The organism is Kosakonia sacchari SP1 (genome assembly GCF_000300455.3).
Taxonomy (GTDB): Bacteria; Pseudomonadota; Gammaproteobacteria; order Enterobacterales; family Enterobacteriaceae; genus Kosakonia; species Kosakonia sacchari.
The window spans coordinates 229647-344989 of sequence record NZ_CP007215.2 but is presented as its reverse complement, the minus strand read 5'-3'; the positions used below and the strand labels follow the sequence as shown (position 1 = coordinate 344989).

The window sequence follows — 115343 nt, the reverse complement described above, 5'->3', positions numbered from 1 at the left end:
TTGCGGTTTACCGTGCGCATTGATGTAGTTTGGGCTGATCCCCGCCGCCAGCGCGGCCTGTTCCAGACGTTTACTCTCCATCACCCTTCCTTAGCGTTTCGCCTGCCAGATACGGGTTTGATAATCGCGGATCGAACGGTCGGAGCTGAACATACCGCAGCGCGCGGTGTTCAGGATCGCGGCACGCGTCCAGGCTTCCTGGTCACGGTAGAGCACATCGACACGTTTCTGCGCCGCCACATAATCGGCGAAATCCGCCAGCACCAGATACGGGTCGCCGCCCTGCTTGCCGATACTGTGCAGCATCTGGTCGAAGGCATGTTTATCGCCATCGCTGTATTTACCGCTTTCCAGCTCCTTCAGCACCGCATCCAGTTGCTTGTCTTTTTTGCGCCATTTCAGCGGGTCGTACCCTTTCGCTTTCAGCGCCTTCACCTGCTCAACGGTGTTACCGAAGATAAAGATATTCTCCTCGCCAACCTGCTCGGCAATCTCGACGTTGGCACCGTCCAGCGTACCGACGGTTAACGCGCCATTCAGCGCCAGCTTCATGTTGCCAGTGCCGGATGCCTCTTTACCGGCCGTGGAGATCTGCTCGGAAACATCCGCCGCCGGAATCAATTTCTCCGCCGCCGATACACAATAATCCGGCAGGAAAACGACCTTCAGTTTGTCGCCAATGCTGGCGTCGTTATTAATCACTTCCGCCACTTTATTAATGGCATAGATAATGTTTTTAGCCAGGTAGTACCCCGGCGCGGCCTTCGCACCAAACAGGAACACGCGCGGCACGCGGTCAGCTTGCGGGTTTTCGCGGATCTCTTTATACAGCGCGATAATATGCAGCAAACCAAGATGCTGGCGTTTGTACTCATGCAAGCGCTTGATTTGGATATCAAACAGCGCGTGCGGATTGATTTCTATGCCGGTACGCGCTTTCACAAACGCCGCCAGTTGCTGTTTGTTGTGCTGTTTGATCTCACGGTACTGTTGACGGAACGCCGCGTCGTCGGCGTATTTCTCCAGGTTAATCAGTTGGTCGAGATCGTTGGCCCACTCTTTTTTCAGCGTCTTATCAAGCAACGCAGCCAGCTGCGGGTTGCACTGTTTGATCCAGCGGCGCGGAGTGATGCCATTGGTGACGTTATGGAATTTGCCCGGCCATAACTGGTGGTATTCCGGGAACAGATCTTTTACCACCAGATCTGAGTGCAGCGCCGCAACGCCGTTCACCGCGAAACCGCCAACCACGCACAGGTTCGCCATGCGTACCTGTTTGTGATGCACCACCGCCAGCTTCGCCCACACAGCTTTGTCGCCAGGCCAGGTTTTCTCAACCAGCACTTTAAACTTGTCGTTGATCTGCTTGATGATTTGCATATGGCGCGGCAGCAGCGCTTTCACCAGCGTTTCGTCCCAGCACTCCAGCGCTTCTGGCATCAGCGTGTGGTTGGTATAGGCGAACGTGCGGCTGGTGATCGCCCATGCGTCATCCCAACTCAGTTGATGCTCGTCAAGCAGCACACGCAGTAACTCAGGAATGGCAATCGTCGGGTGCGTGTCGTTCAGTTGAATAACTTCGTAGTCCGGCAGTTGCGCCAGCTTGCGCCCGGCCAGGTGATGGCGGCGCAGAATATCAGCCACCGAACAGGCACACTGGAAATATTGCTGCATCAGACGCAGCTTTTTGCCCGCCTGGTGGTTGTCATTCGGGTAGAGCACTTTAGTGAGTTTTTCCGCATCAATACCCGTTTGTTCAGCCCGCAGAAAATCGCCATCGTTAAACTTGGTGAGGTTAAACGGGTGCGCGTGCGTCGCCTGCCACAGGCGCAGCGGCTGGGTAATGCCGTTGCGATAGCCGATAACCGGCAGATCCCAGGCTTCACCGATCAGCGTAAACGCTGGTTGCCAGTGCCCTTCTTTGCTGACTTTACCGCCAATGCCTACCTGTACATCTAATTGCTCGTTATGGCTAAACCATGGGTAGCAGCGGCGATGCCAGTCGTCCGGCGCTTCGTGTTGTTGCCCGTCAACAAAAGACTGGCGGAACAAGCCGTATTGATAGTTAAGACCGTAACCGGTGGCCGACTGACCAACGGTGGCCATCGAATCCAGGAAACAGGCCGCCAGGCGCCCTAAACCGCCGTTACCGAGCGCCGGATCGATCTCCTCTTCCAGCAAATCGGTCAGATTGATGTTGTGGTGTTGCAGCACCTCGCCGACGCCCTGATACCAGCCCAGATTCAACAAGTTGTTGCCGGTCAGGCGACCAATCAAAAATTCCATGGAGATGTAGTTAACGTGGCGCTGATTTTTCGCTGTTTTCGGTGCGGGCTGCGCTGCCAGAAGTTCAGCCAGCGCACCGCTGACCGCTTGCCACCACTGGCGGGTTGTCATGTCGCTCGCGGCCTGAACCCCAAAACGCTGCCACTGGCGCGTAAGAGCCGTTTCAAATTCCGCTTTATTAAACGTTGGCTTTGACATAAAGAATCCGGATCCTGTAATGAAGTAAATCGACGTTTGCGCTAGTGTGCCTGGCTCGGTAACTGAGTTCCTCATCCTGCCAGGGATTAGCCGGGGAGGAGTAGCGGGGATGAGCGAAAAGTGTGATCGCCGCCACCTAAAGGTAGCGTCTTTTTTGAACATTATTCAATCAAAAAAGCAGCAACAGATGTGTAGAAATTCAGCGTGCGCGCAGGAAAAATGAAATGACGTTTCGGAGAGAATAAATATTCCTGACCGCTGAGAATTTGGCGAAATAATATTTCGCTGAGCGGAATTGTTCGTTTTTTGCTATTTGTGCGTTTATGTCAGCCAATGTCTTAATATTTCTTATAAAGACCTTATAGTTGCCGATTGTATTACAAATCCCGGCCTGCATCGCCCGCCAGCCCTGACTCCCCCTCTTTTGCCATTATTGTGCTTTCTTTATTCACGACATAAATAGAAATGTGACATGGTGCAAATTCACAATCGCCAGATTCGGACATAACTTGCAATATTTCTTCATCTGGCCGACCTTATTACTATTAATTACGAAGCGCAAAAAAAATCGTCCCCTCCGTTTTTCGCACAGTGAAGTGATAACCATGTTGATTCCGTCTAAATTAAGTCGCCCGGTTCGTCTCGACCACACGGTGGTGCGGGAACGGCTGCTGGCTAAACTTTCCGGCGCCAACAATTATCGGCTTGCGCTGGTAACCAGCCCTGCGGGTTACGGCAAAACCACGCTCATTTCACAGTGGGCGGCAGGTAAGAACGACGTTGGCTGGTATTCGCTGGATGAAGGAGACAACCAGCAGGAACGCTTTGCCAGCTATTTTATTGCCGCCGTTCAGCAGGCGACGGGCGGACACTGCGTCAGCAGTGAAGTGATGGCGCAAAAACGCCAGTACGCCAGCCTGCCGTCACTCTTTTCACAGTTATTTATTGAGCTGACCGAATGGCAGCGCCCATTGTATCTGGTGATTGATGATTACCATCTCGTCACCAACCCGGTCATTCATGATGCGATGCGCTTTTTCTTACGCCATCAGCCAGAAAACCTGACGCTGATTGTACTGTCGCGCAACTTGCCGCAGTTAGGCATCGCTAATCTTCGCGTGCGCGAGCAGTTGCTGGAGATAGGCAGCCACCAGCTTGCCTTTACCCACCAGGAGGCCAAACAGTTCTTTGACTGTCGCCTGACCTCCCCTATTGAAGCGGCAGAGAGCAGCCGTCTGTGCGACGACGTGGCCGGTTGGGCAACGGCGCTCCAGCTTATCGCGCTTTCTGCCCGGCAAAATCACAGCGCGCCGCATCAGTCTGCGCGCCGCCTGGCGGGCATTAACGCCAGCCATCTTTCAGATTATCTGGTTGATGAAGTGCTGGATAATGTCGATGTCGATACCCGTCATTTCCTGCTAAAAAGCGCTCTGCTGCGTTCAATGAACGATGCGCTGATTGTGCGCGTGACCGGCGAAGAGAACGGGCAGATGCGGCTGGAAGAGATTGAGCGCCAGGGCCTGTTCCTGCAACGGATGGACGATTCCGGCGAATGGTTTAGTTACCATCCGCTGTTTGGCAACTTCCTGCGCCAGCGTTGCCAGTGGGAACTGGCGACAGAATTACCGGATATTCACCGCGCGGCCGCGGAAAGCTGGATGGCGCAAGGCTTCCCTAGCGAAGCCATTCACCATGCGCTGGCAGCGGGCGATGGCATTATGCTGCGCGATATTCTGCTGCATCACGCATGGGGATTGTTTAACCACAGCGAGCTGAGCGTGCTGGAAGAGTCGCTAAAAGCACTGCCGTGGGAAAGCCTGCTGGAAAACCCACGCCTGGTGCTGTTACAAGCCTGGTTGATGCAAAGCCAGCACCGCTACAGCGAAGTGAACACGCTCCTGGCGCGCGCCGAACAGGAGATGACCACGCAAATGGACGCCTCGCTGCACGGCGATTTCAATGCTCTGCGCGCGCAAGTCGCCATCAACGATGGTGACCCGGTGGAAGCCGAACGGCTGGCGATGGTGGCGCTTGAAGAGTTGCCGCTGGCAAATTATTACAGCCGCATTGTGGCCACCTCGGTCCACGGAGAAGTGTTGCACTGCAAAGGCGAGCTGACCAATTCGCTGTCGGTCATGCAGCAAACCGAGCAGATGGCGCGTCGTCACGACGTCTGGCACTACGCGTTGTGGAGTCTCATCCAGCAAAGCGAAATTTTGTTCGCCCAGGGCTTCCTGCAAGCGGCCTGGGAGATGCAAGAGAAGGCCTTCGCGCTTATCCGTGAGCAGCATCTTGAGCAGTTGCCGATGCATGAATTCCTGCTGCGCATCCGCGCGCAGCTCCTGTGGGCGTGGGCGCGACTGGACGAGTCCGAAGCGGCGGCACGCCAGGGTATGGAGGTGCTTTCCGCCCTGCAACCGCAGCAACAATTACAGTGTCTGGCGTTGCTGGTGCAAAACTCGCTGGCGCGCGGCGATCTCGATAATGCCCGTAGCCACCTGCACCGGCTGGAGAATTTGCTCGGCAATGGTCAGTATCACAGCGACTGGGTATCGAACGCCGACAAAGTGCGGGTGATCTACTGGCAAATGACCGGCGATAAAAAAGCGGCGGCCCAGTGGCTGCGCCAGACGCCTAAACCTGAATTTGCCAATAACCATTTTCTGCAAAGCCAGTGGCGCAATATTGCCCGCGCGCAGATCCTGCTCGGCGATTACGACCCAGCAGAAATGGTGCTTGAGGAATTAAATGAAAACGCGCGTGGCCTGCGCCTGATGAGCGATATCAATCGCAACCTGTTGCTGTTGAACCAGCTTTACTGGCAGGCGGGACGTAAAAATGACGCGCAGCGGGTGTTGTTGGAAGCTTTACAACTGGCTAACCGCACCGGATTTATCAGCCACTTCGTAATTGAAGGGGAAGCGATGGCGCAGCAGTTGCGTCAGTTAATTCAGCTCAACACGCTGCCGGAGCTGGATCAGCACCGCGCCCAGCGCATTTTGCGCGATATCAATCAGCACCACCGTCACAAGTTCGCGCATTTTGACGAGAACTTTGTCGAACGGCTGCTCACTCACCCGGAAGTACCGGAACTGATCCGCACCAGCCCGCTGACCCAGCGCGAATGGCAGGTGCTGGGGCTGATTTATTCTGGCTACAGTAATGAACAGATTGCGGGTGAGTTGGCTGTCGCGGCAACGACCATTAAAACCCATATCCGCAACCTTTATCAGAAACTCGGCGTCGCCCATCGCCAGGATGCGGTTCAGCATGCGCAGCAGTTGCTGAAGATTATGGGCTACGGGGTGTAAAAACCGCCGCAGGGCGGTTTAGCACAGCTCCAGTTGGACATTATTGCTGGTAATCACCTGCACCACGCTGGCGGGTGGCATCGTATCGGTGTAAACCGCATCCACCATGCTAATACTGCCCATATTGACCATCGCGTTACGACCAAACTTCGAGTGATCCACCACCAGCATCACATGGCGCGAGTTTTCAATAATTGCCCGTTTGGTGCGCACTTCATGGTAATCAAACTCCAGCAATGAGCCATCAGCATCGATGCCGCTGATGCCGAGGATGCCGAAATCGAGGCGGAATTGAGAAATAAAATCGAGCGTCGCTTCACCCACAATGCCGCCGTCGCGGCTACGGAGTTCGCCACCTGCCAGAATCACCCGGAAGTCGTCTTTCTTCATTAATGTATTGGCGACGTTCAGGTTGTTGGTGACGATGCGTAAATCGCTGTGGTTGAGCAGCGCATGGGCGACCGCTTCCGGCGTGGTGCCGATATCAATAAACAGCGTGGCGCCGTTGGGAATTTGTTCCGCCACTTTACGAGCGATACGCTCTTTTTCCGCCGTTTGCGTCGCTTTACGATCGTGCCAGGAGGTGTTTTCCGAGCTCGATGGCAGCGCCGCGCCACCGTGATGACGCAAAATTTTATTTTGATCTGCCAGATCGTTCAGATCGCGGCGAATCGTTTGTGGGCTAACGGAAAATTGCTCGACTAACTCTTCGGTACTTACATATCCCTGCTGTTTAACCAGTTCAATAATTGCGTCATGACGCTGTGTTTGTTTCATGAATTGTCCCTGGATAATTATGTTCGTTTTCGCACATTTTTCGTGTCGACCAGCGCCATCGCCAGCCCAATCACCATCCCCGCCGTGTGCGCGCCGTTAGCAATGGCGAAACCGGTCAAACCGAACCACTCCGCCACCATCAGCACAACGGTGAAGATAAACAATCCGTTAGGTAACGCAATCTGCGATTCCGGGTCACGTATACCGCGTAGCCAGACATAGCCAATCAGCGCGTAAACCACGCCGGATAAGCCGCCAAACCACGGACCAGTAAGCTGGTGCTGCACAAAACCGCTCAATAAAGCGCTAATGAGGGTAATGACTACCAGTTTTCCGGTACCCAGACGTTTTTCAACCACGCCGCCAAGATACCACCACCAGAAAAGGTTGAAGATGATATGCACCAGCGAAAAGTGCATTACCGCATGGGTGAAGTAGCGCCAGACTTCAAACTGCACGCTTGCGTCCCACGGCCAGGCAAGCCACATCATCACCGTTTGATCGCCGATAATGCTCATCATCACAAACACCACGAGGCACAGCGCCGACATCAGCAGCGTTAATGGCCCGCCGCGCTCACGCAGCGCCGCCCGCAGCGGAAAGCGGCGATAGTGCAAGCCGCTATCGATTTGCCCGGATTGCCAGCTCGCCGCCAGATAACGCGGGTCGCCGGGGTTTTCCATAAAACGCGCAAGTTCGCTGCGCACGCGCTCCGCCTGGCTTTCATCTGCCAGCCAGACATCGCTTTGCTGATGGTGTTGAAGGGTGAGGATCACACCCTGGGTCTGCATGTAATCAACAAACGCCTGGGCGACGCGAGGGTTGGAAAAAGAGGTAATCATCAACATGGCAGGCGTCGTTTAGTCCCTACAAAAAAAGACAGTATACCGAAGACAAGCGTAATGCCTACAGCGCGCCGTGCATCACTTCAGACGGAAAGTGGCGATGCCAGGCGTCGAAACCACCGTCCACGCTGTAGACCTGATCGTAGCCCTGCTGCAACAAATATTGCGCAGCGCCTTTGCTGCTATTGCCGTGATAGCACATCACCATCACCGGCGTTTCGAAGTCGTTATCACGCATAAACGCGCCCAGCGTGTCGTTGGTGAGATGAAACGCGCCTGGCGTATGCCCCATCGCAAAGCTCTGCGGATCGCGAATATCCACCAGTACAGCCTGCTGCTGATGCAATTTTTGGTGGGCTTCTTCTACGTTAATACACTCAAAGTGATCCATGACGTTCTCTTAATTGACACAGTAAATGGCTATCCTGCCGTCAAGTGTACGTCGTGACAGCGGGTTAGCGCCATTATGTTATGCATATCACTCTAAATTGTTTTTTTGATGTTACCAAAAGCGCGTTCCTTTGCTATTATGAGCGATATCGAACATTTTTGAGCTTTAACGAAAGTGCATGAGGACAGCATGGAAACCAAAGATCTGATTGTGATAGGCGGGGGCATTAATGGTGCCGGTATCGCGGTTGACGCCGCAGGGCGTGGTTTATCCGTGCTGATGCTGGAAGCACAGGATCTCGCCTGCGCGACATCCAGCAACAGCTCCAAACTGATTCACGGTGGCCTGCGCTACCTTGAACACTACGAATTCCGCCTGGTGAGCGAAGCGCTGGCCGAGCGCGAAGTACTGCTGAAAATGGCGCCGCACATCGCTTTCCCGATGCGTTTTCGCCTGCCGCACCGCCCGCACCTGCGTCCGGCGTGGATGATCCGCATTGGTCTGTTTATGTACGATCACCTCGGTAAACGCACCAGTTTGCCTGCATCGCGCGGTTTGCGTTTTGGCGCAGAATCGGTGCTGAAACCGGAAATCGTGCGCGGTTTCGAATATTCTGACTGCTGGGTAGACGATGCGCGTCTGGTATTGGCCAATGCGCAGATGGTGGAACAAAAAGGCGGTAAAGTGATGACCCGCACCCGCGCCACCAGCGCACGCCGCGAAAACGGCATGTGGATTGTTGAAGCGGAAGATATCGACACCGGAGAAAAATTCAGCTGGCAGGCGCGCGGTCTGGTTAACGCCACCGGCCCATGGGTGAAAGAATTCTTCGATGACGGCATGCATCTGCCATCCCCGTACGGCATCCGCCTGATCAAAGGCAGCCATATTGTGGTGCCGCGCGCACACGCGCAGAAACAGGCGTATATCCTGCAAAACGAAGATAAGCGTATTGTCTTTGTGATTCCGTGGATGGATGAGTTTTCGATTATCGGCACCACGGATGTGGAATATAAAGGCGATCCGAAGCACGTGGAGATCGACGAAAACGAGATCAACTACCTGCTGAAAGTCTATAACGGTCACTTCAAGAAACAGCTGAGCCGCGAGGACATTGTCTGGACTTACTCCGGCGTACGCCCGCTGTGTGATGACGAATCCGATTCACCGCAGGCTATCACCCGTGACTATACGCTGGATATCCACGACGAAAACGGCAAAGCGCCGCTGTTGTCAGTGTTTGGCGGCAAATTGACCACTTACCGCAAGCTGGCTGAACACGCGCTGGAAAAACTGACGCCGTACTACAAAGGCATTGGCCCGGCATGGACGAAAAGCTGCGTATTACCAGGCGGGGATATTGCCGGCGATCGCGATGATTACGCCGCCAAATTGCGCCGCCGTTATCCGTTTATCAGCGAATCGCTGGCGCGTCATTATGCCCGCACTTACGGCAGCAATAGTGAGCTGATACTGGCGAATGCCACCAGCCTTGAAGAGCTAGGCGAGCATTTCGGTCACGAGTTGTACGAAGCCGAACTGCGTTACCTGGTCGAACACGAATGGGTAAGACGCCTGGACGACGCTATCTGGCGTCGCACCAAACTCGGCATGTGGCTGAATGCGGAAGAGCAGTCGCGCGTAGCGCAATGGTTAACGCGTCATCATAAAGCGGAACTGTCGCTGGCGTCGTAACAGAATCAGTCTCTCCCCTATGGGAGAGAGTGGCATCGCAAGAGAAAAAACCTCTCCCAACCGGGAGAGGTTTTTTTATTACAGCCGAACCGGTTTGATATGCCAGATATTCTCGGCATATTCCTGAATAGTGCGATCCGATGAGAAGTACCCCATATTGGCGATGTTACGCATCGCTTTATTGGTCCACTCTTCCGGGTGGCGATAAAGCTCATCCACTTTTTCCTGGCAATCGACATAGCTGCGGAAATCCGCCAGTACCTGATAATGGTCGCCAAAGTTGATCAATGAATCGACGAGATCGCGATAGCGCCCGGGTTCCTGTGGGCTGAACAAGCCAGTGGCGATTTGCGTCAGCACCTGATGCAACTCTTCATCTTTCTCGTAGTATTCACGCGGCTTATAGCCCTTGCGCCGCAGCGCTTCGACTTCATCCGCCGTGTTACCGAAGATAAAGATATTCTCTTCGCCAACGTGTTCCTGCATCTCAACATTCGCGCCATCCAGCGTGCCAATCGTCAGCGCGCCGTTGAGGGCAAACTTCATATTACTGGTGCCGGAAGCTTCCGTGCCCGCCAGTGAAATCTGCTCGGAAAGATCCGCCGCCGGAATAATGACCTGCGCCAGACTGACGCTGTAATTGGGGATAAAGACGACTTTCAGTTTGTCGCCAATCTGCGGATCGTTGTTGATCACCTGCGCGACATCGTTGATCAGATGGATAATATGTTTCGCCATGTAGTAAGCAGACGCGGCCTTACCGGCGAAAATATTGACGCGCGGCACCCATTGCGCCGTGGGATCGGCCTTGATGCGGTTATAGCGGACAATAACGTGCAACACGTTCATCAACTGGCGCTTATATTCATGAATGCGTTTGATCTGCACATCGAAGAGCGCTTTCGGGTTCACCACCACGTTCAGTTGCTGGGCGATAACGATCGCCAGCCGCTTTTTATTCTCCAGCTTCGCCTGGCGCACCGCCTGGTTCACCGTCGGGTAATCAATATGCTGCTCCAGCTCGCTCAACTGACTGAGATCGGTACGCCATGTGCGGCCAATATTTTCATCCAGCACGTGCGAAAGCGACGGGTTCGCCAGCGCCAGCCAGCGCCGTGGCGTCACGCCGTTAGTGACGTTGAGAAAACGCATCGGGAAGATGTCTGCGAAATCGGCAAACAGCGACTGGACCATTAAATTGGAGTGCAGCTCAGAAACGCCATTCACTTTATGGCTCACCACCACCGCCAGCCAGGCCATACGTACGCGGCGTCCGCTGGCTTCGTCAATAATCGACGTGCGGCTCAACAAATCGGTGTTATTCGGGTGCTGCTCCTGCAAGGTCTTGAGAAAATAATCATTAATCTCAAAGATGATTTGCAGATGGCGCGGCAAAATTTTACCCAGCATATCTACCGGCCAGGTCTCCAGCGCCTCACTCATCAACGTGTGGTTGGTGTAAGAGAAGACCTGACAGGTCACCTCAAAGGCGTCATCCCATTCGAATTTATGCTCGTCTATAAGCAGACGCATCAGCTCGGGAATCGACAGCACCGGGTGAGTGTCATTGAGGTGAATGGCAATTTTGTCTGCCAGATTGCTAAAAGTCTGGTGCAACTGATAGTGGCGGCTGAGGATATCCTGCACCGTCGCGGAGACCAGGAAGTATTCCTGACGCAGACGCAGCTCGCGACCGGAGTAGGTGGAATCATCCGGGTAGAGCACACGAGAGACGTTTTCCGAGTGGTTTTTATCTTCCACGGCGGCAAAGTAGTCACCCTGGTTGAATTTGCCGAGGTTAATTTCGCTACTCGCCTGCGCGTTCCACAAACGCAGCGTGTTAGTCGCATCGGTATCGTAGCCGGGGATAATCTGATCGTAGGCAACGGCGAGGATCTCTTCGGTTTCAACCCAGCGGCTCTTTCTGCCTTCCTGCTGAATGCGCCCGCCAAACCGCACTTTGTAACGTGTGTTGTGGCGTTTAAACTCCCACGGATTGCCGTACTCCAGCCAGTAATCCGGCGACTCTTTCTGCCGCCCGTCAACGATGTTCTGCTTGAACATCCCATAGTCGTAACGAATGCCGTAGCCGCGGCCGGGCAATCCCAGCGTCGCCAGCGAATCCAGGAAGCAGGCCGCCAGTCGACCCAGCCCGCCGTTACCAAGGCCGGGGTCGTTCTCTTCATCAATCAACTCTTCAAGGTCGAACCCCATTTCATCCAGCGCGTTTTTCACATCGTCATAGATACCGAGTGACAGCAAGGCGTTAGAAAGGGTGCGGCCAATCAGAAACTCCATCGATAAGTAGTAAACCTGGCGCACTTCTTGAGAGAGCTGCGCGCGGGTGGAACGCAGCCAGCGCTCCACCAGCCGATCGCGCACGGCAAACAGCGTGGCGTTCAGCCATTCGTGGCGATTGGCGACAGCCGGATCTTTACCGATGGTGAACATCAGTTTGTAGGCAATCGAATGTTTTAACGCCTCAATACTTAACGTAGGTGAAGCATAAGTAAAAGGTGCATTCATATAAGTGATTCCTGGAAAACTATTTCAACCGAAAGTAAAGATCGCGGTATGACTGCGCGGCGACCTGCCAGCTAAAATCCATCGCCATCGCCTGACGCTGTACAAAACGCCAAAGCGATGGACGGGACCACAACACGAAAGCACGCCTGATGGCCCTGAGCAGCGACCAGGCATTACTATCTTCAAAGACAAAACCGCTGGCGACGCCATCCGCCAGGTTTTCCAGCGAACTGTCGGAAACCGTATCCGCCAGCCCGCCGGTGCGGCGCACTAATGGCAGTGTGCCGTACTTCAGGCCATACAATTGCGTCAGGCCACAAGGTTCAAAGCGGCTCGGCACCAGAATGACATCCGCCCCGCCCATAATGCGGTGCGAGAACGCTTCGTGGTAACCAATCTGCACCCCCACCTGCCCGGAGTGTTCTGCGGCGGCAGCGAGAAAGCCTTCCTGCAACACCGGATCGCCCGCACCAAGCAGCGCCAGTTGACCGCCCTGTTCCAGCAGCCCAGGCAAGGCTTCCAGCACCAGATCCAGCCCTTTCTGGCTGGTCAGGCGGCTTACCACCGCAAACAACGGGACTTTGTCGTTCACTTTCAGCCCCATCGCTACTTGCAGTTGACGTTTGTTTTCCGCTTTTTCTTCCAGCGTATCGCGCGTGTAGCGCGCACCGAGCAGCAAATCGGTGGCCGGATCCCAAATTTTTTCATCGACGCCGTTCAGAATGCCGCTCAGGCGGCCTTCCTGCTGGCGCTGGCGCAACAGCCCTTCCATGCCATAGGCGAACTGCGGTTCGGTGATCTCGCGCGCGTACGTCGGGCTGACAGCGGTAATATGATCCGCGTAATACAGCCCCGCCTTGAGAAACGAAATCTGTCCGTTGAACTCCAGCCCGTGCATATTAAAGAACGACAATGGCAGTTCGATGTCATTCATATGCTGTGCATAAAACATGCCCTGATAGGCAAGGTTATGCACCGTAAACACCGACTTGGCCGGATGCCCCTTCGCCGCGAGGTAAGCCGGAGCCAACCCTGCATGCCAGTCGTGCGCGTGCACCACATCCGGGCGCCAGAATGGATCAAGCCCACTGGCCATTTCGCTGCCAACCCAACCGAGTAACGCAAAACGCAGTACGTTATCGGTATAGGCGAACAAATTCGTGTCGTGATAGGGACTCCCGGGCCGATCGTACAGATGCGGCGCATCGATCATGTAAATCCCCACCCCGTTGAAGTGACCGAATAACAGCGAAATGTGACCGGCAAACGTCTCACGCCGGGACACCACTTTCGCATCGCTCACACCACGACGAATATCAGGGAACGCAGGCAACAGAACGCGAGTATCAACACCACCGGCAATTTGTGCCGCAGGCAACGCGCCAATCACGTCTGCCAGACCCCCGGTCTTCAGCAACGGAAACATCTCAGAACATACATGTAAAACCTGCATTATCGCTCCTGTTCAAAACCCGTTGGCCTTGACGCCAGAAAGGGGGAAACAGCGCGCGGACCCCTTCCGCGCAAGGTTATAATCAGATGCTTTCAGCTTTTAATTTGCGCAACATTTCACGTGTGACCAACACAATGCCTTCTTCGGAACGGTAAAAGCGACGCGCATCTTCTTCCGCATTTTCACCAATCACCGTGCCTTCCGGTATCACGCAGCCTCTGTCGATAATGCAGCGGTGGAGGCGACAGGAGCGCCCCACCCACACTTCCGGCAGCAAGACCGAAGAGTCGATATTGCAGAATGAGTTGACGCGCACGCGGTAAAACAACACCGACTGCACAACAACCGATCCTGAAATAACGCACCCGCCGGAAACCAGCGAGTTCAACGTCATGCCGTGGCTGCCCGACCTGTCCTGGACGAATTTCGCCGGGGGTAAAGATTGATTATAGGTACGGATAGGCCAATTTTGATCGTACATGTCCAGTTCCGGCATCACCGAGGCTAAATCAAGGTTCGTTTTCCAGTAGGCTTCGAGCGTGCCGACATCCCGCCAGTATGGGCCAGCATCAGGATCGGACTGCACGCAGGACAACGGGAACGGGTGCGCATACGCCATGCCAGACTTCACTATCTGCGGAATGATGTCCTTACCAAAATCATGGCTGGAATTTTCATTCTCATCGTCCTGCTCCAGCAGGTCGTACAGATACTCCGCATCAAAAATATAGATCCCCATGCTGGCCAGCGCCTTGCTGTCGTCACCTGGCATACTGGGCGGCGACGCGGGTTTCTCTACGAAGTCGATTATTTTGTCGTTCTCATCAACGGCCATTACGCCAAAAGCGGTGGCCTCATGAACAGGCACCGGCAGGCAGGCAACGGTGCAGCGCGCCTCTTTTTCCACATGGTCAATCAGCATGCGCGAGTAGTCCTGCTTGTAGATGTGATCGCCCGCCAGAATGACGATGTACTCCGCGCGATAACGACGAATGATGTCGAGATTCTGCGTGACAGCATCCGCCGTGCCGCGATACCAGTTTTCCCCGTGTACGCGCTGCTGAGCGGGCAACAGATCAACAAACTCATTCATCTCGTTATTAAAAAACGACCAGCCGCGCTGAATATGTTGGATCAGCGTATGCGACTGGTATTGCGTGATGACGCCAATTCGTCGAATGCCGGAGTTAATGCAGTTGGACAGCGCGAAGTCGATGATGCGGAACTTGCCACCGAAGTGCACCGCTGGTTTGGCGCGTTTTTTGGTTAAATCTTTCAGACGCGTCCCCCGGCCACCCGCCAGGATCAGGGCAACAGATTTTAGTGGCAACTGGCGCGCCAGCATTGTTGGGTCGTTCTTATCTAATCTCACCATGACTAACTCCTTTTTTATGACCGCTGAAATACGCACACTCCATGCGCGGGCCCGTGCCAGACAGAGACGATGACCGGATTGTCCTCTCCGGCAAAAGGCGGAATGGCGCACCATTCACCTGCGGGTAAAGCCATTTCTGCAACTTCTGCGGTGGCATTGAGGGTGATTAACACGCTGTCTGATAACAGGATCTGTAAGCGGTGCACCCCGTTTTGCCACGCCTGCGGCGTGAGCTGTTGCCCTTCGTCATTTAACCAGGCAACGTTGCCGTCACCCTCTTCCCACCACGCGTCACGCGTGAGGGCAGGAATACGCTGGCGCAAATGGATAAGCGCGGCGGTAAACGTCACCAGACCGCTATCCACCTGGCTCCAGTCAAGCCAGGTTAATGCGTTATCCTGGCAATAAGCATTGTTATTGCCGTGCTGGCTATGCCCCATTTCGTCGCCAGCCAGCAGCATTGGCGTGCCTTGCGAAAGCAGTAACGTGGTTAACAGCGCGTGCATGCTTGCACGCCGTCTTTCAACCACATCAAGGCTGCCGCCTAACCCTTCTGTTCCATGATTAAAGCTGTGATTACTGTTAGTGCCGTCGCGGTTGTCTTCGCCATTGGCTTCGTTATGTTTATGGTCAAAAGAGACACAATCCCGCAGCGTAAAACCGTCGTGGGCGGTGATCAGATTGACCGAGGCCGATGGCAGACGACCATCACGTTTGAACACATCGCTGGAGGCGGCAAAGCGCCCGGCGAACTCGCCCAATGAGAGGGATTGTTCGAGCCAGAAACGGCGCGTCGCATCGCGGAAATGGTCGTTCCACTCAGCAAAAGGTGATGGGTAGTTCCCCACCTGATAACCACCAGGGCCGATATCCCATGGCTCGGCGATCAGCTTCAGAGAGCGCAGGAGTGGATCGTTTTTAATGGCGTTAAACAGCAGTGCCTGCTGGCTGAATTCCGGCGTGCGTCCCATCACTGAGGCCAGATCAAAGCGAAAACCATCCACATGAAAGGTCTCCACCCAGTGACGCAGGCAGGCGTGCGCGTAATCCACCACATCGGCGTTATTCAAATTGAGCGTGTTACCGCAGCCGGTCCAGTTGTGGTAATCGCCATCCTCGCGAACCCAGTAATAACTTCGGTTGTCGATACCGCGCAGGGAGAAGGTCGGCCCGTCGAGATCGCTTTCCGCGCTATGGTTGAGGACGATATCGAGGATCACTTCGATCCCGGCCCGATGCAGCGCTTTTACCGCATCGCGAAACTCAGTAATCGCCTGCGCCGGGTTACTGGCGTAGCGGGGTTCCAGCGCAAACAGCGCCAACGGGTTATAGCCCCAGTAATTAGACAGCCCCAGCCGCTGCAGGCGCGGTTCGCTGGCGAAATGCGCCACGGGCAATAATTCCAGCGCGGTGATCCCCAGCTGTTTAAACCAGTTGATCATCACTGGGTGGCCCAGCGCCTTGTAGGTGCCGCGTATTTCCGGTGGGATCGCCGGATGCAGCCACGTCAATCCTTTGACATGCGCTTCGTAAATGACCGTGTTGCCCCAAGGAATGCGCGGCGGCGCGTCCTCTTCCCAGTCGTAGTTTTCATGCACCACCACGCTGCGTAAGCCGAGCGCGGCGTTATCGTGGGGATCCGGCGCGTCATAACCGCCGTGAAACAGCGGGTTGTCGAGCGTTTCGCCTTCAACACGTCGCGCACAAGGATCGAGCAGTAATTTGGCCGGGTTAAAACGGTGCCCGCGAGCGGGTTCCCACGGGCCGTGCACACGGTAGCCGTAATGCAGGCCAGGCTTTGCACCCACCAGAAAACCGTGCCAGATATCGCCGGTGCGACCGGGTAAGTCGACGCGCTGTTCATTGCCCTCATCGTCGAACAGGCAAAGCTCCACGCGTTCAGCATGGGCGGAAAACAGCGTAAAGTTCACGCCGTCGCTCTGCACATGTGCGCCGTGAGGCGTCGCTTTTCCGGCCGTCAGCTTGCTCATTCGCCCTCCCGCACCAGCCAGATAGTCGCCAGCGGCGGTATGGTCAACAGCAGGGAATGCTCACGCCCGCGATTGGCGATCGCGTCGCTGTGTACCACGCCGCCATTGCCGGTGTTGCTGCCGTGATAATGCATGGAGTCGCTGTTTAACTCTTCGCGCCAGCGCCCCGGTTGGTTAATGCCGATGCGATAATCCGCGCGCGGCACGGGGGTAAAGTTACTGACAACGAGGATCTCATTGCCCTGCTTATCACGGCGGACAAAAGCAAACACCGAGGCTTCATGATCATCCACCACCAGCCATTCAAAACCGTAAGGGTCGAAGTCCAGCTCGTGCAGCGCTTTATGATGGCGATAAGCCTGGTTCAAATCGCGCACCAGCCGCTGCACGCCGTGATGCCAGTTATCACCGCCCTCCAGCAGGTGCCAGTCGAGGCTGGCATCGTGGTTCCACTCGCGCCCCTGCGCAAATTCATTGCCCATAAACAGCAGTTTTTTACCGGGGAACGCCCACATCCAGGCGTAATAGGCGCGCAGGTTGGCGAATTTTTGCCAGGCATCGCCGGGCATGCGGTCAAGAATCGATTTCTTGCCGTGCACCACTTCGTCATGGGAAAGCGGCAGGATAAAGTTTTCGGTGTAGTTATAGAGAATACCGAAGGTCATCTTGTCGTGATGGTATTTGCGATACACCGGATCAAGCTTCATATAATCCAGCGTGTCGTGCATCCAGCCGAGGTTCCATTTGTACCAGAAGCCCAGCCCGCCTTGCGATGGCGGGCGCGAGACGCCAGCGAAATCGGTAGACTCTTCCGCCATGCTCACGGCACCGGGCGCCTGCTCCCCGAGGATACGGTTGGTATTGCGTAAAAACTCAATGGCTTCCAGGTTTTCACGACCGCCGAATTCATTGGGGATCCACTCCCCCTCTTTGCGGCTGTAGTCGCGGTAGATCATAGACGCCACCGCATCCACGCGCAGAGCGTCAATGCCGAAGCGCTCAATCCAGTACAGCGCGTTACCGACCAGATAGTTGCTCACTTCCCGGCGACCATAGTTGTAAATCAGCGTGTTCCAGTCCTGGTGATAACCTTCACGCGGATCGCTGTGCTCGTAGAGTTTGGTGCCGTCGAAATCCGCCAGACCAAAATCATCCGACGGGAAATGGCCCGGCACCCAATCGAGGATCACCCCTAAACCAGCGGCATGCGCGGTATGAATAAAGTGCAGGAAATCATCGCGTGTGCCAAAACGGCGGGTTGGCGCGTACAAACCGGTAGGTTGATACCCCCAACTGCCATCGAACGGGTGCTCATTCACCGGCATCAACTCAAGATGGGTGAACCCCATCCATTTCGCGTAAGGCACGAGCTGATCCGCCAGCTCGCGGTAGCTGAGCCAAAAGTTGTTGTCGGTGTGACGACGCCAGGAGCCCAGATGAACTTCATAGATACTGATTGGCGCATCAAATTCATTGGCGCGTTTGCGTTCTTCGCTCTGCGTTTTCTTGCCCGGCAGGCCGCAAATCAGCGACGCGCTATCGGGCCGCATTTGCGCCTCAAACGCATAAGGATCAGCTTTGATACGCAGCTTACCGTGCGCATCAATCATCTCGAATTTATAGAGCTGCCCATTGAGCGCGCCGGGAATGAAAAGCTCCCAGATACCGCTTTCCCGACGCAGGCGCATCGGGTGGCGGCGGCCATCCCAGTAGTTAAATTGCCCTACCACGGAGACGCGCTGCGCATTCGGCGCCCAGACGGAGAAACGAGTACCCACCACGCCATCGACCGTATCGGCGTGCGCGCCCAGCGTTTCGTAAGGCCGCATATGCGTGCCTTCGCTCAGCAGCCAGGCATCCATATCCTGGATTAACGGGCCAAAACGGTAGGGATCGTCAATCAGGTTTTGTTGGCCGTGCCAGATAACGGCGAACTGATAATAGAAAGGGTTTTTACGGCGTTGCATCACGCCGCTGAAGAAGCCCCTGGAATCCAGGCACTCCAGTTTTCCCACTTTGCGCCCGGTTTTCGGCTCGATAACCCACACTTCGGTGGCATCAGGCAGCAGCGCGCGTACTTCCAGACCGGCTTCGGTCTGGTGCATCCCCAGCACTGAAAAAGGATCAGCAAAATGACCCGCAATAAGCGCGTTAATGACGTCTTTATCAACACGAACGGACATGGTTCTCATCCTGTTGTTGTGGCATCGCACCTTCCACCGTAGTAAGTCCGGTTGCGACACTTTTTTGACCTGAACGGCGCAGCACCAAATGTGCATCCTCTCTGCTCCGTCCCATCTTCAGGCAAGATGTTCCGACACCTTGTCTAAAGCATAGCCAACACTTTTCAACACTTGAGAAAATAAACACATCTGTGCTTCTTTCTGGCAAAAAAGCACAAAAAAAGGGCGCCGTAGCGCCCTTGTGGTGGTGAACTCTGTTACGCCAGTTGGCGCAGCATACGACGCAGCGGTTCGGCCGCGCCCCATAACAACTGGTCACCTACGGTGAAGGCAGAGAGGAACTCCGGCCCCATGTTCAGTTTACGCAGACGACCAACCGGCGTGGTCAGCGTGCCAGTGACGGCGGCTGGTGTCAGTTCGCGCATGCTGATCTCGCGATCGTTTGGCACCACTTTCGCCCACGGGTTATGCGCCGCCAGCAGCTCTTCGACGGTCGGAATCGACACATCTTTTTTCAGCTTGATGGTAAACGCCTGGCTGTGGCAGCGCAGCGCGCCGATGCGTACGCAAAGGCCATCGACCGGAATGACATTCGCGGTGTTGAGAATTTTGTTGGTCTCCGCCTGGCCTTTCCACTCTTCGCGGCTTTGCCCGTTATCGAGCTGTTTGTCGATCCACGGGATCAGGCTACCCGCCAGCGGTACACCAAAGTTATCGACCGGCAGCTCGCCGCTACGGGTCAGCGCGGTCACTTTACGTTCGATATCCAGAATCGCTGACGCCGGATCGGCAAGCTCGGCGGCAACATGGCTGTGCAACTGGCCCATTTGCGTCAGCAGTTCACGCATATGGCGCGCGCCGCCGCCGGATGCGGCCTGGTAAGTGGCAACTGATACCCACTCCACCAGATCGTTGGCAAACAGCCCGCCGAGCGACATCAGCATCAGGCTGACGGTGCAGTTACCGCCGACAAAGGTTTTCACGCCGTTGTTCAGGCCGTCGTTGATCACCGCCTGGTTAACCGGGTCGAGGATAATGATGGCGTCATCTTTCATGCGTAAAGAGGAAGCCGCGTCGATCCAGTAACCCTGCCAGCCGCTTTCACGAAGCTTTGGATAGATTTCGTTGGTATAATCGCCGCCCTGGCAGGTGACAATGATGTCGAGTGCCTTCAGCGCTTCCAGATTGAACGCGTCCTGAAGCGTGCCTGCTGTACTTCCGCCAAACTCGGGTGCAGCCTGCCCAAACTGGGAAGTGGAAAAGAAGACAGGGCGAATGGCGTCGAAATCGCGCTCTTCAATCATGCGCTGCATGAGAACGGAGCCGACCATTCCGCGCCAACCGATAAAACCAACATTTTTCATAGCGAAGTTCCTGCGAAGGTGTGTGCTGTGTATACGAACCAGTATCCCACTGGGAATAGCCACATTACAAAATGCAGCCAAAGTCGCAAGTGAAATTAATCAATGATCGCGAACGTATCAGAAATGCAGCTAATTACTGTAATTTTGCCGACTGCGTCAGGGATAAGAGTGAATGACTGATATCATTTCCGCCACCGTGTTGTTGATCCTGATTATGGATCCCCTGGGCAACCTGCCCATCTTTATGTCGGTACTGAAACACACCGAGCCGAAGCGCCGACGGGCGATCATGATCCGCGAGCTGCTCATTGCGCTGCTGGTGATGTTTATCTTCCTCTTCGCCGGGGAAAAAATCCTCGCGCTACTCAATTTACGCGCGGAGACGGTTTCTATCTCTGGCGGCATCATTCTGTTCCTGATTGCCATTAAGATGATTTTCCCCAGCGAATCCGGCAGCAGTTCTGGCCTGCCCGCTGGCGAAGAGCCGTTTATCGTCCCGCTGGCAATCCCGCTGGTGGCAGGCCCAACGCTGCTGGCAACGTTAATGCTGCTTTCCCATCAATATCCGAATCAAATGAGCCACCTGGTGATTGCGCTGCTGATTGCCTGGGGCGGCACGGTGGCGATTTTGTTGCAATCGTCGCTGTTTTTGCGCCTGCTCGGCGAGAAAGGGGTTAACGCACTGGAAAGGCTGATGGGGCTGATTCTGGTGATGCTCGCCACCCAGATGTTCCTGGATGGGATTCGGGTGTGGATGAAGGGGTAAAACGAACCCTCTCCCGCCGGGAGAGGGTTGGCAAACTTAGCTCAACAGTGAAAACGCGATCATCCCGATAATCGCACCGGTGGTGCCAAGGATGGTTTCCATCATGGTCCAGGTTTTCAGCGTTTGCGCTTCGGTTGCGCCGGTGAAGCGGCCATACAGCCAGAAACCGGCGTCGTTGACGTGGCTTACCACAATCGAACCGCCCGCGATGCAGATGGAGAGTGCCGCCATCTGCGCGCCGTTGAAGTGCAGCTGTTCAATAACTGGCATGACCAGGCCAACAGCCGTCAGGCAGGCAACCGTGGCAGAACCCTGAATAATGCGTACCGCAGCGGCTAGCACAAAACAGGTAATCGCGATAGGCAAGCCCATACCGGTCAGCGCTTCGCCCAGTGCCGGGCCAACGCCGGAGTCCACCAGCACTTGCTTGAACACACCGCCCGCACCAATCACCAGCAGGATAATGCCCGCCGGTTGTAGCGCGTGACCGCAGATTTCCATCACGCGATCTTTCGGCATCCCCTGACGCATCGCCAGGCCATAAATCGCCACCAGACAGGCAACGAGGATCGCGGTGAACGGGTGGCCGATAAACTCCAGCCAGTCGTACAAATTGCTGCCTTCGGCTACAAAACGCGCGGCGATGGTTTTCATCCCCACCAGCACCAGCGGGAGCAAAATCAGCGACAGGCTGAAACCGAACGAGGGCATTTTGCCTTCGCCCAGGTGCGGCTCGCTAATATCATCAGGAATGTGCAGCTCCACATGGCGGCTGATAAAATTGCCCCACAGCGGACCGGCAATCAGCATGCCCGGAATCGCCGCGCACAGGCCAATCAGGATCATCCAGCCGAAATCTGCGTGCATCTGCGATGCCAGCAGCATCGGCGCAGGCCCCGGCAGCAGAAACGCAGCGGCTGCCGCAACGCCGGCGAACAGTGGAATCACCAGTTTCACCAGGTTGGTGCCGGTATGGCGCGCCATGGAAAACGCCACGCTAATCAGCAGCACAATCGCGACTTCAAAGAACAGCGGCAGCGCACAAATCAACCCCGCCAGACCAATCGCGTAATGGGCGCGGTTGTGGCCGAAAGAGTGGAGCATTTTGACGGCGATTTGGTCCACCGCGCCGGTCTCGTGAAGGATTTTGCCGAACATCGCGCCGAGCGCGACCACAATCGCCAGAAAGCCGAGCGTACCGCCCATGCCTTTTTCCATGGTCTGCGCGATTTTAATCAACGGCATCCCGGAAAAAAGCCCTGCACCAATGGAAACCACCATTAAAGCAACGAAAGCATGCATACGCGCTTTCATTACTAAAAACAGCAGCAGTAAAACGGAACCTACTGCTGTTAAAACAAGCGTTAATGTACTCACTTAGCACTGCCTTCATTGATAACTGCAATTGTGCTGGCAACAACACCATCCAGCGGCTGGTCAATATCCACAACCAGAACATCCGGCTCATCCGCGCCTGGTTCTTGCAGCGCTTCAAATTGAGTGACCAGCATCTGCGTTTTGAAGAAGTGCCCTTTACGCGCTTTCAGACGGCTTTCAATGACGTCGAAATCGCCTTTCAGATAGATAAAAGAGAGGTTTGGATTGCCGTCGCGCAGCTGGTCGCGATAGTGTTTTTTCAGCGCCGAGCAAACAATCAGCGACACTTTGTTGGTGCGCTGCATGGCGAAAGCGGCGTCGTTCAGCGCCTGCAGCCATGGTTTGCGGTCATCGTCGTTCAGCGGTTCACCGGACGCCATTTTGGTGATGTTGCTGCGCGGATGGAGGAAATCGCCGTCGAGAAACGCGGCATGTAACTGATGCGCCACTTCGCTGGCGACAGCGGATTTACCACTGCCTGAAACGCCCATCAGAACGTAGACATGGTTGTCAAAGTTAGTCGTGCTCAAGGGTAGCCCCCACTGGTGCAAGAGTGAATTGTTACGGGTAACTGTTATCGGTAACATTGTCCTGCTGGGGTAACGGAGAAGCAATATCCATTCGTGCCAGAGATAAATAAGTGTGAGCTACTTCAAATTTGTCAGACTAAATAGATCCGCCCGGTGACAAAGTGAAACCTAAATCTAACATTTTCGGCGTAACTGACTCACCACGAATGCGCGCCAGTAAGCGTTCAGCGCCAATACGCCCCATGCGTTCACGCGGCGTAAGCACGCTTGCCAGACGCGGCTCCATTACCTGGCCAATGTCGTGACCGTGGAACCCGGCGATTGCCATATCCTGCGGAATTTTCAATCCCAGACGCTGGCACTCAAACGCCGCGCCAACGGCAAGGTCATCGTTAGTACAAAAAATTCCGTCAAGCTGAGGGTACTCGCGGCGCGCCTGGCGCATCAGCTCAATGCCAGCGGTGTAAGAAGAGGATTGTTCCACCATCACGCTGTATGGCGTTAAACCCGCATCCAGCATCGCCTGCTCGTAACCCTTCTGTTTGATGATAGTACGTTCGTCCAGGCGCGCGCCGAGATAAGCGACACGACGGTGGCCGCGCGCAATGATGGCAGTCGTTATCTGCCGCGCCGCTTCGAAGTTATCAAAACCAACGGCGATATCGAGGCAAGGCGAGCGGCTGTCCATTAACTCCACCACCGGAATACCAGCAACTTCAATCATTTTCAGCGTGCGCGGGGTATGGGTACGTTCGGTAAGGATCAGGCCGTCAATGTTCCATGAGAGCATCGATTCCAGGCGCTCTTCTTCCATTTCGGCTTTGTAGCCATAGTGCGCCAGCATGGTTTGATACCCGTGCGCGTCGGTCACGCTTTCAATGCCGCGTAAAACTTCAGCAAAAACCTGGTTGGTCAGAGAAGGGAGAAGCACACCAATCGCCCGGCTGGTGGCGTTGGAGAGAATATCGGGAGCCCGATTTGGAATGTAACCCAGTTCATCAAGTGCAGCCGCGATTTTGCCACGTAACGCAACGGAAACTTGCTCCGGGTTACGTAAAAATCGGCTAACGGTCATTTTGGTCACGCCAACGCGATCGGCCACATCCTGAAGTACGGGTCTTTTCTTTTTCATCGTCCTGACATTTTATTCTGAGTGAGAGATTTCCTCAGTTTATCACGGACAACGCGCAACCTTCCGGCCAAAACCAGGAGGTTGCGTCATTTATTTAACCAACATCATACCGGCGGCAGATCGAACAGCAGGATTTCACTGTCGCTATCGGCATGCACCGAGATAGCCTGCTCATCCCAAATTGCCAGACCATCACTGGTGGTGGCTTTTGTCCCGTTGATGGTGACTTCGCCTTTAACTACCTGAATCCACACGCGGCGCTCGGCGGCGATCTGGTGGACAGACTGTTCGTCTTTCTGCAGCGCCCAGCGGTAAAGCTCCATATCCTGATGCACTTTCAGCGAACCATCACGCGCATCCGGCGACAGTACCAGCTGTTTGCCCTGCACCGCATCAAAGCGACGCTGTTCATAGCGCGGCGTGATCCCATTAGTTTCTGGAATGATCCAGATTTGATACAGGCGCAGACGGTCGGTTTTGCTCGGGTTGTATTCCGAGTGACGCACCCCAGTACCGGCGCTCATAATCTGGAACTCGCCCGCAGGAACTTGCTCTTTGTTGCCCATACTGTCCTGGTGTTCAACGGCACCTTCCAGTACATACGTCAGAATTTCCATGTCTTTGTGCGGGTGAGTTCCAAAGCCCTGGCCTGCATCGATAACGTCATCGTTAATCACCCGCAGTGCCGAGAAACCCATAAAATTTGGGTCGTAATAGTTGGCAAACGAGAAAGTGTGCCAGGAATCCAGCCAACCATGATTTGCATGGCCACGGTCATTTGCTTTGCGTAAGAAGATCATGTTTTTTACCCCCGTATGTTTTCGATGGAGTAAGTGTGGACGCAATCGGCCAATGATCATAGAGGGTGAAAATTGACTCCTCTGTTCAAAAAAAGTGAACAAGTTATGAGGAGCCTTTTTCGGTTATTTCGCGAGGGTTACCGTGGCAGGAGAAGCCTGTTCAAAGGCGCGTTCCAGCAGTTCAAGGTTGGTGAGAACTTCAGATTCCTTGACGTAATTTGGCGCACCGTTTGAAAGCGTTTCGTACAACGCATCATAGACGCGTCCGTAGTCGCCAGTTTCCGGGGCTATCTCTTCCCGCACCGTTTCACCCGCCGCATTCACATATTCCAGAACGCCCTTGCTGTCGTCGGCGGCAAAACCGGGTTCGCCCGGCATGATATTGGCTTTCAGGCTGGTTTCCTGCTGGTCGATACCGTATTTAATAAACGACCCTTTGGTGCCATGGACGATAAATTTCGGGTAATCAATCTTCACCAGATGGCTGGTTTTGACGATGGCTTTTAAATCGCCGTAAAACAGCTGGGCTTCGAAAGTATCGTCCGGGTTGGCTTTATTGCGCAGGCTACGGATGTCATATGCGGCGTGATCCGGGCGGCCAAACAGCGAAATGATTTGATCCATCGTATGCACGCCAAGGCCATAGAATGAGCCGTCCTGCGGCAAACCTGGCTTGGTTTCCGCAACCGGGCGGAAGTAGTCAAAATGGCTTTCGATTTCCACGATGTTGCCGAGTTTTCCGCTTTCAATCGCCTTTTTGGTAGTGAGGAAGCAGGAGTCAAAACGGCGATTCTGATACGGCGTTACCGTCAGGCCTTTACTTTTCGCCAGCTCAAACAGCGTGACCGCTTCCGCCATTGTTGGGGTGAACGGTTTTTCCACCAGCACATTTTTCCCTGCTTCCAGTGCGCGCTTCGCGTAGTCGAAATGGCTGTCGGCATGGGTACAGACGATCACCAGTTTTACCTGCGGATCATTAAAGATGTCGTCAATATCGCTGGTGAAGTGAATATGTTGATACTGCGGATGCTGCTCTTCCGGCTTCGGATGGCGGCGAAAAATGTGCGCCACATGCCAGCTGTCTTTGCGGTGCAGAATATAAGGGAGGTGATAACGGGTGGTGCTTTTACCAAAGCCGATAAAGGCGCAATGTAGAGTCATAATCCAGTCCTTATCAAGGTGACTCCTGTTACCTTAGCGCATCTGCAAAGGCGCTGTCCCTGCCCCTTTTCTCAAAAGACTTTTGAAAACTGGTGGTAAATTGCGGGCAAAAAAAAGCCAGCACGCGGCTGGCTAAGAAATACTGGAAGCAATGTGAGCAATGTCGTGCTTTCAGGATTACCGCAACGGTTTCCCTGAACGCATGGCAATAATAATCATTATCATTCGCACTTGTCCACTTTTTTTTTGCAAAAAATGGCAGTTGACGCTTCGCCAGAAAGCCAGGAAGGTAGCTATCTACCCCATCAACAGGAGAAGCAGGATGAGTGAGATAGTGGTACGCCATGCCGAAGCGCGCGATGCAGAATCTTTACGTCAGTTTTATGCGCAACCCGAGGTGTACCATAACCTGCTACAGCTACCTCATCCCCCTGCTGAACTGTGGGAAGATCGCCTGAAGCCGCAACCCGGTCGCCGCCAGTTAGTCGCCTGTATTGACGAGCAAGTCGCCGGAAACCTGACGTTAATGGTGGAACAAAACCCGCGCCGCAGCCATGTGGCGATATTCGGCATGGCGGTTTCATCCGCCTTCCAGAACCGTGGCGTCGCCAGCGCGCTGATGCGTGAAATGATTAACCTGTGCGATAACTGGCTGCGCATTGAACGCATTGAGTTAACGGTATTTGTCGATAACGCCCCGGCGCTGGCGGTGTATCGCAAGTTTGGTTTTGAAATCGAAGGCACCGGTAAGCGCTATGCGCTGCGTAACGGCGAATTTGTTGATTCGTACTTTATGGCACGCATGAAAGGCTAAAGAAATATCCTCTCCCCAACGGGGAGAGGATTTGTTCAGTATCCGGCGGTTAAATCATCTACTGAACGCGGATCCGACGCGCCATACAGCGTACCGTCCGGCCCGACCATAATGCTCTGCGTACTGCCCATCGCTTCCTTCACCGACACTTTTTGCCCTTTCTGCTCAAGCAGTTTTAGCGTGTCCGGGCTAAAGCCTTTCTCGACGCGCAGTTCATCCGGCAGCCATTGATGATGAAAACGCGGCGCATTAGTAGCTTCGGCAACGTTCATACCAAAATCGATGCTATTCACCACCATTTGTAGCACCGTGGTGATAATTCGGCTGCCGCCGGGGCTGCCGGTTACCAGCCAGGTTTTGCCATCTTTCAGCACAATGGTTGGCGACATTGAAGAGAGCGGACGTTTGCCCGGCCCAATCGCATTCGCATCGCCGCCTACCAGCCCGTAGACATTCGGCACGCCCGGTTTGGCAGAGAAATCATCCATTTCATTATTCAGCAGAATGCCGGTGTTGCCAGCAACAATCCCGGTGCCGAATACCGTATTCAGCGTATAAGTGACCGCAACCGCATTGCCGTCTTTATCCACCACTGAGTAGTGCGTGGTTTGGTTACTTTCGTAAGGTTCCAGCTTGCCGGGGCGGATCTGGCTGGAGGGGCGCGCTTTGTTGACATCAATCTGCGCGGCAATCGATTTGGCGTACTCTTTGTTGGTTAACGCCTGCCACGGCACTTTGACAAAGTCCGGGTCGCCCAGATATTCCGAACGGTCGGCATAGGCATATTTCTCCGCCTCGGTCATCACCTGCATCGCATCCGCGCTGCCAAAGCCGTACTTCGCCAGATCGAAGTTTTCCAGGATATTGAGGATTTCCACGATATGAATTCCGCCTGAAGAGGGCGGTGGCATGGAGTAAACCTCGTAACCGCGATAGCTGCCGCTTATCGGCGTGCGCTCCACGGCTTTGTAGTTGGCTAAATCCTCTTTGGTAATAAGCCCACCATTTTTGCTCATCTGCTGGGCGATTTGCTCAGCAATCGCGCCTTTGTAAAAGGCGTCCGGGCCTTTCTCCGCAATCATCTCCAGACTTTTGCCGAGATTGCTTTGCACCAGCTTGTCGCCCTTTTTCAGCGGCTCGCCGTCTTTCCAGAAAATGGCTTTGCTGGTTTCGTGGTTGGGCAACACTTCACTGCCATAGGTTTTCAAATCGCCCGCCAGCGCATCGTTCACCACAAAGCCCTGTTTTGCCAGCTTGATGGCTGGCTGCACCACTTTGTTCAGCGGCAGCGTGCCGTACTTTTCCAGCGCCAGCGAGAACCCCGCAACGGTGCCGGGTGTGCCGGACGCCAGATGGGAAGTCAGAGATTTTTTACTGTCCGGGTTGCCCTGATCGTCGAGAAACATATCGCGTGTCGCGCCAGCGGGTGCCATTTCACGGAAATCAATCGCCGTAACGTTCCCTTCTTTGCTGCGAATCAGCATGAAGCCGCCACCGCCAAGATTACCAGCCTGCGGGTGCGTGACCGCCAGCGCGTAACCAACTGCCACCGCCGCATCCACCGCGTTACCGCCCTGCTTGAGAATATCGACACCGACGCGCGTGGCGGTTTCATCCACCGAGGCAACCATGCCCTGTTTCGCCACCACCGGATGGAAGACATCGGCTTCAACCCCGTAAGACACAGGAGGCGGCGCGGTTGCCTGCCCTTCTGGCGGCGCCGCCGCAACGCCAAAACATCCTCCCGCCATCAGCGCGGCAATCGCCAGCCAACGCGCAAACTTCTGTTTCATCATCGTCATTCTCCCGAGTAAGGGCTACAGTCCCCGCTTAAGCCTGGTTCACAACTCTTAAAAATGCATTGTCACAAATGAAAGCGAGTAAACTGATAGGAAACCTCAATGGAGGACAAACGATGAAACGATTACTGATTCTGGCGGCACTGCTGCCCTTTAGTGCCTTCGCGCAGCCATTAAACACCACCAATGATCCGCACCAGCCGGGGTATGTGATCCCAAGCCAGCAGCGGATGCAGACGCAGATGCTCAACCAGCAGCAGCAACATCAAGGAATGCTGAAACAGCAGATGCAGACGCAAACCCAGCTGCAACAGCAACAATTACAGACGCAGATGAACAACAATTCCCAACGGGTAAGGCAGGCGCAGCCGGGGGAGCTCAATCCCGGCGGCCAGCAAGTGCTCCCCAACAACGGCCCCGGGATGCTCAGCGGGGGAACAACTAGCAGCGGTATGACGCAGCAACATATGCTGCCGCAAACGCAAAACGGCGACATGCTGCAAAGCACGTCGCCGTCGACAACACCTTAGTACTGGAAGTGCGGCCCGATATCGTCGATTTTATCGGTGCAGATGCAGTCAACGCCCCAGCGCAGCAGTTCCGCCGCCCGTGCGGGCTGATTGACGGTATAGACCAGGATGCGCAAGCCCGCATCGCGTAGCATACGCACGCGGGCTTCATCCAGCAGTTTATGGTTCAGATGGATCGACACGCAGCCCAGCCGCTCGGTGAGCGCCTGCCAGTCATCACGCCACTCATCGAGCAGCAAGCCGCGCGGCAGTTCCGGCGCGGCTTGCTGCGCCGCTTCCAGCGCGTCAATTTCAAACGATGAAAGCAGCGGCGGTGTCATCCCGGCCCATAATTCGTGCGCGGCCAGCGCCACCACTTTCCCGGTCAGCGGCCCGGTGCCGGTGGTCGGTTTAATTTCGATATTCGCCATCATGCCGTGCTGGCGGCAGCGCTCAGCCACCTGGGAGAGCAGCGGCAGCGGTTCGCCTTTGAATTCACCGCTGAACCAGCCACCGGCATCCACTTTTAGCAGATCGTTCCACGCCAGTTCGCCCGCGACACCCCAGCCGTTACTGGTACGCTCCAGATTGTCGTCATGCAGCAGGAAAATCTGCCCATCTTTCGACAGTTTGGCATCGAACTCGATCATCGTATGCCCGTAACGCGCGCCAACATCAATGGCGGCCAGTGTGTTTTCTGGTGCCAGTTTACCGCCGCCACGATGGGCGACAATGTGGGGATATGGCCAGTTGCTCATACTCGTTGTCCTGTTTCGCCATCAAATAAGTGCAGGTGATTTTCCGGCAGATGGAGCCACAACGTGCTGCCCGCCGTCGGACGATCCTGATGCGACAAACGCACTACCAGTTTCTGTTCGCCCCAGCGACCATGCGCTAAGTTATCCGCGCCAAGGATCTCCAGCGTGTCCATCACCAGCGGTACACCGCCTGCGGCCTGTGAGCTTAGCGCAATATGTTCCGGGCGGATACCCAGCGTCATCTTGCGGCCTGCATACCCGCGATAGTACCAGTTGATCGGCAGCGCCATGCCGCTCTCCAGCTCAAAGTGCGTCCCAGCGCTGCTGATACGACCATCAAGCAGGTTCATCGCCGGGCTACCGATAAAGCTCGCCACAAAGCGGCTGGCGGGTTTTTCATACACCTCAACCGGCGTACCGATTTGCTCCGCCACGCCTTTATTCATCACCAGCACGCGCTGCGCCAGCGTCATGGCTTCCACCTGATCGTGAGTAACATACAGCGAAGTGGTGTTCAGACGACGATGCAGTTGTTGCAGCTCAAGGCGCATTTGCACACGCAGCTTGGCGTCAAGGTTGGAAAGCGGTTCATCGAAGAGAAACACCGCCGGATCGCGGACAATCGCACGGCCCATCGCCACACGCTGGCGCTGGCCGCCAGAGAGTTCGCGCGGGCGGCGTTTTAACAGGCCCTCTAATTCAAGAATACGCGCCGCTTCCGCGACACGCCCGGCGATATGCTCTTTGCCCATGCCGCGAATTTTCAGTCCCCACGCCATGTTCTCTTCCACACTCATGTGCGGGTAGAGCGCATAGTTCTGGAACACCATCGCGATACCGCGATCTTTGGGTTCCATCTCGGTAACGCGCTGAGTATCAATCCAGATATCCCCGCTGGTTACGCGCTCCAGACCTGCGACCATACGCAGCAGCGTTGATTTACCGCAGCCAGAGGGGCCAACCATCACAATAAACTCGCCATCGGCGACATCCAGCGTCAGCGGCTGAATCACCTGGGTTTTGCCGCTGTCCCAACTCTTGGTGACCGCTTGTAATTTTAATCCTGCCATATAAGGTTGCATCTCTTGATTGTTCGTGAACGTCGCTGGCGGTCATTTTTGCCCAAGGCAAGGCGCGAGCGGCGAAGTTTGGTGGGCCCAAATAAAACGCGAGTAACGAAGCTTTGGGCAAAAATGGCCCCAGCCCTTCGGGACGCGTGCCGAAACCGCGTACTCTGCGTTGTCGGATTTGGACATAGGCCCACTATGTCCATCATCCTCCGCCTTGATTACGCGGTTTCGGCTCAGCGTCGACGTCACGCACAATCAAGGGATACAACCTACTTCTCACTGTCGACCAGGCCACGCACAAACGCGCGCTGCATGGCTAAAACGATAACGACCGGGGGGATCAACGTCAGCAACATAGCTGCCATGACCTGGTTCCATTGCGTGGTGCTTTCACCGCTGGCAATCATGCTTTTTACCCCCGCCACGGCGGTGCCAAGATTGACGTCGCTGATGATCAGAAGCGGCCACAAATACTGGTTCCAGCCGTAGATAAAGGTGATGACGAACAGCGCCGCGAGGTTGGTTTTTGACAGCGGCAACACGATGTCGCAGAAAAAACGCATTGGCGATGCGCCATCAATTCGCGCGGCTTCCATTAACTCGTCCGGCAAGGTCATAAAGAACTGGCGGAACAAAAACGTTGCTGTTGCAGAGGCCATTAGCGGCAGCGTCAAACCGGTATAACTGTCGAGCATTTTCAGGTTCGCTATCACTTCCACCGTTGGGAAAATACGCACTTCAACCGGCAGCATCAGCGTGCAGAAAATCATCCAGAAGAAGAGGTTACGCAGCGGAAAGCGGAACCAGACAATGGCGAAGGCCGAGAGCATCGATACGGCGATTTTGCCGACGGTGATGACAAACGCCATGATGAAGCTGTTGGTCAGCATCAACCAAAACGGTGCGCTATTCGCGCCAATACCGTTGACCCAGATGTTGCGCAGGTTCTCCCACAAATGGGTGCCGGGGACAAGCGTCATTGGCGTGTCGTAAACGGCGTTGATATCCAGCGTCGCCGTTACAAAAGCGACATACAGTGGAAACAGCACCACCGCAATCCCGAGAATAAGCATGATATGGCTGAATAACGTCAGCCCGGGGCGATTCTCAATCATTGGTAGCGCACCTTACTTTCTACATAGCGGAACTGAACTACCGTCAGCACGATCACCAGAAACATCAGCACTACCGACTGCGCTGCAGACGCGGAGAGATCCAGCCCGGCGAAACCTTCGCGGTAAATTTTATAAATCAGTGTTGTCGTCGCCTGAACCGGCCCGCCTGCTGTCGCGGCGTCGATCACCGGGAAGGTGTCGAAAAAGGCGTACACCAGGTTAACCACCAGCAGGAAGAAACTGACCGGCGCAATCAGCGGCAGCGACAATTTAAAGAAGCGGCGGATCGGCCCGGCACCGTCAATGGCGGCAGCTTCGACCAGGGAACGCGGAATCGACTGCAAGGCGGCAAAGAAAAACAGGAAGTTGTAGCTGATCTGCTTCCATACCGAAGCAAAAACCACGAGGAACATTGCCTGACCGCTGTTTTGCGCATGGTTCCAGTCATAGCCAAACTGCGCCAGGAAATGGGTAAGCAAGCCACGACCGGGATTAAAGAGAAAAATCCACAGCACAGCGGCAACCGCTGGTGCAACGGCGTAGGGCAACAGCATCAGCGTTTGATAAATGCGGCTGCCGCGCACTACGTTGTCCACCAGCGCGGCGAAGAACAGTGAGACCAGCAGGCCGCTGAACGTTACCCACGCGCTAAAACGCATGGTGGTCCAGAAGGAATCCAGATAATAGCTGTCGTGAAACAGCGCGACAAAATTATCCAGCCCGACAAACTGGCTGGAGAGGCCGAACGGATCGACACTTTGTACCGAATACCACAGCGCTTCAGCCGCTGGCCAGATAAAGAAAATAATGGTGATCGCCAGTTGCGGTGCAACTAACAGGTACGGGAGCCAGCGCGAACGAAACACCGGACGAGATGAGGACATAAGCAACTCTTTTCAGATAGGCCGGATAGCAACGGCCTACCGTTAAGTAGGCCGTGTTTGTCTGCCGGGTAAGTGCATCTTCCCCGGCAAAGCGCTACATCAAGACTTGGTTGACTGTTCGAAGCGACGCAGCAGCTGGTTACCACGCTCAACGGCGGAATCGAGCGCCTGTTGCGGAGTTTTCTTACCGGTCCACACGCTTTCCAGCTCTTCATCAACAATGGTACGGATCTGCGGCATGTTGCCCAGACGCAGACCTTTGGTGAATGCCAACGGCGGCTTGTTCAGCATCTGACGCGTAGCGATATCTGCGCCCGGGTTCTTGTCATAAAAACCCTCTTTACGCGTCAGATCGTACGCTGCGGTAGTGATCGGCAGATAGCCGGTTTTCTGGTGCCATTCCGCTGCGTTTTCCGGTTTCGCCAGGAAGTCGAGGAACTGGGCAACGCCTTTGTAAGTGGCATTGTCTTTACCCTGCATTACCCACAGGCTTGCACCACCAATGATGGCGTTCTGCGGCGCACCTTTCACGGTTGCGTCATACGGCATCATGCCAACGCCATAATTGAATTTGGCGTAATGGCGAATATCCGCCAGCGAACCAGAAGAGGCAGTAGTAATGGCGCAGTCGCCGTTATAGAACTTCTCAGTGGATTCATCTTTACGCCCGAAGTAGCTGAAGTCGCCTTTTTTGTTCAGCTCTTCCAGCATGGCGATGTGTTTTACCTGCTCCGGCTTGTTGAACTCCAGTACCGCGTCGGTACCATCAAAGCCGTTGTTTTTGGTAGCAACCGGCAGACCATGCCAGGCGCTGAAGTTTTCAATCTGGATCCAACCCTGCCACCCGCTGGCGTAACCGCATTTCATCCCGGCAGCTTTCAGCTTAGCGGTGTACTCAGCCAGATCCTGCCAGGTTTTCGGCGGCTGATCCGGGTTCAGACCCGCTTTTTTAAAGGCATCTTTGTTGTAATACAGCACGGGTGTAGAGCTGTTGAACGGCTGAGAGAGCAAATGACCCGTTTTAGAATCGGTGTAGTAACCCGCAACGGTCGGCACAAACTGGCTTTCATCAAAGTTGATGCCCGCGTCTTTAAACACCTGATATACCGGTTTGATCGCTTTAGACGCCATCATGGTGGCGGTACCGACTTCATAAACCTGCAAAATCGCCGGTGCATTACCGGTACGGAAGGCCGCGATACCCGCGCTCAGGCTCTGCTCGTAGTTGCCTTTATAGATCGGTACGATTTTGTAATCCGGGTGGGTGTCATTGAAACGTTGCGCCAGGGAGTCAACTTCTTTACCTAACTCCCCTTCCATCGAATGCCAGAACGGAATGGTGGTTACCGCCATGGCGTTGCCTGCAAAGACTAACCCCATCGCCAGACCCAAAGCTGTATGTCGTAACGTTGTCATTGTGCTCTCTCTTGTTATGCGGATGCGCGATTTCACGCGTTTTTATGCTCGCGAGGTAACATGACATGCTCGAATTACAGAAAAATAACCATTTAATTACAAGTAGATGACAGCCGGGCGTCAGGAAAATGTCGCCAGGATGATGGTACGGTGAAGGAAAAATGGCGGTTAATGGGTGGTGCCGTCGCGTTTTTGAAAGGAAAAAGGGCTTCCCTGTTAAACAGAGAAGCCCTTTGTAAAGGCGCTAAGAGGTATACACATCACCGTTTCCCCTGAAAAGGCAGGGATTTCTCCCTGCCTCCAGGTTGCTACTTACCGGATTCGTAAGCCATGAAAGCCGCGACCTCGCGGAACCCATCTTTGTAACGAATTTCGCACAGCGATTTCCGTGTCAGAAAAGTGAATATCAGCAGTGTGAAACACATGATAAACACGCACCAGATAAGGGTTCCTTGTGGTAGCTTCATAGCCTGCGGCTCCTTGCCTTTCGGCGGGTAAGAGGCTACTCTACATGTGACTAGCATATAGACAGGCCTCGTTGGTTAATTGAAAAATGACCTTCGGGGCTTTCTTCTTTCTGCCGCACAACTTTTTACCGTCATGAGGCAAAAAGCCTCAAGCGCCACCCGCATCATATCCCATCAAGCCGTCTGGTCGCATCGCAGGAAAACGTTTTTAAGACAAAAAACCGGCCCTTGCGAGACCGGTTTAAATGCTATTACATCAACAAGTTACCCGCCAAGGTAAGCGCTGCGCACCGCTTCGTTCGCCAGTAACGCGTCGCCGGTGTCTTCCAGCACTACATGGCCGTTTTCCAGTACATACCCGCGATCGGCGAGCTTCAGCGCCTGGTTAGCGTTCTGCTCCACCAGGAAGATGGTCATTCCTTCTTTGCGCAGTTGCTCAATGGTGTCGAAGATTTGCTGAATAATGATCGGCGCAAGACCCAGCGAAGGTTCATCGAGCAGTAACAAACGCGGCTGGCTCATCAGCGCGCGCCCAATCGCCAGCATCTGCTGCTCGCCGCCGGACATGGTGCCAGCGCGCTGAATGCGGCGCTCGTGCAGGCGCGGAAACAGTTCATAAACCCTTTGAATACGCGTCTGATACTGCTCGCGGTCGGCGAAAAAACCGCCCATCGCCAGGTTCTCTTCCACGGTCATGCGTGAAAAGACGCGGCGGCCTTCCGGCACAATTGCCACGGCTTCGCGCATAATTTTCGCGGTCTGCCAGTCGGTAATATCTTTGCCATCAAACACAATGCGCCCGCTGCTGGCGCGCGGATCGCCGCACAGCGTGCCAAGCAGCGTGGTTTTCCCCGCGCCGTTGGCACCAATCAGCGTCACGATCTCGCCCTGGTTAATATGCAGGCTGACATCATGCAGTGCCTGGATTTTGCCGTAGTGAGCGCTAACTTTGTCAAAAGATAACATCGCGTTTTCCATCTTATGCCTCACCCAGGTATGCGCGGATCACGTCCGGATTGTTACGAATCTCTTCCGGCGTCCCGTTCGCCAGCGGCGTGCCCTGGTTCACCACATAAATCCGGTCGGAAATGCCCATCACCAGCTTCATATCATGCTCAATCAGCAGGATGGTGGTGTTGTGATGGTTACGCAGTTCGACAATCAGCTCGTCCAGCTCTTTGGTCTCTTTCGGGTTCAGACCGGCGGCTGGTTCATCAAGCATCAGGATTTCCGGCTGCGTCACCATGCAGCGCACAATCTCCAGACGGCGCTGATCACCATAAGCGAGGTTGCTGGCCTGGCGGTTTGCGTGCGCTAACAAACCAATGCGATCCAGCCAGGTTGCGGCGCGATCCAGCGCTTCACTCTGCGCGCGGCGAAACGCCGGTGTTTTCAACAGACCGGAGAAAACCCCGGTTTTGAGCTGCTGATGCTGTCCTACCAGCAGGTTTTCAATCACCGTCATTTCGCGAAACAGACGCACATGCTGGAAAGTCCGCACCACGCCCATACGGGCGATTTGCTGTCCCGGCAGCCCTTCCAGGTGCTGATCACGCAGCATAATGGTGCCGCCCGTCGGTTTATAGAAACCGGTCAGGCAGTTAAACACCGTGGTTTTGCCCGCGCCGTTCGGGCCAATCAGCGAAACGATCTCCTGCGGGCGCAGCTCTAACGACACATTGTTGACAGCCAGCAGACCGCCAAAGCGCATCATCAAACCGTTTACGGATAACAGTGGCTGACTCATGCCTGCTCTCCTTTCGCTTGCCCGTTTTTTAATTTCAACTGAGGACGGGTCATCGGCAGCAAGCCTTGCGGGCGCCAGATCATCATCAGTACCATCAAACCACCCAGCATCAACATGCTGTATTCATTAAAGTCACGCATCAACTCGCGGGAAACCACCAGCAGGATAGCCGCGAGGATCACCGCGAACTGCGACCCCATACCGCCCAGCACCACAATTGCCAGCACAAACGCCGATTCGGCGAAAGTGAACGATTCCGGGCTGACAAAGCCCTGGCGCGCGGCAAACAGTGTACCGGCAAAACCGGCGAACGCGGCGCTGATGGTAAAGGCCGTCAGCTTAATGCGAGTCGGGTTCAGGCCGAGCGAGCGGCAGGCGATTTCATCTTCGCGCAGCGCTTCCCACGCGCGCCCCAGCGGCATACGCAGCAGACGGTTAATCACAAACAGCGTCAGTACCACCAGCAGCAGCGCAACCAGGTAGAGGAACACCACGCGGTCACTGGGGTCGTATTCAACATGGAAGAAGTTGCTGAACGTATCCCAGCCACCTTCACGAGCGGTACGGCTGAACTCCAGACCGAACAGGGTCGGTTTGGGGATCTGGCTGATGCCGTTCGGGCCACCGGTGATTTCGGTGTTGTTCAACAACAAGATACGGACGATTTCGCCGAAGCCCAGCGTCACAATCGCCAGATAATCACCGCGCAGACGCAGCACCGGGAAGCCCAGCAGGAAACCCGCGGCAGCGGAAACCAGCCCCGCCAGCGGCAGGCACGTCCAGAAACCGAGGCCGTAATAGTGGTTGAGCAGCGCAAAGGTGTACGCGCCGATGGCGTAAAAACCGCCGTAACCCAGCACCAGCAAACCGGAAAGCCCGACCACCACGTTCAGCCCGAGGCCGAGGATGATATAGATCATCGTCATGGTGGCGATATCCACCGTGCCGCGTGAAACGACAAACGGCCACGCCACTGCAATCACCAGCAGCGCCAACAGGAACAACTTCTGTTTAAGCGTAGAGCCATCAATCGCCGGCAGCACGAATTTCGGCCCGGAAACGCCCTTCAGGCTTTTCTGGAATACAGGCCGCAACAACTGGAAGAAAAACACCACCGCCGTGCCGATGAAGATCCACTGCCAGCGAATATCCGCCGCAGTATCAACCACCAGTTTGGTGCCGTTCAGCTCCAGTTGAACGCCCATAAAGACGCTCGCCAGCACGAAAAACATCGCCGCCGACAGCAGCGCCAGCGCAAAATGCATCGGTTTCATACTTTTTCAACCTCCGGGCGGCCGAGGATGCCGGTCGGCATTACCAGCAGCACCACAATCAACAGCGCGAACGACACCACATCTTTGTATTCGGTGCTCAGATACGCCGAAGAGAGAGATTCTGCGACACCCAGAATCAGGCCGCCGATCATTGCGCCTGGAATGCTACCGATTCCGCCCAGCACCGCAGCGGTAAACGCTTTCATCCCGGCCATAAAACCGATATACGGGTTGATAACGCCATAGAATTGACCAAGCAGTACGCCCGCAACCGCCGCCATCGCTGCGCCAATCACAAAGGTCAACGCGATAACCCGGTCAGTGTTTATACCCAACAGGCTTGCCATTTTCAGGTCTTCCGCACAGGCGCGGCAGGCGCGCCCCATGCGGGAGTAGCGGATGAACAGCGTAAGCGCCAGCATAGCCACAAACGTCACAATCCAGATAACCAGCTGCATGGTGGTGATGCTTGCCGAGAAGTGTTCACTGCTGCCGACAACCCACTGGCCGTTAAACAGGCTGGGTAGCGCCACATCACGGGAACCTTCGGTCAGGCTGACGTAGTTTTGCAGGAAGATAGACATGCCGATGGCGGAAATCAGCGCAATCAGGCGCTTGGAGCTGCGCACCGGGCGATACGCCACCCGCTCGATACTCCAGCCGTAAGCGCTGGCAATGATAATGGCACCGACGAAACCGGCCGCGACCAGCAGCCAGCTGGAATCGATACCCATCATCATCAGCGCGGCGATGATCATAAAGGAGACATAACTGCCGATCATATAGACCTCGCCATGGGCAAAGTTGATCATGCCGATAATGCCATAAACCATGGTGTAACCAATGGCGATCAATGCATAGGTGCTTCCCAGCGTGACGCCGTTAAACATCTGCTGCAAGAAGTAGAGAAACTGCTCGGACATAACGTAACCTTCTAAAATCTCCCGAAACATTGCGCCCCAGGAGAGGGATGACAGTTATTTCGCCACGGACGACGAACCATCGGCGTGCCATTGGAAGACACCGAATTCAAATCCTTTCAGATCGCCTTTTTCATCCCAGTTCAGCGGCCCAATCACGGTTTTAGCCCCGTTGGCTTTTAAATCTTTAATCAGCGCCAGCGGCTCACTGCTGCCGGTGCGCTCCAGCGCGGTGGCCAGCGATTGCACGGCGGCGTAGGTGATCCACACATACGGACCGCTCGGATCTTTCTTCTCGGCTTTCAGCGCTTCGACAATGCTCTGGTTCGCCGGATCCTGGTCATAACGCTTCGGCATCGTCACCAGCATGCCTTCTGCCGCAGTCCCCGCGATATTTGACAGCGAGGCGTTGCCCACGCCTTCCGGTCCCATAAATTGGGTTTTCAGACCGCTGGCGCGCGCCTGGCGCAGGATTTGTCCCATCTCCGGGTAGTAACCACCGTAGTAGACGAAGTTGATATTTTCTTTTTGCAGACGCGCCACCAGCGCAGAAAAATCCTTCTCACCGGCGGTGATACCGTCAAAGAACACCACATTCGCGCCGCCTGCTTTTAGCCCTTCCTGCACGGAGCGTGCAAGGCCTTCGCCGTACTGCTGCTTATCGTGAATGATGGCAATACGCTGCGGTTTCACGGTGTTCAGGATGTACTTCGCGGCGGTTGGCCCCTGCGAGGAGTCCAGCCCGGCGGTACGCATAATGTGTTGATAGCCGCGTTGCGTCAGCTCCGGGTTGGTCGCGCCGGGCGTGATCATCAGGATGCCTTCGTCTTCATAGATATCTGATGCGGGCTGTGTTGATGATGAGCAAAGATGGCCAATTACATATTTCACACCGTCATTGACGATTTTATTCGCCACGGCAACGGCTTGTTTTGGGTCACAGGCGTCGTCATATTCCACGGCGACCAGTTTGTCGCCCTTGATCCCGCCCTTAGCGTTAATATCGTGGATAGCCTGGCGCGCACCGTTGAACTCCATATCGCCCCACTGGGCAACCGGACCGGACATCGCACCGACAACCGCTACCTTAATATCCTTCGCCATGGCCGCGTGAGACATCGCAAGTGCTACTATCCCCGCGATTAATGTCTTCGCGTTCCTTTTCATTGTTGTAAATCCCCATTCGTGATGTCGTGTTTACACTTCCTGCCTCAGGCAGCCGGAACGTTGGTTTGCTGTTGCCTGAATTATTCGTGTAATAATTTTGTTTTATTATGGTTAAAAAGCATTCTGTACTTTTAATGCACAACGCTATTTTTACCAGTGCCTTTAATGGTTTAGCGCAGTTTTTTAGCAAAAACCAGACTAAATCCTCTATTTTTCAGGCTATTAAGCAGAGATAATATTCTGTATTTCTTCTGAGATAAACAAAAAAAGCCCCGACACCAGCATAAAATAACGGCATATAAAGCGGAATAAAACGCTACCAGTTAGGTTAAAATCCTGCCTGTTTTTCGATCTCCAATGTTTAACACTACGCCAACTGCTGCGGCAAAATTATTCACCTGTCGGATGAAAAATAAAAAACGATCGAACCCTGCCATGCGAAATTGATTACACTCACACAATGTTTTGCATTTTGGACAAGCTGTACATGAAATTGACTATCGTCCGACTGGTGACCTTCACCGAACAGGATCATATTGATTTAGCGAAAGTCTGGCCGGAATACTCCTCTGCATCTCTTGACGTGGATGACACTCACCGTATCTACGCCGCGCGTTTTAATGACCGTCTGTTGGCTGCCGTTCGCGTGACGCTACTTGGCGTCGAAGGGGCGCTGGATTCCCTGCGCGTGCGCGATATCACTCGTCGTCGCGGCGTGGGGCAATATCTGGTGGAAGAAGTGATGCGCGATAACCCGTCGATCACCAGCTGGTGGATAGCCGATATCGGCGTCGAAGACCGGGGCGTAATGGCGGCTTTCACCCAACGACTGGGATTTACCGCGCAGGAAAACGGCTGGGAAAAACGATAAAGCCCGCGCTGCGGATGTGCCTGCTGGCGTTACGCTTATCAGGCTTACGTTGGTTCTGGTAAAACAGCAAAAAGGCCGGATTACCCCTGGTAACCCGGCCTTATTAATTAATGCTGACCTGGACTTTCGCATCGCAGGAAGGCGGAAAATTCGCTCATCCCCGGAAACTGACTAAAGTAAGTGACCGGGGACTGCGGCGCGAAAGACGACAGTTAGCTTAGAAAATCACTTCGCGTCAGTCGCTGTACCGTTCGCATGCCAGGTAAACACACCGAACTCAAAGCCTTTCAGATCGCCCTTCTCATCCCAGGACAGCGGCCCCATTACGGTATCCACTGAGTGGCCTTTCAGATAAGTTGCGATAGCCGCCGGATCGGCGGACTGACCCAGGCCTGCAGCAAGGGATTGCAGCGCGGCGTAAGTGGTCCATACAAACGCGCCGCTTGGATCCTGTTTCTTCGCTTTGATCGCATCCACAATCGGTTTGTTCGCTGGAACCTGATCATAGTTTTTCGGTTTGGTGACCAGCATACCTTCTGCGGATTCACCGGCGATGTTAGACAGGGAAACGTTCGCCACGCCTTCCGGTCCCATAAACTGGGTTTTCAGACCAGCTGCGCGAGACTGACGCAGGATCTGCCCCATTTCCGGGTGGTAACCGCCGTAGTAAACAAAATCGATGTTCTCTTTTTTCAGGCGCGCAACCAGCGTAGAGAAGTCTTTCTCGCCGGCAGTGATACCGTCAAAGAACACCACGTTCGCGCCGCCTTTTTTCAGCCCGTCCTGCACTGCACGCGCCAGGCCTTCACCGTACTGCTGTTTGTCATGGATAACGGCGATGCGCTGCGGCTTCACTTTCTCCAGAATGTATTTCGCTGCGGTCGGGCCCTGGTCGGAATCCAGACCGGTGGTGCGCAGCGTCAGTTTGTAACCACGCGCGGTCAGCTCAGGCGCCGTCGCCGCAGGCGTGATCATCAGAATGCCTTCGTCTTCGTAGATATCAGACGCCGGCTGGGTAGAAGAGGAGCAGAGGTGACCGATAACGTATTTAATGCCGTCATTGACCACTTTGTTGGCGACCGCCACCGCTTGTTTCGGGTCACAGGCATCGTCATATTTTACCGCAACCAGTTTGTCGCCTTTAATCCCGCCTTTGGCATTAATATCGGCGATAGCCTGTTCCGCACCGGTAAACTCCTGGTCACCGTACTGCGCAACCGGACCGGACATCGCCCCGACAACGGCAACTTTGATATCTTTGGCGAATGCCACGTTGCTCATTGCTAACGCAATACATCCTGCCAGTAACGCTTTGCCCTTCATTTTCATCCTGAGTTTCCCCATTGTTATGGTTATTGCATTTGTTGTGATGTTGTTGTGTGGCACATTATTTCGCTTATTGTCATAAGCAAAGAATATGATAGTAGTTTTTAACCGTTCTGCCGATGCCTGAGCAGCATACTCTGCTAAAACATACCCCATTTTTCGGAATATGGAATAACAATTTTGAAGGTTGTACGACAGACCGATGACAGAAAATGAGAAAGCCGCCCATCAGGCGGCTGAATAATTAATCCGTCAGCGACTGGGAGAGAATATCCAGCGCCTTGCGGAACTGAACTTCCGGAATGGTTAACGGGTAGAGGAAGCGAATAACGTTGCCGTAAACCCCGCAGCTCAGCAACAGCAGCCCGTCCGCCAGCGCTTTTTCCTGCACCTGTTTAGTAAATTCAGCAGATGGCGCGCCGGTTTGCGGATCGTTAAATTCCACCGCCACCATGGAGCCCTGTGCACGGATATCAGCGATATAGGGGCATTGCGCTTTTGCGCGGTTCAGCACTTCCACCAGATGTTGACCCAGATGGTTCGCCCGTTCGCAGAGATTTTCTTCTTCAATCACGTCCAGCACCGCATGTGCCGCCGCGATAGCGAGCGGATTGCCCGCATAAGTGCCGCCCAAACCACCCGGTGCAGGCGCATCCATCACCTCCGCACGCCCGGCCACCGCCGAAAGCGGCAAACCACCGGCAAGACTTTTCGCCATGGTGATTAAATCCGGTTTCACATCGTAATATTCGCTGGCAAAGAGCTTACCGGTGCGGGCAAAACCGCTCTGCACTTCGTCAACGATCAGCAGAATACCGTGGCTATCGCACAACGTGCGCAGCGCCTGCATAAAATCATTCGGTGCGACGTTAAAACCGCCCTCGCCTTGTACGGGTTCCAGCAGAATGGCGGCCACCTGATCCGGCGCGATATCCGCTTTAAAAATACGTTCCAGGCTTTTCAGCGCCTCGTCAGTGCTCACACCGTGCAGCGCGTTGGGATACTGGGCGTGGTAAATCGAACCGGGGAAGGGGCCGAAACCAATTTTATACGGCGCGACTTTGCCGGTGAGCGCCATGGTCATAAAGGTGCGACCGTGGAAACCGCCGCCAAAGGTGATAATTCCGGGGCGTTTGGTATAGGCGCGGGCAATTTTAACGGCGTTTTCCACCGCTTCTGCGCCAGTGGAGAAAAACGCTGTTTTTGCCGGGCCAGCAACCGGCACGCGTTCGTTAATACGCTCCGCCAGCGAGACATAGCTTTCGTAAGGAACAATCTGATAAGCGGTATGGGTAAATGCCTGCAACTGTTTTTCTACCGCTGCCATTACTTTTGGATGCCGATGTCCGGTGTTAAGCACCGCGATCCCGGCGGCAAAGTCGATCACTTCGTTCCCTTCTACATCCCACAGCGTCGCGTTTTCCGCTTTTTCGGCGTAAAAACCGCACATCACCCCAATGCCGCGCGGCGTCGCCTGTAAACGGCGCTGATTCAATTCGTTGTTCTTCACCTTGATTGCCCCCTGTCTGTGTATGCCCGCTTACCAAGTATATAGCGCCTTTGATAAAGCGATGTTTTACTCAGTCTCGCGCAAGCGCAGGGACACCGACAGGACAGCTTTTCTGCCGCGTTGTGACAGAAGCCGAATGAACGCGTGATGATGTGAGAGTGGTGGTGGCGGGATAATTCAGATAATAAAAAGCCGGGTAAGACTTGCGCCGACCCGGCTTATTCACTGCAATACGCTTACGCTTCGATAGCGGCGCGCAGTTTTTTCATTGCGTTCTTTTCAAGCTGACGCACACGCTCAGCGGACACGCCGTAGCGATCGGCCAGCTCCTGCAAAGTAGTCTTGTTATCTTCGTCCAGCCAACGGGCACGGATGATCTGCTGGCTGCGCTCGTCGAGCCCCTGCATCGCATCGGTCAGCTTATTGGCCGCCTGCTCTTCCCAGTTATCATCTTCAATGCCATCGGCAAAGTTGGATGATTTATCCTGCAGATAGAGCACCGGTGCCATCGGCTGGCTGTCGTGCGCGTCGTCATCGGAAGACATATCAAACGTCATGTCCTGCGCCGCCATACGCGACTCCATTTCACGCACGTCTTTGCTGGTCACGCCCAGTTCACGTGCGACCATTTCCACTTCGTCCTGGTTAAACCAGCCAAGACGTTGTTTAGCTTTGCGCAGGTTAAAGAACAGCTTACGCTGAGCTTTGGTGGTCGCGACTTTCACGATACGCCAGTTGCGCAGCACATACTCGTGGATCTCAGCTTTGATCCAGTGCACGGCGAAAGAGACCAGGCGCACACCCACTTCCGGGTTAAAGCGACGCACGGCTTTCATCAGGCCAATGTTACCTTCCTGGATGAGATCCGCCTGCGGCAGACCATAGCCCGAATAGTTACGAGCAATATGAACAACAAAGCGCAGGTGAGACAGAATCAGCTTTTTCGCTGCTTCCAGATCGCCCTGGTAATGCAGCTTTTCAGCCAGTGCCCGCTCTTCATCAGCCGTCAACATCGGCCATGCGTTCGCAGCCCGGACGTAAGATTCCAGGTTACCAACAGGGGCTAAAGCTAAAGTTTGCATTTCTTTGGTCATTCAAATCCTCTCAATTCACTTATCAGCTGGCGGCGGTCTGTCCCCATCAGGCAACAAACATGCCAGCGCTTTTGAGCAACGAGAATAGCATTCACATTTTTATCAGACAGTGATTTTATCCACAAGTTCCTTGTAGGTCTGTGAATAAATTACGCACAAAATGTGACATCAGGATGATAAACCGGAGCAAGGAACCTCAGAAGGGGTATTACGCTTCTTCCCTGCTACGGGAATACTTCACGTGCAGGGAAGGAGTATACCAGAGATTCTTTAGTCCGGAGTAAAGTGACGTAAATGTTGAACCGTTGCCAGCCAGGCGGCAATCCAGCCAATCATCGAACACACCAGCAGCAGCAGCAAGCACTCGTCAAACGACAGCCCGCTAAGCTCAAACTGCGTGCCGAACACTTTCGCCACTTCCGTCACCGCCGACGACAAGCGCATCACCAGGATTTCCGACAGGATCAGCGATAAAAACGCGCCGGAGAAACCGAGCAACGCGCCGCCATACAAGAACGGGCGCAGGATAAAACCATCTGTCGCACCAATCAGTTTCTGCACGTTGATGGTATCGCGGCGGGCGAAAATGCTCAGCCGCACGCTATTGCCGATGACCAAAAACACAGCCGCAACCATCAGCACACCAATCATGGCCGCCACACGCCCGACCAGGCCAGTCAGCGACGCCAGCCGCGCAAACCAGCTGTCATCCATGCGCACTTCATCAATACCCTGAATGCGGGAAATGCGGTCACGCAATGTGTTCAGCGAATCCGTACTCTGAAAATCGAGTTTCGGTACCACCACCGCCACGGCGGGCAGCGGGTTCTCTTCGAGCATATCCAGCGCGCCGCCAAACCCGGACCAGTTACGGAACTCGCCCAGCGCATCTTCACGCGACAGGTAATTCACTTTTTCTACGCCCTGTTCGGACTGGAGTTGCCCCACTACTTGCTGCGCCGCGTTGTCATCCAGCGCTTTATCGAAATAGACGGTGATCTGCGGCGATGGATAGTACTGCGACGCCGCCTGATTAACGTTTTTGTAGACCATGTAACAGACGCTGGGCAACGTCAGGGAGATGGCAATGACCATCACCGTCAGGAACGTCGCCAGGGGTTTGCTTTTCAGATCCTGCAACGCACCGTGCCAGGCGTAGCGTACTTGCTCGTTAAAAACGTTACTCTTACGCGAAGGCGCTTTAACTGGCGCTTTGCCGCGACGCGGCGCATTGCGATTACCCTCGCTGGAGGACGCAGACGATTTGCGAAAACGGTCTAATTTGCTGCCAAACTGCCGAATGTGGTTTAGTGCATCGCGCTTATTCACCCGCCAGGCCTCCATGCAAATGACCGTCGCTCAGGCTCAGCATGCGGTACGAACGACGGGAAATCAGCCCGATATCGTGCGTTGCCATCAGCACCGTTACCCCTACGCGGTTAAATTCTTCAAACAGACGTAAAATCCCTTCAGACAGCGCTTCATCCAGGTTACCAGTCGGTTCATCCGCCAGCAGCACGGCCGGTTTGTTCACCACTGCGCGGGCAATCCCCACGCGCTGTTGTTCACCGCCGGAGAGCTGGATCGGGAAGCTTTTCGCTTTGTCGAGCAGCCCGACTTTATCCAGCGCCGCCGAAACACGACGACGAATATCATCGCCGCTGGCACCCGCGATAATCAGCGGGATCGCCACGTTATCGAACACGGTTCTGTCCATCAGCAGGTGGTGATCCTGGAAAATCATCCCGATTTGACGACGCAAAAACGGCACTTCCCGGTTTTTCAAACGGGTAATATCATGGCCGCCGAAGAGGATTTTCCCGGCGCTTGGCCGCTCAATCCCACAAATCAGCTTCAGCAGGGTACTTTTCCCCGCACCAGAATGCCCGGTCAGAAAGGCCATCTCGCCCTGCTGCAGGTGAAAAGTCACCCCCTGCAGCGCTTGTCTCCCACCGAGATAGGCTTTGCTGACGTGTTCAAAGCGAATCATTGTTAATCCTCTCGGGCAAAAAGTGCCTCTATAAAATCGCCCGCATTAAACGGACGTAAATCCTCAATACGTTCGCCGACGCCAATGTAGCGGATAGGAATGCCAAACTGATCCGCCACCGAGAAAATAACGCCGCCCTTGGCGGTGCCATCAAGCTTGGTCAGCGTAATGCCGGTTAAGCCGACAGCCTCGTGGAACAGTTTGGCCTGGCTAATGGCATTTTGCCCGGTGCTGGCATCAATCGTCAGCATCACTTCATGCGGCGCGTCTTCGTCCAGCTTCTTCATTACGCGGACAATTTTCTTCAGCTCTTCCATCAAGTGCGCTTTGTTCTGCAAGCGACCTGCGGTATCGGCAATCAACACATCCACATGGCGCGCTTTCGCCGCCTGGATGGCATCGAAAATCACCGAAGCGGAATCCGCGCCGGTATGCTGGGCAATCACCGGGATATCGTTGCGCTGGCCCCATACCTGAAGCTGCTCAACGGCAGCGGCACGGAAGGTATCACCCGCCGCCAGCATCACCGATTTCCCTTGCTGCTCAAACTGGCGCGCCAGTTTACCGATGGTGGTGGTTTTACCCACGCCGTTAACGCCAACCATCAAAATCACAAACGGGGTTTTGCCTTCGATGTTAAGCGGCTCATCCACTTTGGCGAGGATTTCGCTCATCTCATCTTTCAGCAAACCATAAAGTGCTTCCGCGTCGCGTAACTGCTTGCGGCTCGCGCCTTCCGTCAGATTGGTGATGATTTTGCGCGTGGTTTCCACACCAACATCGGCAATCAGCAACTGCTCTTCCAGTTCTTCAAACAGATCATCGTCGATCTTTTTGCCACGGAACAGACTGATAAATCCGGAACCGAGGTTTTCTTTTGTTTTAAGCAGGCTGCGCTTCAGGCGCGCGAAGAAACCTTCTTTGGTCGGTTTTTCCTGCTCCTGAACGGATTCTTCAACCGGCACGACAACCAGCGCTTCTTCCGCCGCTTCGGCGGCCAGCGCTTGCGCGTCGAGCTCTTCGTCGCTTAGCGGAACATCGTCTTCTTCCAGCCGTTCAGCTTCCGCCTGCCACTCGTCAGCACCGATCTCCTGCTCCGCAATCTCTTCCGGCAGCGGCAGTTCTTCATGTTCGATAACCGCCGGGCTTTCTTCGATGACAGCTTCCGTCGACGCCTCTTCGTGCACCAGTTGCTCGCTGACTTCGACAACTTCTTCGGCGAATTTTTCGCTGTCGGCTGCTGGCTCGGCAACCGGGGTTTCTTCAACTGGCTGCTCAGCTACAGGTTGCTGTTCGGTTTGCGCCTCTTCAGCCTTCTCTTTCTGCCCAAGGCCAAGCCAGGAAAAAAAGCCACGTTTCTTCTCATTTGCCATTGGCGACCACACTCCTCGCTGTTGTTCATGGCGCAGCCCGTCTGCACGGCCGGGACTGAAAACATTTGTTAATTAGTCGGATAGTCTACCACTTTCCTCAACTTGCATCACGGCTTGAGGATTAGGGTTTAACGTCATTCGACAGACCGCTAGAATAGCAGGTCGAAATGATGAGCAAAGCGATAACCATGAAGAAACCTACCCGTGCCGCCACCGGCCAGATACGCATTATTGGCGGCCAGTGGCGGGGCCGTAAATTACCGGTTCCGGATAGCCCCGGCCTGCGCCCGACCACCGATCGCGTGCGTGAAACTTTATTCAACTGGCTGGCACCGTCAATGGTAGACGCCCACTGTCTCGATTGCTTCGCCGGCAGCGGTGCGCTGGGGCTGGAAGCGCTCTCGCGCTATGCCGCCAGCGCAACCTTGCTGGAAATGGAGCGCAGTGTCGCCCAGCAGTTACAACAAAACCTGGCCACGTTAAAAGCTGCCAACGCGAAAGTGGTCAACACCAACACGCTGACGTTTTTAGCCAATCCCGGCACGCCGCATAATATTGCGTTTATCGATCCACCGTTTCGTAAAGGTATGCTGGAAGATACCGTGCGCCTGCTGGAAAACAACGGCTGGCTCGCCGATGACGCGCTGGTCTATATCGAAAGCGAAGTTGAAAATGGATTACCGCCCGTACCCGCTCACTGGCAACTGCATCGGGAAAAAGTCGCCGGGCAGGTAGCATATCGTTTGTATCACCGCGAAGCGCAAGGAGAGAAGCATGCCGCTGTTGATTAACCTTGGGCGTCTGTTGATGCTCTGCATCTGGGCGTTTCTGATCCTGAACCTGATTAAGCCTTTTCCGCGCCCGCTGAATATTTTCGTTAACGTAGCGCTTGTCTTCACCGTTTTTATGCATGCGCTGCAAGCCACCATGCTGAAAACGGCACTGCCGAAAGACGGCCCACAAATGAGTAAAGCGGAGCAGATCCGTGTTTTTCTCTTCGGCGTGTTTGAGCTGCTCATCTGGCAGAAGAAATTAAAAGAGAAGAAATAACCCCACCGCCCGGTGGCGTCATGCTTACCGGGCCGCTTCCGGCGTAAAGTCCACAAAACGCGAGCCCTGATAACGCAGCACCCCTCTGTCGCCCACCGTCAACGCATTATATTGCTGCTCATCCAGACGAAAACGCATCTCCGCCCCGCCGGTTTGCGGTTTAAAACTCACTTCATAACGCATGGCGGTTCCTGCGGGCGTCACCTGTTGCTGGCGCGAACGGCGCGGATTAAGCGGTTTTTCCCGCTTGTTGCACACCACCACACTTTTTTGCTGCTGCGGCGCACTATCGTTTTCGGCTTTTTCGCGCCGCTGCTGTACAAAGCGGAAAGAGGCAAAAACCACAATCAATCCAATGACGACAATGAAAAAAAGCGGTGGTTTACTCATGGCGAATACCTGTCGGAAAAAGCGGAATTGAGCTTATCGCGGCGGAAATAGCGTTGTCATCCTCCTTTTCCCGCCACTACACTGAGTAAGAGAGATTTACGCAACAATAACAGATACAGGGACTTAATTATGCTGTGGTCATTTATTGCTGTCTGCCTTTCCGCCTGGCTATATGTCGACGCTTCGTATCGTGGCCCGGTCTGGCAGCGCTGGGTTTTTAAACCCGTTACGCTCTTACTGCTGCTGTTACTGGCCTGGCAAGCGCCCATGTTCGATGCCATTAGCTACCTGGTGCTGGCGGGTCTGTGTGCCTCGCTAGTCGGGGATGCGCTCACGCTGTTGCCGCGGCAAAAATTGCTCTATGCCATCGGCGCGTTTTTCCTCGCACATTTGCTCTATACCATCTACTTCGCCAGCCAGATGACGCTTTCGTTCTTCTGGCCGCTACCGGTGGCGTTGCTGATTATCGGCGCGTTGCTGGTGGCGGTGATCTGGTCGCGCCTCGAAGAGTTGCGCATGGCGGTATGTACCTTTATCGCCATGACGCTGGTGATGGTGTGGCTGGCTGGCGAGCTGTGGTTTTTCCGCCCGACCAGCCCGGCACTGTCGGCTTTCGTTGGCGCATCGCTGCTGCTGCTCGGCAATGTGGTCTGGTTAGGCAGCCACTACCGCAAACGCTTTAGCGCCGATAACGCCATCGCCTCCGCCTGCTATTTTGCCGGGCACTTTTTGATTGTCCGCTCGCTGTATATTTAAAAGGCTTGACTCTGGAGTCGACTCCAGAGTGCATACTCCGGTTAATGAGAAAATTATCATTCACCGGAGGATGCCATGCCAACCCCCACTTCATCGCCTGAGTTGAAAAAAGCCCCGCAATTCGCGGCGGTTAAGCTGCGCCCAATCGAAGAAAAGGCGACATCCTGCTGCGCTGACAGCCACTGCGAAGCGCGCGAAACACCCGAAATTTCCGCCGAAGGCGAACGCTATAGCTGGCAGGTTGACGGTATGGATTGCGCCGCCTGCGCCCGCAAAGTGGAAAACGCAGTGCGCCAGGTCGAAGGCGTCGGTCAGGTTCAGGTCGCCTTTGCCACCGAAAAACTTATCGTCATTGCGCAAGATGATGTGCGTGAGCGCGTAGAGCGCGCCGTACAACAGGCCGGGTATCAACTGCGCAGTGAAAACGAACCAGCGCCAGAAACTTCACGGCTGCGCGAAAACCTGCCGCTTCTCCTCTTGATCGTGATGATGGCGCTCAGTTGGGGGCTGGAACAGGTCAACCATCCATTCGGCCAGATGGCATTTATCGCCACCACGCTGGTCGGGCTGTGGCCGATTGCCCGCCAGGCGCTGCGCCTAATGAAAAGCGGCAGTTGGTTCGCCATCGAAACCTTAATGAGCGTGGCGGCGATCGGCGCGCTGTTTATTGGTGCGACGGCGGAAGCGGCGATGGTGCTGCTGCTGTTTTTAATTGGCGAGCGCCTTGAAGGCTGGGCCGCCAGCCGTGCGCGGCGCGGTGTCAGCGCCTTAATGGCGTTAAAACCGGATACCGCAACACGTCTGCGCAACGGTGAGCGCCAGCGTGTCGCGGCAAGCGATCTGCAACCGGGCGATGTGATTGAAGTCCCGGCGGGCGGGCGCTTGCCTGCGGATGGTCGGCTGGTCTCGCCGTTTGCCAGCTTTGACGAAAGCGCGTTAACGGGCGAATCGGTGCCGGTTGAGCGCGCAGAAGGTGAAAGTGTTCCGGCAGGTGCCACCAGCGTTGACCGTCTGGTGCAGCTTGAAGTGGTTTCTAAACCGGGTGAAAGCGCGATTGACCGCATTCTGAAACTGATTGAAGAAGCAGAAGAGCGCCGCGCGCCGATTGAGCGTTTCATCGACCGTTTCAGTCGTATTTATACCCCGGCTATCATGGCCGTGGCGTTGCTGGTCGCCATTGTTCCACCGCTTTTATTTGCGCAGCCCTGGCTTGCGTGGATCTACAAAGGGCTGGCTTTGCTGCTGATTGGTTGTCCGTGTGCGCTGGTTATCTCCACGCCGGCGGCGATCACTTCTGGCCTTGCGGCAGCGGCACGTCGCGGTGCGCTGATTAAAGGTGGCGCGGCATTAGAGCAACTTGGCGGTATTCGCCAGGTGGCGTTTGATAAAACCGGCACGCTGACCGTCGGCAAACCGCAGGTCGCCGCGATCACACCATTAGCCGGTACAGAAGAAGCGGAATTGCTGGCGCTCAGTGCCACTATCGAGCAGGGTTCCACCCACCCATTGGCGCTGGCCATTGTGCAGGAAGCACAACGACGTGCGCTGGTGATTCCGGAGGCGCAAGGGCAGCGCGCGCTGGCAGGCAAAGGCATCGAGGCGACGATTAACGGGCAACAGGTACTGATCAGCGCGCCGGATAAACTGCCGCAAGGCGCGCTGCACGACACCGTACTGGCACAAATTGCGCAGCAGGAAAGCCGTGGGCAAACCGTGGTGGTGGTGCAGCGTAGCGGCGAGGTTATCGGTACAATTGGCTTACAGGACACGCTGCGCGACGACGCCAAAGAAGCCGTTGCCGCTCTGCATGCGCTTGGCGTACAGGGCGTGATCCTTACCGGCGACAACCCACGCGCCGCAGCAGCGATTGCCGGTGAACTGGGGCTGGATTTTCGCGCCGGCTTGCTGCCGGAAGATAAAGTCGATGCGGTACGCACGCTCAACCAGCAAGCACCGCTGGCGATGGTTGGCGATGGCATTAACGATGCGCCCGCGATGAAAGCTGCAACCATCGGTATCGCGATGGGGAGCGGAACGGATGTCGCGCTGGAAACCGCCGACGCCGCGCTCACGCATAACCGGCTGACTGGCCTGGGGCAGATGATTCGCCTGGCGCGCGCCACGCACAGCAATATTCGCCAAAACATCGCTATGGCACTCGGCCTGAAAGCGATTTTTCTGGTGACAACGCTGCTGGGAATTACCGGGCTGTGGCTGGCGGTGCTGGCAGATACGGGCGCAACGGTGCTGGTAACCGCCAACGCGCTGCGCCTGTTGCGTACTAAAGATTAATGGTTTTTACGCACGACATAGCGATACGGCAAAGACTCGGTTTGCCCGGCAACCAGCTCGTGTTCCATAAAACGGCAAAAGCCGGGAATATCGCGGGTGGTTGCCGGATCGTCGGCGATAATCAGCAACGTTTCGCCGATTTGCATATTGCGTACGGTTTTGCGCACCATCATCACCGGCTCCGGGCAGCGTAAGCCCTGAGCATCCAGCGTATGGTCGGCGGTGGAAAACGGATCGGTCATCTTCATCTCGCAAGGGAAAAAACCGCATTAGTTTACGCCGCCTTTTTTGTGACGCAAGCTAGGTTAACGATTGCGCTAAAATTAACCATTGCATCCCACTCCGATTGCAGTATCATGCGGCGGCTCTGCTTGTCAGAGCATAAAAAGTACTGGGTTCCCTCACCCCATTTACCAAAAAGGTCACAATATGACGCACTTTTCAAACGCGCAGCGCATGAAGGCGCTGGTCTGGCTTTCGCTTTTTCACCTGTTGGTGATTATCTCCAGTAACTATCTGGTGCAACTGCCGGTTTCTATCTTTGGTTTCCATACCACCTGGGGCGCATTTAGCTTCCCGTTTATCTTCCTGGCAACGGACTTAACCGTGCGTATTTTCGGCGCGCCGTTAGCCCGGCGAATCATCTTCGCGGTGATGGTGCCCGCGCTGCTTGCTTCTTACGTTATCTCCTCGCTGTTCTACATGGGTAGCTGGCAGGGTTTCGGCGCGCTGGCGCATTTCAATTTATTTGTCGCCCGTATCGCCACCGCCAGCTTTATGGCTTACGCGCTGGGACAAATTCTCGATGTGCATGTCTTTAACCGCCTGCGCCAGAACCGCCGCTGGTGGCTCGCGCCTGCCGCATCCACCGTGTTTGGTAACGCCAGCGACACCATCGCCTTTTTCTTTATCGCTTTCTGGCGCAGCCCGGATGCCTTTATGGCGCAGCACTGGACGGAAATCGCACTGGTGGATTACAGCTTCAAAGTGCTTATCAGCATCGCGTTCTTCCTGCCGATGTACGGTGTGTTATTGAATATGTTGCTGAAAAGACTGGCAGACAAATCTGAAATTAGCGCGTTGCAGGCGAGTTAAAGGTACGGCTTATCAGATGTGATAAGATGCGCCGATGGGCCGTTATGGCTGTTTATTGAAAGGAAGAAGTCAATGCGCAATCTGGTGAAATATGTCGGTATCGGCCTGCTGGTTGTTGGGCTGGCTGCCTGTGATAACAGCGACAGCAAAAAACCTGTTCAGGGTGCTGCCGCTGAAAGCAACGTCAACGGTCAACCGGTAACCCTGCTCGACGGCAAACTCAGCTTCTCGCTGCCTGCGGATATGACCGATCAGAGCGGCAAACTGGGCACCCAGTCCAATAATATGCACGTCTATTCCGATGCCACCGGTCAGAAAGCGGTAATTGTGATTGTCGGCGACAACACGACAGAAGAGTTAAGCGCGCTGGCAAAACGTCTTGAAGAACAACAGCGCAGCCGCGACCCGCAGTTGCAGGTGGTCACCAACAAATCCATCGAACTGAAAGGCCAGAAACTGCAACAGCTTGACAGCATCATCTCCGCCAAAGGCCAGACGGCATGGTCTTCTGTGGTGCTGGGTAAAGTTGACGACAAACTGCTGACCATCCAGGTCACGCTGCCAGCGGACAACCAGCAGCAGGCGCAAACCACGGCGGAAAACATTATCAACACCATCGTGGTGAAATAAGCCCGCCCAAAACATGAAAAGGGAACCTGAAGGTTCCCTTTTTACTATTCAGCTACCACCACCGGCTGGTACTTCAGCCGCCAGACCAGCAGTAAGGCAATCGCCACCAGGCCTGCGGCGGCGAAATAGATAGCCGAAACCCCTGCCCACGCCATCAGCAATCCTGCCAGCGGCCCGGTTATCCCCAGCGATAAATCCATAAACACCGTGTACGTCGCCAGTGCAGAACCCTGGTTATGCTGCGGCACCGCTTTGACCGCCACGACGCCCAGCGCCGGGAAAACCAGCGAGAAACCGGCACCGGCAAGGAACACGCCGAGCTTCGCCATCCACGGTTCCACCGCCATGCCAACCAGCACCAGCCCAAGGGTTTCGACCACAAAACAGAGCATCGCCACATTTAAACCGCCGAAGCGATTAATCCCATTCGGGAACAACAGGCGCGCGCCAACAAAGGCGCAGCTAAAAAGGGTGAGAGCGAACGCCGCATCCTCCCAGCCTTTCGCATCGTAATAGAGGGTAATAAAGGTGGCGATGACGCCAAAACCGGTAGTACCCAGCGCCAGCGCCATCCCGTACAACCAGACGCGTCCCAACACGGCGCGAAACGGCAGCGGCTTGCCTTTGCTGGCTTTCACCGCCGCACGCGGCAGCGCCAGTAATATTGCCAGCAGGGCCACACCCATAATGGTCAGCGAGAGCCCATGCAGCCCGCCGTACTGATAACAGACCACACCGAGCGGTGCGCCGATTGCCATCGCACCATAGGTGGCAATACCGTTCCACGAGATCACCCGCCCGATATGTATCGACCCGACCACACCCACGCCCCAGAGCGTCGCGCCGGTTCCGGCGAAACTCTGGCCGATGCCTAAAATGACGCGCCCCAGACAAAGCAATATCAGGCCTAACACGCCAACACTACCGCCAACGCCCGCCAGCAAATAGCTCAGCCCGCTGAGAAACGCGCCGCACAAACCGAAGATCACTACTTTTTTCGGCCCCAGCAGGTCGGCATAGCGCCCGGCATGCGGTCGGCTTAGCAGCGTTGCGAAGTATTGCAGGCTAATCACCAGGCCGGCCCAAAACGCGCTATAGCCCATCACATCATGGACATAGCCGGGAAGTACCGCCAGCGGCAGGCCAATGGTGAGATAACTGGCGAAGTTAAACATAACGACGGACAAAATCCGCAGATTGAGGCGCAATCCACTTAGCGCCGGTTCGGCGGCGTTTTCAGGCATGGAGTTTTACTCAGCTTTTCACAACAGTGTTTCACTATTACCACGTGATGAAACAGAAAGCAGCATTCACTTTAAGAATATCTCTCACGGGCGAAGGTGTGGCGGGGCACTACACTTAACGGGCCGATGACAAAAGGAATTAACCATGATACATCCTCAACCCGATCGGGCGGGTTTACATATTCTGTTAAAGCTGGCTTCGCTGGTGATCATTTTGGCCGGCATTCATGCTGCGGCCGACATTATTGTGCAACTTCTTCTGGCGCTGTTTTTCGCAATTGTTCTCAATCCGCTGGTTACCTGGTTTCTCCGGCGCGGCATTTCGCGCCCGGTGGCGATCGGTATTGTGGTGCTGGTGATGCTGGTTTTTCTCACTGCGCTGTTCGGCGTGCTTGCCGCGTCGGTGAACGACTTCATGACGCTGCTGCCGAAGTACAACCGCGAATTCACCAGGAAATTTATCCAGTTGCAGGATGCGATGCCGTTTCTTCGTTTGCACATGTCGCCAGAACGTATGTTGCAACGGATGGACTCTGAGCGGCTAATGGGCTTTGCCACCACCATGGCGACTCAGCTCTCGAACGCAATGGCCAGCATTGTTCTGTTGGTGATGACCGTGGTGTTTATGCTCTTTGAAGTGCGCCATGTGCCTTATAAGCTGCGCTTTGCGCTGCATAACCCGCAAATTCATATCGCCGGACTGCACCGCGCACTGAAAGGTGTTTCCCACTACCTGGCGCTGAAGACTTTGCTGAGCGTGTGGACAGGCCTGATTGTCTGGGTCGGGCTGGTGTTTCTGGATGTGCAGTTTGCGCTGATGTGGGGTGTGCTGGCGTTTCTGCTCAATTACGTACCCAATATCGGCTCGGTGATCTCTGCTATCCCACCCATGATCCAGGCGCTGCTGTTTAACGGCACGTACGAATGTTTGCTGGTGGGTGGGCTATTCCTTGTGGTGCACATGTTACTTGGTAACATCCTGGAACCCCGCATGATGGGCCACCGCCTGGGGATGTCGACGCTGGTGGTGTTTTTATCGTTGTTGATTTGGGGATGGCTGCTTGGCCCGGTGGGAATGTTGTTGTCAGTGCCGCTAACCAGCGTGTGTAAAATCTGGATGGAAACCACCACCGGCGGCAGCAAACTGGCAATTTTACTGGGGCCAGGCAGACCGAAAAGCCGTCTGCCTGGGTAGTCGCTACGCTTTGGAGCGGCCGGGCAAAAAATAACCAGCACGCCCGCCACAATGACCAGCACACCCAAAGCTCCGCACAGGGAAAACGGCTCGTGCCATCCGGGAAGCCAGATGGCCGCCGCCCACACCAGAATGTAGCTCAGACTCAGCAAGGCATAAGCCTTACTCAACGGCAAACGGTGCAGAGCAAAGTACCAGCAACCCATTGATGCCAGATACCCAACCAGGCCCAACATCAGCGCCAGCGTACCTTTTTGCGGTTGCAGCAACGCCGAGACAAAAGACCAGGAAAATGTCACCGGCGGCAGCGACACCATCGCATAGCGCAACATCAGTTGTGCACCGCTTACCAGCAACACACTAAGTAATGCCCAGTGCAGCCCCTTCATAGTGAGCTCCCCAGCAGCACAATGCCGATGATAATCAGCGCCACGCCGAACGCATGGCGAACGCTCACTGGCTCACGCCAGAGAAAACGCGCCGCCAGCGTCACCCAGACAAAATTAAGGCTCAACATCGGATACGCCACGCCAACAGGAATGCGCTGCAAAACCAGCAGCCACAGCGCCATGCCCGCACCGAGCGCCATCAGCGCAAGCCCCAGCCACAGGCCGAGATGCTTATTACGCCTGGCAATCGGCACCGGACGCGTCGCCTGCTTCTGGCACAGTTGACCTGCGCAACTGAGCAGGCTTGCCAGCGCGAGCCAGAGCCAGCTGGTCATTGCGGCTTACTCATCATTGCGGAAAGTACTGAATAAAGACCATACGCCCCTGTACATAAACGTTGTCCGGTTTCGGTATCGGCATGCGGGTAAAGTCATCTTTTTTCGACTGGTGCAGCACCAGGGAAATAACCCCTTCCTGACGATGTTGTGACAGCCAGTCGGTGAAATCGTCTTCGCGTACAAACCGCCCTTCGCCGTCAGGGTACGACATACCGTACGTTAACTCACCGCGCGTGCCAAACAGCATGATATCTGAGCGTTTCAGCTCCCAGGCCAAACCTGCGGCAACACCGACGTTATCAGCCAGCACATAGCGGCTCGGCGTCAGCGGCTCGTTAACAAAGTTGATCAAAAATTGCGGCTGCTTGGAATCCATCACCTTGTCCGGGATAACAATCCCCACCAGCAGCGCAATCGCCAGCGGGCACAGCGCCGCGTATGACCAACGATCGGCACTGGCACGCAAGGTAAACACGCCAACCAGCGCCCATGCCAGGAAAGCAAACGCCGCCAGCGCCGCTTTGTAGATCTCAATCTGCGTCCACACCGGCTGTTTCAGGAAGCCCCAAGGCGACACCACCAGCGCGGCAATCACGCCAATCAGACCAAAACCGATATTGATCCACGCATTGATGCGTAACGCGCGCCCATTGGTTTGCGCCATCTGCATGGCATAACGCGCCATCAATATCGCCAGCGGCGCGAAGCAGGGCAGAATATAAGTCGGCAGTTTTCCTTTGGCGATGCTGAAAAACAGCAGCGGCATCACCACCCAACCCAGCAGATAAAATGCTTCCCGCACGCCCTCTTTACGCGCCAGCCAGCCCGTTTTCAGCGCACCGGGCAGCAGCGCCAGCCACGGCAAAGAACCTAAAATCAAGAACGGTATGTAATACCAGAACGGCGCTTTGTGTTGTGCATCCTGCTGCGCAAAACGTTGGATATGTTCAACCCAGAAGAAGTAGCGCCAGAAATCGGGTTCGCGCGATGCAATTGCCAGTCCCCACGGCAGCACCGTCAGCACGCAACAGATCACGGCCAGCCAGCCCCAGAGCAGCACCTCTTTCCAGCGTTTGTGCACAATCACCCACGGCAGCACGCCAATCACCGGCACCGCCAGCGCGAGAAAACCTTTGGTCATCACGCCCATGCCGCACGCCACGCCAAGCAGGACATAGCCACCAAACTTACCGCGTAATGTGCTCGCCTGCGCAGCCAGCCAGAAGCTGAACATCGCCAGCGTCATCCACAGCGTGATCATCGGGTCGAGCACAGCATAAGTGCCAATGCCATACACCAGAAACGCGGTCAGGAAGATCACCGCCGAGAGCACGGCAGTGCGTTTGTCGCGCCACATTTTCCACGCTAGCACGCCCACGAGCAGCGCTGACACGGTAATCGAGAAAACAGAGCCCAGGCGCACTGAGACGTTATTATGGCCAAACAGCCACTGCGCAATGCTATTGATCCAGTAACCGGCGATGGGTTTTTCAAAATAACGCAGGCCAAGGAAGTGCGGCACAATCCAGTCGCCGCTGGTGAGCATTTCACGGCTGATCTCCGCATAGCGGGTCTCATCCGGCTGCCAGAGCAAACGATATTCCAGGGGAACAACATAGTAGAGGGCGAACAGCGCAACCAGCGCCAGACCATAGTGAATGGATTTCATAACCCAGGACTCAACAGTTGTTGGCAACCCAGCCAGCCTTCCCGGCCAGCCACTTCTCCGCGTACCACTTTTCCTGCCGGTAGCGTCTCTAACGATTCCGGCAACAACTGGCTTAACGGGCAAAAAGCGATGCCTTCGCGCGCCGCCATGCTCAGCAGTTCATCGAAACCTTCCGCGCCGATAATGCCTTCCACCTCGGCGTGGATGGTATAAACCGGCGTGCCGCTATCCTGCTTCATCGCGTCGAGAATGAAACGGTTGTAGTGCTCCGCCGCCACCGAAATGCCAACGGCTTCATCCCAGGTGGGTAGCGTTACCGGGATTTGCGGTGCTGCATAGGTGTTCTCGGCGATGAGCGGGCGAAACGGCTGTGTGCCCCGGCAGTCGCTGTTATAGCGGAAATTAAAATTTGATTTGGCTTTTACCACTCGCTGATCGGCGCGCCAACCCGCCACGGCGGAACAGCTCACAGACCGGCCAATAATCAGCTCCAGCGCCAGCAATCCGCGCTCAATTTCCGCTTCGAGATGCGCCTGATTCCACACCCCGCTCCAGCGCTGCCAGCGGTGGTGATCCCAGGCATGCAGCCCCACTTCGTGCGCCTGCGCGGTTTTACGGATGACCTCCGCGTTGCCTTCGCCGATAAGCCTGCCGGGCCACGCGGTGCCCGCCAGTAAAATATCCCAGCCGTAGAGCGATGCCGCGCGCGAGCGCAGCATCTTCCACAGAAATTTCGGCTTAAGCAGGCGCCAGATATGGCGCCCCATGTTGTCCGGCCCGACGCTGAAGAAAAAGCTCGCCTGAATGTTGTGCTTTTTCAGTAGCGCCAGCAGGCGCGGAACGCCGTCACGCGTGCCGCGAAAGGTATCGACATCAATACGTAAGCCGACGTATTTCATGCTTATTTCTCATCCGTCAGTTCAACGGTACGCAGGAAGAAATCCAGCGTTTCGTCAATGGTCTGGCGCATATCTACGGTCGGTTCCCAGTGCAGGCAGCGTTTGGCGTTACGGATACTCGGTTTGCGGTGTTCCACATCCTGGTAGCCTTTACCATAGTAGCTGCTGCTCTCCACTTCGCGGAAACCGGCGAATGGCGGGAAACGGTCGCGCAGCGGGTGTTTTTCAAAGCTTGCCAGCAGCATCTCCGCCAGCTCTTTAATGCTCGCTTCGTTATCCGGGTTACCAATGTTGATGATCTGCCCGTCGCAACGCCCGTCTTTGTTTTCAATAATGCGGAACAGCGCTTCGATACCATCACTGATATCCGTAAAGCAGCGTTTCTGCTTACCACCTTCGATCAGCTTGATCGGCGAACCCTCCACCAGATTGAGGATCAACTGGGTGATGGCGCGCGAGCTACCGATACGCGCGGCGTTCAGGTTATCCAGCCGCGGTCCCATCCAGTTAAACGGACGGAACAGGGTGAATTTCAGGCCGTGTTTGTCGCCATATGCCCAGATCACACGGTCAAGCAACTGTTTCGATACCGAGTAAATCCAGCGCTGTTTGTTAATAGGCCCAACCACCAGATTCGAGTTGTCTTCGTCGAAATTGTTGTCGGTGCACATGCCGTACACTTCCGAGGTCGACGGGAAAATGATGCGCTTGTTGTACTTCACGCAGTCACGGATGATTTTCAGGTTCTCTTCGAAATCCAGCTCGAACACGCGCAGCGGGTTACGGGTGTATTCGATAGGTGTGGCAATCGCCACCAGCGGCAGCACTACATCACATTTCTTAATGTGGTATTCGATCCACTCGGAGTGAATGCTGATATCGCCTTCAACAAAGTGGAAACGCGGATTGCCGAGGAAACGGCTGATCGCATCCGATCCAATATCCAGACCGAAAATCTCGTAGTTATCGTCACGCAGCAGGCGTTCGGTCAAATGGTTACCGATAAAACCGTTCACGCCGAGGATCAGCACGCGGGTGCGGCGTTTTACCGCCACCACCGGTTTGCTAGTGAGCAACGCTCCGGCAACCAAGCCGAGCGATTGCGCCAGCTGTGCGCCCTGCATGTAGACGCCGTTGTCCATCTGGCCGGTGAGGATCTCCAGCGCGCCATCGCCACAGGCCACCAGCAGCGGCGAAACAGAGAGCACAGTGCCCGCGCGAGCCGGAGCCACATCGGTACGTACGCGGGATTTCCAGACGATAAATTTATGCGTACCGGCAAAGCTGTAGGCGCCCGGCCACGGGTCAGAAACCGCGCGCACCAGGTTTTGCAGCGTTTGCGCCGGTTTTTCCCAGTCCAGACGGCCATCTTCCGGCGTGCGGCGACCGTAGTAGCTGGCTTTGCTGTCGTCCTGCGCCGTTTCGCTGAAGGTTTGCGTTTTAATCGTCGGCAGCACGCTGGCCAGCATTCCTTTTGCGGCTTCAGCTAATTTGCGATGCAGCGACAACGCTTCATCATTCTCGGCAATGGCAACGCGTTGTTGCGCGATAATCGCGCCCGCATCCGCGCGGGAAACCATGCGATGCAGCGTGACGCCGGTTTCGCTTTCGCCATTTACCAGCACCCAGTTCAGCGGGGCACGTCCACGGTAAGCGGGCAGCAGCGAGCCGTGCAGGTTAAATGCGCCGATCCGCGCGGTATTGAGAATGTTGTCGCACAGCAAGTTGCGGTAATAGAAAGAGAAAATGACATCCGGGTTCAGATCGCGAATACGATCGACCCACAGCGGGTGGTTAACATCTTCCGGGGCATAAACCGGAATGCCACGTTCAGCGGCAATACGCGCCACCGAGCCGAAAAAGTGGTTTTCATTGGCACTGTCGGGATGGGTAAAAATCGCCGCAATCTCGAAACCTGCATCCAGTAACGCCTGTGTACCGACACATCCAATATCGTGGTAAGCAAAGACAACGGCTTTCATTGATTTTTTTCCTCTTGCGAAACGTCATTTTCCTGACGAACAACACGTTGAATAAAGTAGCGGGGACGCGCGCGAACATCGTTGTAGATGCGCCCGATATACTCCCCAAGTAGCCCCATGCCGATAAACTGAGCGCCGATAAAGGTGAAGAGAATGGCGAAGAGCATAAACACCCCTTCTCCCGCCCACTGCGGGCCAAACGCCAGACGCAGCACCACCAGCAGCACGGCGAGCGAAAATCCCAACACGGCGATCACGCTGCCAAACACGCTCAGCAAGCGCAGCGGCGTGGTGGTCAGGCAGGTCACCAGGTCGTACATCAGGTTAATCAGACGCATAAAGCTGTATTTGGAATCGCCAAACTCGCGCTCCGCGTGCTGCACGGGGATCTCCACCGCGCGACGGGCAAAGGTGTTAGCGAGGATCGGGATAAAAGTGCTGCGTTCATGGCAGTGCAGCATGGCATCAACAATATGGCGGCGATATGCACGCAACATGCAGCCATAATCGCCCATCGCTTTACCGGTGGTGCGCTGGATCAGGCGGTTAATGGTGCGCGAGGCCATTTTACGAAACAGGCTGTCCTGGCGGTTTTGCCGCACCGTACCCACCACGTCATACCCCTCATTGGCTTTTGCCACCAGACGCGGGATCTCCTCCGGCGGGTTTTGCAAATCGGCATCCAGCGTGATGATCAAATCACCGGTGACATGGCTGAAACCGGCCATAATCGCCGAGTGCTGACCGTAGTTGCGGTTCAGCAGCACCGCGACTACGTGGCTGCCGGGTTGTTCTGCCGCTTCACTTAACATCAGCGTGGAGTTATCGCTACTGCCGTCATCCACCAGCAAAATTTCGTAATCAATGCCCAGTACATCGCAGCTTTCCGTGGTGCGGCGAATCAACTCCGGCAAACTCTCTTGCTCGTTGTAGACCGGGATCACCACAGAAACTTTCTCTACAGGCGGTAAATTAAACATATCAGCGCCCTGCAATGTTGCGGAGCGCGTGAATGACGCGGGTTGTGTCGTCATGGGTCATATCCGGGAAAAGCGGTAGCGAACAGATACGCGCACTGTTCCACTCCGTATTGGGTAAAGAGAGGGGGAAGCGTTCGCGGTAATACTTCTGCGTATGGGCCGCGCGAAAATGCAGGCCGGTACCAATGCCTTGCGCTTTCAGGGTTTCCATCAATGCGTCGCGGGAGATACCGCAACGTTGCTCATCAACGCGAATAATAAACAGGTGCCAGGCGTGCTGGTGCGGCCATGACGGCAAGGCCAGCGGCTGAAACGGCGTATCCGCCAGTTCCTGCAAATAACGCTGGGCGATTTCCTGGCGGCGGGCATTAGCGGCGGGCAGTTTGCCCAGTTGCACCAGCGCAATCGCCGCGTTGATATCAGCGAGGTTGTATTTAAAACCGGGGGAGATCACTTCGGCCTGCGGGGCGCGTCCGTGAGTTTGACGGTCATAAGCATCGACGCCCAGCCCGTGGAATTTCAGGCTACGAATGCGGTTCGCCAGTTGTTCGTCGTCCGTCACCACCAGCCCACCTTCCGCGCAGGTCATATTTTTAATGGCGTGGAAGGAGAAAATAGCGGTACCGCGTGAACCAACATGCTGACCTTTGTAGTACGTTCCGGCGGCGTGAGCAGCATCTTCAATCACCGGAATGCTGTGCTTCTCGCCAATCGCGCGAATGGCGTCAACATCCACCGGCGCACCGGCGTAATGTACCGGGATAATCGCTTTGGTACGCGGCGTGATAGCCGCTTCGATAGCTTCCGGCGTGACCATCAGCGTCTCTTTATCGACATCGATCATCACCGGCGTCGCGCCGAGCAGCACAATCATATTGAGGGTGGAAACCCAGGTCAGCGACGGGGTAATCACTTCATCCCCGGCACCAATTCCCAGCGCCATCAGAGTAACGTGCATGCCACCCGTCGCCGAGCTCACGGCGATGGCGTGGCGGTTGCCCGTTAGTGTGCAAAAAGCCTCTTCCAGAGCCTGATTTTTTGGGCCTGTGGTGATCCAGCCGGATGCCAGCACTTGCTGAATGGCGGCGAACTCTTCATCCCCCATTGACGGGCGTGAGAACGGTAAAAAATCACTCATCGTTTTTCCTTGGCGTCACTGACGCGTTAACGAACCGCCACAAAGACACGCTGCGGCTAGTGAGTAAAATGGCGGATGAAAGTTAAACCAAAATATAATGAATGCGCGTTTCCTGCATTTATTATTCGTTACGGTTAGTCGGAGAATGCTACCAATTGAATATTAGGACAAGATTAAGAAAAGGGATAAATGATAAGCTTAACAAATATAAATTAATTTCTTTCAAACAAGGGGTTACAAATGAAAACAGCAAAATCCTAATGTGATGAATGTCAAAAAAATGAAATATTTAACGCCTTTGCAATGTATACAAAGGCGTTAGCGTAGTTATTTAAACGGCACATCAACGAATACACGAAAGTTAATATCATTATGCAATGAATTATTTCATTCGTTACCAGCAGAATATATTAAACAGCGTGAAATTTTTATGACAAATTCTGCGGGAAGTTGGCCGGTAATTCACTGGCAGCGCAGTTAATCACGCTATCATTATTTTCGCCGCAATCACGCACAAATGTAATAGTCGCGAACTCATCGATCACTTCAGTAGGGTAAGCCGGGCCCGCCGCGCGATACGATTCCATCAACGCAATGTGATCATTCTGGAAGCAAACCGTCTTTTCCGGGTTATTGATAACCCAGCGCGGGAAGAAAATAGTGCCGTGGAACAGGCGATCGCCGAGGTTAACAATCAGGCTGACATCGGTGCCGGTCGGTTCAGTCCAGGAAATTTTATAGATACTTTCGCCAACGCGAACAATGTAGGCCTGCTGATTTTTCACCCAACGGTTCGCCACGATACCGCTGTGGATCCGGTAATCAAGCGTCGTGGCGTTTTTCACATAAATCTCGTAATTCCAGCCATTATCGTAGGTATAAACCAGATGTTTGCCGACGAAACCGCTCAAATCATGTTTATCAAAGGTGCTCATTTTTTATCTCCTCTGGTGTATGAAATTATCCTACGCCTGCAAAAAACGAATGAATAACGCTATATTTGCATCAAATTCATTCACTTTTTAGATGAGTTATGCACAAGACGACGCTGGAACAATGGACGCTGCTGCAAAAGGTGGTTGAGCTGGGAAGCTTTGCGAAAGCGGCGGAAGAGACGCATCGCAGCCAGTCATCGGTCAGTTACAACCTGGCGCTGTTGCAGGAGCGGCTCGGCGTTGCTCTGCTCGTACAGGAAGGGCGGCGCGCGGTACTTACCCCGGCGGGCGAGTTGCTGCTCAACCAGGTACAACCGTTGCTCAAGGCATTCGACTGGGTAGAAACCCGTGCAGCCACGCTGCGCAATGGCATGCGCACGCGGCTGGATTTGGTGGTCGACAGTATTTTCCCCCGCGCGCGGCTATTTGCCATTTTGCGCCAGTTTCAGCAGCGCTACCCGCAAACACAGGTGCGGCTGACCGAAGTGCTGGAAACCGCCTCCAGCGAATTGCCGGTGCATGCGCAAGCCGATGTCATGATATTGACCCGCCGTCAGGATATGACCGGGCGCGGCGAATGGCTGATGAACATTGATTTTGTCGCCGTGGCACACCGCGATCACCCGCTGTGCGCGGCGGAACGGGTAAGCGAAGCGATGCTCGCCGGCTGGCCGCTGATTCGCATTGCCGAAAGCGACCATCGCCAAAGCCCGGTAGCGCAGGAGTCGTGGACGTTCTCCACCATCGATGCGGCGGTGGAAGCCGTGCTGTATCAGGTGGGCTACGGCTGGTTGCCGGCGGAGCGCATTCAGCCCTTGCTCGACAGCGGTGTGCTTAAAACGCTGCCGCTCAGCCACGGTACGCGCCGCGCCACACCGTTGCATCTGATTGTGAAAAAAGACCTCGCACCGCTCGATGAGCAGGTAGAAATGCTGTTGCAACTGTTTAAGGAGTAGCGCTCTACCCCTTATTTTTGCAGGCGTCTCATAAACGTCACGTAATACGACTCGCGTAATGCTTACGCCAGACAAAGCGATAATCCTGACGAATAGGTTCCGGGTGCTCTGCTCACCCGCCAGCCATACCCATCACGCAAAATGCGATAAATCCCTGTTATAAACAGGGCTTTTGATCCAGAACATACTATTCGTATGATGAATTACTAAAATCGTCATACTTTTCTCGCCACCGACTTTTCGTCAGGAAACCGAACGTGTCTTTCTATCGTCAAGCTAGCGCTCTGCTTCTGCTCTGCGCATCCTTTGCCGTTTTCGCGGCACAAAATACGCTAACCACCGCCTGGCCGGTGAATGTTGGTCCGCTGAACCCGCACCTTTACACGCCAAACCAGATGTTCGCGCAAAGCATGGTTTATGAACCGCTGGTGAAATACCAGGCCGATGGCAGCGTGAAACCCTGGCTGGCGACAAGCTGGGCGCATTCGGAGGACGGCAAAACCTGGGTCTTTACCCTGCGCGACGGGGTGACGTTCTCCAACGGCGAGCCGTTTAACGCCGCCGCCGCTGCGGAGAACTTCCGCGCCGTGCTGGATAACCGTCAGCGCCACGCCTGGCTTGAGCTTGCCAATCAAATCACCGACGTTAAAGCCCTTAGCCCCAAGCAGTTACAAATCACCCTGAAAAGCGCCTACTACCCTTTCCTGCAAGAGCTCGCCCTGCCCCGCCCGTTCCGCTTTATCGCCCCGTCGCAATTTAAAGACCATGAAACGCTGAACGGGATTAAAGCACCCATTGGCACCGGACCGTGGGTATTACAGGAATCGAAGCTGAACCAGTACGACGTGCTGGTACGTAATGAGCACTACTGGGGCGCGAAACCGGCACTTAGCAAAATTATTGTCAAAGTGATCCCTGACCCGACCAGCCGCGCGGTGGCATTTGAAACCGGCGATATTGATCTGCTTTACGGCAACGAAGGGTTGCTACCGCTAGATACGTTTGCCCGTTTCAGCCAGAACCCCGCCTGGCGCACCCAGCTTTCTGCGCCAATGGAGACGGTGATGCTGGCGCTGAACTCCACGCATGCGCCAACCAATGAGTTAGCCGTGCGGGAAGCGCTGAACTACGCGGTGGATAAGAAAACGCTGGTCGATGGCGCGTTGTATGGCACGCAGCAGGTTGCCGACACGCTGTTCGCCCCTTCCGTGCCGTATGCCAATATCGGCCTGAAACCGCGCCAGTACGATCCGGCGCAGGCGCGCGCGCTGCTGGATAAAGCCGGCTGGCTGCTGCCCGCCGGGAAAAGCATTCGCGAAAAAGCCGGGCAGCCGCTGCATATTGAACTGGCTTATATCGGCACCGATGCACTGAGTAAATCGATGGCCGAGATTATTCAGGCCAATTTGCGTCAGGTAGGCGTGGATGTCGCCCTGATTGGCGAGGAAGAGAGCAGTATTTATGCCCGTCAGCGCGATGGCCGTTTTGGCATGATTTTCAACCGCACCTGGGGCGCACCGTACGATCCGCACGCGTTTATGAGCTCAATGCGCGTGCCGTCGCATGCCGATTACCAGGCGCAGTTAGGCCTGCCGGACAAAGCGATTATCGACAAAGAGATTGGCGAGGTGCTGACCAGCAGCGATGACAGCACGCGGCAGGCACTCTACCGGGATATTCTCACCCGTTTGCACAACGACGCGGTTTATCTGCCGATCAGTTATATCTCAATGATGGTGGTGGCAAAACCGCAGCTCGGCACGATTCCGTTTGCCCCGATCGCCTCGGAGATCCCGTTTGATCAGATAACCCCGGATGCCGCGCCATGAGCCGCTTTTTACTGCACCGTATGCTGTTATTGATCCCGATGATCGTAGCCGCCTCGGTGGTGATTTTTCTGCTACTGCGCCTCGGCACGGGAGATCCGGCGATGGATTACCTGCGCCTGTCGAACCTGCCGCCAACACCGGAAATGATTGCCGCCACCCGCATTCAACTGGGGCTGGATCAGCCGCTCGCCAGCCAATATCTCCACTGGCTGTGGCGCGCGTTGCACCTTGATTTCGGCATCTCTTATGCCACGCAGCGCCCCGTGCTTGAGGATGTACTGCATTTTCTGCCCGCGACATTGCAACTCGCAGGCGCGGCGCTGGCGCTGATCCTACTCACCTCCGTACCGCTTGGCATCTGGGCGGCGCGCCACCGCGATGGTTTGCCGGATTTTCTGGTACGCGCGGTGGCGTTTCTTGGCGTGTCGATGCCGAACTTCTGGCTGGCCTTTCTGCTGGTGATGTTTTTTTCCGTGCATTTGCAGTGGCTACCCGCGATGGGCTACGGCGGCTGGCAACACCTGATCCTGCCTGCGGTGTCGATCGCTTTTATGTCGCTGGCTATCAACGCCCGCCTGCTGCGCGCCAGCATGCTGGAAGCCGCCGGGCAGCGCCATGTAACGTGGGCGCGGCTGCGCGGGTTAAGCGACAAGCAGACCGAGCGGCGGCATATTCTGCGTAACGCTTCACTGCCGGTGATCACCGCGCTGGGCATGCATATCGGCGAACTGATTGGCGGCACGATGATCATTGAAAGCATCTTCGCCTGGCCCGGAATTGGCCGCTATGCCGTATCGGCAATCTTCAATCGCGACTACCCGGTGATCCAGTGCTTTACGCTGGTGATGGTAATGGTTTTTGTGCTCTGCAATCTGCTGGTCGATCTATTGAGTGCCGCGCTCGATCCCCGCATTCGCCACCATGAAGGAGCGCACTGATGCACTTTATAAAAACGGCCCGCTGGCCGGTGCGTTTCGTGCTGCTGATCCTGCTGTTACTGCTGGTGATTGCCCTGACCTGCCAATGGTGGACACCGTACGATCCGCAAGCCATCGATTTACCCGCGCGCCTGTTGCCGCCGGGTAGCCAGCACTGGCTCGGCACCGATCACCTGGGTCGGGATATTTTCTCACGCTTAATGGCAGCCACGCGGGTATCGCTGGGGTCGGTGATGATGTGTCTGCTGCTGGTGCTGGCGCTTGGTTTAAGCGCAGGCGGCTGCGCCGGGCTGCTCGGCGGGCGCGTTGATCAGGCCATCATGCGCGTGGCGGATATTTTTATGACCTTTCCCACCTCGATCCTGTCGTTTTTTATGGTCGGCGTGCTTGGGACAGGGCTGACCAACGTGATTATCGCTATCGCGCTTTCACACTGGGCCTGGTATGCGCGCATGGTACGCAGTCTGGTGATTTCACTGCGCAGCCGCGAGTACGTGCTGGCGGCGCGTTTAAGTGGCGCGAGTTATCTGCATGTGTTTCGCGATCATCTGGCGGGTGCGGTAGTGCCTTCGCTGCTGGTGCTGGCGACGCTGGATATCGGCCATATGATGCTGCACGTCGCCGGGATGTCGTTCCTCGGGCTTGGCGTCACAGCACCTACGCCAGAGTGGGGCGTAATGATCAATGACGCCCGGCAATATATCTGGACGCAGCCGCTGCAAATGGTCTGGCCTGGGCTGGCGCTGTTTATCAGCGTGATGGCGTTTAACCTGCTGGGCGACGCGCTGCGCGACCATCTCGATCCTCACCTGGAAACGGAGCACGCCCACTGATGCCTGCACAACTGAGCCTGCAAAATATCAGCCTGCACGCGGAACGCCCGCTGGTGCAGGAGGTGTCGTTAACCCTGCAACGCGGGCGCGTGCTGGCGCTGGTAGGCGGTAGCGGCAGCGGCAAATCATTAACCTGCGCGGCGGCGCTCGGTGTGCTGCCTGCGGGCGTGCGGCAAACGGCCGGTCAGTTGCTGGCGGATAATCAGCCCGTCACACCGCAAACACTGCGCGGTACGACGGTGGCCACCATTATGCAGAACCCGCGCAGCGCCTTTAACCCGCTGCGCACTATGGCTGGTCATGCACGGGAGACCTGCCTGGCGCTCGGTAAACCCGCCGATAACGCCATACTGCTGGCGGCATTGCAGGATGTCGGGCTGGAGGACGCCGAACGTGTGCTCACGCTTTACCCGTTCGAGATGAGCGGCGGCATGTTACAACGCATGATGATCGCCATGGCGCTGTTGAGCGATGCGCCATTTATCGTAGCCGATGAACCTACTACCGACCTCGATGTGGTGGCGCAGGCGCGGATCCTTGATTTGCTGGCGCAGATTATGCGCGAGCGTCAGCCCGGCATGCTGCTGGTTACACACGATATGGGCGTGGTAGCACGGCTGGCAGATGATGTCGCGGTAATGGATAACGGGCGCATTATTGAACAAGGCACGGTGGAAACCCTGTTCAGTGCGCCACAACAGGCAGTGACCCGCGAACTAATTGCGGCCCACCTGGCGCTGTATGGACTGGAGCTGTCGCAATGAACCTTCTTGATGTGAACGGTGTGTCGCACACCTACCACCAGCGACCGGTGCTGAACAATATCTCTTTTCAGTTAAAAAGCGGGGACACCGTGGCGCTGCTCGGGCGCAGCGGCTGCGGGAAAAGCACGCTGGCGCGGCTGCTGGTAGGGCTGGAATCGCCAGACGAAGGTGAAGTGCGCTGGCAGGGCACACCGCTGAAGCAACTTAACATCCGCGCCCGCCAGGCGTTTCGCCGCGATATACAGATGGTGTTTCAGGATCCGGTCAGCGCGGTGAACCCGCGTAAAACCGTGCGCGACATTCTGCGTGAACCGCTGCGCCATCTGTTGAAACTGCCCAACAGCGAGCAGCAGGCACGCATCCAACAGCTACTGGAAGATGTCGAGCTGGATACCTCCCTGCTCAATAAACGCCCCCCGCAGTTGAGCGGCGGTCAGTTACAGCGCGTGTGCCTGGCGCGTGCGCTGGCGGTGGAACCCACACTATTGATTCTGGATGAAGCGGTTTCCAGCCTGGATCTGGTGCTGCAGGCGGGCGTTATCAGGCTCTTACAGCGGCTACAACAGCGTTCCGGCGTCGCGTGCCTGTTTATCACCCATGATTTGCGGCTGGTGGAGCGTTTTTGCCAGCGCGTGCTGGTGATGGAGAGCGGCGCGCTGGTGGAAACGCTCGACGTTACTTCACCGCTGCGCTTGCGTTCACCGGCAGGCCAGGCGCTACAACAGGCGGTGCTGCCCGCCTTTCCACTCTCATTACAAAGGACGCAACCATGCAACGCGTGACCATAACACTGGATGATGACCTGCTCGATACGCTGGATAACCTTAGCGCACGGCGTGGTTACCACAACCGTTCGGAAGCGCTGCGGGATATTTTGCGCGGCGCGCTGGCGCAGGAGTCTGTGCAGAACAATGAACAGCAGGGTTACGCAGTGCTGTCGTATGTTTATGAACATGAGAAGCGCGACCTGGCGAGCCGTATTGTCGCCACGCAACACCATCATCACGACCTGTCTGTCGCCACGCTGCATGTGCATATCAGCCACGACGATTGCCTGGAGATCGCCGTGCTGAAAGGCAAAATGGGCGATGTGCAACACTTCGCCGACGACGTTATCGCCCAGCGCGGCGTGCGTCATGGTCATCTACAGTGTCTTGCCGCCGAAGAGTAACGTTGCCGCCGTCATACTGCGGCGGGTATTAACCCGATGCGCACATTTTATGAGCAACAATTGGCAACGCGCGCTGAGCTTCAACTGCTAGCCTTAATACATTTGTGAAATCCACTGGATAAGGGGCAGACAATGAAAATCTCACTCGACGGTAAAGTCGCGCTGGTCAGCGCTTCGACAGGCGGTATTGGTTTTGCGATTGCCAAAGGGCTGGCGGAAAGCGGCGCGGAAGTGATCCTTAACGGGCGCAGCGAAGATTCGGTGAATAAGGCAAAAGCGGCACTGGAAAAACAGGTGCCGGGTGCGAAGCTGCGTACCGCGATTGCCGATCTCGGCACGGCGCAGGGCGTGGAAACGCTGCTGAAAGCGAGCGGTGAGGTCGATATTCTGGTGAATAACGCCGGGATTTACGGCCCGCTGGATTTTTACGCCACCGACGATGCGACCTGGGAAAATTACTGGCAAACCAACGTGATGTCTGGCGTGCGTCTCTCGCGTGCGCTGCTGCCCGCAATGGTGAAAAAGGGCTGGGGGCGTGTGGTGTTTATCTCTTCTGAATCGGCGCTGAATATCCCGGCAGATATGATCCACTACGGCGTGACGAAGACCGCGCAGCTTTCGCTGGCACGCGGGCTGGCGAAATTTGTCGCCGGCAGCGGCGTCACCGTTAACAGCGTACTGCCAGGGCCCACTATGTCCGACGGTTTTGCCGGCATGATGAAAGAAGAGATGGAAAAGACCGGTAAGTCGCTGAAAACGCTGGCGAAAGAGTTTGTGATGGCCAATCGCCCGAGTTCAGTTATCCAGCGCGCCGCCACCGTGGAAGAGGTGGCGAATATGGTGGTCTATGTCTGTTCGAAACAGGCTTCGGCAACCTCTGGCGCGGCGCTGCGCGTGGACGGCGGCGTGGTGGATGATATTGTTTGACGGCTTTCCGGCTGGCCTCAGGGCCAGTTCGGATAGAAATGCGTCATCAGGATCATAAATAGCGGCGTGGTCACGGTCGACAGCAGGGTGGAAAGCAGCATGCTGGTCGCCGTCGCGCCCTGAAGCACCTGGAATTTTTGCGCCATCAGATAGACGTTAATCCCCACCGCCATCGACCCTAACAGCACCACCACCTGGCTCTCTTCGCGCGGCAGATGCAGCAACCAGGCAATCAACCAAATCAAGGCCGGCATCAAAATCAGTTTCAGCAGGCAGATGGTCAAACTTTCCGCTAATCCTTTGCGGATCTGATAGCGCGACAAGCTCATACCGAGAGTAATAAGCGTTAATGGCGCGGCGACCTGCGCCACCATGCTCACCGGGCTATCGAGGAATTGTGGGAGCGGGCGATGGATCAGGAAACTCCAGGCGAATCCGCTGAAGATACCGATGATAATCGGGTTACGCAGCACGCTCACCAGCGTTTTGCCAATTCCCCGCGCTGAGAAGCTGCCGTTTTGCGCCCATTCCACCGACACGGTCACCAGTGTCCATAAAATCAGGCTGTTAAACACCAGCACCAGAGCCACCGACGAGAGGCTCGATGCACCAAGCAAAATAATGGCAACCGGAATGCCCAGCATCACGTTATTGGAAAAAATGCCCGCCAGGCCGAACACCGAGGCTGAAACTGCGTCCATAAGGAACAGGCTTTTCGCCGCGATGCGCCCAACCACATAGATGACAAAACAGGTGCCGAAGTAGGCAATCAGCAGCCGCATATCCACCGGCGGGCTTTCGAAGAACTTGCTCATCACTTTGAACAGCATGCATGGGATTGCCACATTGAAGCAGAAGCGGTTGAGCCCTTCGTTGACCGATTCCGGCCAACCGGCGAAGCGCCCAAGGCAATATCCCAGCGCAATCAATAAAAAGAGCGGCGCAGAGAGCAGCAGTTGTTGCGCGAGCTGCGCGAAGAATTCAGCCGTATCCATTCTTTACCCTGTAAATGTAGCGAGCGGTTATTTTCTTTTGTTTTCCGCAGTATAGGGGAAGGTATTACCGCCGTCAGCGTGCCTGATGCCAGCTTTGGTGTTTTAGCTGAAAAAACACGTGGGTTCATCTCTCGCCCGCAACCCAAGCATTAACGCCTGGTTTTCCCCTCCCTTCTGCGCGGAAAGGATTGTAGCCTGGTCAAGCAGCTGCGATTGGTGGTCGATAATATTCTGTATAAGCCGGGGAAGATGGCGTTATTAATATCGATGTAAAAACTCCATTGTTTTTGTGCCTGGCGCTGAACGGCCTAAGACATTATCAACGGAATTTGCAAAAGCAAGCTTATTACTTGGTTACCCAACCGGAATGATCGCACACATAAATTTCATTCAGCGATAAATCATGCGGAATTTGTTCAAGGGAATCGGCAATCTCATCGTATGGCGGCGGCAGCGTAAATGAGAGGCCGTAATCCCGGTCAACAATCAGCGCACCGTTCAGAATACGCAGGTCTTTGCTACACTGAGAAAGTTCCTCCATGGTAATACCGGCATATAATTTACCTTTATATTTTCCGGCATATTTTTGATTACAGCCGACTGAAACAATAATATCATCCGTAGTGGTTGCTATTATTAACGTGCCATTTTGCACAGAATAGACATACCGGGTTTCATTTAACGGTGCAGGCAGAGAATACTCTTTTATTTCCACAGTATAATTATTAAAAATATCATCCAGGTAAAGATCAATGGAATCCCCAAGATGAACATTCCCTAATGATATAAAGCTCACAATATCCGCGTTAAAGTCAACCATAACCATCCTTATGTAACCCTTAAACCAACTCTGATGCACGATATATAAAATTAAATAGACCCCAGATGAACCAATACTACATACGAATAATTTTTTTTATCGCATTGTTGGAAATGATGAGCCTCTCCAAGGAGTGTAGCGCATACATTAGCTTTTCTTTTATAAATATTTTTTCATCGAATCGCGACTGTTATGTCCATAAAATAATGTACGACAAATCGTATACGCTATATTTTCATTATAAAAACTACGGTTATTGGTAGGTCTACCCGTCACGCTTCGAACACATTTTATCACTGGTATGAGTTTCAAGTCTGATAAGGAATTTCCGAAAGGCGTATGCATTGCTTATGCTATCAATCACATCGAATGCAAACAGTTAGCGGCATAATTAAGAGCGACAACATTTTCCGTTGCCAGAGATTGTCGATTAATATTTTTTATGGTGAATGTAATTTGTTACATCAGCAGATTAGGAATGCGTTTGGCGTATGAATGAGATTATTCGAGCACTAATAATTCTTATGCTTCGGTATGGTGCTTATCCTCGACGTTAAGTGCTGTGCTAGAATGACCAGTCAATATGTTTACTTAGGATGAGTACAATAAGTATGAAAAAAGAGCAGGCAGATGAATTAACTGCCGAAAAGCAGTTAAGAGCATTCTACACCAACGATTTTATCCGCGTTTACCAGGCTTATTCCGACACTATCGCAGACAGCGCTCTTACGCATGGCACCTTCGTCTCGCCCCCTTTCAGTATGACCCGCATGACCTGGATTAAACCCTCTTTTCTGTGGATGATGTACCGCTCCGGCTGGGGAAAGAAAGATGCAAATCAGCACCGGATTCTGGCGATTGATCTTACCCATGACGGGTTTAAGCAAATCCTTAATCAGGGAATTTTGAGCCATCATCGGAACTCTGGCACAGAAGAAGCCGAGTGGCAAAGCCAAATAAAAGCGTCGGATGTGGTGATCCAGTGGGATCCGGAGCGTGATATCCGTTTGAACAAACTAGATCACCGCACGATTCAGATAGGATTGCGCAATCAGGCGGTCGCCGATTACTGCCAGAAATGGATTGTGAACATTACCGATGTTACAGAACTTGCCGCAAAAATTCATAAATTGGTTGAAGATGATCGCATCAGCGAAGCGCTTGAGTTGTTACCGGAAGAGCGGGTTTATGATATTTAATTAACATGGGTTATGTAAGAAATAGAGTTTAACCGTCGAAACAATACAGTCAGCCATGAAGACTGGATGTATTATCGAGATGCTCATGGTAGTTTTTTTAATATTATCATTCATTCCCAGACACAGCTTTAAGCATATAAAAATTATTTTTAACCTAAAAAACCTCTCAATATATTCATTGCCCCTGGAATTAACTTCGGAGAAATAAGCAGAGTTTCCCTTTGATGAATATTGAAGCATACCTCCCAGATTGTCGTGAAGGATAAAAAGCGCATAAATTATTTATTTTTTATTTATTTAGGGACAAGGCTCTTCATCTTTATACGTATCGCAAAAAACGTCTGACTCCCGATACAATGCATTTATCTCTCCCTCGCCAAGTGTATCTGCAAGCCTGATTTTACGACTATATTTATTATTAACTCATTTAAATTTGAGAAGCCATTATTCATTTTATTTCCAAATAACGACCGTAAAAAAAATAACATAAGCACAAGTATTTACGTTACCAGTCCATAATAATTTCACAAACTAAATTCAATCATATCTCGCAAGAAAATAACAGGTGATCGATTCATTGTTTATTGACTGCGCAGAGATATTTTCAATGTTTTCTGATTCATTATCATCGGTAATAGAAACAAATACTACAGAAGTACTCAATACTAAAGAAAGCTCCCCATGTTTTACTTTTTTAAGTGTATTGATAAGTGTTTGAATTAAATTCTTCTTAAATTGTGAAAAATTTACTCTGTCCGGAGACTCTCGAAGAGACTTACTAATATCAGTAAAAAATTCCGGATAAACTCCCTCATATGCCCACTCTGAAGTCGTCCATTTATAGTAATCCTGATTTTCCTTACTTGTATTTTCTTCGCTATCAAGAATGGAATTTACCTGCTGTTCTGAATTAGCACTCAATGATACGGTCATCGCACTACTGTCAGTATAAAGGGAAAATGCATAAAAATTTTCCTCTGGGTTTTCAGCAAGAAGTTTTTTGATTGCTGCAACTGTGGCCTGCAAACATTTTATTTCAAATTCGTCCCATTCCATAAATCGCCTTTCAATTCAATTAATAACCATATAAAAACACTAATTTTATTTAATGATTGCCCTATAAGGTACTGACAACTACGAACATAGATTGCAGATCATGATGGAAGCCGATAATTTTTTTGTAAATTTACGTATGAAAGGACATTTTTGGATTTAATCAAAAGTTTAATACAAACCCAAGACATCAATATTAAAAAACCGATACTATCCCTTTCTTTCAAGATAAAACTTCAGATACTTTTTAGGATACTCTTTAAATGGTCTTTCCTTACCATAAAGATAAGCCGCATTAAAATTTTCATAAGCTTCATCAAGTTGTCCAAGTTCATATGAGGCCATTCCAATATCCATAAAAGGCCCCACATCAATATCTGAACTCCTATATTTTAATTCAATACCTGCCCAATGCTTTGCCTCTGAGAATTTGCCCAATGCAAAATATGCATTAAAATAACTTCCAGCCAACCACGCGCTGAGCATTTCCCATTCAAATTTTGGCTCCGGTAAAATATCGTAAGCCTCGTCATACTTATCAATCGCTGCTTTAAATTCCTTATTATCATCACATTCGTTCCCTTCTGTGATAATACCGATAATACGGCTTTCTAATTCAGAGTTGATTTGCGATTGTTCTTTCATTTTTTCTCCTAAATACTCTATACCTTTGGAAGGTCCGATCAAAGTATTAGCATTTTTCCCGTAAACTCTGTTTATTGACTGTAATATACCGCTCCCCCATCCTGGCAAATCTATCCGAACCAAAATATCCGAGACATAAACTCCACCCAGCAACCCTGTCGTGGATCTCTGGGTGCAGCGCCCATCAGTAACGGGGCTGTATGTCGGTCAAGAAAAGTACACAAACGCGACTAACAACATCCCCTTAATCGATAAAAGAAGTGCCGACTGAGTTTCTATCTTGCATCACCATTTTAATAACCATTTCCCAGCCATCATCACTCTCTTTCTTACCGGAAAAAACGTATAAAACATTACCCGGTGCGAGATTGTTATTAATGACTTCATTATCAGCAAATTCAATTTGATCGATAAAAACCATAGCTTTATCATCAATAAACCGCCAAGAAGGTTCTCTAATCCATTCTGGAGCAGACTTCATGAACAATAAGTTTTCACAAAGCACTTTCTTCATCCATGATTTAGTGTTTTTAGGGATGGATTTAACCCATGATATATCTGGGGCAGGCAAGGAAGATCGCAGGTACTCTTTATAAATTCGATCCAAAAAAAGCTCCGACTCTCTGTTATTAATACCGGCCTTACAATTATCTCGTGCGACCTCTGATAAAGCAGCGCAAAACAATAAATAATTCTTATCCATTACCATGAGTTTACCCCCGTTATAACCTCTATAAGTTTAATCCCAGAATGGCGGTATTTATCAACATCCTGGTGCTGCCATGGATCTAACTCATCCAAATTACTCTTATTATGCACACCGGGCCCACCTTGACGCTGCGGAATATTTTTGTGATGCAATTCATATGGTATATCTCTGGTCTGTATCTGACCTGTTTTAATTACCTGTACCTTAGCAGTAAATTTAGGTGCGCGACCTGCTAACATTTCTAAGATATTCCTTTGCGAATAAAGGCCTGATGGATTTGCAAGTTCGTCAGCACCCACATCTTTCCAGTAATTTTTCTGTGCAGTTGACCAACAAACCAGACCCCAAGGATCCACCCATCCCAGCGGATCAACCACATACGTATACGTATTCAGCCCACCCAGTAACCCTATCGGGTCCATCTGGGTGTAGCGCCCGCCGCAGGGGTCATAGTAGCGGAAGGTGTTGTAGTGCAGTCCGGTTTCGCGGTCGAGGTACTGGCCCTGGAAGCGCAGGTTCTGCGGTACGTCCCAGTCCGCGTTGCTGTTTTCCCGCTCGCTGCGGCCCCAGGTGGTGGAAACGCCCTGCCAGACAATATCCCCGCTGCTGTCGGTCACTTTTTCCGGCAGACCGTTCAGCTCCGTGTGATACCAGTAAACCTCCGCATGCTCGCCGCGGCTGTCGACGCGGGCCAGCGGTTCGTAGCTGTTTTCCGTGTAGACATACTGCACGGCGGCGTCCGGGTTGCTGTCGCTGCACTCGCCGACCATCTGCAGGCCCGACCATGCGTACTGCGTGCGTTCCGCGTTGCGGGTATGGCGTCGCCACACCTGTTTTTCCGTGCGGCGACCGAGCGCGTCATAGCGGTATTCGGCCCGGGTGAACTCTGCATCGCCCTCAATAATCACCTGGCTGATGCGGTGTTCATCGTCATAGCTGAAGCGCTGCACCGTGCCGCGATGGCTGTCGTGGCGTTCGGTCATGCGCCCGAAACCGTCATACTCCCAGCGCACGCCCTCCCTTTAAACGTCTTAAACGACCCCTTGTTCCATAAATCGCTCTAGCATCTCAACAAACAATTTTTTATCTTTAGTTTTTTTTATATCTATTACTTCTACGCCAGTTAACTTCCCTTTCTTATCATAATCACTTCGTTGTAAGACCAGAATAAAATCTCCTCCTGGCTGACCTTCAGGTTCATATCGGGAATCAAAACTGAGTCGCATTAACCTATTGTCGCCACTAATTAGAACTGAGCCATAATAATAATCAATATACTCACTAACAGGGTCCACTTCGTATAGGTTATTAATTCCAATACTCCACCCTGTTGGAATTCTTAGTTTTTGGAGATTGGCTTTTTTATCTATCATCACTTTGCTCCTGGTATGTATTTTCCAACCTGCTCAATCGAAGCAGGGAAACTATGTATTACAGGTACACCTGTATTAGTCATTTCAATACGAACCCAATCGGTCATTTTTCCAGCATTGTAACCAACTGGTCCTGTAGGGTTTTTGTAAAACATGAAACGCGTTCCTCCATGTTCAAAAACATTTCCATTCCTGATCGCATCGTATGCAGCCTGCTTTTCAAAACCCGTGACCTGCTTTGCGAACTCAGGGAAATATGATGCTTCCGGGTCACCTTTACGGGCCCCTTTACCTAAACTCAACAATCTTGCCTCTTCCGCCGTTTTAGCTTGTATATGTTTTATTGAGTGATAACTACCGGGTCTCTGGGCTCGGTACACGTCACGTCTTAGCCCCTTGCGATTAAAATAACCACCAAACGCACAGGCCGAAAGCCCCAGCGGATCCACCCACACCAGCGGATCCACCACATACGTATAAGTATTCAGCCCACCCAGTAACCCTATCGGGTCCATCTGGGTGTAACGTCCGCCGCAGGGGTCATAGTAGCGGAAGGTGTTGTAGTGGAGCCCGGTTTCCCGGTCGAGGTACTGGCCCTGGAAGCGCAGGTTCTGCGGTACGTCCCAGTCCGCGTTGCTGTTTTCCCGCTCGCTGCGTCCCCACGTGGTGGAAACGCCCTGCCAGACAATATCGCCGCTGCTGTCGGTCACTTTTTCCGGCAGACCGTTCAGCTCCGTGTGATACCAGTAAACCTCCGCATGCTCGCCGCGGCTGTCGACGCGGGCCAGCGGTTCGTAGCTGTTTTCCGTATAGATATACTGCACGGCGGCGTCCGGGTTGCTGTCGCTGCACTCGCCGACCATCTGCAGTCCCGACCACGCGTACTGCGTGCGTTCCGCGTTGCGGGTATGGCGTCGCCACACCTGTTTTTCCGTGCGGCGACCGAGCGCGTCATAGCGGTATTCGGCCCGGGTGAACTCTGCATCGCCCTCAATAATCACCTGGCTGATGCGGTGTTCATCGTCATAGCTGAAGCGCTGCACCGTGCCGCGATGGCTGTCGTGGCGTTCGGTCATGCGCCCGAAACCGTCATACTCCCGGCGTTTCAGCAGGTTGCCCGGTAAACAACCGCAAAACCGAGGTTCCTTATGGTGTTTACGGCATTTAAAAATAATTTTTTTTAATCACATAGATTATATACCGCTAAATTCATATTTAGATGCAATTATTTCAGCATAGCTATCGTAACCCATTATTAAATAGTGCTTTAGATTCAACCGATTATTTGGATCATAAACCAATCCCTTATTTCTCAATAATTCAGAGTTAGTAATGCAGTAAACTCCGGGCTCTGGGTTTATTCCTGTTTGCTCCCAATAAGTTAAAGGATCGTCAATTTTCAGACTAATTTCGTACTCATCACAATTAAACTCGGAAAAGTTCAAAGATATACATTTAACCTCAGCGACATTACTAAAATTAAACGTAACCTCATGATATTTATCATGTCTAAAATCATCCAGACTCTGAGCTTCAACCGTTAACTTTACACCATTGGATTCTGTATAAATAACTTCAAGATCTGTAGTTGAAATTCTAAAGTTTAACTGTTCTGGTGCTAATATCATAAATATCTCTCCTAAAATTAGATACATTTACCAATCGTTTTCACAAGTCCAGTACCATCTTTATTCCTTGTTATATTAATACTTCTTGATGGCGGTCGATATTTAATGTCTTCAACCAAGTGTTTAGGAACATGCTCATATGGAAAATATATTGCATGTTGAGGGAATTTTCCGGACTCAACTAACGCAGCCAATCCTCTATTGTTTAACGTCACGGCCTCACCTGTTATCGAATCAGTTGTGTACGAAATAACAAATGTATCAGGACTAATTCTCCCCATTCGAATATCTTCGGCAACATCTAATATTGGCCTTCCTGCGATTGAATCTGCCGCCTGGCTACCAATATTACTAAATTTAGGAGCGGTCCTGTCGAGCACCCAAAATACCCATCTCTACTGATTTAAATAGTAGAAAAGCCGGAATGCCACTATTGACATCCCAGCTCAACATAATAAAACAAATTTAGTTTTATCTCTCACTATTTATCACTTCAGTAATAAAATTACCAGTTAATATTTTAACCATAAAGTTACAAAAATACTTCCGCACCAACCCCATCTATTAACAACGCAGACAATGATGGGGAAATAAACTCTGCATCATTGATATCCAAGTCACCAAAACCTACTTTATATAGTCCAAAACCGTTTTTACCTTCAGCATAAAAAATAACCTTCCCCCCCTCATCATCGCCTATAGCTAAGGATTTCGGAATATAATATTGAATTTTGTGAGAGGAGTTCATTTCTAAGCATCCACTAGCCCCCCATATTCTTATATATGATTCATTCATTACAAGAATTTCGGCCTCGGACATTTGTGATAAAAAGAGAATATAGTCATCCGGAATCTCAGTACCTTTGAAGTATTTTTGCATGGCTTTTATATCCGCCTCATTTGAAGCTGGTTCAAATACATCAAGACGATATTTTTCACTAAGATTAAAGAAATCAATATGCATTATATGATTACCTTATTGTATGGAACATTAAGTTTATCAAGCATTTTATACTGCTGTTCAAGCACCTTCTGTATAGACACGTCGTCAAAACCTGCATCTCGAAAATCAGTAACTATATTATCTAATTCAGATTGAAGAGATGACGACCATTTACCATTTCCTTGAGTTACTCTTAAATCTCGTCTGGCGTTTTGTGCATTTGAAATTATAGTATGCGGCAACCCTTTACCAGTTTCTATAGTTACAGTAGGAGCTAATTTCGGATCATAGCCATATTTAGAAAGGTTATTATTAGCCCATTCCTGCTGCAATCCATGGTGAGATTGTAAGCGCCCACCATTTGGCCCTATACCTTTAGGCCTTGGTAGCGAGTCCTTATGAGTTTTATTGAATGTGATACAAGGTGTTAACCCCAGCGGATCCACCCACACCAGCGGATCCACCACATACGTATACGTATTCAACCCACCCAGTAACCCTATCGGATCCATCTGGGTGTAGCGCCCGCCGCAGGGGTCGTAGTAGCGGAAGGTGTTGTAGTGCAGTCCGGTTTCGCGGTCGAGGTACTGGCCCTGGAAGCGCAGGTTCTGCGGTACGTCCCAGTCCGCGTTGCTGTTTTCCCGCTCGCTGCGTCCCCACGTGGTGGAAACGCCCTGCCAGACAATATCGCCGCTGCTGTCGGTCACTTTTTCCGGCAGACCGTTCAGCTCCGTGTGATACCAGTAAACCTCCGCATGCTCGCCGCGGCTGTCGACGCGGGCCAGCGGTTCGTAGCTGTTTTCCGTATAGATATACTGCACGGTGGCGTCCGGGTTGCTGTCGCTGCATTCGCCGACCATCTGCAGTCCCGACCACGCGTACTGCGTGCGTTCCGCGTTGCGGGTATGGCGTCGCCACACCTGTTTTTCCGTGCGGCGACCGAGCGCGTCATAGCGGTATGCGGCCCGGGTGAACTCTGCGTCGCCCTCAATAATTACCTGGCTGATGCGGTGTTCATCGTCATAGCTGAAGCGCTGCACCGTGCCGCGATGGCTGTCGTGGCGTTCGGTCATGCGACCGAAACCGTCATACTCCCAGCGTACGCCCTCCAGGCGTTTCAGCAGGTTGTCCCACACCGGCGGTAAATCCGGCGTGGTGCGGTTGTCCGCCGCGTCATACCAGAAACGTTCTTCGCCGGTTGGCTGGATGCTCTGCGTCATGCGCCCCGCGGCGTCGTAGCCCCAGAGTGACTGACGATATTTCTCCGCAGGTGTTGGCGGCGCGCCGTCGGTATACATCTGGCGGATAATCTGGTCGGCACGATCCCACTGGTAGCGGCGTTCGAAGACCAGCCGGTCGCGCACATTGTCCATGCAGCGGCGCTGCGTGATGCGCCCGGCGATGTCGTACTGCGTCTCCAGCTCCAGCGCGCCCAACGTGCGATGGGTTTCGCGGTGCAGTTTGTCGCGCTGATAGCCAGTGATGGGCAGCGTTTTGCCGCCGAACATGAGCTGCATCTCCAGCAGATGCCCGGTGCCGTAGCGCAGGTATTGCATCTGCCGACCGTCCGGGAACGTGGTGGCGCTGAGGTTACTTAATGCGTCGTACTGGTGTACGAATTTGCCAGCGTGGTTCTCCTCGCTCACCAGGTCGCCAAGTTTATTGCGCTGGAAAACAATCACTTCTGCGTTTTCCGGGTCGCGCATATCAATCGCCGCCTGACGCCACTCGCTGTAAACATAGCGGCGCACTTCCGTTGCCAGTTCGCTATAGCGGTACTCGGTGCGGTGCTGCTCGGTTTCCCGCGCGATCATGCGCCCAAGCGCGTCATATTCGTAGTTCATCACCTGCGGCGGCAGGTTGCTGCCGCTAACCGGGTGGCGCACCAGCGTGGCGACTTGTTGCGCCGCGTTGTACTGATATTCGGTTTGCCGCCCGGCGTAATCATACTGGCGCGTCAGCAAACCGGTGGCGGTGTAATCAAAGCGCCATTGCTGATTGTTGGCGTTGGTCAGCGTTACCAGACGACCCGCGCGGTTAAAGCGGAAACGGGTGACATGCCCGGCGGGATCGATGGCTTCGGTTACTTGCCCGCGTGCATTAAGCGTCACTTTGCGCTCGCTGACGCCATCTACGCTCTGGCCGCATAACAGCCCGGCTTTGTTGTATCGGAAGAGAGTTTCGCGGCCATCGGCGCGGATGAACGTTTTGAGGCGACCTGCCGGGCTCCAGATATAGCGTTCGGTGTTGCCCATCGGATCGGTAGTCAGCGCAAGCCGACCGGCATCGTCATACTGGCGGCGGCTCAGGTTGCCGGAACAATCCTCTTCGCGGATCAACTGCCCCAGCGCGTCCCACCAGAAGCGGTGGCTGTTTTCCAGCGCATCGATACGGCGGAGCAAATCGCCCTGGTCGTTCCACTCAAAGCGGGTCACCCCACCTTCCGGGTCGGTCAACGACACCACATCGCCCGCCAGGTTGTACTCATAGCGCCAGCTTGCGCCGTCCGGTAACACCTCGGTCAGCGGGAAGTCGTACAGCGGGTGCCAGGTTTTCAGCGTCGCGCGATCGAGTGGATCGCGCTCCAGCGTCATGTTGCCGCGATCGTCCCACGCATATTCCCAGCGACCGCCGTCCGGCTGAATCACCGCAAGCGGCTGCTCGGATTTCCCCGACCAGCTAAATTGCCAGTTGCCGCCGTGCACATCGGTGTAATCCGTGATGCGGTACAGCGCATCCCAGTGGTGCTCACTCACCACGCCTTCATCGTTGCTGACGCGCGCGTAGCGTTTGGTTTCATCAGCGTCGATACGCCAGTTTTCCAGCACCGCGCCTTGTTCGTCATGCACCTGATAGCCGCTCACGCGCCAGTGGCTGGAGTCAGCGGCGGGACGCCACTGGTAATGGACGGTTAAGCCGGTCGCAAAGCCGTGCCAGGCGAGCATGTCGCTGGCGCGATCCCAGCCGAACTGACGGGTGACGATATCATCGGCGTCAGTAACGGCAATCAGTTGCCCTTGTTCGTTATAGCGATAGGAAACCAGCAGATGGCGCGCGCCGCCGTACACCTGGTAAACCGCACGCAGCCGCCCGAACGCGGCTTCGTACTCCAGTTCCACATCCAGCGCTTCGTTATCGCTGGAGATACGCGCCAGTTGACCTTGTTCATTCCAGCTAAAATAGTGGGCGTTTTCGTGGCGGTCATACAGACGGTGCATGCGCCACTCACCGGGACGCGTTGGGTCCGGCTCATAAATCTGTTGCTCGCCGTCGCCGGTTTGAATAACCATCGCCCCGTTGGGGCTGCAAAATAGCTTCAGGCCATCTTCCGGGTAGGAGATCATATCGCCGCTGAGCACTTCGCCCAGCCCCAGCTCGCGCCCGCTCATATCGCGGAAGATCAGCTGATTATCGGCCAGGCGCAGCAGCCGTGTTTCAAACGGCAGCATCCAGCCGGTGCCGAGCATGCCGGTGGCGCGGTTGCGGCTGTGATAGATACGCTGCCAGTAAAGCGGCATACGGTCTGGCAGCACAAAATCGAGATCCTCTTCTTTGGCGAGGACTTTTGCGCCGGTAGGAATGTTCACCGGGAAAGCGGTATTCACTGCGCTGATGGCCGCGGCGGTAAGAACCTGTGAAACGGCCATGCCGCCGAGCGGGCAGATGATCTCTTTGAGCAGGCCGCGAACAAGCTGACGCTCACAGGCCATTTTGACCAGGCGCGACAGCGCGCCGATTCCCAGGCTCCCCAGCAAGTTACCAATCAGGTAAGCCAGCTGATTTTTGCCGCTGCGGATATCGCGCACGGTAATGGTTTCGCCGCCGATGCGCACGCGCGGATCTTCTTTGACTTTGATTTCGGCTTCGCAGGTACTTTTCTCGCCGTTGCGCGCGGCAGGCTGGTTATTGATTAAAACGGTTCTGGAGCCCTGGGCGACAAAGTTACTGCTGGTAACCATGTGCCCTTTTTTACAGTCGACGTTATCTTTCGGCATCGGTGTGGCATGCGGATCGGCGCTCTCCACCATCGGCTGCGTCAAATCTTCCCACAGGTTGGAGCCCCACTTTTTCATGTCGTCGAGCGTAAGATGACTGGCGCGTTCGGCCACCGCCAGCAGCGCCGCACTCGGGTTCAGGGCGGTTTTCATCACCGCCGCGGCACCAGCAAGGGCTAACATGCCGATGGCTGCCCAGTCGATGCTCTCATCGGCAGGCGCGGCGGCAAGGTTTTGTAAATAGTCCCTGTCTACCGTCGCCGCGGCGCGCGCCGCCTTTTTCTTCATGATAAAGACATCGTCCGAGCCGGATACGATATGCGCATCCGGCGGTCCGGGGTCGATGAGCGAGTCCACCATTTTCCCGGCCGCATCGCCAATTTTGCCCAGCGTACCGCTGACCATCAGCGCGCCAATCGCCACGGCGCCCACCACGGCGCCAATACCCGTTCCGGCGATGAACACAATCCCCAGGACAATCGCCCCTTCTACCAGCCCACTGACCAGATCCGCCAGCGCAGAGCTATGAACCAGCGGGTCTTCAATGCGGGCCGCGATGTAATCCGTCATCCTTACGCCCTCAGCTGTAAACCTGTACGGATTGATGTCCAGAACGCGTCGGCGTCCGTATCAAACGGCATGGTACGGCTGAGCGTCAGCACCAGCAGATGGTCGTCAATGCGGGTCACGGCGAGTTTTTCATATATCACTGCGCCCTGGTTTTCGAAACGCAGCGACACTTCGCGGGCGGGCTGCCCGGCAACCGTGCTGTCCTGCGTTTCGCCGGTCACCACTTTGCGCATGCTGCGTTTCACTTTAGCCAGTTGCTGGTTAAGGAAACTCTCTTCGTCGCCGGGTTTGATATCCCACGCACGAGTGATCACCAGCGTGGCGTTGTTCTCTTTGAATTTCAGCACGTTAATGCTGCGATCCTGGTAAGCATCCGGCAGCGTGAGTTCGCCTTCGGAAAGTACAAATTGCGCCGTCGCCATTATTTATCCGTCCCTTGATTAAATGCCGCTTTTACCGCCGCCTGGATCTGCGCAATGGTGGGTTGCGCATCTTCACCTTTTGTCGGTTTTGTCAGGTTTAAATCCAGCAGGCCCGCAGTGTTGATAGCACCTGATCCGATCGCATCGATCTGAAAGTCCACACATTTCAGCGTGACGGTGCCGTTCGCGCCAAGCGTCAGCACCGATTGCCCCGCCACCAACTGAATGCTGTTGTCAGAAGCCTGCACCAGCGGGCCTTGCACCATCTGTGTAAAGCCGCCACCAACCAGTTGTTCGTGCGAGAGCTGTGTTGCCTGGGTATGTTTGCCCGCCACCGAACCGGTGTAATCACGGGTGACGCTCACGCTCTGTGAACCGCCAACGCTGTGCGTCTCGTCGTTTTTGACGTGCGTATCCATGTTACGTTCCGCCTGGATCCACACCTGTTCTTCGCCCGCTTTGTCTTCAAAACGCAGGGCGTTGGCGTTATCGACCGAGCCATCTTTTGAGCGGCTGAGGAAGCCCATCTGCGTGGCGGCAGCGGGCAGCGCCCACGGCGGCATACTGGCTTCGTTATAGACACGTCCGGTGATAATCGGCCGGTCCGGGTCGCCGTTGATAAAGTCGATAACGACTTCGTCGCCCACGCGTGGAATTTGCACGCCGCCGAAGCCCTGCCCGGCCCATGCGCTGGAGACGCGCACCCAGCAGGAACTGGTGTCATCACCTTTTGCCAGCCGGTCCCAGTGGAATTTCACCTTCACGCGGCCATATTTATCCGTCCAGATGCTTTCCCCCTGCGGGCCAACGACGCGCGCAGTTTGCGGGCCGTAGGTGCGCGGCCACGCGGTTTGCTGCGCCGGGCGGAACACCACCGATGAGGGGATAACGCTGAAATCAATGCGGTGAATGGTTTCGCTGTCGGCACCGCTGGCATAGCGGTTCTCTTCAAAAAAGTAGTTCGCCGCCGTCACCAGATATTCGCCGTTATCGTTAAAGAACGCCGCATTGGTCAACTGGAAGGTGCTGCCCGGCACAATGCCAATTGCTGTTGCCGTGCCTTCAATTTGCTGATGCTCCACCTGCCAGCGTTCCTGGCGGATGCGGGCGTAAAACTCGCCGTGACCGTGTTCGACAAAGCGCCCTGGCCAGTCATAAACATCGATGGTGCCAGGCGAGGGTGAACTCGGGTTTTGCCGCGCCTGGAACAGCCACGCGTTGGGTTTGCGGAAATCGTAGTCATCAAGACTATAAAGCCCCGGCGTGACGCTATCTTCCAGCGCCCACTGGCTGACACCCTCTTCGTCGGTACTGCCGCCGGAAGGGGTCTGGTGATAAGGAATCGTTTCGTAACCGCTGAAGGGATCATGCTGAGTCGCCGCATCCGTCAGCACCAGCGTGTGTTTGTCCGCTTCGTGGCGGAAGTGGTAAGCAATGCCTTCCAGCTCCATCAGACGGCTGATGAAATCAAAGCTGCTCTCCTGGTACTGCACGCAGTAGTCCCAGGTGCGATAGCTGCCGGTCAGTTTGTCTTCAATGTTGACCTGGTATTCGCCGAGCAGGGTTTTGACGATTTGCGGGACTGTCTGGCCCTGGAAGATGCGCAGATTGCGGTCGCGCTTCATCGGCCAGAGATCCGGCTCCACGGTGAGTTGATACACCGCGTAACGGGTGCCGGAAAGCTCAATAGCGCTCACCGCCACGCGGGTGATTTTACCGTTAAGGTAGCGCGGCGCGCCGGTCAACGTTTGTGTTGGAATAGCGACAGTCACCGATTTACCCAGCAGCGTGCTGCGGTCCATTCGCGCGTCGGTGCCCAGCAACTGCAGGTTAAAGGTGAAGGCTTCGGACAGCGCTTCCCGTCCGGAAATCTTCCAGAAAAGCAGTCCTTCGACGGGTAACTGAACAGTAATTCGATTGCTCATAAATCGGATCCTGACGTAGGGACATGCACGATTCCGGGTGCTGTCCAGAAGTTTAACGTTACGGGTTTGAGAAAAAGCTACCGCACGATTGCTGTAAACAAAAAGATCAATATTGTCTGGTTTTTCTCGGCAAGAAATGCCAGGAATTATCCTAATCCGCGATTAACCTACTAAAAAAAGAGTCATTTTTTTACAAGCAGACGGAGAACAATCGTTAAAAAATGACGCTTAGGCCAATTCTTATGCCGCTAAATTGCTATTGCGCTGTTGCAACTGTGTTATTCAAAAGCGCTAAGTTAAATTATGCAATACATGTTTCGCGATTATTATCCCACTTTCACGCGAAAGCGCAGACACGCCAGATGAAAAGCAGTATAAGTTTTTAAAACACCCGCCGTTATATTATTTGCGTGATTATATAAAGTCTCATAATTATATGCCGATAAAATATAGCTCTATACGTCATTGCCATTTAACACCCATTTAATAAGAGTTAAGCAGGATTAAATTCGTAATAATCAGGAGGGGATAATGGAATTTTTTAATCAGTATGGACAGCGCATTGGTCAGGAGATCCAGGACTGGACAAAACGCCCGCTGCCAGAAAAAATTTCGCTTAAAGGCCGTTACTGCGACGTTATACCGCTTGTCGTGGATCACGCGGAAGATCTCTTCCCGGAATGGCAAAGCATTGATGATGACCGGGACTGGACCTACCTTGAAGATCCCCGGCCGAAAGATATGACCGCATGTTATGCCTATCTCAGAAATCTCGCGTCACGCCCTGACAGGATCTATTTCGCGGTACAAGATAAAGAGGATAAGCAAATAAAAGGTATTTTTTATACTGGAAAATTTGATCAGGAAAATGGTTCTTTTGATATTGGCGACGTTAACTGGACGCCGTTAATGAAAAGAACACGCATGAGTACCGAAAGCCTTTATCTTGTTTTGTCTTACTTTTTCGACCTGTTGAAGTACCGCAGATGTGAATGGCGCACCGGCAGTTATAACGCGGACGCCATTCATTCGGCAGAACGTATTGGTTTTGTGAAAGAAGGGGTTTTGCGCGAGAAGAAAATCCGTAAAGGACGGCTGAGCGATATTACGGTGTTTTCAATTACCGTACGCGAATGGCCGGGTCTCTCCTCAATGATGAACAGCTGGCTGAACGAGGACAACTTTGACGGTCGCGGTCGCCAGTTGCATAAACTCTCTTCCTTCCGCCGCTACTGATAGCGCCATGCGTTGATTTCTGTTTCAACGCATGGCACTTGGGCATAACGCTTCTGCGTACTCTGCATTGCCCTGACTAACGGTTGTACCTGAGCCAGCCGGCTCAGGTTTACGTTTAATTAGCGTGTGACCGCAACATTGGTCATTTTCACCGGTACCTCTTTGCCTTTTTCCCACTCGGTTAACGGTATAAAGACATTCAAATCTGACAGCCAGGCCCGCGTCTCTTTTATCGTGCCGCTGTCGCTTTGCGTTTCACAGGAGACTTTCCAGTAACGCCCGCTGAACGCACTGCTGATCTGGCGCGCGTCATCACTGCCGGTTACTTCGCAACGGCGATTAATCACCGTGTTTTTATCGTCTTTGTTTGTTTTCGACGAAACAGTATCAAACGTAAATGTCTGCCCCTGATGCAACGGGAAACGCAAGTTGGTCTGTAATTGCTTAACCACCGTTGGCGCATAACTCATGCTGGTGCCGCCTTTGAACTGCCCAAGATTACCGAGCGTCAGGCGCTGCGCTTTGAACATTTTGTAGTTTTCCAGCAACAGCATTAACCCGTTGGGTTGCACATCCAGTTGCATGGGAACCACCTCGTTGTCACCCCATTGCATGTCCCATGTCAGCTTTTTAAAGCGCGGCGTAGCCCACGGGTTCACAATTTGTACCGCCTGTTTTTCGAGATCGGCCGGAAGCGGGAACTGGGCCATCCACTGCGGTGCATTATTGGTGAAATCCGGCAGCATCGGGCCAAGGAGGGTGGAGACGCTCTTTTTCTTCGTTGACGGAACGTACACCCCTTCCCCTTTAAACGCAGTCGGCGTGCTCATGGCGCAAAGCTGTTTGAACGCAGCGTCGGTGGCCGGTGTGTTGACAAATGTGTCCGCACGACGCTCTGCCGGTTTACCGGTCAGGCTGTCCGAGACATAACCTTCTGGCGTGATATCCAGACCGGCCATGACCTTGTCATGCTGGGTTTGGCAATCATAGGCATGTATTTCAAGTTTCAAATCGTAGGGCGCGTCATACGGCGGATCGAACGTGATCTCGCTGTATTCAAAACCAATTTTAGCGATCAGCAACTCATTAACTCGCAATACAGAGGCCGTATCCAGCAGGATTGGCGTGTCGTATTTCGACTTTTTCTCGATATAGACCCACTCCGGGTTTTTCAGCCGGGGAGACTGACAAAGATTTTTAGCAATATCATCCAGCGCGCTTTGGGGCTTTGGCTCCGCGTAGCGGTCGTAGCTGTCGCCGTAGAAGCGGCGAATCACCTCCTCTTTATCATCCAGCATTTCCCAGTACAGCTTTACCGCTTTGTTGGTAGTGCAATCAAAACCATCCCAGCGATTAATGTGTTGCCCGTCGCTGAAAACGAGCTGGTTGAGGGCGGAAATGCGGTCATTCACGCGCATCATCAGTAAGGGGTTTACGGTGTTGCTGACGATTTTTTTGCCCTGGATTTCAGGGTAATCAGTGGCTTGTGCGCTAACAGCGACGGCCAGCAGTGCGGGCAGAAGTAACATGCCGGTTTTCATTCTCGTTCCTTGTCAGAGATATTTTTCAGTCATTGCGCAACAGAGGGCGTGCTGACGTTATCGGCAGAGGACAGCAAATATTAAAGGCGTAAAACAATCGGCTCCACGAAAAATTGACGCAGTTTTATTTTGATTCCGCGACCTGCATCAAGTCGGGCGGGCTATTTTGGGATTTTCCTGATGAGGGGAAAAGACAAGACAAAGTGTAAAATATGTAACGGCGTGTGAGTGTTTATATCAAATTTATCTCCCGTTCATGGCGCTTATGAAATGTGCCGTGAGGAATTTCTTAATGAAGCGCATAACTCAGGATATATCATGTATATAACCTAACTTTATTATTATGGCTGGCATAATTTATCTTCCCTGCAAAAAGAAATAATTATCACCAGTCTATCATCCAGATTTTCTTATTTTAAATCCGCAAAACAGAGGTAATAGCGGATGTCACTGATATGCCCGTAATTTACTGTTCACTCTCAGTAAATCGCATTAATTCATTTCACAACGCCAGCTCAGAATAAAAAATTCCATGCCAGACAATAACAAATACAACAAGTTATATTCACGCTGCGCACATATTCAGAGGCAGCGGAACAGATAAAAATCAGTAGCGATAAGGTGACTCATCGCTTTATTTGGAATGGTGTAATAACAACATGAGGTGCCCCTGATGAAAGGCGAAGTCATTAAACAACGCGTGCGAGATAACCTCAAATCGCTGAAAAGAACGATGCGCAACCTGCATAAGAAATGGAAATATCGCAATAATTTCACTTCGCAAGTACTTTGGGTTTCATTGGGTGAGAATTGCCTTCCTGATGATATTCTCCGCCGACATAACCGAAAATCCTTCAGCTCGGTTTTTTCCTCCGGGCGTTCTAATATTGAATATATTCTGCAAATGGAAAAAGACGATTATCGCCATTTACTGGAAAAAGAGCATTTACAACATTTTCCGGATGGCGAGCATGCCGTTGTGCGCTCGACATTTTACGAAAAATGCGTAGGGCATTACAGCGAAAGGCATATGCTGGGTTTTGAATTCACTCATCATGATCCGTTAAGAATTAAAGAAGACAGCCGCGCATTTCAACGTCGCATTTCCCGCCAGCTACAATACCGGGGCAAAAAAGATTTTGTGTTTCTCTATCATCACCGAATCACCGAGCATTCGGATCTCTCCCTTTTACGGGAACATCTCAACGAATTCTTGTCGTTGTACAACGCACAAGGCTGCGACTGTAAGATCGTGCTTTTCTATCAACACATTATTGCGGCAAATAGCGCTAAACGTATCGACTTCACGCCGCACGAGAATGGTTTACTTGAATTTGTATGCCATACCCATGAGATATGGGGCGGAGATGATTTGGATACCTTCTGGGCGAAGAAAGATGATGCGCTTTTCGCTGAAATGTTCGAAACCGTGGACAAATACGCCCTCAGCAAGCGCCACACCTTTCCTGAAAGCACCTTCGTCTCCACTGGCTCAGGTGTGCCGCTGTAACAAAAGAGATGTTAGCGTTTCACCGGCGATAAAAAAGCCCGGACAAGGCTTTTTTATTCAGCGCTGCGGGCTCAGGCAGAAGGATCCGCCGCTAAGGCTTGTGCGCAGGCCCAGGCACTCGACCACGCCCACTGGAAGTTGTACCCGCCAAGCCAGCCGGTGACATCCATCACTTCACCAATGAAGTACAGCCCCGGCACATTGCGGGCTTCCATGGTGCGGGACGACAACTCATGGGTATCGACGCCGCCAAGCGTCACTTCCGCCGTGCGATACCCTTCGGTGCCATTCGGCTGCACGCGCCAGTTCGTCAACAGCGCAACCAGATTCTCCTGCTCGCGGCTATTGAGCTGTTTCAAGGTGACATCCGGGATCTGTCCAAGCTGTTGCAGACACTCCACCAGCCGTTTTGGCAACTGCATCGCCAGGGTGTTTTTCAGGCTCTGATTCGGGTGCGCATCGCGCTGCTGATTGAGGAAGCCGTCCAGATCGACATCGGGGAGTAAGTTGATGCTGACAAATTCACCGGGTTGCCAGTAGCTGGAAATTTGTAAAATGGCCGGGCCGGATAATCCCCGATGGGTGAACAGCAAGTTTTCGCGAAAAACCGTACCGTCCTCGGCGGTAATTACCGATGGCACCGAGACACCGGAAAGCGTCTGCATCTGCTCCAGCAGCGGTTTATGCAGGGTAAACGGTACTAATCCAGCGCGCGTTGGCAGCACCTTTAAACCGAACTGCTCGGCGATCTTATAACCAAACGGCGAGGCGCCCAGCCCTGGCATCGACAAACCGCCGGACGCAATGACCAGATTTTTCGCCTGCACGCTTTCACCGTTGAGTTGCAAGGTATAGCCATCGTCGTTGCGCTCAACGCTAAGCACTTCCGTACGCAGACGCTGGATAACGTTGCCCTTTTCGCATTCGGCCACCAGCAGATCAACAATTTGCTGCGCCGAATCATCGCAAAAAAGCTGACCCAGCGTCTTTTCATGCCAGGCAATGCCGTATTTACCGACCAGCTCAATAAAGTCCCACTGGGTGTAGCGCGCCAGCGCAGATTTGCAAAAATGCGGGTTTTGGCTCAAATATGCCGCCGGCTCGACATAAAGGTTAGTAAAGTTGCAGCGTCCTCCGCCGGACATCAAAATCTTGCGGCCGGGTTTTTTGCCATTATCCAGCAATAACACCCGACGACCCGACTGCCCGGCCAGCGCCGCGCAGAACATGCCCGCCGCACCGGCGCCGATAACAATGGCATCAAACTTTTCCACAACTTCACCCTCATTGATAAATCGTGGCGGATTGTAAAGAGTTCACGCTGGTCGCACCAGCGTGAATACGCGCGAATGGTAACAGGGCATTGAAAAATATAAATTAATTTTAAAATCGCAGTTTAATTTAAGAAATAATGTCAAAAAAAATCCATAATTCACTTTGCCGACGCTGCCAATGTCCCTGATAATGCGCCGCGTTCATGTCCTCAAAATGGCTTAACGACCTATGGTACATTTGTTTGCCGGCCTGGATCTTCATACCGGGCTATTACTCTTGCTTGCTCTGGTTTTTGTTCTGTTCTATGAAGCTATTAACGGCTTCCATGACACAGCCAACGCCGTAGCAACCGTCATTTATACACGCGCTATGCGTTCTCAGCTGGCGGTCGTGATGGCAGCGGTGTTTAACTTCTTCGGCGTTTTGCTGGGTGGGTTGAGTGTCGCGTATGCGATTGTGCATATGTTGCCGACCGATCTGCTGCTGAATGTTAGCTCTGCGCATGGTCTGGCGATGGTCTTTTCCATGCTGCTGGCAGCTATTATCTGGAACCTTGGCACCTGGTATTTGGGCCTGCCTGCTTCCAGCTCCCACACCCTGATTGGCGCGATTATCGGTATTGGTTTAACCAATGCGTTGATGACCGGCACCTCGGTGGTGGACGCGTTAAACATCCCGAAAGTGCTGAATATCTTCGCTTCGCTGATCGTTTCACCGATCGTAGGCCTGGTGTTCGCTGGCGGTTTGGTGTTTATCCTGCGTCGTTACTGGAGCAACACGAAAAAACGTGCGCGCATCCATATGACTCCTGCTGAACGTGAGAAAATCGACGGCAAGAAAAAACCGCCGTTCTGGACGCGCATCGCGCTGATCCTCTCGGCGATTGGCGTGAGTTTCTCGCATGGTGCGAACGACGGTCAGAAAGGTATCGGCTTGATTATGCTGGTGCTGATTGGCGTTGCGCCTGCGGGCTTCGTGGTCAATATGAATGCCTCCGGTTACGACATCACCCGTACGCGTGATGCCGTCAACAACGTGGAAACGTACTTCCAGCAACATCCGGCGCTGCTGCAAAAAGCGACCGGTATTGATCCGCTCATCCCAACGCCGGAAGAAGTGGCCACCCAACCGGGTGAGTTCCATTGCCATCCAGGCCGCGCCATTATGGCGCTGGATCGCGCGAAAACGATGCTGACCAACGTTGAAAGCTACGACAAACTGCCGGTGGAACAACGCAGCCAGTTGCGTCGCATTATGCTCTGCCTGTCTGATATCACCGACCAGGTGGCGAAGCAGCCGGAAGTCAGCGCTGACGACCAGCGTCTGCTGAAGAAGCTGAAAGGCGATATGCTGAGCACCATCGAGTACGCGCCAATCTGGATAATCATGGCCGTCGCGCTGGCGTTAGGCCTGGGTACGATGATTGGCTGGCGTCGTGTGGCGACAACCATCGGTGAAAAGATCGGTAAGAAAGGCATGACGTATGCGCAGGGCATGTCCGCGCAGATGACAGCCGCCGTTTCTATCGGTCTGGCAAGTTATACCGGGATGCCGGTTTCCACTACGCACGTGCTGTCGTCTTCCGTTGCCGGGACGATGATCGTCGACGGTGGTGGCCTGCAGCGCAAAACCGTGACCAATATTCTGATGGCCTGGGTCTTCACCCTGCCAGCATCGATTATTCTGTCCGGCGTGCTGTACTGGCTGGCGCTGCATCTGATTTAACGCGTTTCGCGCACGACAAAAACGGGCCCGCTTGCTGGCCCGTTTTTTTATGGTTTCAATTCAGTGCCAAATCAGCAGTGCAATCAGGCTCACCACCACCAGACCGCAGAGCGAACTGGTTAAAATGAACAGACGGCGCACACGTTCGCAGCGGCGAATAAATTCATCATCATGATGGTCGCGATAGCGCTGGGCGTAGATATACCACACCAGCCGCATCTGTTTGCTCGGTTGACCGTGGGAAGTGAAAAAGCCGCCACCGTCCACGTATTGATAAAGTAAAGGGTCGCATCCGCGAAGTACTACTAACAGCGCGCGCAGCGATGAGTAATAACGCGCCATGTTAACCACACATACGACACACAAAGCCCAAAACAGCGCAACAGTGCTGATTACCATATCCCCTCCCCGGCGACCGCCCACAGAGATTCGCTCCTGGACCCTCGCTCCCGGATACCCAACCAAGCCAAACAACGAAGAGTATTAATCGCCGTACGGGATGACAACACAGGCGGTGTCCCGCAATTGACTTCGCTTCCATGCACCAGACAACTGAGGGACACCGTCTGTTTTCCGTACGGTTTATTTATAGTGTAGGAGATCAGTTTATTTTTTTGCCACACACGTCAGCATCATCAATGCATCTGGCTGTAAATATTGCTTAAGTGAATCGTGATCCAGGTTGATTGACGGTGCGAAAAGAGCGTTATAAGGTACAAATATCTTCTCAATGAGATCTTTAAGGCCGGGCGCTACGCTCACGTGAAACGCAGGATGCGGGCGCAGTGCAACAGCATCAGGGGGTTTTAACCCCGATGGTCATCGACAACTTATGGAAGGAGTAACACTATGGCTTACAAACATATCCTTATCGCAGTCGATCTCTCCCCCGAAAGCAAATTGCTGGTTGAGAAAGCGGTATCTATGGCGCGACCGTACAACGCGAAAATTTCCCTGATTCATGTCGATGTGAACTATTCCGATCTTTACACTGGGCTTATCGACGTTAACCTCGGCGATATGCAAAAACGTATCTCCGACGAAACGCATCAGGCGCTGACCGAGCTTTCCACCAACGCGGGTTACCCGATCACTGAAACCCTGAGCGGCAGCGGCGATTTGGGCCAAGTACTGGTGGATGCGATTAAGAAATACGATATGGACCTGGTGGTGTGCGGCCACCATCAGGACTTCTGGAGCAAACTGATGTCTTCCGCGCGTCAGCTTATTAACACCGTACACGTCGATATGCTGATTGTCCCGCTGCGGGATGAAGAAGAAGATTGATATTTCGCTAACGGCTAAACGTTAGGCTAAATACCGCCCGGCTCGCGCAATGCGGCCGGGCTTTTTATTGCTCACTGCAAACCCCATGTGGCCATCAACAGCTTTTGGTTAGGCGTTGTCCTGGGTTTTAAGCTCACGAAGATGACAGATTTTTGGTACGCCCTGCAGGACTCAACCCATGCCGCCGTCTGTTACTCGCCGGAACCGGGGTAAATATCGAAGCGATGGCTTTTTGTGACGACCGCCGATTGGGTCGCGCACCCTGCCAGCGGCGGCGCGTAATCCGGGCGTTTAACCACCACGCGTTTTATGGCGAGCTTGCGCGCGGGCTCCAGTAAACCGTCGGCATCCAGATCCGGGCCAACCAGCGACTGAAACACCCGCATCTCCTTTTTCACCAGCGCGCTTTTCTGCTTATGCGGGAACATCGGGTCGAGGTAAACCACCTGCGGGCGCGGCGTAATATCCGCAAGCCCGGTCAGGCTTGAGGCGTGAATCAACTGCAACCGTTCACGCAACCACGGGCCAATCTCCGCATCGGCATAGCCGCGATTAAGACCATCTTCCAGCAACGCGGCGACAACCGGATTGCGCTCCAGCATCCGCACCCGACAGCCCACCGACGCCAGCACAAATGCATCGCGTCCCAGCCCCGCAGTCGCATCTACCACGTCCGGCAGATAGCTGCCTTTGATGCCGACCGCTTTCGCCACCGCTTCACCGCGCCCGCCGCCAAACTTGCGCCGGTGCGCCATGCCGCCTGCAACAAAGTCGACAAAAATCCCACCGAGCTTCGGTTCGTCGCGCTTACGGAGCTCCAGATGCGTCGGCGTGAGCACCAACGCCATCAGGTTGTCATTGTCCTGCTCCAGCCCAAAGCGGGCCGCAAGAACAGATAAGGCGCCGTTTCCGGCGCCTGTTTCATCCAGCAAACAGATTTTCAATGCATTAGCCTTCGATACCGTAATGCTCAAGCATCGCGTCAATCTGCGGCTCGCGGCCACGGAAGCGTTTGAACAGATCCATAGGCTCTTCCGAACCGCCACGGGTGAGGATGTTATCGAGGAATGACTGCCCGGTCTCACGGTTGAAAATTCCCTCTTCTTCGAAGCGGGAGAACGCATCCGCCGCCAGCACATCGGCCCACAGGTAGCTGTAGTAACCTGCCGCGTAACCACCAGCGAAAATATGGCTGAACGCATGTGGGAAGCGCCCCCACGACGGCCCCGGCACTACCGCGACCTGGCGTTTGATCTCTGCCAGCGTTTCGAGGATTTTCGCCCCTTGCTCTGGGCTGAACTCGGCATGCAGACGGAAGTCGAACAGGCCGAATTCCAGCTGGCGCAGAATAAACATCGCCGCCTGGTAGTTCTTCGCTGCCAGCATTTTATCCAGCAGCTCCTGCGGCAGCGGCTCGCCGGTTTCGTAATGACCGGAGATAAACGCCAGCGCTTCCGGCTCCCAGCACCAGTTTTCCATAAACTGGCTCGGCAGCTCGACCGCATCCCACGGCACACCGCTGATACCCGCCACGCCGGCGGTTTCAATACGCGTCAGCATATGGTGCAGGCCATGCCCAAATTCATGGAACAGGGTGATCACTTCGTCGTGGGTAAACAGTGCCGGTTTACCGTTGACCGGACGGTTAAAGTTACAGGTGAGATAAGCCACCGGTTTTTGCAGCGATCCATCGGCTCTGCGCAACTGCCCCACGCAGTCGTCCATCCAGGCGCCGCCGCGTTTGTTCTCACGCGCATAGAGATCAAGATAGAAGCTGCCGCGCAGCTCGTTGTTCTCGTCATACAGCTCGAAGAAGCGTACATCCGGGTGCCAGACGTCGATATCTTTACGCTCTTTCGCGGTGATGCCATAAATGCGTTTCACCACTTCGAACAGGCCGTTTACCGCGCGCTCTTCCGGGAAGTACGGACGCAGCTGTTCGTCGCTGATGCTGTAAAGGTGCTGTTTCTGTTTTTCGCTGTAGTAGCCAATATCCCACGGTTGCAGCTCATCCACATCGAACTCGGCTTTAGCGAAAGCGCGCAACTGCGCCAGCTCTTTTTCGCCCTGCGGGCGCGCGCGTTTGGCGAGATCGGTTAAAAACTCCAGCACCTGCGACGGGCTTTCCGCCATTTTAGTGGCCAGCGATTTAAAGGCGTAGCTTTCAAAGCCCAGCAGTTGCGCCAGCTCGTGGCGCAGCGCGAGGATCTCCGCCATCACCGGGCTGTTATCCCATTTCCCGGCGTTCGGGCCCTGATCGGAAGCGCGGGTGCTGTAAGCGCGATACATCTCTTCACGCAGCGCCTGGTTATCGCAGTAGGTCATCACCGGCAGGTAGCTCGGGATATCCAGCGTCAGCAGCCAGCCTTCTTGCTCTTTGGCTTCCGCTTGCGCTTTCGCCGCCGCCAGAGCGCTTTCCGGCATACCGGCCAGCTCCGCTTCGTCCGTCACCAGCTTGCTCCAGCCCATGGTGGCGTCCAGCACGTTGTTGCTATAGATGTTGCCGAGCTCAGAGAGACGCGCAGCGATTTCGCCGTAACGTTTCTGTTTCTCCTTCGGCAAGCCGATGCCCGATAATTTGAAATCACGCAGGGCGTTATCCACCGATTTCTTCTCAGCGACACTCAGCGAAGCGTAATGTTCGCCGTCGCGCAGATCGCGGTAGGCGTTGTATAACCCTTCGTTCTGCCCAACCCAGGTGCTGTATTCAGAGAGCAGCGGCAGCGTTTGTTCGTAAGCCTCGCGAAGCTCCGGGCTGTTTTTCACCGAGTTGAGATGGCTGACCGGCGAGAAGAGGCGACCAAGACGGTCATCCACTTCTGCCAGCGGCTGGCACAGATTCGCCCAGGTATACGGGCCGCCCTGCGAGACAACGCTTTCCACCGCGTTCCGGCAATCTTCCAGTGCCTTGGTCACCGCGGGAACGACATGTTCAGGAAGGATTTGAGAAAACGGCGGCAGCACGAAAGGCGTCAATAAAGGGTTGGTCATAGGCGCAGTCCTTGGAATGAGGTGAATAAGGCGCTTAGGCGCCTGGCAATGTTTTCTAGCATGGGGTTAAGTGTAGGAGATTTCAATCCCGGACGTTGCGCTTACTCAAGCGCTGCTCACGCAAAAAGCGCACAAGTTTGCCGGAGAGCGTCAGGGGAAGTTTGTCGCGCTTTATCGGAAAGGAATGGCTGCTGATGCAGCCATTCCAACAGCAGACTATTGAGCCATTGAAGTGGCACGAGAGCGGAAGACATTCCTTACGCGGTTGAATATTCCTGAGACCCACCCTCTAAAGCGAGCCCATCTACCAGCAGACGCGCCAGCAAGAACATGCGGTGTTTCTGTTGCAGGCGCAATTCTGTTCATCACCGTTGCGGGTGCCTGCGCTACGGCAGGAGCGGGGTTCTGTTGTGTTTCCCATCTCATTAACTCATTGACCCACGGCATATGGCTACGCTGGCTTTTTGTCGGCTCCCACAGCCCGTGTTCATTGAGGTAGTCAATAACGCTCTGCTGTTTGTTCTCTTCTCTGCGTAATCGACTCGCCGCCTCGCCATACGCTTCGGGCGAAGTTAAGTGCGTGAGGCGAGTATTTTCCGGCGCTGACGATTTCGTGGATTTGGAAAACGTGAAATGGCTTAACCCTTCGTCTCCGACAATAGTGCTGAATAGCTCGGCTGCATTGATATCTCCCGAGGGCTGGTAATGCCCGGATTCATTATCTATCCGGTAAAATAGCTGCCCTTGTTGATCTCTTTTTGGCATTAATATTCCCGCATACAAAGGGTTACCCATCCCCGGTTTTACGCCAATATGTTGCTGGAACGTACTAACAAAAAGGCGGTTTGTTCCCGACTGATCCTGAAAAACGGTAAAAGCAGTTGGGGAATCGGTGGCACTTTCCCACTGCGCGGTTTCACCCTCCATGACTTTTCCTCCGCGCGTATAAACTACCGGCGTCGTTTCTAACCTGTTTACTTCAGCGTTCCATTTCAACTCCTCAAACCAGGCGTTGGTTGGGTCTTTTGAGAGCGGATTAAGAACATCGACGATAAGGATCTCTGCGGGTAGGCTAATTCTGCCATCTGAATCGATGAGCGATATCGGGTTGTTGTGAACCATCCTGAACAGATTCAAACCATCGACCGCCCCCGAAGGATCTGCTGAAAGCCATCTGCCCGCCCACGGCTGGTAATAGCGGTAGCCGTAGTAACAGAGCCCTGTCGCGTCCTGTTCTTTGCCGGAGTAACGAATCGTTTTGTAATCCGCCTCAAGCTGGCTGCGGGCTGCGAACAGCGCCGTGCCCCCGTAGGGGTAATATTCCTCCTGGCTGATAAGCTCGCCGCTGCCGTCCACTTCAAGAGCGCTGCTGCCAATGAGGTTGTCGTAGCTGTAACGAATCTGGTCGTTGCTGATACCTGCGGGCTGCCCGCTTTCCCAGTGCAGCACCCGCACCTGGGCGCGTCCGGCCTCGCCGACCGTTATCACCTGTAATTCTTCGGCTGCGCTGCTGCGCAGTTCCAGCCCCGGCAGGTACATCACCCGCTTTGTCTGCGTGGTGTTGCCGGTCAGTTGTAAGGAGGTTTTGACAATGCGCTGGCTGGCGGCGTCGTAACGATAACTTTCGCTGTCGTCCGCTGCGCCATTACGGGTCACCGGGGTGACCTGCTGCAGCTCCTGGCGCGGTGTCCAGTTCAGGTTCTGACCAGCTAAAAGCTGTTTCTGCTGACCGCCGGCGGTGAACAGCGCATCGACATCGGCCGGGTTTTCCGTAAACGTGCTGAGCACCGCGCGGTTGCTGCGGTCGCTGACGGTAATTGATGTCGTGTAGTTATTGCCGGACGCGGGTGCGTTGTGCCGGATTTTCGTCAGGTTTCCGGCGTTGTCGTAGGTGTAAATGCGGGAGTAACTGGTGTAAGTGGCGTTATCGAAGGAGATATAATCAGGCCGGCTGCTGCCCTGCTGTACCGCGTTCGCCATTTCACGCCCGGTCGCGCTGATAAGCTGGTACAGGCTGTCGTAGGCGTAGCGATTTTCGGGAACGACTTCCTGATTGCGCCAGAAGCGCGTCTCCTCGGCATCGTTGGTGATCACCAGCACATTACCCACCGGGTCATATTCATAGCGCAAATCCAGCAGCACTTTCGCGGCTGTAATGCGCTCGGTTTTAATCCCCACCAGCCGCTGGGTTTCGGCTTCGTAGCTGTAAGTTGTCACCACGCTGTTGCCGTGCTCCTCGCGCAACTTCTGTCCAGCGGCGGAGTAGCTCAGGGATTTCACGATGACCTGCTCTGCCGCCCCGCTGACCGTCAGCCAGCTTCCTTTCAGCAGACCCGCCACGTCAAACGCCACGCGCTGGAGATTACCTTTCGCATCAAGCGTGGTCAGCACATTTCCGGCGGCGTCCACCGTGCTGTTGGTCGTGTAGGTTTCGCCCGCCAGCAGGTCATTCCACGCGGAAGTATCCGCCCCCTGCCAGTCTGCTTCTGCGTCTTCCGGCAGCAACTGGCGGGTGACAGAAAGCGGCACGCCGCTCAGGGAGATGCTGTTGGTCGACAGCAGGCCCGCCGGGTCATAGTGGCTGACCAGTTGCCCTGCCAGATTGTGGCTCTGTTCATCAGCCGAATTACCGGCCCAGACAAAGCGCTCGCTGATTTTTCCCTGCTCGGTAATGCAGAGCGGACGACCCGGCAGAGAATTCTCCTCGTACTGATAAGTACGTGTGATAGCCTGGCTGCGATCATTTTCAGAATTTACATTGGAAATATTCAAAAAAGGCCGATCGCCTGAATCGTTCAGGGCGATAGTTGTGCCTGCATCTGCGCTTTGTATACGTAGCCCGACACCATTGAGATCATTGATATAGTTAATGTTGAATAACCCGGCTTCATACAGACGTGAATCGCTGCTCTGCGCGAGAAAACTACGTATGTCATAACGATGCCGGGTAATACGTTCATCGGTCGAATCCTGGGTATCCGGATGGCGATGATAGGCAATATTTCGTACCGTCAGGCCACGGTTATCAAGCACTATGGCTGAAGGTGTCGCGGTGAAGGTGTTCATCCGATCCTCTCTATAAGCTTAGTTACAGGAAGTAACCCCCCAAGTATAGTTAACCGGACTTGCCGTATTTGTTACAGGCATCCGCTTGCCTCTCTCGGGCGCGTCGTAGGGCTAATAAAGTAATCTGCGCCAATCTGCGGTAAACTGTGCGAAATCTCGTTTATTTTCCGGAATCTCAGTACCCATGCTCAGTTATCGCCACAGCTTCCACGCAGGCAACCATGCCGACGTCCTTAAACACACCGTTCAGAGCCTGATCATCGAAGCGCTGAAAGAAAAAGAGAAACCGTTTCTTTATCTCGACACCCACGCAGGTGCCGGGCGCTATCAGCTTTCCGGCGAACATGCAGAACGCACCGGTGAATATCTGGAAGGCATTGCGCGTATCTGGCAGCAGGACGATTTACCGGCTGAGCTGGAGCCGTACATGAACGTGGTGCGTCATTTCAACCGTAGCGAGCAGTTGCGTTACTACCCCGGTTCACCGCTGATTGCCCGCGAACTACTGCGCGAGCAGGACAGCCTGCTGTTGACTGAACTGCACCCGAGCGACTACCCGCTGCTGCGCCAGGAGTTCCAGAAAGATAGCCGCACTCGCGTTGCGCGCGGCGATGGCTATCAGCAGTTAAAAGCCAAGCTGCCGCCGGTTTCCCGTCGTGGTTTGATCCTTATCGATCCGCCCTACGAAATGAAAACCGACTACCAGGCCGTCGTCAGTGGCATCCACGAAGGTTACAAACGCTTTGCCACTGGCGTTTATGCGCTGTGGTATCCGGTGGTGCTGCGCCAGCAAATCAAACGGATGTTGCGCGATCTGGAAGCCACCGGCATTCGCAACATCCTGCAAATCGAGCTGGGTGTGCGTCCCGACAGCGATCAACGCGGCATGACGGCTTCCGGCATGATTGTGATTAACCCACCGTGGAAACTCGAAGCGCAGATGAACAATGTGCTGCCATGGCTGCACAGCAAACTGGTGCCAGCCGGTACCGGGCATACGTTGATTCATCAGATCGTACCGGAGTAATCGCAGCCATTGGTGGAACCTTTTCGGCTGCGCGCTACAATCGCGAATATTTTCGACTTCGTTCAGGATTAAGGAAACAACCATGAGCAAACATTACGACTACATCGCTATTGGCGGCGGCAGCGGCGGTATCGCATCGATTAACCGTGCGGCTATGTACGGTCAAAAATGCGCACTGATCGAAGCAAAAGAACTTGGCGGCACCTGCGTGAACGTCGGTTGCGTCCCCAAAAAAGTGATGTGGCACGCGGCACAGATTTCTGAAGCGATCCATCTGTACGGTCCGGATTACGGCTTCGACACCACCGTAAACCATTTCAACTGGAGCAAACTGGTCGCCAGCCGTAGCGCCTACATCGACCGCATTCACACCTCGTACGATAACGTGCTGGGTAAAAATAATGTCGATGTGATCCGGGGTTTCGCGCGCTTTGTCGATGCCAAAACCGTAGAAGTGAACGGCGAAACGATCACTGCCGATCATATCCTGATCGCTACCGGTGGTCGTCCAAGCCACCCAAACATTCCGGGCGTTGAATACGGTATTGATTCCGACGGTTTCTTCGCCCTGCCCGCGCTGCCAAAACGCGTGGCGGTGGTTGGCGCAGGTTATATCGCCGTGGAACTGGCGGGTGTGATCAACGGCCTGGGTGCCGAAACACACCTGTTCGTGCGTAAACACGCGCCGCTGCGCAGCTTTGATCCGCTCATCACCGAAACGCTGGTGGAAGTGATGGCGGCAGAAGGCCCGACGCTGCACACCCACGCGGTGCCGAAAGAGGTGGTGAAAAACGCCGACGGCAGCCTGACGCTGACGCTGGAAGATGGTCGTTCACAAACCGTGGACAGCCTGATTTGGGCGATTGGCCGCGAACCGGCAACCGATAATTTCAACCTTGCGGTCACCGGTGTGAAAACCAACGACAAAGGGTATATCGAAGTCGATAAGTTCCAGAACACCAGCGTGCCGGGCATTTACGCAGTGGGCGATAACACTGGCGCGGTAGAACTGACGCCAGTCGCCGTGGCTGCCGGTCGCCGCCTCTCCGAGCGTCTGTTTAACAACAAGCCGGATGAGCATCTGGATTACAGCAACATTCCGACCGTGGTGTTCAGCCATCCGCCGATTGGCACCGTTGGCCTCACCGAACCGCAGGCGCGTGAGCAGTACGGCGATGACCAGGTGAAAATCTATAAATCATCCTTCACCGCGATGTATACCGCCGTGACCACCCACCGCCAGCCGTGTCGTATGAAGCTGGTGTGCGTTGGCCCGGAGGAGAAAATTGTCGGTATTCACGGTATCGGCTCCGGCATGGACGAGATGCTGCAAGGCTTTGCGGTAGCGCTGAAAATGGGCGCGACCAAAAAAGACTTCGATAACACAGTGGCAATCCACCCGACAGCCGCTGAAGAATTCGTTACCATGCGTTAAGCAGCGCGCTACACGTATTTCCTGTGCGTTAAACACGAAGAGAAGCCCCCGGCGGGCTTCTCTTTTTTTTACCGTCTTACCGCCGCGATGTTCTGACAAAATCGCAACATTATTCGGCAGCAAAAAAGGAGCCATCAATGGGCTGGGAAATGCATATCACCCGGGCAGAATGTTGGTCCGAAAGCGAAACGCAGCCGATCGGCAGCGAAGAGTGGGTTCAACTGGTCAGTCACGATGACGAGCTCGCTTTTGATCGGCGAAATGGCGAATTTCACGCCATCTGGAAAGGGCAAGAAACCTGCTGGCTGGAGTGGAGTGATGGCGCAATCACCACTACATCTCCCGCGGAACCGCTCTACTGCAAAATGCTGGAAATCGCCTCAGCCCTGAAGGCGCAAGTGCGGGATGATGATGACCGCCTCTATCTGCTGCCAGGCGATTTATTAAATCCGTCGTGGGCAATACCAAAGGCGAAACTGTCGTTGATGCAAAAAATTACCGGCTTTTTTAAGAAGTGACCATCAGGCGCGGCTTTAGCCATTTTTTAACCCCAGCAAATGGCTGGCCACTCCCCAGCGCGCTACCCGGCAGGTGTCGTCGTTGATCTCCAGCAGCGAATAACTGGCATTGTGATGATGGTAACGCGCCACATTTTCGAGGGAGTTTTCCAGCAACTGCGCTATCGCCGCCTGCATAATTTGCCCATGCGACACCAGCGCTACCGTGTGATGCGGGCAGATGCCCGGCAAGCGGTGTAAAAAGTCGAGCAACCGCTGCGCGGCCTGCCCTGGCGATTCACCCTGCGGCGGTTGAAAACCCTCATCATCACCGAAACGGGGATATTCCCGGCGAATATCGCTCAGCAGCCGACCATCAAACTCACCGAAATTCTGTTCCTGTAACGCCTCGTCGAGGCGGATATCACAGTGGTATTGTTCCGCGATTAACAACGCCATCTGCTGCGCCCTGCCGAGCGGCGATGAAAAAACGACGTCAGGGTGAATCCCCGCATCCCGCAGCCCGCGAATCAAAGCGTGGCCCTCTTCGCGCCCGCGCGGCGTTAGCGGGCTATCGAGCTGCCCCTGGATAATCCCCGCCCGGTTCCACTCCGTTTGCGGATGGCGAATTAATAACGCTTTCATCTAAATCTTCGCCGCCTTCAGCTCGGTAATCAGCCACTGTACCGCAGGCTGGTAGTCAAATAATCGGTGGGTCAGCAGCAGCAAATCATACGATGGCGCGCCTTCCGGCAGTTGCATAATGCGCAGCGGCAACATTGTTGCCAGTTCCCTGGCAATGCGAAACGGCACGCACATTAAATAGCCGGTCGCCACCGCCACGCGCCCGCCAACGGCGTAACTTTGCACCACCGTCGCCAGCGGCCGGTAGAGGTGCTGTTCGAGCAGCCAGCCGTCAATATGATCCGCCCCGGAGCTGACCGCCGGTAAATGGATTTGCGCTTCACTGACTAGATGTCTCATGGTGAGCTGTTCCGGCAAATCGGTACGTTCGACGGAAGCGATAGCGACAAAGTGGTCGGAAATAAGCTTATGTTTATTAAAATAATGCGGGATATGCTGAACGTTATCGACGCCGATAAACGCATCCAGTTGCCCCTGCTCCACCCGCTCAACCTTAATGGTTTCTGAAAGAATATCGACCGAAAGCCGGACATTTGGCGCAATGGTTTTAAAGCGCGCGGTCAGCACCGGCATAAACATGAACTCGAAATAGTCCACCGCGCCAATGTAAAACGTGTGTGCGTCGCGCAGCGGGTCGAAATGGCTTGGCCCGCGCGTGGCAGTATCCAGCTTACTGAGCGCACTCTCGATCACCGGAATCATCATTGCGGCGTAGGGCGTCGGTTCCATCCCGTTGCGCGTGCGGATAAACATCTCATCGTTGAGCTGCTCACGCAGGCGATTCAGGGCATGGCTAAAGGCGGATTGCGACAGATTCGCTTTCAGCGCCGCGCGGGTCACACTCTTCTCTTTCGCCAGAATCGGCACCAGCCGCAGCAAATTCAGGTCGATCACTACTATGCATCCTGTTCATGTTTTCATGATAACAATACATTTTATGCATAACGTATTTCGTTGCTATAGTTTGCAGCAAAATAAGTGCTGACGATTTGCACTGCCTGAACCGAGAACAACGGGAGAGTTTTTTATGAGAAATGTAACCGTCGCCGCAACACAAATGGCGTGTAGCTGGGATCTGGATAAGAATATTCAAAACGCTGAACGTCTGGTGCGTGAAGCGCACAGCAAAGGCGCGCAGGTGATCCTGATTCAGGAGCTGTTCGCCGCGCCTTACTTCTGCATCGATCAAAGCCCGGAACACTACGCGCTGGCGCAGGAAGTGGCGAATAGCCCATTGATCAAACACTTCTCTGCGCTGGCCAAAGAGCTGGAAGTGGTGCTGCCGCTGAGCCTGTTTGAAAAGTGCAACAACGCCTATTACAACTCGCTGGTGATGATTGACGCCGACGGCAGCGTGCTGGACACCTACCGTAAAACCCATATTCCGAACGGCCCGGCGTACCAGGAAAAACAGTTCTTTATCCCTGGCGATACCGGTTTCAAAGTGTGGAACACGCGCTATGCGAAAATCGGCGTCGGCATCTGCTGGGACCAGTGGTTCCCGGAAACCGCACGCGTGCTCGCCTTGCAGGGCGCGGAAATTATTTTCTACCCGACCGCGATTGGTTCAGAACCGGCTTATCCGGATATCGACAGTCAGCCGCACTGGACCCGCGTTCAGCAGGGCCACGCCGCCGCGAACGTCATTCCGGTGATTGCTTCAAACCGTATTGGCACTGAAACCAGCAAATACATCGAAGGCCTGGAAATGACCTTCTACGGCTCCTCCTTTATCGCCGATCAAACGGGTGAGCTGGTCGAACAGGCAAACAAAACCGACGAAGCGGTGCTGGTGCACACCTTCGATCTTGACGCTATTGCCGCTCAGCGCGCCGCGTGGGGGTTGTTCCGCGATCGTCGCCCGAATATGTACAGCGCGATTGCCACCTCCGATGGCAGCGTAAGGAGCTAAGCGATGTCACAGCTAACCACGCCGACAAAAGATGGATTCTCCATGCCGGCAGAATGGGCGCCGCATCAGGCGGTGTGGATGATTTGGCCTTACCGCACCGATAACTGGCGTGCCGACGCCGCGCCGGCGCAGCAGGCGTTTTCTGCGGTCGCCAAAGCGATTTCACGCAACACGCCGGTGATCATGGGTGTACCTGCCGCCGAAATGGCCAAAGCGCGTGCCACTATGCCAGCGGAAGTGACGCTGGTAGAAATGGAAAGCGACGATGCCTGGATGCGCGATACGGGCCCGACCGTGGTGGTCAATAACGCCGGTGAAAAGCGTGGTATTAGCTGGACATTTAACGCCTGGGGCGGGCTGAATGGCGGCTTGTATGCAAGCTGGGATCGCGATCAACAGGTCGCAGGACAGGTTGCGGCGTATCACCAGATGCCGTGCTATCACACCGATTTGGTGCTGGAAGGCGGTTCCATTCACGTTGATGGCGAAGGCACGTTGCTGACCACCGCGGAATGTTTGCTGAACCCGAACCGCAACCCGCATCTGAGCAAAGCGCAGATCGAGCAGCAACTGCGCGATTATTTGGGTGTGACGCAGATTATCTGGTTGCCGGAAGGCGTGTTCAATGACGAAACCGACGGTCATATCGACAATATGTGCTGCTTTGTCCGTCCTGGCGAAGTCGCCCTGCACTGGACTGACGACCAGAACGATCCGCAGTACGCGCACTCCGTTGCCGCACTTGAGGTGCTCGAAAACACTAAAGATGCGCAAGGGCGCACGCTGAAAGTGTGGAAAGTGCCGTCGCCGCTGCCGCTGTTCGCCAGCGCCGAAGAGACCCGCGATGTCGAAAAAGGCACGGCGATTGAGCGCCACGAAGGCAACCGCCTGGCAGGTTCCTACGTTAACTATCTGGTCAGTAACCAGCAGATTATTTACCCGCTGCTGGATCCGGCGACCGATGGCGCGGCGCAGGCGTTGTTCGAAGAGATGTTCCCGGATTTCGTTATCACTGGCGTTCCGGCGCGTGAGATTTTGCTCGGCGGTGGCAACATCCACTGCATTACGCAGCAAATCCCGCGTTAATCATTACCCGGCGGCGTTCGTCGCCGGGTTTTACACCGTGCGCGACATACGAATGTACAGCACTTCTTGTTTATAAAACGGCTCGCCTTGCGCCATAAAGCCAAAGCGCGCATAAAATGCCGCCGCCGACGTTCTGGCATCCAGTTGCACAAAATCAACGCCCGCCCGGACTAACTTTTCCAGCACGCTCTGCAACAGAAAGCGGCCATAACCTTGCTGCTGATGCGTTTGTAAGGTGGCGAATTTACGAATTTGGCACCGCCGTTCATCAAGCATAAAAACCGATAAGCAGCTGACGATTTTCCCGTCTTCAGCCACACCAAAATGCCAAGCGTCTTCATCGCCTTCTACGCGCGAAGCATTGCGGGCGAGATGCGGCCACAGTACCGTATGGCGGATATCGAGACATTGCTCTAACGTAATAGAGACGAGCTGCAAAGGCTTTTCCTCAGTCATTGCGGGGATACTGACCGGCTACACCCCATGATTAGGTTATGCGGGCGATTATTCACAAATCGTTGCAAAACGAATGCTCCTAATTTCGCCGCTGCGTTAAATGAGCTTCAGTACGTTTTATACACTATTAATCAGTAGGTTGTGGGCTTTAGCGTTTATTTCTTACTACGCTAAAGTGTGATCAACCGCACACTTCGTCCTTCACGGATCGAAGCGAATGTCTACGCTTAATAGATAGCCGGGCAACACCCGTAATTTTTTACGACGACATCCGGAGGCCATAATCCTTATGTTCAACCAGAAACTACAAAGCGCAGAATCCGTCGAATTCGTGATTGAGGAAGAGATCGTCTACGAAACCGATCCGTGCGAGTTAAAACTGGATGAAATGATCGAGGCGGAGCCGGAGCCGGAAATGATCGAAGGGTTACCGGCGTCCGACGCGTTAACCCCTGCCGATCGTTACCTTGAACTGTTTGAACACGTGCAGTCGTCGCGCATTTTTGCCGACAGCAAAACCTTTCCCGACTGCGCGCCGAAAATGGATCCGCTCGATATTCTGATTCGCTATCGCAAAATCAAACGTAAACCGGAGTTCGATCTGCGCCAATTCGTGAAAGCGCATTTCTGGATGCCGGAGGACTATTCCAAAGCGTATGTCTCCAACCCGGAGAACTCGTTAAAAGAGCATATCGACCAGTTGTGGCCGATACTCACCCGCGAGCCGCAGGATCACATTCCGTGGTCTTCTCTGCTGGCGCTGCCGCAGGCTTACATTGTGCCCGGTGGGCGATTCCGCGAGACCTACTACTGGGACTCCTATTTCACCATGCTTGGCCTTGCAGAGAGCGGTCGCGATGATTTGCTGCGCTGTATGGCGGATAACTTCGCGTGGATGATTGAGCGTTACGGCCATATTCCGAACGGCAACCGCACGTACTACCTGAGCCGCTCGCAGCCGCCGGTTTTCGCACTGATGGTCGAGCTGTTTGAAGAGGACGGTGTACGCGGTGCGCGGCGCTACCTTGATCATCTGTTAATGGAGTACGCGTTCTGGATGGATGGCGCGGAATCGCTGGCGCTGAACCAGGCGTACCGCCACGCGGTGCGTATGCCGGACGGTTCGCTGCTCAACCGTTACTGGGACGATCGCGACACGCCGCGCGACGAATCCTGGCTTGAGGACGTTGAAACCGCACGTCATTCCGGGCGACCGGCAAGTGAAGTCTATCGCGATTTGCGCGCGGGCGCGGCTTCCGGCTGGGACTACTCCTCGCGCTGGCTGCGCGATGCGCAACGGCTGGCGAGCATTCGCACCACGCAGTTTATCCCGATTGATTTGAACGCGTTTCTGTTCAAACTGGAAAGCGCGATTGCCAATATTTCCGGGCTGAAAGGCGACAGAGAACGTGAAGCGCTGTTCCGCCAGAAAGCGAGCGATCGCCGCGCGGCGGTGAACCGCTATCTGTGGGATGACGAGAATGGCTGCTATCGCGACTACGACTGGCGGCGTGAGCAGATGGCGCTGTTTTCTGCGGCCAGTATTGTCCCGCTGTATGTGGGTATGGCGACCCATGAGCAGGCAGAACGTCTGGCGGACGCCGTAAAAGCACGCCTGCTCACGCCTGGCGGTATTCTGGCAACCGAGTACGAAACCAGCGAACAGTGGGATAAACCCAACGGCTGGGCACCGCTGCAATGGATGGCGATTCAGGGCTTCAAAATGTACGGTAACGACTCGCTGGGCAATGAGATCGCCCATAGCTGGTTGCAGACGGTAAATCACTACTATCAGCAGCATCACAAGCTGATTGAGAAGTACCACATCGCCAGCAGTACGCCGCGAGAAGGTGGCGGGGGTGAATACCCGTTACAGGATGGTTTCGGTTGGACGAACGGTGTGGTGCGCCGCCTTATCGGTTTGTACGGCGAACCGTAGGCTGGCGCGACAACCGCAGATTATCCTTTGATTGGCTGTATGGGCGCATCCTGCTAAGTGCCAGGATGCGCCCATTTGCTGTTCGCAACGCGAAAGCATGCGCCTGGGGAAATTAATCAATCACATCATAAATCGCGGTCTGAATATCCGACCACTTGCGATTTTCATCCGACGGATCGGCCTCGAAACGTAACTGCGCTTGCTCCATCTCATACCGCTGGCGATCGACCACCGGCTTAACGGTACAAAACGCGCGTAAATAATCGCGCGTAATCGAGGTCAGCTTTTTGTTGTTCACCGCCATTTCATGCGTCAGCGTCGCGATAAAACGGCGGCAAGGGCGGTTCTCATCCATTTGCAGGCGATATCGCAATAGCAGATCCAGCACATCGTTGTAATCCGCTATCACCGCGTTTTCCGTCCAGGAGAGTTTCCAGTTCATCCCGGTGCGTAAAAACAGCGACACCACGCGCGTATCATTGCGATCAATCGCCGCGCGGAAGTTATTTTCGTCGCGCGGCAGCCCCAGGCGGCTGAGTTCCTCTTTCGGTGAGGGGCGTTCGCGATCCTCGGCAATCGGCACGGTAACCCGGGCCTGGCGCGCCACCGGTCCAGACATCCCGCTGGTAAACATCCAGAAGGCGCCAATCACCATCAGCAACACCATCACGCCGACCGCGCTCCACAGCACGCCAGAGAGCATCTGGTCGCGCTCTTCGCGGCTACGCACCGACCGTTTTGCAGGTTTATCAATACTGTCACGCATCGGCATCGCATCACCTCCGGCAGCGCGGTCTTTTTTCCGCGTCTGCTCCCAGTAAGCGTCTAAATCCCCGCCGGACTCACGCAATATTTCAGCGGGATTGGTCTGCGTGCGCCCCTCGTCGAACGCGCGCTGAACCGGTCCGGTAATTTGCGGATAATAGCTGTTCAATAAGAGCAGCTGATTAGAGGTGAGTGGCTGTCCTGACACCACGCTTGCACGCATCTGGCGAATGTCATCCAGAAAGGTTTGCAGCGTTTTACGCGGTTCCACTAGCAGGTTCAGTTCCGCGGCGTCATTAAACAGCCGGGCATAACGCTGGCTAAACTCTTTTTTATCTATCAGCAACAGCGCCAGCTCGCTAAACCGCATGCCGCTCAGTACATCATTGTGATCGCCAAGCCGTAACCAGCGCCGCACACGATCGGCACCAAACTGTGTTTTCAGGTGATTACGCAGCTTTTCGCTATCCGGCCACACCTGCATCACCAGCGATTTAATCATCGTTTCCATAGCGCGTAGCTGCTGAAGCCCTTGCCGCTGCTGCGCATCATCCGATGGCAAAGCGGTGTTGTAGCTCAGCAACTTCTGCTTATTACGCAGGTTTTCCAGCGCGCTGATAAATCGCAGCGCCGCAATAAGCTGATTTTCCGTCACATTCTGCCCGCTCTCATATCGCGGAACGAGCTGCTGCAAGTGACGCAGCTGTAAAGTGAACTGTGTTAATTCCGCATCGTTGAGTTTGAGTCGTTTAGCCACCGCGCCCCAGCCACCCAAACTCAGGCGCGCAACATCCAGTTGTTCCAAAAACCAGCGCGGGTCTTTACCTTCATCAAAATGCACATTCAGCAGCAATAAGATTTCAACAGACGCCTCGCGAATAATAGCAATGCATTTTTCAAACTGTTCACCCGTATTCAATGGGGCAGAAAGAGTCATTATTTTCCTTTAAGTACAACTGAAGAAACAATTAACTGGCCAACCTGAGCGCTTAATTTTTTCTTTATTTATGAGTAGGTAAAAGATAGCTCAGTTGACGATTATTATCAGTGATAGTGGTTTCAAGCCGAAAAAAAAACAGCAGGAGATATTCACTGTGTTAATACTTTTTACCCCAAGACTGACCTGCTCGCCAATAACAGAAGAGACATGGCCATTCTTTCTTGCGCTACAACAACACCCTGATGTGATGCGCTACGTTGCCGATGCCCGCAGTGAACAGGAGATCCGTGAAGCATTCGACGCCCGGCTTGCTCCCTGGTCCCCCGGCAGCCGACACTGGCTCTGCCTGCTGGTACGCGACACGGCGACAAACGAACCGCTGGGCGTAACCGGTTATATTCACCGCGAGGATGATTGCGCCGAAGTCGGCTTCCTGTTCGCACCTGCTGCGCAGGGCAAAGGCTATGGCCAGGAGTCGCTAAACGCGCTGTGTGATTACGCCTTCAGCGAAGGCGGCATTCGTAAACTCACCGCCACCGTAACGGCGGGAAATCACGCATCCCGACACTTGCTGGAAAAAACAGGATTTATCCTCGAAGGCGAATTGCGCGAGTCCTACTGGCTGGGAGGACGCTGGCATAACGACTGGCTGTTTGGCTTACTGCGCCACGAATATGACGAAAAACGATAATTCGTCAGCATACTTCGCTATGCTCTGCCAGGCTTAAGGACGTGTTCTGGCAATATTCAGGAGAGGTTATGAAGAAAATTGTGCTCGCCGCCAGTCTGGTGGCGCTGTTCTCCATGACGGCATTCGCAGAAGATGCCCCCGGTCTGAAAGCGGACAAAGCGCCGCCACCGCCGCATAAAATGGATGACGGCTATCGCGGCATGGAAGATGCGCGCACCATGACCGTCAAACAGGCAAAAGCCCTGCACGATGGCGCGTCCGTCTCGCTGCGCGGTAACCTGGTTGAAAAAGAGAGCGGTGATCTTTACCTGTTCCGCGACAAAACCGATCAGGTTCAGGTCTATATTCCCGCGGCGATATTTGATGGTAAATCCGTG

The 115343-nt window shown here is 54.1% G+C and carries 101 protein-coding genes and 4 pseudogenes (2 of these 105 cut by a window edge); 34 read left to right on the top strand and 71 right to left on the bottom strand.

The features are described 5' to 3' along the window. Together malQ and malP are read right to left on the bottom strand one after the other, a co-directional pair. Positions 1–81: the beginning of a 4-alpha-glucanotransferase gene (gene malQ, locus C813_RS24540; protein WP_017459538.1), read on the bottom strand. 2010 nt of this gene lie to the left of the window's left edge; only the first 81 of its 2091 coding nucleotides appear in the window; the start codon lies at positions 79–81; its stop codon lies beyond the left edge, outside the window. Positions 82–90: 9 nt separating this feature from the next. Further along, positions 91–2484 (bottom strand): maltodextrin phosphorylase, encoded by a 2394-nt coding sequence (gene malP, locus C813_RS24535; RefSeq protein ID WP_017459539.1) that lies wholly within the window; start codon positions 2482–2484, stop codon positions 91–93. A gap of 605 nt (positions 2485–3089) precedes the next feature. Here malP and malT point away from each other — a divergent pair. After that, on the top strand, positions 3090–5795 hold the full coding sequence (gene malT, locus C813_RS24525) for an HTH-type transcriptional regulator MalT (protein WP_017459541.1): 2706 nt from the start codon (positions 3090–3092) through the stop codon (positions 5793–5795). Between the two features lie 18 nt (positions 5796–5813). On the opposite strand, the gene C813_RS24520 is transcribed toward malT, so the two are convergent. The 3 genes from C813_RS24520 to glpE are packed head-to-tail and all read right to left on the bottom strand — an operon-like array spanning position 5814 to position 7808. Beyond that, entirely contained in the window at positions 5814–6572 is a 759-nt protein-coding gene (locus C813_RS24520; RefSeq protein WP_017459542.1) for a DeoR/GlpR family transcriptional regulator, read from the bottom strand. Between the two features lie 17 nt (positions 6573–6589). Then, positions 6590–7420 (bottom strand): rhomboid family intramembrane serine protease GlpG, encoded by an 831-nt coding sequence (glpG, locus tag C813_RS24515; RefSeq protein WP_017459543.1) that lies wholly within the window; start codon positions 7418–7420, stop codon positions 6590–6592. Positions 7421–7478: 58 nt separating this feature from the next. Then, positions 7479–7808, bottom strand: a complete 330-nt coding sequence (glpE, locus tag C813_RS24510) for a thiosulfate sulfurtransferase GlpE (protein ID WP_017459544.1) — start codon at positions 7806–7808, stop codon at positions 7479–7481. 189 nt (positions 7809–7997) lie between these two features. Here glpE and glpD point away from each other — a divergent pair, with 189 nt between their 5' ends. Then, complete coding sequence (glpD, locus tag C813_RS24505) at positions 7998–9503, top strand: glycerol-3-phosphate dehydrogenase (protein WP_017459545.1); 1506 nt, start codon at positions 7998–8000, stop codon at positions 9501–9503. A gap of 78 nt (positions 9504–9581) precedes the next feature. Here glpD and glgP read toward each other — a convergent pair whose 3' ends face one another. The 6 genes from glgP to asd form a co-directional block, all read right to left on the bottom strand. Beyond that, positions 9582–12029, bottom strand: coding sequence for a glycogen phosphorylase (gene glgP, locus C813_RS24500; protein ID WP_017459546.1), 2448 nt, complete (start codon positions 12027–12029; stop codon positions 9582–9584). A 19-nt stretch (positions 12030–12048) separates the two neighbouring features. Beyond that, positions 12049–13482, bottom strand: a complete 1434-nt coding sequence (gene glgA / locus C813_RS24495) for a glycogen synthase GlgA (RefSeq protein WP_017459547.1) — start codon at positions 13480–13482, stop codon at positions 12049–12051. A gap of 82 nt (positions 13483–13564) precedes the next feature. Beyond that, the gene (gene glgC / locus C813_RS24490) at positions 13565–14857 is read right to left on the bottom strand and encodes a glucose-1-phosphate adenylyltransferase (protein ID WP_017459548.1); all 1293 of its coding nucleotides are present in this window, start codon (positions 14855–14857) and stop codon (positions 13565–13567) included. 14 nt (positions 14858–14871) lie between these two features. Then, on the bottom strand, positions 14872–16848 hold the full coding sequence (gene glgX, locus C813_RS24485; protein WP_017459549.1) for a glycogen debranching protein GlgX: 1977 nt from the start codon (positions 16846–16848) through the stop codon (positions 14872–14874). Next, positions 16845–19031 carry a 1,4-alpha-glucan branching enzyme gene (gene glgB, locus C813_RS24480; protein ID WP_017459550.1) on the bottom strand — a complete coding sequence of 729 codons (2187 nt, stop codon included), beginning with the start codon at positions 19029–19031 and terminating at the stop codon, positions 16845–16847. The genes glgX and glgB overlap by 4 nt, the downstream gene beginning before the upstream one ends. A gap of 257 nt (positions 19032–19288) precedes the next feature. Beyond that, positions 19289–20395, bottom strand: a complete 1107-nt coding sequence (gene asd / locus C813_RS24475; RefSeq protein ID WP_017459551.1) for an aspartate-semialdehyde dehydrogenase — start codon at positions 20393–20395, stop codon at positions 19289–19291. A gap of 172 nt (positions 20396–20567) precedes the next feature. Here asd and C813_RS24470 point away from each other — a divergent pair, with 172 nt between their 5' ends. Beyond that, positions 20568–21161, top strand: coding sequence for a YhgN family NAAT transporter (locus C813_RS24470; RefSeq protein ID WP_017459552.1), 594 nt, complete (start codon positions 20568–20570; stop codon positions 21159–21161). Between the two features lie 36 nt (positions 21162–21197). Here the strand turns inward: C813_RS24470 and gntU are convergent, their stop codons facing one another. From gntU to C813_RS47295, 6 genes are all read right to left on the bottom strand, one after another. Then, a complete protein-coding gene (gene gntU, locus C813_RS24465; RefSeq protein WP_017459553.1) occupies positions 21198–22538 on the bottom strand; it encodes a gluconate transporter in 1341 nt (446 codons plus the stop codon). Then, entirely contained in the window at positions 22535–23068 is a 534-nt protein-coding gene (gntK, locus tag C813_RS24460) for a gluconokinase (protein WP_017459554.1), read from the bottom strand. Before gntK ends, gntU begins: the two co-directional genes overlap by 4 nt. Before the next feature lie 136 nt (positions 23069–23204). Further along, on the bottom strand, positions 23205–24200 hold the full coding sequence (gntR, locus tag C813_RS24455) for a gluconate operon transcriptional repressor GntR (RefSeq protein ID WP_017459555.1): 996 nt from the start codon (positions 24198–24200) through the stop codon (positions 23205–23207). Positions 24201–24304: 104 nt separating this feature from the next. Continuing rightward, positions 24305–25000: a pirin family protein gene (locus C813_RS24450; RefSeq protein WP_017459556.1), complete on the bottom strand. Its 696-nt coding sequence runs from the start codon at positions 24998–25000 to the stop codon at positions 24305–24307. A 123-nt stretch (positions 25001–25123) separates the two neighbouring features. Beyond that, positions 25124–26161, bottom strand: coding sequence for an oxidoreductase (locus C813_RS24445; protein ID WP_017459557.1), 1038 nt, complete (start codon positions 26159–26161; stop codon positions 25124–25126). Positions 26162–26189: 28 nt separating this feature from the next. Beyond that, positions 26190–26507, bottom strand: a complete 318-nt coding sequence (locus C813_RS47295) for a hypothetical protein (RefSeq protein WP_158512901.1) — start codon at positions 26505–26507, stop codon at positions 26190–26192. On the opposite strand from C813_RS47295, the gene yhhY reads away from it, so the two are divergent. Further along, positions 26484–26975, top strand: coding sequence for an N-acetyltransferase (gene yhhY, locus C813_RS24440; protein WP_017459558.1), 492 nt, complete (start codon positions 26484–26486; stop codon positions 26973–26975). The two genes, C813_RS47295 and yhhY, sit on opposite strands and share 24 nt — an antisense overlap. 35 nt (positions 26976–27010) lie before the next feature. On the opposite strand, the gene ggt is transcribed toward yhhY, so the two are convergent. After that, positions 27011–28771 carry a gamma-glutamyltransferase gene (gene ggt / locus C813_RS24435; protein ID WP_017459559.1) on the bottom strand — a complete coding sequence of 587 codons (1761 nt, stop codon included), beginning with the start codon at positions 28769–28771 and terminating at the stop codon, positions 27011–27013. A 119-nt stretch (positions 28772–28890) separates the two neighbouring features. Between ggt and C813_RS24430 the strand changes: the two genes are divergently transcribed. After that, on the top strand, positions 28891–29304 hold the full coding sequence (locus C813_RS24430) for a DUF2756 family protein (protein ID WP_017459560.1): 414 nt from the start codon (positions 28891–28893) through the stop codon (positions 29302–29304). Here C813_RS24430 and ugpQ read toward each other — a convergent pair. From ugpQ to livK, 12 genes and pseudogenes are all read right to left on the bottom strand, one after another. After that, positions 29301–30041 (bottom strand): glycerophosphodiester phosphodiesterase, encoded by a 741-nt coding sequence (gene ugpQ / locus C813_RS24425; protein ID WP_017459561.1) that lies wholly within the window; start codon positions 30039–30041, stop codon positions 29301–29303. The genes C813_RS24430 and ugpQ overlap by 4 nt on opposite strands. After that, positions 30038–31111 carry a sn-glycerol-3-phosphate import ATP-binding protein UgpC gene (locus C813_RS24420; protein ID WP_017459562.1) on the bottom strand — a complete coding sequence of 358 codons (1074 nt, stop codon included), beginning with the start codon at positions 31109–31111 and terminating at the stop codon, positions 30038–30040. The genes ugpQ and C813_RS24420 overlap by 4 nt, the downstream gene beginning before the upstream one ends. Positions 31112–31380: 269 nt before the next feature. After that, positions 31381–32226 (bottom strand): sn-glycerol-3-phosphate ABC transporter permease UgpE, encoded by an 846-nt coding sequence (gene ugpE / locus C813_RS24415; protein ID WP_017459563.1) that lies wholly within the window; start codon positions 32224–32226, stop codon positions 31381–31383. Next, the gene (gene ugpA, locus C813_RS24410) at positions 32223–33110 is read right to left on the bottom strand and encodes a sn-glycerol-3-phosphate ABC transporter permease UgpA (RefSeq protein ID WP_017459564.1); all 888 of its coding nucleotides are present in this window, start codon (positions 33108–33110) and stop codon (positions 32223–32225) included. The genes ugpE and ugpA overlap by 4 nt, the downstream gene beginning before the upstream one ends. 99 nt (positions 33111–33209) lie before the next feature. Continuing rightward, positions 33210–34526: a sn-glycerol-3-phosphate ABC transporter substrate-binding protein UgpB gene (ugpB, locus tag C813_RS24405; protein ID WP_017459565.1), complete on the bottom strand. Its 1317-nt coding sequence runs from the start codon at positions 34524–34526 to the stop codon at positions 33210–33212. Positions 34527–34834: 308 nt separating this feature from the next. Next, complete coding sequence (locus tag C813_RS47455; protein ID WP_238593054.1) at positions 34835–34933, bottom strand: Hok/Gef family protein; 99 nt, start codon at positions 34931–34933, stop codon at positions 34835–34837. Further along, positions 34902–34970 (bottom strand): annotated as a pseudogene (locus C813_RS47450) (DUF5431 family protein); the annotation flags it as partial. The pseudogene C813_RS47450 and the gene C813_RS47455, both read right to left, overlap by 32 nt. Positions 34971–35257: 287 nt before the next feature. Next, positions 35258–35971, bottom strand: a complete 714-nt coding sequence (livF, locus tag C813_RS24395) for a high-affinity branched-chain amino acid ABC transporter ATP-binding protein LivF (protein WP_017459567.1) — start codon at positions 35969–35971, stop codon at positions 35258–35260. 1 nt (position 35972) lies between these two features. Further along, complete coding sequence (gene livG / locus C813_RS24390) at positions 35973–36740, bottom strand: high-affinity branched-chain amino acid ABC transporter ATP-binding protein LivG (RefSeq protein ID WP_017459568.1); 768 nt, start codon at positions 36738–36740, stop codon at positions 35973–35975. Continuing rightward, positions 36737–38014, bottom strand: a complete 1278-nt coding sequence (locus C813_RS24385) for a high-affinity branched-chain amino acid ABC transporter permease LivM (protein WP_017459569.1) — start codon at positions 38012–38014, stop codon at positions 36737–36739. Before C813_RS24385 ends, livG begins: the two co-directional genes overlap by 4 nt. Next, on the bottom strand, positions 38011–38937 hold the full coding sequence (gene livH, locus C813_RS24380) for a high-affinity branched-chain amino acid ABC transporter permease LivH (RefSeq protein ID WP_017459570.1): 927 nt from the start codon (positions 38935–38937) through the stop codon (positions 38011–38013). Before livH ends, C813_RS24385 begins: the two co-directional genes overlap by 4 nt. Before the next feature lie 54 nt (positions 38938–38991). Beyond that, the gene (gene livK / locus C813_RS24375; RefSeq protein ID WP_017459571.1) at positions 38992–40101 is read right to left on the bottom strand and encodes a high-affinity branched-chain amino acid ABC transporter substrate-binding protein LivK; all 1110 of its coding nucleotides are present in this window, start codon (positions 40099–40101) and stop codon (positions 38992–38994) included. Positions 40102–40588: 487 nt separating this feature from the next. On the opposite strand from livK, the gene panM reads away from it, so the two are divergent. Next, entirely contained in the window at positions 40589–40972 is a 384-nt protein-coding gene (panM, locus tag C813_RS24370) for an aspartate 1-decarboxylase autocleavage activator PanM (protein ID WP_025263814.1), read from the top strand. A 225-nt stretch (positions 40973–41197) separates the two neighbouring features. On the opposite strand, the gene C813_RS24365 is transcribed toward panM, so the two are convergent. The 6 genes from C813_RS24365 to ftsY all read right to left on the bottom strand — a co-directional run bounded on the left by C813_RS24365 (position 41198) and on the right by ftsY (position 48265). Beyond that, positions 41198–42301 (bottom strand): branched-chain amino acid ABC transporter substrate-binding protein, encoded by a 1104-nt coding sequence (locus C813_RS24365; RefSeq protein WP_017459573.1) that lies wholly within the window; start codon positions 42299–42301, stop codon positions 41198–41200. Positions 42302–42542: 241 nt separating this feature from the next. Further along, positions 42543–43808 (bottom strand): 4-aminobutyrate--2-oxoglutarate transaminase, encoded by a 1266-nt coding sequence (locus C813_RS24360; protein ID WP_017459574.1) that lies wholly within the window; start codon positions 43806–43808, stop codon positions 42543–42545. Between the two features lie 236 nt (positions 43809–44044). Further along, positions 44045–44902, bottom strand: a complete 858-nt coding sequence (gene rpoH / locus C813_RS24355; RefSeq protein ID WP_017459575.1) for an RNA polymerase sigma factor RpoH — start codon at positions 44900–44902, stop codon at positions 44045–44047. A gap of 270 nt (positions 44903–45172) precedes the next feature. Then, positions 45173–46231 (bottom strand): permease-like cell division protein FtsX, encoded by a 1059-nt coding sequence (gene ftsX / locus C813_RS24350; protein ID WP_017459576.1) that lies wholly within the window; start codon positions 46229–46231, stop codon positions 45173–45175. Next, positions 46224–46892, bottom strand: a complete 669-nt coding sequence (gene ftsE, locus C813_RS24345) for a cell division ATP-binding protein FtsE (protein WP_017459577.1) — start codon at positions 46890–46892, stop codon at positions 46224–46226. The genes ftsX and ftsE overlap by 8 nt, the downstream gene beginning before the upstream one ends. Before the next feature lie 2 nt (positions 46893–46894). After that, positions 46895–48265 carry a signal recognition particle-docking protein FtsY gene (ftsY, locus tag C813_RS24340; RefSeq protein WP_017459578.1) on the bottom strand — a complete coding sequence of 457 codons (1371 nt, stop codon included), beginning with the start codon at positions 48263–48265 and terminating at the stop codon, positions 46895–46897. Positions 48266–48453: 188 nt separating this feature from the next. Here ftsY and rsmD point away from each other — a divergent pair, with 188 nt between their 5' ends. Together rsmD and C813_RS24330 are read left to right on the top strand one after the other, a co-directional pair. Next, positions 48454–49056 (top strand): 16S rRNA (guanine(966)-N(2))-methyltransferase, encoded by a 603-nt coding sequence (gene rsmD / locus C813_RS24335; protein WP_025263812.1) that lies wholly within the window; start codon positions 48454–48456, stop codon positions 49054–49056. Further along, complete coding sequence (locus C813_RS24330) at positions 49046–49315, top strand: DUF1145 family protein (RefSeq protein WP_025263811.1); 270 nt, start codon at positions 49046–49048, stop codon at positions 49313–49315. The genes rsmD and C813_RS24330 overlap by 11 nt, the downstream gene beginning before the upstream one ends. Before the next feature lie 24 nt (positions 49316–49339). Here the strand turns inward: C813_RS24330 and C813_RS24325 are convergent, their stop codons facing one another. Next, complete coding sequence (locus C813_RS24325) at positions 49340–49705, bottom strand: DUF2500 domain-containing protein (RefSeq protein WP_017459581.1); 366 nt, start codon at positions 49703–49705, stop codon at positions 49340–49342. Between the two features lie 129 nt (positions 49706–49834). On the opposite strand from C813_RS24325, the gene C813_RS24320 reads away from it, so the two are divergent. Both C813_RS24320 and zntA read left to right on the top strand, forming a co-directional pair. Next, on the top strand, positions 49835–50461 hold the full coding sequence (locus C813_RS24320; RefSeq protein WP_017459582.1) for a lysoplasmalogenase: 627 nt from the start codon (positions 49835–49837) through the stop codon (positions 50459–50461). 75 nt (positions 50462–50536) lie between these two features. Then, a complete protein-coding gene (gene zntA, locus C813_RS24315) occupies positions 50537–52753 on the top strand; it encodes a Zn(II)/Cd(II)/Pb(II) translocating P-type ATPase ZntA (RefSeq protein ID WP_017459583.1) in 2217 nt (738 codons plus the stop codon). Here zntA and tusA read toward each other — a convergent pair. After that, a complete protein-coding gene (tusA, locus tag C813_RS24310) occupies positions 52750–52995 on the bottom strand; it encodes a sulfurtransferase TusA (RefSeq protein ID WP_025263810.1) in 246 nt (81 codons plus the stop codon). The two genes, zntA and tusA, sit on opposite strands and share 4 nt — an antisense overlap. A 187-nt stretch (positions 52996–53182) precedes the next feature. Here tusA and C813_RS24305 point away from each other — a divergent pair, with 187 nt between their 5' ends. Beyond that, entirely contained in the window at positions 53183–53848 is a 666-nt protein-coding gene (locus C813_RS24305) for a 7-cyano-7-deazaguanine/7-aminomethyl-7-deazaguanine transporter (protein WP_017459585.1), read from the top strand. 72 nt (positions 53849–53920) lie between these two features. Continuing rightward, positions 53921–54478 (top strand): DcrB family lipoprotein, encoded by a 558-nt coding sequence (locus C813_RS24300; protein ID WP_017459586.1) that lies wholly within the window; start codon positions 53921–53923, stop codon positions 54476–54478. 44 nt (positions 54479–54522) lie between these two features. Here the strand turns inward: C813_RS24300 and C813_RS24295 are convergent, their stop codons facing one another. Continuing rightward, a complete protein-coding gene (locus C813_RS24295) occupies positions 54523–55722 on the bottom strand; it encodes an MFS transporter (protein WP_017459587.1) in 1200 nt (399 codons plus the stop codon). A gap of 145 nt (positions 55723–55867) precedes the next feature. Here C813_RS24295 and C813_RS24290 point away from each other — a divergent pair, with 145 nt between their 5' ends. Further along, positions 55868–56917: an AI-2E family transporter gene (locus C813_RS24290; RefSeq protein WP_017459588.1), complete on the top strand. Its 1050-nt coding sequence runs from the start codon at positions 55868–55870 to the stop codon at positions 56915–56917. Between the two features lie 20 nt (positions 56918–56937). Here C813_RS24290 and arnF read toward each other — a convergent pair. From arnF to C813_RS24255, 8 genes and pseudogenes are all read right to left on the bottom strand, one after another. Beyond that, positions 56938–57306: pseudogene (arnF, locus tag C813_RS47445) on the bottom strand (4-amino-4-deoxy-L-arabinose-phosphoundecaprenol flippase subunit ArnF); the annotation flags it as partial. Further along, positions 57303–57641 carry a 4-amino-4-deoxy-L-arabinose-phosphoundecaprenol flippase subunit ArnE gene (gene arnE, locus C813_RS24285; RefSeq protein ID WP_017459590.1) on the bottom strand — a complete coding sequence of 113 codons (339 nt, stop codon included), beginning with the start codon at positions 57639–57641 and terminating at the stop codon, positions 57303–57305. The gene arnE and the pseudogene arnF, both read right to left, overlap by 4 nt. Positions 57642–57654: 13 nt before the next feature. Continuing rightward, positions 57655–59313, bottom strand: coding sequence for a lipid IV(A) 4-amino-4-deoxy-L-arabinosyltransferase (gene arnT / locus C813_RS24280; RefSeq protein WP_017459591.1), 1659 nt, complete (start codon positions 59311–59313; stop codon positions 57655–57657). Then, positions 59310–60212 (bottom strand): 4-deoxy-4-formamido-L-arabinose-phosphoundecaprenol deformylase, encoded by a 903-nt coding sequence (arnD, locus tag C813_RS24275; protein WP_017459592.1) that lies wholly within the window; start codon positions 60210–60212, stop codon positions 59310–59312. Before arnD ends, arnT begins: the two co-directional genes overlap by 4 nt. A gap of 2 nt (positions 60213–60214) precedes the next feature. Next, positions 60215–62194 (bottom strand): bifunctional UDP-4-amino-4-deoxy-L-arabinose formyltransferase/UDP-glucuronic acid oxidase ArnA, encoded by a 1980-nt coding sequence (arnA, locus tag C813_RS24270; protein ID WP_017459593.1) that lies wholly within the window; start codon positions 62192–62194, stop codon positions 60215–60217. Further along, complete coding sequence (gene arnC / locus C813_RS24265) at positions 62191–63174, bottom strand: undecaprenyl-phosphate 4-deoxy-4-formamido-L-arabinose transferase (RefSeq protein WP_017459594.1); 984 nt, start codon at positions 63172–63174, stop codon at positions 62191–62193. The genes arnA and arnC overlap by 4 nt, the downstream gene beginning before the upstream one ends. A 1-nt stretch (position 63175) precedes the next feature. Further along, positions 63176–64312, bottom strand: a complete 1137-nt coding sequence (gene arnB, locus C813_RS24260; RefSeq protein ID WP_017459595.1) for a UDP-4-amino-4-deoxy-L-arabinose aminotransferase — start codon at positions 64310–64312, stop codon at positions 63176–63178. A 428-nt stretch (positions 64313–64740) separates the two neighbouring features. Beyond that, positions 64741–65247, bottom strand: a complete 507-nt coding sequence (locus tag C813_RS24255) for a phenolic acid decarboxylase (protein WP_017459596.1) — start codon at positions 65245–65247, stop codon at positions 64741–64743. Positions 65248–65345: 98 nt separating this feature from the next. Between C813_RS24255 and C813_RS24250 the strand changes: the two genes are divergently transcribed. The 8 genes from C813_RS24250 (at position 65346) to C813_RS24215 (ending at position 72665) form a co-directional block, all read left to right on the top strand. Further along, positions 65346–66203: a LysR family transcriptional regulator gene (locus tag C813_RS24250; protein ID WP_017459597.1), complete on the top strand. Its 858-nt coding sequence runs from the start codon at positions 65346–65348 to the stop codon at positions 66201–66203. 257 nt (positions 66204–66460) lie between these two features. Further along, entirely contained in the window at positions 66461–68032 is a 1572-nt protein-coding gene (gene nikA, locus C813_RS24245) for a nickel ABC transporter substrate-binding protein (RefSeq protein ID WP_017459598.1), read from the top strand. Then, positions 68029–68970, top strand: coding sequence for a nickel ABC transporter permease subunit NikB (gene nikB, locus C813_RS24240; protein ID WP_017459599.1), 942 nt, complete (start codon positions 68029–68031; stop codon positions 68968–68970). Before nikA ends, nikB begins: the two co-directional genes overlap by 4 nt. Beyond that, complete coding sequence (nikC, locus tag C813_RS24235) at positions 68970–69803, top strand: nickel ABC transporter permease subunit NikC (RefSeq protein WP_017459600.1); 834 nt, start codon at positions 68970–68972, stop codon at positions 69801–69803. The genes nikB and nikC overlap by 1 nt, the downstream gene beginning before the upstream one ends. After that, positions 69803–70567, top strand: a complete 765-nt coding sequence (gene nikD / locus C813_RS24230) for a nickel import ATP-binding protein NikD (protein ID WP_017459601.1) — start codon at positions 69803–69805, stop codon at positions 70565–70567. The genes nikC and nikD overlap by 1 nt, the downstream gene beginning before the upstream one ends. Then, positions 70564–71349 carry a nickel import ATP-binding protein NikE gene (gene nikE / locus C813_RS24225; protein ID WP_017459602.1) on the top strand — a complete coding sequence of 262 codons (786 nt, stop codon included), beginning with the start codon at positions 70564–70566 and terminating at the stop codon, positions 71347–71349. The genes nikD and nikE overlap by 4 nt, the downstream gene beginning before the upstream one ends. Next, entirely contained in the window at positions 71337–71738 is a 402-nt protein-coding gene (gene nikR / locus C813_RS24220; RefSeq protein ID WP_017459603.1) for a nickel-responsive transcriptional regulator NikR, read from the top strand. Before nikE ends, nikR begins: the two co-directional genes overlap by 13 nt. Before the next feature lie 132 nt (positions 71739–71870). Further along, positions 71871–72665: an SDR family NAD(P)-dependent oxidoreductase gene (locus C813_RS24215; protein ID WP_017459604.1), complete on the top strand. Its 795-nt coding sequence runs from the start codon at positions 71871–71873 to the stop codon at positions 72663–72665. Positions 72666–72682: 17 nt separating this feature from the next. Here the strand turns inward: C813_RS24215 and C813_RS24210 are convergent, their stop codons facing one another. Together C813_RS24210 and C813_RS24205 are read right to left on the bottom strand one after the other, a co-directional pair. Continuing rightward, positions 72683–73660: an AEC family transporter gene (locus C813_RS24210; RefSeq protein WP_017459605.1), complete on the bottom strand. Its 978-nt coding sequence runs from the start codon at positions 73658–73660 to the stop codon at positions 72683–72685. A gap of 346 nt (positions 73661–74006) precedes the next feature. Then, entirely contained in the window at positions 74007–74480 is a 474-nt protein-coding gene (locus C813_RS24205) for a hypothetical protein (RefSeq protein ID WP_017459606.1), read from the bottom strand. A 611-nt stretch (positions 74481–75091) separates the two neighbouring features. Between C813_RS24205 and C813_RS24200 the strand changes: the two genes are divergently transcribed. After that, positions 75092–75679: a DUF4291 domain-containing protein gene (locus C813_RS24200; protein ID WP_017459607.1), complete on the top strand. Its 588-nt coding sequence runs from the start codon at positions 75092–75094 to the stop codon at positions 75677–75679. 537 nt (positions 75680–76216) lie between these two features. Here C813_RS24200 and C813_RS24195 read toward each other — a convergent pair. The 12 genes and pseudogenes from C813_RS24195 to C813_RS24145 form a co-directional block, all read right to left on the bottom strand. Beyond that, entirely contained in the window at positions 76217–76735 is a 519-nt protein-coding gene (locus C813_RS24195) for a DUF4303 domain-containing protein (RefSeq protein WP_017459608.1), read from the bottom strand. Positions 76736–76942: 207 nt separating this feature from the next. Next, positions 76943–77377 (bottom strand): hypothetical protein, encoded by a 435-nt coding sequence (locus C813_RS47440; RefSeq protein WP_017459609.1) that lies wholly within the window; start codon positions 77375–77377, stop codon positions 76943–76945. 244 nt (positions 77378–77621) lie between these two features. Further along, complete coding sequence (locus tag C813_RS24185; RefSeq protein WP_025263809.1) at positions 77622–78086, bottom strand: hypothetical protein; 465 nt, start codon at positions 78084–78086, stop codon at positions 77622–77624. Positions 78087–78424: 338 nt separating this feature from the next. Further along, positions 78425–79105 (bottom strand): annotated as a pseudogene (locus C813_RS24180) (RHS repeat-associated core domain-containing protein); the annotation flags it as partial. A gap of 12 nt (positions 79106–79117) precedes the next feature. After that, positions 79118–79459: a hypothetical protein gene (locus C813_RS24175; RefSeq protein WP_017458298.1), complete on the bottom strand. Its 342-nt coding sequence runs from the start codon at positions 79457–79459 to the stop codon at positions 79118–79120. Next, positions 79459–80574, bottom strand: a pseudogene (locus C813_RS24170) (RHS repeat domain-containing protein); the annotation flags it as partial. The gene C813_RS24175 and the pseudogene C813_RS24170, both read right to left, overlap by 1 nt. Positions 80575–80652: 78 nt before the next feature. Beyond that, positions 80653–81087, bottom strand: a complete 435-nt coding sequence (locus C813_RS24165; RefSeq protein ID WP_040016586.1) for a hypothetical protein — start codon at positions 81085–81087, stop codon at positions 80653–80655. A 17-nt stretch (positions 81088–81104) separates the two neighbouring features. Further along, on the bottom strand, positions 81105–81467 hold the full coding sequence (locus C813_RS46910) for a hypothetical protein (RefSeq protein ID WP_193399842.1): 363 nt from the start codon (positions 81465–81467) through the stop codon (positions 81105–81107). Between the two features lie 152 nt (positions 81468–81619). Further along, the gene (locus C813_RS24160) at positions 81620–82051 is read right to left on the bottom strand and encodes an SMI1/KNR4 family protein (protein ID WP_017460115.1); all 432 of its coding nucleotides are present in this window, start codon (positions 82049–82051) and stop codon (positions 81620–81622) included. Continuing rightward, positions 82051–86595, bottom strand: a complete 4545-nt coding sequence (locus tag C813_RS24155; RefSeq protein ID WP_025263806.1) for an RHS repeat-associated core domain-containing protein — start codon at positions 86593–86595, stop codon at positions 82051–82053. Before C813_RS24155 ends, C813_RS24160 begins: the two co-directional genes overlap by 1 nt. A 2-nt stretch (positions 86596–86597) precedes the next feature. Beyond that, the gene (locus C813_RS24150) at positions 86598–87017 is read right to left on the bottom strand and encodes a DcrB-related protein (RefSeq protein WP_017458296.1); all 420 of its coding nucleotides are present in this window, start codon (positions 87015–87017) and stop codon (positions 86598–86600) included. Beyond that, the gene (locus C813_RS24145; protein ID WP_017458295.1) at positions 87017–88942 is read right to left on the bottom strand and encodes a type VI secretion system Vgr family protein; all 1926 of its coding nucleotides are present in this window, start codon (positions 88940–88942) and stop codon (positions 87017–87019) included. Before C813_RS24145 ends, C813_RS24150 begins: the two co-directional genes overlap by 1 nt. Positions 88943–89473: 531 nt before the next feature. Between C813_RS24145 and C813_RS24140 the strand changes: the two genes are divergently transcribed. Beyond that, complete coding sequence (locus C813_RS24140; RefSeq protein WP_017458294.1) at positions 89474–90178, top strand: GNAT family N-acetyltransferase; 705 nt, start codon at positions 89474–89476, stop codon at positions 90176–90178. 119 nt (positions 90179–90297) lie between these two features. Here C813_RS24140 and C813_RS24135 read toward each other — a convergent pair whose 3' ends face one another. Continuing rightward, a complete protein-coding gene (locus C813_RS24135) occupies positions 90298–91719 on the bottom strand; it encodes a hypothetical protein (RefSeq protein WP_017458293.1) in 1422 nt (473 codons plus the stop codon). Positions 91720–92392: 673 nt separating this feature from the next. Here C813_RS24135 and C813_RS24130 point away from each other — a divergent pair. After that, a complete protein-coding gene (locus C813_RS24130) occupies positions 92393–93229 on the top strand; it encodes a DUF1796 family putative cysteine peptidase (RefSeq protein ID WP_017458292.1) in 837 nt (278 codons plus the stop codon). 71 nt (positions 93230–93300) lie between these two features. Here the strand turns inward: C813_RS24130 and C813_RS24125 are convergent, their stop codons facing one another. Further along, positions 93301–94503, bottom strand: a complete 1203-nt coding sequence (locus C813_RS24125) for a BaiN/RdsA family NAD(P)/FAD-dependent oxidoreductase (protein WP_017458291.1) — start codon at positions 94501–94503, stop codon at positions 93301–93303. A 229-nt stretch (positions 94504–94732) separates the two neighbouring features. Between C813_RS24125 and pitA the strand changes: the two genes are divergently transcribed. Beyond that, positions 94733–96229, top strand: a complete 1497-nt coding sequence (pitA, locus tag C813_RS24120; RefSeq protein ID WP_017458290.1) for an inorganic phosphate transporter PitA — start codon at positions 94733–94735, stop codon at positions 96227–96229. 60 nt (positions 96230–96289) lie between these two features. On the opposite strand, the gene uspB is transcribed toward pitA, so the two are convergent. Continuing rightward, positions 96290–96628, bottom strand: coding sequence for a universal stress protein UspB (gene uspB, locus C813_RS24115; protein WP_017458289.1), 339 nt, complete (start codon positions 96626–96628; stop codon positions 96290–96292). A 450-nt stretch (positions 96629–97078) separates the two neighbouring features. Here uspB and uspA point away from each other — a divergent pair, with 450 nt between their 5' ends. Continuing rightward, the gene (gene uspA, locus C813_RS24110) at positions 97079–97516 is read left to right on the top strand and encodes a universal stress protein UspA (protein WP_007369617.1); all 438 of its coding nucleotides are present in this window, start codon (positions 97079–97081) and stop codon (positions 97514–97516) included. Positions 97517–97707: 191 nt separating this feature from the next. On the opposite strand, the gene rsmJ is transcribed toward uspA, so the two are convergent. From rsmJ to C813_RS24095, 3 genes are all read right to left on the bottom strand, one after another. Continuing rightward, positions 97708–98460, bottom strand: coding sequence for a 16S rRNA (guanine(1516)-N(2))-methyltransferase RsmJ (gene rsmJ / locus C813_RS24105; RefSeq protein WP_017458288.1), 753 nt, complete (start codon positions 98458–98460; stop codon positions 97708–97710). Between the two features lie 4 nt (positions 98461–98464). Next, positions 98465–100507 (bottom strand): oligopeptidase A, encoded by a 2043-nt coding sequence (gene prlC / locus C813_RS24100; protein ID WP_017458287.1) that lies wholly within the window; start codon positions 100505–100507, stop codon positions 98465–98467. Positions 100508–100723: 216 nt separating this feature from the next. Then, the gene (locus tag C813_RS24095; RefSeq protein ID WP_017458286.1) at positions 100724–103573 is read right to left on the bottom strand and encodes an RHS repeat-associated core domain-containing protein; all 2850 of its coding nucleotides are present in this window, start codon (positions 103571–103573) and stop codon (positions 100724–100726) included. Between the two features lie 184 nt (positions 103574–103757). Here C813_RS24095 and C813_RS24090 point away from each other — a divergent pair, with 184 nt between their 5' ends. From C813_RS24090 to C813_RS24080, 3 genes are all read left to right on the top strand, one after another. Next, positions 103758–104600 (top strand): 23S rRNA (adenine(2030)-N(6))-methyltransferase RlmJ, encoded by an 843-nt coding sequence (locus tag C813_RS24090; protein WP_017458285.1) that lies wholly within the window; start codon positions 103758–103760, stop codon positions 104598–104600. 82 nt (positions 104601–104682) lie between these two features. Then, complete coding sequence (gene gorA, locus C813_RS24085; RefSeq protein ID WP_017458284.1) at positions 104683–106035, top strand: glutathione-disulfide reductase; 1353 nt, start codon at positions 104683–104685, stop codon at positions 106033–106035. Between the two features lie 137 nt (positions 106036–106172). Next, a complete protein-coding gene (locus C813_RS24080) occupies positions 106173–106553 on the top strand; it encodes a hypothetical protein (RefSeq protein ID WP_017458283.1) in 381 nt (126 codons plus the stop codon). 15 nt (positions 106554–106568) lie between these two features. Here the strand turns inward: C813_RS24080 and C813_RS24075 are convergent, their stop codons facing one another. Then, entirely contained in the window at positions 106569–107177 is a 609-nt protein-coding gene (locus C813_RS24075) for a histidine phosphatase family protein (protein ID WP_017458282.1), read from the bottom strand. Then, positions 107178–108071: a LysR family transcriptional regulator gene (locus tag C813_RS24070; protein WP_017458281.1), complete on the bottom strand. Its 894-nt coding sequence runs from the start codon at positions 108069–108071 to the stop codon at positions 107178–107180. A gap of 133 nt (positions 108072–108204) precedes the next feature. Between C813_RS24070 and aguB the strand changes: the two genes are divergently transcribed. Together aguB and aguA are read left to right on the top strand one after the other, a co-directional pair. Continuing rightward, entirely contained in the window at positions 108205–109089 is an 885-nt protein-coding gene (gene aguB / locus C813_RS24065) for an N-carbamoylputrescine amidase (protein WP_017458280.1), read from the top strand. Between the two features lie 3 nt (positions 109090–109092). Further along, a complete protein-coding gene (aguA, locus tag C813_RS24060; protein ID WP_017458279.1) occupies positions 109093–110175 on the top strand; it encodes an agmatine deiminase in 1083 nt (360 codons plus the stop codon). A gap of 30 nt (positions 110176–110205) precedes the next feature. On the opposite strand, the gene C813_RS24055 is transcribed toward aguA, so the two are convergent. Continuing rightward, entirely contained in the window at positions 110206–110613 is a 408-nt protein-coding gene (locus C813_RS24055) for a GNAT family N-acetyltransferase (protein WP_017458278.1), read from the bottom strand. Between the two features lie 307 nt (positions 110614–110920). Here C813_RS24055 and C813_RS24050 point away from each other — a divergent pair, with 307 nt between their 5' ends. Further along, complete coding sequence (locus tag C813_RS24050; RefSeq protein ID WP_017458277.1) at positions 110921–112570, top strand: alpha,alpha-trehalase; 1650 nt, start codon at positions 110921–110923, stop codon at positions 112568–112570. A 112-nt stretch (positions 112571–112682) separates the two neighbouring features. Here the strand turns inward: C813_RS24050 and C813_RS24045 are convergent, their stop codons facing one another. Beyond that, positions 112683–114272 (bottom strand): STY4199 family HEPN domain-containing protein, encoded by a 1590-nt coding sequence (locus C813_RS24045; RefSeq protein WP_017458276.1) that lies wholly within the window; start codon positions 114270–114272, stop codon positions 112683–112685. Between the two features lie 148 nt (positions 114273–114420). Here C813_RS24045 and C813_RS24040 point away from each other — a divergent pair, with 148 nt between their 5' ends. Both C813_RS24040 and C813_RS24035 read left to right on the top strand, forming a co-directional pair. Then, positions 114421–114966: a GNAT family N-acetyltransferase gene (locus C813_RS24040; protein WP_407656249.1), complete on the top strand. Its 546-nt coding sequence runs from the start codon at positions 114421–114423 to the stop codon at positions 114964–114966. Positions 114967–115034: 68 nt separating this feature from the next. Beyond that, positions 115035–115343, top strand: partial view of a YdeI family stress tolerance OB fold protein gene (locus tag C813_RS24035; protein ID WP_017458274.1) — the 5' portion only. It continues 90 nt past the right edge of the window; the window shows 309 of its 399 coding nt (coding positions 1–309); its start codon is at positions 115035–115037; its stop codon lies beyond the right edge, outside the window.

Coding starts and splice junctions, on each gene's coding strand:
- glgB (WP_017459550.1), bottom strand. CDS start 19,031: ATGTCCGTTCGTGTTGATAAAGACGTCATTAACGCGCTTATTGCGGGT.
- C813_RS24365 (WP_017459573.1), bottom strand. CDS start 42,301: ATGAAAATGAAGGGCAAAGCGTTACTGGCAGGATGTATTGCGTTAGCA.
- C813_RS24445 (WP_017459557.1), bottom strand. CDS start 26,161: ATGACTCTACATTGCGCCTTTATCGGCTTTGGTAAAAGCACCACCCGT.
- C813_RS24165 (WP_040016586.1), bottom strand. CDS start 81,087: ATGATATTAGCACCAGAACAGTTAAACTTTAGAATTTCAACTACAGAT.
- C813_RS24420 (WP_017459562.1), bottom strand. CDS start 31,111: ATGGCAGGATTAAAATTACAAGCGGTCACCAAGAGTTGGGACAGCGGC.
- C813_RS24305 (WP_017459585.1), top strand. CDS start 53,183: ATGACGCACTTTTCAAACGCGCAGCGCATGAAGGCGCTGGTCTGGCTT.
- C813_RS24045 (WP_017458276.1), bottom strand. CDS start 114,272: ATGACTCTTTCTGCCCCATTGAATACGGGTGAACAGTTTGAAAAATGC.
- C813_RS24195 (WP_017459608.1), bottom strand. CDS start 76,735: ATGGAATGGGACGAATTTGAAATAAAATGTTTGCAGGCCACAGTTGCA.
- C813_RS24205 (WP_017459606.1), bottom strand. CDS start 74,480: ATGGTTGACTTTAACGCGGATATTGTGAGCTTTATATCATTAGGGAAT.
- C813_RS24175 (WP_017458298.1), bottom strand. CDS start 79,459: ATGATAGATAAAAAAGCCAATCTCCAAAAACTAAGAATTCCAACAGGG.
- glpD (WP_017459545.1), top strand. CDS start 7,998: ATGGAAACCAAAGATCTGATTGTGATAGGCGGGGGCATTAATGGTGCC.
- ugpB (WP_017459565.1), bottom strand. CDS start 34,526: ATGACAACGTTACGACATACAGCTTTGGGTCTGGCGATGGGGTTAGTC.
- C813_RS24470 (WP_017459552.1), top strand. CDS start 20,568: ATGACTGATATCATTTCCGCCACCGTGTTGTTGATCCTGATTATGGAT.
- rsmD (WP_025263812.1), top strand. CDS start 48,454: ATGAAGAAACCTACCCGTGCCGCCACCGGCCAGATACGCATTATTGGC.
- C813_RS24320 (WP_017459582.1), top strand. CDS start 49,835: ATGCTGTGGTCATTTATTGCTGTCTGCCTTTCCGCCTGGCTATATGTC.
- C813_RS24295 (WP_017459587.1), bottom strand. CDS start 55,722: ATGCCTGAAAACGCCGCCGAACCGGCGCTAAGTGGATTGCGCCTCAAT.
- C813_RS24255 (WP_017459596.1), bottom strand. CDS start 65,247: ATGAGCACCTTTGATAAACATGATTTGAGCGGTTTCGTCGGCAAACAT.
- C813_RS24215 (WP_017459604.1), top strand. CDS start 71,871: ATGAAAATCTCACTCGACGGTAAAGTCGCGCTGGTCAGCGCTTCGACA.
- livG (WP_017459568.1), bottom strand. CDS start 36,740: ATGAGTCAGCCACTGTTATCCGTAAACGGTTTGATGATGCGCTTTGGC.
- asd (WP_017459551.1), bottom strand. CDS start 20,395: ATGAAAAATGTTGGTTTTATCGGTTGGCGCGGAATGGTCGGCTCCGTT.
- C813_RS24210 (WP_017459605.1), bottom strand. CDS start 73,660: ATGGATACGGCTGAATTCTTCGCGCAGCTCGCGCAACAACTGCTGCTC.
- livF (WP_017459567.1), bottom strand. CDS start 35,971: ATGGAAAACGCGATGTTATCTTTTGACAAAGTTAGCGCTCACTACGGC.
- pitA (WP_017458290.1), top strand. CDS start 94,733: ATGGTACATTTGTTTGCCGGCCTGGATCTTCATACCGGGCTATTACTC.
- nikR (WP_017459603.1), top strand. CDS start 71,337: ATGCAACGCGTGACCATAACACTGGATGATGACCTGCTCGATACGCTG.
- nikB (WP_017459599.1), top strand. CDS start 68,029: ATGAGCCGCTTTTTACTGCACCGTATGCTGTTATTGATCCCGATGATC.
- C813_RS24135 (WP_017458293.1), bottom strand. CDS start 91,719: ATGAAAACCGGCATGTTACTTCTGCCCGCACTGCTGGCCGTCGCTGTT.
- gntR (WP_017459555.1), bottom strand. CDS start 24,200: ATGAAAAAGAAAAGACCCGTACTTCAGGATGTGGCCGATCGCGTTGGC.
- arnD (WP_017459592.1), bottom strand. CDS start 60,212: ATGAAATACGTCGGCTTACGTATTGATGTCGATACCTTTCGCGGCACG.
- ftsE (WP_017459577.1), bottom strand. CDS start 46,892: ATGATTCGCTTTGAACACGTCAGCAAAGCCTATCTCGGTGGGAGACAA.
- C813_RS24385 (WP_017459569.1), bottom strand. CDS start 38,014: ATGAAACCGATGCATTTTGCGCTGGCGCTGCTGTCGGCGGCGATGTTT.
- C813_RS24075 (WP_017458282.1), bottom strand. CDS start 107,177: ATGAAAGCGTTATTAATTCGCCATCCGCAAACGGAGTGGAACCGGGCG.
- arnE (WP_017459590.1), bottom strand. CDS start 57,641: ATGACCAGCTGGCTCTGGCTCGCGCTGGCAAGCCTGCTCAGTTGCGCA.
- C813_RS24095 (WP_017458286.1), bottom strand. CDS start 103,573: ATGAACACCTTCACCGCGACACCTTCAGCCATAGTGCTTGATAACCGT.
- gorA (WP_017458284.1), top strand. CDS start 104,683: ATGAGCAAACATTACGACTACATCGCTATTGGCGGCGGCAGCGGCGGT.
- glgA (WP_017459547.1), bottom strand. CDS start 13,482: ATGCAGGTTTTACATGTATGTTCTGAGATGTTTCCGTTGCTGAAGACC.
- aguA (WP_017458279.1), top strand. CDS start 109,093: ATGTCACAGCTAACCACGCCGACAAAAGATGGATTCTCCATGCCGGCA.
- panM (WP_025263814.1), top strand. CDS start 40,589: ATGAAATTGACTATCGTCCGACTGGTGACCTTCACCGAACAGGATCAT.
- C813_RS24160 (WP_017460115.1), bottom strand. CDS start 82,051: ATGCATATTGATTTCTTTAATCTTAGTGAAAAATATCGTCTTGATGTA.
- arnA (WP_017459593.1), bottom strand. CDS start 62,194: ATGAAAGCCGTTGTCTTTGCTTACCACGATATTGGATGTGTCGGTACA.
- ugpE (WP_017459563.1), bottom strand. CDS start 32,226: ATGATTGAGAATCGCCCCGGGCTGACGTTATTCAGCCATATCATGCTT.
- C813_RS24450 (WP_017459556.1), bottom strand. CDS start 25,000: ATGATCTTCTTACGCAAAGCAAATGACCGTGGCCATGCAAATCATGGT.
- arnT (WP_017459591.1), bottom strand. CDS start 59,313: ATGAAATCCATTCACTATGGTCTGGCGCTGGTTGCGCTGTTCGCCCTC.
- C813_RS24250 (WP_017459597.1), top strand. CDS start 65,346: ATGCACAAGACGACGCTGGAACAATGGACGCTGCTGCAAAAGGTGGTT.
- glgX (WP_017459549.1), bottom strand. CDS start 16,848: ATGAGCAAGCTGACGGCCGGAAAAGCGACGCCTCACGGCGCACATGTG.
- ugpA (WP_017459564.1), bottom strand. CDS start 33,110: ATGTCCTCATCTCGTCCGGTGTTTCGTTCGCGCTGGCTCCCGTACCTG.
- zntA (WP_017459583.1), top strand. CDS start 50,537: ATGCCAACCCCCACTTCATCGCCTGAGTTGAAAAAAGCCCCGCAATTC.
- aguB (WP_017458280.1), top strand. CDS start 108,205: ATGAGAAATGTAACCGTCGCCGCAACACAAATGGCGTGTAGCTGGGAT.
- ugpQ (WP_017459561.1), bottom strand. CDS start 30,041: ATGAGCAACTGGCCATATCCCCACATTGTCGCCCATCGTGGCGGCGGT.
- ggt (WP_017459559.1), bottom strand. CDS start 28,771: ATGATGAAACAGAAGTTTGCGCGTTGGCTGGCGATTGCCGCGCTGATG.
- C813_RS24200 (WP_017459607.1), top strand. CDS start 75,092: ATGAAAAAAGAGCAGGCAGATGAATTAACTGCCGAAAAGCAGTTAAGA.
- C813_RS24080 (WP_017458283.1), top strand. CDS start 106,173: ATGGGCTGGGAAATGCATATCACCCGGGCAGAATGTTGGTCCGAAAGC.
- livH (WP_017459570.1), bottom strand. CDS start 38,937: ATGTCCGAGCAGTTTCTCTACTTCTTGCAGCAGATGTTTAACGGCGTC.
- uspB (WP_017458289.1), bottom strand. CDS start 96,628: ATGGTAATCAGCACTGTTGCGCTGTTTTGGGCTTTGTGTGTCGTATGT.
- nikE (WP_017459602.1), top strand. CDS start 70,564: ATGAACCTTCTTGATGTGAACGGTGTGTCGCACACCTACCACCAGCGA.
- C813_RS24185 (WP_025263809.1), bottom strand. CDS start 78,086: ATGGTAATGGATAAGAATTATTTATTGTTTTGCGCTGCTTTATCAGAG.
- glgC (WP_017459548.1), bottom strand. CDS start 14,857: ATGGTGAGATTAGATAAGAACGACCCAACAATGCTGGCGCGCCAGTTG.
- C813_RS24140 (WP_017458294.1), top strand. CDS start 89,474: ATGGAATTTTTTAATCAGTATGGACAGCGCATTGGTCAGGAGATCCAG.
- C813_RS24290 (WP_017459588.1), top strand. CDS start 55,868: ATGATACATCCTCAACCCGATCGGGCGGGTTTACATATTCTGTTAAAG.
- C813_RS24050 (WP_017458277.1), top strand. CDS start 110,921: ATGTTCAACCAGAAACTACAAAGCGCAGAATCCGTCGAATTCGTGATT.
- C813_RS24520 (WP_017459542.1), bottom strand. CDS start 6,572: ATGAAACAAACACAGCGTCATGACGCAATTATTGAACTGGTTAAACAG.
- rpoH (WP_017459575.1), bottom strand. CDS start 44,902: ATGACCAAAGAAATGCAAACTTTAGCTTTAGCCCCTGTTGGTAACCTG.
- C813_RS24430 (WP_017459560.1), top strand. CDS start 28,891: ATGAAACGATTACTGATTCTGGCGGCACTGCTGCCCTTTAGTGCCTTC.
- nikD (WP_017459601.1), top strand. CDS start 69,803: ATGCCTGCACAACTGAGCCTGCAAAATATCAGCCTGCACGCGGAACGC.
- glgP (WP_017459546.1), bottom strand. CDS start 12,029: ATGAATGCACCTTTTACTTATGCTTCACCTACGTTAAGTATTGAGGCG.
- nikC (WP_017459600.1), top strand. CDS start 68,970: ATGCACTTTATAAAAACGGCCCGCTGGCCGGTGCGTTTCGTGCTGCTG.
- uspA (WP_007369617.1), top strand. CDS start 97,079: ATGGCTTACAAACATATCCTTATCGCAGTCGATCTCTCCCCCGAAAGC.
- C813_RS24325 (WP_017459581.1), bottom strand. CDS start 49,705: ATGAGTAAACCACCGCTTTTTTTCATTGTCGTCATTGGATTGATTGTG.
- C813_RS24155 (WP_025263806.1), bottom strand. CDS start 86,595: ATGACGGATTACATCGCGGCCCGCATTGAAGACCCGCTGGTTCATAGC.
- C813_RS24090 (WP_017458285.1), top strand. CDS start 103,758: ATGCTCAGTTATCGCCACAGCTTCCACGCAGGCAACCATGCCGACGTC.
- tusA (WP_025263810.1), bottom strand. CDS start 52,995: ATGACCGATCCGTTTTCCACCGCCGACCATACGCTGGATGCTCAGGGC.
- arnB (WP_017459595.1), bottom strand. CDS start 64,312: ATGAGTGATTTTTTACCGTTCTCACGCCCGTCAATGGGGGATGAAGAG.
- livK (WP_017459571.1), bottom strand. CDS start 40,101: ATGAAAAGGAACGCGAAGACATTAATCGCGGGGATAGTAGCACTTGCG.
- yhhY (WP_017459558.1), top strand. CDS start 26,484: ATGAGTGAGATAGTGGTACGCCATGCCGAAGCGCGCGATGCAGAATCT.
- C813_RS24300 (WP_017459586.1), top strand. CDS start 53,921: ATGCGCAATCTGGTGAAATATGTCGGTATCGGCCTGCTGGTTGTTGGG.
- ftsY (WP_017459578.1), bottom strand. CDS start 48,265: ATGGCAAATGAGAAGAAACGTGGCTTTTTTTCCTGGCTTGGCCTTGGG.
- glpE (WP_017459544.1), bottom strand. CDS start 7,808: ATGGATCACTTTGAGTGTATTAACGTAGAAGAAGCCCACCAAAAATTG.
- C813_RS47295 (WP_158512901.1), bottom strand. CDS start 26,507: ATGGCGTACCACTATCTCACTCATCCTGCTTCTCCTGTTGATGGGGTA.
- C813_RS24130 (WP_017458292.1), top strand. CDS start 92,393: ATGAAAGGCGAAGTCATTAAACAACGCGTGCGAGATAACCTCAAATCG.
- C813_RS24150 (WP_017458296.1), bottom strand. CDS start 87,017: ATGGCGACGGCGCAATTTGTACTTTCCGAAGGCGAACTCACGCTGCCG.
- C813_RS24145 (WP_017458295.1), bottom strand. CDS start 88,942: ATGAGCAATCGAATTACTGTTCAGTTACCCGTCGAAGGACTGCTTTTC.
- C813_RS47440 (WP_017459609.1), bottom strand. CDS start 77,377: ATGAAAGAACAATCGCAAATCAACTCTGAATTAGAAAGCCGTATTATC.
- glpG (WP_017459543.1), bottom strand. CDS start 7,420: ATGTTGATGATTACCTCTTTTTCCAACCCTCGCGTCGCCCAGGCGTTT.
- arnC (WP_017459594.1), bottom strand. CDS start 63,174: ATGTTTAATTTACCGCCTGTAGAGAAAGTTTCTGTGGTGATCCCGGTC.
- prlC (WP_017458287.1), bottom strand. CDS start 100,507: ATGACCAACCCTTTATTGACGCCTTTCGTGCTGCCGCCGTTTTCTCAA.
- malT (WP_017459541.1), top strand. CDS start 3,090: ATGTTGATTCCGTCTAAATTAAGTCGCCCGGTTCGTCTCGACCACACG.
- malP (WP_017459539.1), bottom strand. CDS start 2,484: ATGTCAAAGCCAACGTTTAATAAAGCGGAATTTGAAACGGCTCTTACG.